This is a genomic window from Telluria sp. B2 (assembly GCF_051789535.1).
GTDB lineage: Bacteria > Pseudomonadota > Gammaproteobacteria > Burkholderiales > Burkholderiaceae_D > Telluria.
Map to the genome: position 1 here is coordinate 4,933,234 of NZ_CP196525.1, position 115,343 is coordinate 5,048,576.

The 115,343-nt window shown below is 64.0% G+C and carries 83 protein-coding genes, 4 tRNA genes and 8 rRNA genes (2 of these 95 only partly in view); 40 read left to right on the forward strand and 55 right to left on the reverse strand.

All coding sequences use genetic code 11. The features are described from left to right. From ACSUZJ_RS21830 to ACSUZJ_RS21885, 12 genes are all read right to left on the reverse strand, one after another. A 23S ribosomal RNA gene (locus tag ACSUZJ_RS21830) occupies positions 1-644 on the reverse strand (it extends 2,232 nt beyond the left edge of the window). A 243-nt stretch (positions 645-887) separates the two neighbouring features. Next, a tRNA-Ala gene (locus ACSUZJ_RS21835) sits at positions 888-963 on the reverse strand. A gap of 4 nt (positions 964-967) precedes the next feature. Further along, positions 968-1,044 (reverse strand) — tRNA-Ile (locus tag ACSUZJ_RS21840). An 80-nt stretch (positions 1,045-1,124) separates the two neighbouring features. Beyond that, a 16S ribosomal RNA gene (locus tag ACSUZJ_RS21845) occupies positions 1,125-2,655 on the reverse strand. Together the 16S and 23S rRNA genes with 2 tRNA genes alongside form the textbook arrangement of a ribosomal RNA operon. A 428-nt stretch (positions 2,656-3,083) precedes the next feature. Then, a complete protein-coding gene (locus ACSUZJ_RS21850) occupies positions 3,084-4,274 on the reverse strand; it encodes a DUF3322 domain-containing protein (RefSeq protein ID WP_499411680.1) in 1,191 nt (396 codons plus the stop codon). Between the two features lie 11 nt (positions 4,275-4,285). Then, positions 4,286-7,738 (reverse strand): ATP-binding protein, encoded by a 3,453-nt coding sequence (locus ACSUZJ_RS21855; RefSeq protein ID WP_499411682.1) that lies wholly within the window; start codon positions 7,736-7,738, stop codon positions 4,286-4,288. Beyond that, a complete protein-coding gene (locus ACSUZJ_RS21860) occupies positions 7,735-8,328 on the reverse strand; it encodes a DUF4194 domain-containing protein (RefSeq protein ID WP_312552707.1) in 594 nt (197 codons plus the stop codon). Before ACSUZJ_RS21860 ends, ACSUZJ_RS21855 begins: the two co-directional genes overlap by 4 nt. A gap of 10 nt (positions 8,329-8,338) precedes the next feature. Further along, positions 8,339-9,793 (reverse strand): DUF3375 domain-containing protein, encoded by a 1,455-nt coding sequence (locus ACSUZJ_RS21865; RefSeq protein ID WP_499411683.1) that lies wholly within the window; start codon positions 9,791-9,793, stop codon positions 8,339-8,341. A 455-nt stretch (positions 9,794-10,248) separates the two neighbouring features. Continuing rightward, a 5S ribosomal RNA gene (gene rrf, locus ACSUZJ_RS21870) occupies positions 10,249-10,361 on the reverse strand. Between the two features lie 119 nt (positions 10,362-10,480). Further along, a 23S ribosomal RNA gene (locus ACSUZJ_RS21875) occupies positions 10,481-13,372 on the reverse strand. A gap of 260 nt (positions 13,373-13,632) precedes the next feature. After that, a 16S ribosomal RNA gene (locus ACSUZJ_RS21880) occupies positions 13,633-15,163 on the reverse strand. Between the two features lie 462 nt (positions 15,164-15,625). Beyond that, positions 15,626-16,582: a cupin-like domain-containing protein gene (locus ACSUZJ_RS21885; RefSeq protein WP_499411685.1), complete on the reverse strand. Its 957-nt coding sequence runs from the start codon at positions 16,580-16,582 to the stop codon at positions 15,626-15,628. Positions 16,583-16,745: 163 nt separating this feature from the next. Here ACSUZJ_RS21885 and ACSUZJ_RS21890 point away from each other — a divergent pair, with 163 nt between their 5' ends. Further along, positions 16,746-17,384: an NUDIX hydrolase gene (locus ACSUZJ_RS21890; protein WP_499411687.1), complete on the forward strand. Its 639-nt coding sequence runs from the start codon at positions 16,746-16,748 to the stop codon at positions 17,382-17,384. 2 nt (positions 17,385-17,386) lie between these two features. Here ACSUZJ_RS21890 and ACSUZJ_RS21895 read toward each other — a convergent pair whose 3' ends face one another. Genes ACSUZJ_RS21895 through ACSUZJ_RS21905 form a run of 3 tightly spaced genes read right to left on the reverse strand, consistent with a single transcriptional unit; the run spans position 17,387 to position 20,959 of the window. Further along, complete coding sequence (locus tag ACSUZJ_RS21895; RefSeq protein WP_499411689.1) at positions 17,387-18,133, reverse strand: ABC transporter ATP-binding protein; 747 nt, start codon at positions 18,131-18,133, stop codon at positions 17,387-17,389. 1 nt (position 18,134) lies between these two features. Further along, entirely contained in the window at positions 18,135-19,907 is a 1,773-nt protein-coding gene (locus ACSUZJ_RS21900; RefSeq protein ID WP_499411691.1) for a branched-chain amino acid ABC transporter ATP-binding protein/permease, read from the reverse strand. Further along, positions 19,904-20,959, reverse strand: a complete 1,056-nt coding sequence (locus ACSUZJ_RS21905; RefSeq protein ID WP_499411693.1) for a branched-chain amino acid ABC transporter permease — start codon at positions 20,957-20,959, stop codon at positions 19,904-19,906. Before ACSUZJ_RS21905 ends, ACSUZJ_RS21900 begins: the two co-directional genes overlap by 4 nt. Before the next feature lie 236 nt (positions 20,960-21,195). On the opposite strand from ACSUZJ_RS21905, the gene ACSUZJ_RS21910 reads away from it, so the two are divergent. After that, complete coding sequence (locus ACSUZJ_RS21910; RefSeq protein WP_499411695.1) at positions 21,196-22,368, forward strand: ABC transporter substrate-binding protein; 1,173 nt, start codon at positions 21,196-21,198, stop codon at positions 22,366-22,368. A gap of 340 nt (positions 22,369-22,708) precedes the next feature. Here the strand turns inward: ACSUZJ_RS21910 and rrf (ACSUZJ_RS21915) are convergent. The 5 genes from rrf (ACSUZJ_RS21915) to ACSUZJ_RS21935 all read right to left on the reverse strand — a co-directional run bounded on the left by rrf (ACSUZJ_RS21915) (position 22,709) and on the right by ACSUZJ_RS21935 (position 30,405). Then, positions 22,709-22,821 (reverse strand): 5S ribosomal RNA (rrf, locus tag ACSUZJ_RS21915). Positions 22,822-22,940: 119 nt separating this feature from the next. After that, positions 22,941-25,832, reverse strand: a 23S ribosomal RNA gene (locus tag ACSUZJ_RS21920). Positions 25,833-26,108: 276 nt separating this feature from the next. Continuing rightward, positions 26,109-27,639, reverse strand: a 16S ribosomal RNA gene (locus ACSUZJ_RS21925). 435 nt (positions 27,640-28,074) lie between these two features. Then, complete coding sequence (locus ACSUZJ_RS21930; protein ID WP_499411697.1) at positions 28,075-29,625, reverse strand: phospholipase D family protein; 1,551 nt, start codon at positions 29,623-29,625, stop codon at positions 28,075-28,077. A 3-nt stretch (positions 29,626-29,628) separates the two neighbouring features. After that, a complete protein-coding gene (locus tag ACSUZJ_RS21935; protein ID WP_499411698.1) occupies positions 29,629-30,405 on the reverse strand; it encodes an enoyl-CoA hydratase in 777 nt (258 codons plus the stop codon). Between the two features lie 90 nt (positions 30,406-30,495). Between ACSUZJ_RS21935 and ACSUZJ_RS21940 the strand changes: the two genes are divergently transcribed. Next, a complete protein-coding gene (locus ACSUZJ_RS21940) occupies positions 30,496-31,776 on the forward strand; it encodes an MFS transporter (protein ID WP_499411699.1) in 1,281 nt (426 codons plus the stop codon). Positions 31,777-31,787: 11 nt separating this feature from the next. On the opposite strand, the gene ACSUZJ_RS21945 is transcribed toward ACSUZJ_RS21940, so the two are convergent. The 3 genes from ACSUZJ_RS21945 to mltA all read right to left on the reverse strand — a co-directional run bounded on the left by ACSUZJ_RS21945 (position 31,788) and on the right by mltA (position 34,407). Beyond that, the gene (locus ACSUZJ_RS21945) at positions 31,788-32,594 is read right to left on the reverse strand and encodes a DUF2145 domain-containing protein (protein ID WP_499411700.1); all 807 of its coding nucleotides are present in this window, start codon (positions 32,592-32,594) and stop codon (positions 31,788-31,790) included. A 2-nt stretch (positions 32,595-32,596) separates the two neighbouring features. Further along, entirely contained in the window at positions 32,597-33,061 is a 465-nt protein-coding gene (locus ACSUZJ_RS21950) for a hypothetical protein (RefSeq protein WP_499411702.1), read from the reverse strand. A gap of 122 nt (positions 33,062-33,183) precedes the next feature. Next, the gene (gene mltA, locus ACSUZJ_RS21955) at positions 33,184-34,407 is read right to left on the reverse strand and encodes a murein transglycosylase A (protein WP_499411703.1); all 1,224 of its coding nucleotides are present in this window, start codon (positions 34,405-34,407) and stop codon (positions 33,184-33,186) included. Positions 34,408-34,418: 11 nt separating this feature from the next. Between mltA and ACSUZJ_RS21960 the strand changes: the two genes are divergently transcribed. After that, positions 34,419-34,583 (forward strand): hypothetical protein, encoded by a 165-nt coding sequence (locus ACSUZJ_RS21960; protein ID WP_499411705.1) that lies wholly within the window; start codon positions 34,419-34,421, stop codon positions 34,581-34,583. Position 34,584: 1 nt separating this feature from the next. Here the strand turns inward: ACSUZJ_RS21960 and apaG are convergent, their stop codons facing one another. Then, entirely contained in the window at positions 34,585-34,959 is a 375-nt protein-coding gene (apaG, locus tag ACSUZJ_RS21965) for a Co2+/Mg2+ efflux facilitator ApaG/CorD (RefSeq protein ID WP_499411707.1), read from the reverse strand. 168 nt (positions 34,960-35,127) lie between these two features. On the opposite strand from apaG, the gene rpe reads away from it, so the two are divergent. From rpe to ACSUZJ_RS22005, 8 genes are all read left to right on the forward strand, one after another. Beyond that, complete coding sequence (gene rpe, locus ACSUZJ_RS21970; protein WP_499411708.1) at positions 35,128-35,799, forward strand: ribulose-phosphate 3-epimerase; 672 nt, start codon at positions 35,128-35,130, stop codon at positions 35,797-35,799. Positions 35,800-35,855: 56 nt separating this feature from the next. After that, positions 35,856-36,494: a phosphoglycolate phosphatase gene (gph, locus tag ACSUZJ_RS21975; RefSeq protein WP_499416642.1), complete on the forward strand. Its 639-nt coding sequence runs from the start codon at positions 35,856-35,858 to the stop codon at positions 36,492-36,494. Positions 36,495-36,697: 203 nt separating this feature from the next. Then, a complete protein-coding gene (gene trpE, locus ACSUZJ_RS21980; RefSeq protein WP_499411710.1) occupies positions 36,698-38,194 on the forward strand; it encodes an anthranilate synthase component I in 1,497 nt (498 codons plus the stop codon). A gap of 1 nt (position 38,195) precedes the next feature. Then, positions 38,196-38,759: an aminodeoxychorismate/anthranilate synthase component II gene (locus tag ACSUZJ_RS21985; protein ID WP_499411712.1), complete on the forward strand. Its 564-nt coding sequence runs from the start codon at positions 38,196-38,198 to the stop codon at positions 38,757-38,759. Positions 38,760-38,817: 58 nt separating this feature from the next. Next, the gene (trpD, locus tag ACSUZJ_RS21990) at positions 38,818-39,855 is read left to right on the forward strand and encodes an anthranilate phosphoribosyltransferase (RefSeq protein ID WP_499411713.1); all 1,038 of its coding nucleotides are present in this window, start codon (positions 38,818-38,820) and stop codon (positions 39,853-39,855) included. Between the two features lie 8 nt (positions 39,856-39,863). Beyond that, entirely contained in the window at positions 39,864-40,499 is a 636-nt protein-coding gene (locus ACSUZJ_RS21995) for a LysE family translocator (RefSeq protein WP_499411715.1), read from the forward strand. Positions 40,500-40,510: 11 nt separating this feature from the next. Further along, a complete protein-coding gene (trpC, locus tag ACSUZJ_RS22000) occupies positions 40,511-41,311 on the forward strand; it encodes an indole-3-glycerol phosphate synthase TrpC (RefSeq protein WP_499411716.1) in 801 nt (266 codons plus the stop codon). Position 41,312: 1 nt separating this feature from the next. Further along, entirely contained in the window at positions 41,313-41,846 is a 534-nt protein-coding gene (locus ACSUZJ_RS22005) for a hypothetical protein (RefSeq protein WP_499411718.1), read from the forward strand. A gap of 220 nt (positions 41,847-42,066) precedes the next feature. On the opposite strand, the gene ACSUZJ_RS22010 is transcribed toward ACSUZJ_RS22005, so the two are convergent. From ACSUZJ_RS22010 to ACSUZJ_RS22030, 5 genes are read right to left on the reverse strand one after another with little or no spacing between them, the layout of a single operon-like run. Beyond that, positions 42,067-43,902, reverse strand: a complete 1,836-nt coding sequence (locus ACSUZJ_RS22010; protein ID WP_499411719.1) for a M61 family metallopeptidase — start codon at positions 43,900-43,902, stop codon at positions 42,067-42,069. A 57-nt stretch (positions 43,903-43,959) separates the two neighbouring features. Then, complete coding sequence (locus tag ACSUZJ_RS22015; RefSeq protein WP_499411720.1) at positions 43,960-44,547, reverse strand: nucleotidyltransferase family protein; 588 nt, start codon at positions 44,545-44,547, stop codon at positions 43,960-43,962. Between the two features lie 2 nt (positions 44,548-44,549). Continuing rightward, positions 44,550-45,008 carry a (2Fe-2S)-binding protein gene (locus tag ACSUZJ_RS22020; protein ID WP_499411721.1) on the reverse strand — a complete coding sequence of 153 codons (459 nt, stop codon included), beginning with the start codon at positions 45,006-45,008 and terminating at the stop codon, positions 44,550-44,552. 14 nt (positions 45,009-45,022) lie between these two features. Next, complete coding sequence (locus ACSUZJ_RS22025) at positions 45,023-45,742, reverse strand: DsbC family protein (RefSeq protein ID WP_499411722.1); 720 nt, start codon at positions 45,740-45,742, stop codon at positions 45,023-45,025. Positions 45,743-45,765: 23 nt separating this feature from the next. Then, a complete protein-coding gene (locus tag ACSUZJ_RS22030; protein WP_499411724.1) occupies positions 45,766-47,028 on the reverse strand; it encodes an FAD-dependent monooxygenase in 1,263 nt (420 codons plus the stop codon). A gap of 131 nt (positions 47,029-47,159) precedes the next feature. Between ACSUZJ_RS22030 and ACSUZJ_RS22035 the strand changes: the two genes are divergently transcribed. Further along, positions 47,160-47,235, forward strand: a tRNA-Phe gene (locus tag ACSUZJ_RS22035). Positions 47,236-47,459: 224 nt separating this feature from the next. Here the strand turns inward: ACSUZJ_RS22035 and ACSUZJ_RS22040 are convergent. Continuing rightward, entirely contained in the window at positions 47,460-48,353 is an 894-nt protein-coding gene (locus tag ACSUZJ_RS22040; RefSeq protein WP_499411725.1) for a LysR family transcriptional regulator, read from the reverse strand. Positions 48,354-48,582: 229 nt separating this feature from the next. On the opposite strand from ACSUZJ_RS22040, the gene ACSUZJ_RS22045 reads away from it, so the two are divergent. The 5 genes from ACSUZJ_RS22045 to ACSUZJ_RS22065 all read left to right on the forward strand — a co-directional run bounded on the left by ACSUZJ_RS22045 (position 48,583) and on the right by ACSUZJ_RS22065 (position 52,656). Then, positions 48,583-49,908 carry an MFS transporter gene (locus tag ACSUZJ_RS22045; RefSeq protein ID WP_499411726.1) on the forward strand — a complete coding sequence of 442 codons (1,326 nt, stop codon included), beginning with the start codon at positions 48,583-48,585 and terminating at the stop codon, positions 49,906-49,908. Positions 49,909-49,940: 32 nt separating this feature from the next. After that, on the forward strand, positions 49,941-50,873 hold the full coding sequence (locus ACSUZJ_RS22050) for a carbon-nitrogen hydrolase family protein (protein ID WP_499411728.1): 933 nt from the start codon (positions 49,941-49,943) through the stop codon (positions 50,871-50,873). A 226-nt stretch (positions 50,874-51,099) separates the two neighbouring features. After that, positions 51,100-51,483, forward strand: coding sequence for a hypothetical protein (locus ACSUZJ_RS22055; protein ID WP_499411729.1), 384 nt, complete (start codon positions 51,100-51,102; stop codon positions 51,481-51,483). 37 nt (positions 51,484-51,520) lie between these two features. Further along, entirely contained in the window at positions 51,521-52,090 is a 570-nt protein-coding gene (locus ACSUZJ_RS22060; RefSeq protein WP_499411730.1) for a hypothetical protein, read from the forward strand. A 119-nt stretch (positions 52,091-52,209) separates the two neighbouring features. Beyond that, the gene (locus tag ACSUZJ_RS22065) at positions 52,210-52,656 is read left to right on the forward strand and encodes a nuclear transport factor 2 family protein (RefSeq protein WP_499411731.1); all 447 of its coding nucleotides are present in this window, start codon (positions 52,210-52,212) and stop codon (positions 52,654-52,656) included. Positions 52,657-52,751: 95 nt separating this feature from the next. On the opposite strand, the gene ACSUZJ_RS22070 is transcribed toward ACSUZJ_RS22065, so the two are convergent. The 5 genes from ACSUZJ_RS22070 to ACSUZJ_RS22090 form a co-directional block, all read right to left on the reverse strand. Further along, on the reverse strand, positions 52,752-53,291 hold the full coding sequence (locus ACSUZJ_RS22070; protein WP_499411733.1) for an FxsA family protein: 540 nt from the start codon (positions 53,289-53,291) through the stop codon (positions 52,752-52,754). Positions 53,292-53,340: 49 nt separating this feature from the next. Beyond that, positions 53,341-54,228, reverse strand: coding sequence for a hypothetical protein (locus ACSUZJ_RS22075; protein ID WP_499411735.1), 888 nt, complete (start codon positions 54,226-54,228; stop codon positions 53,341-53,343). 72 nt (positions 54,229-54,300) lie between these two features. Further along, positions 54,301-54,888 (reverse strand): TerD family protein, encoded by a 588-nt coding sequence (locus tag ACSUZJ_RS22080; protein WP_499411736.1) that lies wholly within the window; start codon positions 54,886-54,888, stop codon positions 54,301-54,303. 70 nt (positions 54,889-54,958) lie between these two features. Further along, positions 54,959-56,083 carry a toxic anion resistance protein gene (locus tag ACSUZJ_RS22085; RefSeq protein ID WP_499411738.1) on the reverse strand — a complete coding sequence of 375 codons (1,125 nt, stop codon included), beginning with the start codon at positions 56,081-56,083 and terminating at the stop codon, positions 54,959-54,961. A 105-nt stretch (positions 56,084-56,188) separates the two neighbouring features. Continuing rightward, complete coding sequence (locus tag ACSUZJ_RS22090) at positions 56,189-56,722, reverse strand: DUF2058 domain-containing protein (RefSeq protein WP_499411739.1); 534 nt, start codon at positions 56,720-56,722, stop codon at positions 56,189-56,191. A 258-nt stretch (positions 56,723-56,980) separates the two neighbouring features. Between ACSUZJ_RS22090 and ACSUZJ_RS22095 the strand changes: the two genes are divergently transcribed. After that, a complete protein-coding gene (locus ACSUZJ_RS22095; RefSeq protein ID WP_499411741.1) occupies positions 56,981-59,284 on the forward strand; it encodes a putative bifunctional diguanylate cyclase/phosphodiesterase in 2,304 nt (767 codons plus the stop codon). Positions 59,285-59,542: 258 nt separating this feature from the next. Here the strand turns inward: ACSUZJ_RS22095 and ACSUZJ_RS22100 are convergent, their stop codons facing one another. Together ACSUZJ_RS22100 and ACSUZJ_RS22105 are read right to left on the reverse strand one after the other, a co-directional pair. Next, positions 59,543-69,061 (reverse strand): hemagglutinin repeat-containing protein, encoded by a 9,519-nt coding sequence (locus ACSUZJ_RS22100; RefSeq protein ID WP_499411742.1) that lies wholly within the window; start codon positions 69,059-69,061, stop codon positions 59,543-59,545. A gap of 42 nt (positions 69,062-69,103) precedes the next feature. Further along, positions 69,104-70,834: a ShlB/FhaC/HecB family hemolysin secretion/activation protein gene (locus tag ACSUZJ_RS22105; protein ID WP_499411743.1), complete on the reverse strand. Its 1,731-nt coding sequence runs from the start codon at positions 70,832-70,834 to the stop codon at positions 69,104-69,106. 313 nt (positions 70,835-71,147) lie between these two features. Between ACSUZJ_RS22105 and uvsE the strand changes: the two genes are divergently transcribed. Further along, complete coding sequence (uvsE, locus tag ACSUZJ_RS22110) at positions 71,148-72,047, forward strand: UV DNA damage repair endonuclease UvsE (protein WP_499411744.1); 900 nt, start codon at positions 71,148-71,150, stop codon at positions 72,045-72,047. Between the two features lie 15 nt (positions 72,048-72,062). Here the strand turns inward: uvsE and ACSUZJ_RS22115 are convergent, their stop codons facing one another. Further along, positions 72,063-72,926 carry a class I SAM-dependent methyltransferase gene (locus ACSUZJ_RS22115; protein ID WP_499411746.1) on the reverse strand — a complete coding sequence of 288 codons (864 nt, stop codon included), beginning with the start codon at positions 72,924-72,926 and terminating at the stop codon, positions 72,063-72,065. Between the two features lie 110 nt (positions 72,927-73,036). Between ACSUZJ_RS22115 and ACSUZJ_RS22120 the strand changes: the two genes are divergently transcribed. The 3 genes from ACSUZJ_RS22120 (at position 73,037) to ACSUZJ_RS22130 (ending at position 75,795) form a co-directional block, all read left to right on the forward strand. Further along, positions 73,037-74,029: an AraC family transcriptional regulator gene (locus tag ACSUZJ_RS22120; protein WP_499411747.1), complete on the forward strand. Its 993-nt coding sequence runs from the start codon at positions 73,037-73,039 to the stop codon at positions 74,027-74,029. A gap of 61 nt (positions 74,030-74,090) precedes the next feature. Next, a tRNA-Phe gene (locus tag ACSUZJ_RS22125) sits at positions 74,091-74,166 on the forward strand. Positions 74,167-74,607: 441 nt separating this feature from the next. Further along, positions 74,608-75,795 carry a GGDEF domain-containing protein gene (locus tag ACSUZJ_RS22130; RefSeq protein ID WP_499411748.1) on the forward strand — a complete coding sequence of 396 codons (1,188 nt, stop codon included), beginning with the start codon at positions 74,608-74,610 and terminating at the stop codon, positions 75,793-75,795. Between the two features lie 288 nt (positions 75,796-76,083). Here the strand turns inward: ACSUZJ_RS22130 and ACSUZJ_RS22135 are convergent, their stop codons facing one another. Next, positions 76,084-77,046, reverse strand: coding sequence for a helix-turn-helix domain-containing protein (locus ACSUZJ_RS22135; protein WP_499411750.1), 963 nt, complete (start codon positions 77,044-77,046; stop codon positions 76,084-76,086). Between the two features lie 121 nt (positions 77,047-77,167). Between ACSUZJ_RS22135 and ACSUZJ_RS22140 the strand changes: the two genes are divergently transcribed. From ACSUZJ_RS22140 to gdhA, 5 genes are all read left to right on the forward strand, one after another. Further along, entirely contained in the window at positions 77,168-78,040 is an 873-nt protein-coding gene (locus tag ACSUZJ_RS22140; protein WP_499411751.1) for a fumarylacetoacetate hydrolase family protein, read from the forward strand. 12 nt (positions 78,041-78,052) lie between these two features. Then, positions 78,053-78,838 carry an alpha/beta fold hydrolase gene (locus ACSUZJ_RS22145; protein WP_499411752.1) on the forward strand — a complete coding sequence of 262 codons (786 nt, stop codon included), beginning with the start codon at positions 78,053-78,055 and terminating at the stop codon, positions 78,836-78,838. A 28-nt stretch (positions 78,839-78,866) separates the two neighbouring features. Next, a complete protein-coding gene (locus tag ACSUZJ_RS22150; RefSeq protein WP_499411754.1) occupies positions 78,867-80,201 on the forward strand; it encodes a metal-dependent hydrolase family protein in 1,335 nt (444 codons plus the stop codon). Between the two features lie 522 nt (positions 80,202-80,723). Next, complete coding sequence (locus tag ACSUZJ_RS22155; protein WP_499411755.1) at positions 80,724-82,196, forward strand: methyl-accepting chemotaxis protein; 1,473 nt, start codon at positions 80,724-80,726, stop codon at positions 82,194-82,196. 402 nt (positions 82,197-82,598) lie between these two features. Beyond that, positions 82,599-83,942 (forward strand): NADP-specific glutamate dehydrogenase, encoded by a 1,344-nt coding sequence (gene gdhA / locus ACSUZJ_RS22160; protein WP_499411756.1) that lies wholly within the window; start codon positions 82,599-82,601, stop codon positions 83,940-83,942. On the opposite strand, the gene ACSUZJ_RS22165 is transcribed toward gdhA, so the two are convergent. After that, a complete protein-coding gene (locus ACSUZJ_RS22165; RefSeq protein WP_499411758.1) occupies positions 83,939-85,075 on the reverse strand; it encodes a branched-chain amino acid ABC transporter substrate-binding protein in 1,137 nt (378 codons plus the stop codon). The two genes, gdhA and ACSUZJ_RS22165, sit on opposite strands and share 4 nt — an antisense overlap. An 88-nt stretch (positions 85,076-85,163) precedes the next feature. After that, positions 85,164-86,126 carry a porin gene (locus ACSUZJ_RS22170; protein WP_499411760.1) on the reverse strand — a complete coding sequence of 321 codons (963 nt, stop codon included), beginning with the start codon at positions 86,124-86,126 and terminating at the stop codon, positions 85,164-85,166. Positions 86,127-86,757: 631 nt separating this feature from the next. Here ACSUZJ_RS22170 and ACSUZJ_RS22175 point away from each other — a divergent pair. Then, entirely contained in the window at positions 86,758-88,260 is a 1,503-nt protein-coding gene (locus ACSUZJ_RS22175) for an alpha/beta hydrolase (protein WP_499411761.1), read from the forward strand. A gap of 81 nt (positions 88,261-88,341) precedes the next feature. On the opposite strand, the gene ACSUZJ_RS22180 is transcribed toward ACSUZJ_RS22175, so the two are convergent. From ACSUZJ_RS22180 to ACSUZJ_RS22190, 3 genes are all read right to left on the reverse strand, one after another. Beyond that, the gene (locus ACSUZJ_RS22180) at positions 88,342-88,761 is read right to left on the reverse strand and encodes a YgiW/YdeI family stress tolerance OB fold protein (protein ID WP_499411762.1); all 420 of its coding nucleotides are present in this window, start codon (positions 88,759-88,761) and stop codon (positions 88,342-88,344) included. A gap of 63 nt (positions 88,762-88,824) precedes the next feature. After that, positions 88,825-90,192, reverse strand: coding sequence for an ATP-binding protein (locus ACSUZJ_RS22185; RefSeq protein ID WP_499411764.1), 1,368 nt, complete (start codon positions 90,190-90,192; stop codon positions 88,825-88,827). Beyond that, positions 90,182-90,847 (reverse strand): response regulator transcription factor, encoded by a 666-nt coding sequence (locus ACSUZJ_RS22190; RefSeq protein ID WP_499411765.1) that lies wholly within the window; start codon positions 90,845-90,847, stop codon positions 90,182-90,184. The genes ACSUZJ_RS22185 and ACSUZJ_RS22190 overlap by 11 nt, the downstream gene beginning before the upstream one ends. A gap of 205 nt (positions 90,848-91,052) precedes the next feature. On the opposite strand from ACSUZJ_RS22190, the gene ACSUZJ_RS22195 reads away from it, so the two are divergent. Beyond that, a complete protein-coding gene (locus tag ACSUZJ_RS22195) occupies positions 91,053-91,637 on the forward strand; it encodes a PEP-CTERM sorting domain-containing protein (RefSeq protein ID WP_499411766.1) in 585 nt (194 codons plus the stop codon). A gap of 53 nt (positions 91,638-91,690) precedes the next feature. Here the strand turns inward: ACSUZJ_RS22195 and ACSUZJ_RS22200 are convergent, their stop codons facing one another. Both ACSUZJ_RS22200 and ACSUZJ_RS22205 read right to left on the reverse strand, forming a co-directional pair. Beyond that, on the reverse strand, positions 91,691-91,900 hold the full coding sequence (locus ACSUZJ_RS22200; RefSeq protein ID WP_499411767.1) for a hypervirulence associated TUDOR domain-containing protein: 210 nt from the start codon (positions 91,898-91,900) through the stop codon (positions 91,691-91,693). Between the two features lie 142 nt (positions 91,901-92,042). After that, positions 92,043-93,134 carry an alkene reductase gene (locus ACSUZJ_RS22205; RefSeq protein ID WP_499411769.1) on the reverse strand — a complete coding sequence of 364 codons (1,092 nt, stop codon included), beginning with the start codon at positions 93,132-93,134 and terminating at the stop codon, positions 92,043-92,045. 277 nt (positions 93,135-93,411) lie between these two features. On the opposite strand from ACSUZJ_RS22205, the gene ACSUZJ_RS22210 reads away from it, so the two are divergent. Further along, positions 93,412-94,398 (forward strand): LysR family transcriptional regulator, encoded by a 987-nt coding sequence (locus ACSUZJ_RS22210; protein WP_499411770.1) that lies wholly within the window; start codon positions 93,412-93,414, stop codon positions 94,396-94,398. A 70-nt stretch (positions 94,399-94,468) separates the two neighbouring features. Beyond that, positions 94,469-95,335 (forward strand): CAP domain-containing protein, encoded by an 867-nt coding sequence (locus ACSUZJ_RS22215; RefSeq protein ID WP_499411771.1) that lies wholly within the window; start codon positions 94,469-94,471, stop codon positions 95,333-95,335. A gap of 292 nt (positions 95,336-95,627) precedes the next feature. Here ACSUZJ_RS22215 and ACSUZJ_RS22220 read toward each other — a convergent pair whose 3' ends face one another. Continuing rightward, on the reverse strand, positions 95,628-97,694 hold the full coding sequence (locus ACSUZJ_RS22220) for a M13 family metallopeptidase (protein WP_499411772.1): 2,067 nt from the start codon (positions 97,692-97,694) through the stop codon (positions 95,628-95,630). 380 nt (positions 97,695-98,074) lie between these two features. On the opposite strand from ACSUZJ_RS22220, the gene ACSUZJ_RS22225 reads away from it, so the two are divergent. Then, positions 98,075-99,226, forward strand: coding sequence for an HAF repeat-containing protein (locus ACSUZJ_RS22225; RefSeq protein WP_499411774.1), 1,152 nt, complete (start codon positions 98,075-98,077; stop codon positions 99,224-99,226). 100 nt (positions 99,227-99,326) lie between these two features. Here the strand turns inward: ACSUZJ_RS22225 and ACSUZJ_RS22230 are convergent, their stop codons facing one another. The 3 genes from ACSUZJ_RS22230 to ACSUZJ_RS22240 are packed head-to-tail and all read right to left on the reverse strand — an operon-like array spanning position 99,327 to position 103,765. Beyond that, positions 99,327-100,043, reverse strand: coding sequence for a Crp/Fnr family transcriptional regulator (locus ACSUZJ_RS22230; RefSeq protein ID WP_499411775.1), 717 nt, complete (start codon positions 100,041-100,043; stop codon positions 99,327-99,329). A gap of 49 nt (positions 100,044-100,092) precedes the next feature. Further along, positions 100,093-102,078 carry an alkyl/aryl-sulfatase gene (locus ACSUZJ_RS22235; RefSeq protein WP_499411776.1) on the reverse strand — a complete coding sequence of 662 codons (1,986 nt, stop codon included), beginning with the start codon at positions 102,076-102,078 and terminating at the stop codon, positions 100,093-100,095. A gap of 4 nt (positions 102,079-102,082) precedes the next feature. Further along, entirely contained in the window at positions 102,083-103,765 is a 1,683-nt protein-coding gene (locus ACSUZJ_RS22240) for a twin-arginine translocation signal domain-containing protein (protein WP_499411777.1), read from the reverse strand. Between the two features lie 129 nt (positions 103,766-103,894). Between ACSUZJ_RS22240 and ACSUZJ_RS22245 the strand changes: the two genes are divergently transcribed. After that, positions 103,895-104,809 carry a LysR family transcriptional regulator gene (locus tag ACSUZJ_RS22245; RefSeq protein ID WP_499411779.1) on the forward strand — a complete coding sequence of 305 codons (915 nt, stop codon included), beginning with the start codon at positions 103,895-103,897 and terminating at the stop codon, positions 104,807-104,809. 268 nt (positions 104,810-105,077) lie between these two features. Here ACSUZJ_RS22245 and ACSUZJ_RS22250 read toward each other — a convergent pair whose 3' ends face one another. The 3 genes from ACSUZJ_RS22250 to ACSUZJ_RS22260 all read right to left on the reverse strand — a co-directional run bounded on the left by ACSUZJ_RS22250 (position 105,078) and on the right by ACSUZJ_RS22260 (position 107,927). Next, complete coding sequence (locus ACSUZJ_RS22250; RefSeq protein WP_499411780.1) at positions 105,078-107,057, reverse strand: outer membrane protein assembly factor BamB family protein; 1,980 nt, start codon at positions 107,055-107,057, stop codon at positions 105,078-105,080. Positions 107,058-107,196: 139 nt separating this feature from the next. After that, complete coding sequence (locus ACSUZJ_RS22255) at positions 107,197-107,397, reverse strand: DUF2905 domain-containing protein (protein ID WP_499411781.1); 201 nt, start codon at positions 107,395-107,397, stop codon at positions 107,197-107,199. Positions 107,398-107,453: 56 nt separating this feature from the next. Further along, complete coding sequence (locus tag ACSUZJ_RS22260; RefSeq protein WP_499411782.1) at positions 107,454-107,927, reverse strand: hypothetical protein; 474 nt, start codon at positions 107,925-107,927, stop codon at positions 107,454-107,456. Between the two features lie 246 nt (positions 107,928-108,173). On the opposite strand from ACSUZJ_RS22260, the gene ACSUZJ_RS22265 reads away from it, so the two are divergent. The 5 genes from ACSUZJ_RS22265 to ACSUZJ_RS22285 all read left to right on the forward strand — a co-directional run bounded on the left by ACSUZJ_RS22265 (position 108,174) and on the right by ACSUZJ_RS22285 (position 112,609). Beyond that, a complete protein-coding gene (locus tag ACSUZJ_RS22265; RefSeq protein ID WP_499411784.1) occupies positions 108,174-108,683 on the forward strand; it encodes a host attachment protein in 510 nt (169 codons plus the stop codon). A 166-nt stretch (positions 108,684-108,849) separates the two neighbouring features. Then, positions 108,850-109,422, forward strand: a complete 573-nt coding sequence (locus ACSUZJ_RS22270) for a lipocalin family protein (RefSeq protein ID WP_499411785.1) — start codon at positions 108,850-108,852, stop codon at positions 109,420-109,422. 288 nt (positions 109,423-109,710) lie between these two features. Beyond that, positions 109,711-110,634 (forward strand): bestrophin family protein, encoded by a 924-nt coding sequence (locus ACSUZJ_RS22275; protein WP_499411787.1) that lies wholly within the window; start codon positions 109,711-109,713, stop codon positions 110,632-110,634. Positions 110,635-110,670: 36 nt separating this feature from the next. After that, positions 110,671-112,182, forward strand: coding sequence for a succinyl-CoA:acetate CoA-transferase ScpC (gene scpC / locus ACSUZJ_RS22280; RefSeq protein WP_499411788.1), 1,512 nt, complete (start codon positions 110,671-110,673; stop codon positions 112,180-112,182). Between the two features lie 88 nt (positions 112,183-112,270). Continuing rightward, on the forward strand, positions 112,271-112,609 hold the full coding sequence (locus tag ACSUZJ_RS22285; protein ID WP_499411789.1) for a zinc ribbon domain-containing protein YjdM: 339 nt from the start codon (positions 112,271-112,273) through the stop codon (positions 112,607-112,609). A 102-nt stretch (positions 112,610-112,711) separates the two neighbouring features. Here the strand turns inward: ACSUZJ_RS22285 and ACSUZJ_RS22290 are convergent, their stop codons facing one another. Beyond that, entirely contained in the window at positions 112,712-113,428 is a 717-nt protein-coding gene (locus tag ACSUZJ_RS22290) for a hypothetical protein (RefSeq protein ID WP_499411791.1), read from the reverse strand. A 129-nt stretch (positions 113,429-113,557) separates the two neighbouring features. After that, entirely contained in the window at positions 113,558-114,847 is a 1,290-nt protein-coding gene (locus tag ACSUZJ_RS22295; RefSeq protein WP_499411792.1) for a serine hydrolase domain-containing protein, read from the reverse strand. 184 nt (positions 114,848-115,031) lie between these two features. Here ACSUZJ_RS22295 and ACSUZJ_RS22300 point away from each other — a divergent pair, with 184 nt between their 5' ends. Beyond that, positions 115,032-115,343 carry the 5' portion of an LLM class flavin-dependent oxidoreductase gene (locus ACSUZJ_RS22300; protein WP_499416644.1) on the forward strand. 675 nt of this gene lie beyond the right edge of the window, so 312 of the gene's 987 nt are visible here — the first part of the coding sequence; it begins with the start codon at positions 115,032-115,034; its stop codon lies off the right edge, out of view.

Consider the following 115,343-nt stretch of genomic DNA (forward strand, 5'->3'; position numbering starts at 1 on the left):
CCCTGTTCGGACTCGATTTCTCTACGGCTCCCCTATTCGGTTAACCTCGCCACTGAATGTAAGTCGCTGACCCATTATACAAAAGGTACGCCGTCACGGATCAAGTCCGCTCCGACTGTTTGTATGCACACGGTTTCAGGATCTATTTCACTCCCCTCCCGGGGTTCTTTTCGCCTTTCCCTCACGGTACTGGTTCACTATCGGTCGATTACGAGTATTTAGCCTTGGAGGATGGTCCCCCCATGTTCAGACAGGATTTCTCGTGTCCCGCCCTACTTGTCGTACGCTTAGTACCACCGTCCGGATTTCGTGTACGGGGCTATCACCCGCTATGGCCAGAGTTTCCAATCTGTTCCACTATCCGATCGACTATCACGTACAGGCTCTTCCCATTTCGCTCGCCACTACTTTGGGAATCTCGGTTGATTTCTTTTCCTGCAGCTACTTAGATGTTTCAGTTCGCCGCGTTCGCTTTGCATGCCTATGTATTCAGCATGCAATGACCCAAAGGGCCGGGTTTCCCCATTCGGAAATCTGCGGATCAAAGTGTGTTTGCTCACTCCCCGCAGCTTATCGCAAGCTACTACGTCCTTCATCGCCTGTAATCGCCAAGGCATCCACCATGTGCACTTATTCGCTTGTCCCTATAACGTTAGCCCCTGCTGACAACAGGGAACGCTACAGGATCAAGAGTACAGCGTTATTGCATGTTTGTTGATACTTTGATTACTACCCTAAGTGTGCTCGCTCATCATTTCTGATTCGCTTACACGCTTAAAAAAACTTTACTTCTTCCAGATTGTTAAAGAACGAAAAAACAGTGATCTCGAAAAGATCAAACCTAAACACACGCCGTTGCGCCGCTTACGTTTGTATTCTCAAGAAAGTGGTGGAGGATGACGGGATCGAACCGACGACCCCCTGCTTGCAAAGCAGGTGCTCTCCCAGCTGAGCTAATCCCCCTATGTGGTGGGTCTGGTTGGATTCGAACCAACGACCCCCGCGTTATCAACACGGTGCTCTAACCGACTGAGCTACAGACCCAAACTGTTCTCGTTATTTATTCAACAGTCGATAAGCGTAGGCGCTTGATGCCGAGACTTTCGTCTCCGGTGCTACTCTAGAAAGGAGGTGATCCAGCCGCACCTTCCGATACGGCTACCTTGTTACGACTTCACCCCAGTCACGAATCCTACCGTGGTAAGCGCCCTCCTTGCGGTTAAGCTACCTACTTCTGGTAAAACCCGCTCCCATGGTGTGACGGGCGGTGTGTACAAGACCCGGGAACGTATTCACCGCGGCATGCTGATCCGCGATTACTAGCGATTCCAACTTCACGCAGTCGAGTTGCAGACTGCGATCCGGACTACGATACACTTTCTGGGATTAGCTCCCCCTCGCGGGTTGGCGGCCCTCTGTATGTACCATTGTATGACGTGTGAAGCCCTACCCATAAGGGCCATGAGGACTTGACGTCATCCCCACCTTCCTCCGGTTTGTCACCGGCAGTCTCATTAGAGTGCTCTTGCGTAGCAACTAATGACAAGGGTTGCGCTCGTTGCGGGACTTAACCCAACATCTCACGACACGAGCTGACGACAGCCATGCAGCACCTGTGTTCAGGTTCCCTTTCGGGCACTCCCCGATCTCTCGAGGATTCCTGACATGTCAAGGGTAGGTAAGGTTTTTCGCGTTGCATCGAATTAATCCACATCATCCACCGCTTGTGCGGGTCCCCGTCAATTCCTTTGAGTTTTAATCTTGCGACCGTACTCCCCAGGCGGTCTACTTCACGCGTTAGCTGCGTTACCAAGTTAATTAAAACCCGACAACTAGTAGACATCGTTTAGGGCGTGGACTACCAGGGTATCTAATCCTGTTTGCTCCCCACGCTTTCGTGCATGAGCGTCAGTCTTGACCCAGGGGGCTGCCTTCGCCATCGGTGTTCCTCCACATCTCTACGCATTTCACTGCTACACGTGGAATTCTACCCCCCTCTGCCAGACTCCAGCCTTGCAGTCTCCAACGCAATTCCCAGGTTGAGCCCGGGGATTTCACGTCAGACTTACAAAACCGCCTGCGCACGCTTTACGCCCAGTAATTCCGATTAACGCTTGCACCCTACGTATTACCGCGGCTGCTGGCACGTAGTTAGCCGGTGCTTATTCTTCAGGTACCGTCATTAGCAAGAGATATTAGCTCCTACCGTTTCTTCCCTGACAAAAGAGCTTTACAACCCGAAGGCCTTCTTCACTCACGCGGCATTGCTGGATCAGGCTTGCGCCCATTGTCCAAAATTCCCCACTGCTGCCTCCCGTAGGAGTCTGGACCGTGTCTCAGTTCCAGTGTGGCTGGTCGTCCTCTCAGACCAGCTACTGATCGTCGCCTTGGTGAGCCTTTACCTCACCAACTAGCTAATCAGACATCGGCCGCTCCAAAAGCATGAGGTCTTGCGATCCCCCACTTTCTTCCGTAGAACGTATGCGGTATTAGCGTAACTTTCGCTACGTTATCCCCCACTTCTGGGTACGTTCCGATGTATTACTCACCCGTTCGCCACTCGCCACCAGGCCGAAGCCCGTGCTGCCGTTCGACTTGCATGTGTAAAGCATGCCGCCAGCGTTCAATCTGAGCCAGGATCAAACTCTTCAGTTCAATCTCTGTTTGTTGACTCTTTCGAGTCATCCGCTATCGCTAGCGGAGTCGCTCACTCAAAATACTGACCGTCATCCCATTGCTGAGACAACGTTTAATACTTTGTGCGAACATTTGATATTTTAAGTAATCAGCTGAACAAGTCAGCTGGCACCTTCATCAAACGCCCACACTTATCGACTGTTAATTGTTAAAGAACCGTTGTTCTGTACTACCTTGCTGCGCTTGCGAATCGTTTTGTTCGTCAGCAGCAGAGAAGTGAGATTATGCAGTGTTTCGCGATGTTCGTCAACTTCTTTTTTACAGCACCGCGTTTTGGCGCGGCCCTCGTGAACTCTTCAACTACTTGATTTCGTTGTCGTTTTCGCGAGGGACCGAACTATAACAAAGCTCATCCATTGGCGCAAGAGGCGATTCGGCCACACACTTCACGCCGCGCGTATTGCATCCGCTGCCCAGGTGTAGCCGATGCGTTCCTGCTCCAGCCGCAGGCGCTCGACATGGCAATCGTCGCGCAGCGCGAGAAACAGCGTTTTCTCGGCCAAGGTCAGGCGCGTCAGTTCGGCAAGGAAGCGTTTGTCCGGGTCCTCTTTTCCCCACAGGTGACGATGCGCGTGCAGGGTTGCTTCATCCATCAAAATGGAGCGGGCGTGCGGGAGGTTCATGCGCAAGCGGTCGAGAATGGCAAAACCATGGGTGTCGATGTCGCCCCAATAGAACAGTTCTCTGTTGCGCAGCCACTCAGCCTGGGCCAGGCGATCGATGCCATAACCGCCGCCGAAGACGACCATCCCCGAGCGCACAGGCGGGAATGCCAAGGCATTGACTTCGTTTTCGGTCACGAACACGCGCTCCACCCTGCTCTGCAGCGATGCGAACTGCGCCACCGGCACGGTGAGATCGGACAAACCGCCAATGAAGTGCTCGGGATCGAGCAAACGGAAGCGAATCATGGGCGGCTTGCTCAGCAGGCCAAAACGCGCTTCGAACTGCTTGCTGCCAAGCGCGTCCGCCACGACAGCCTCCGCCGGCAGCACCTGGTCGAGCAGCTCGGCCAGCAGTCCCCTGCGCGCTTCGATGAATTTGCTGTCGACGCCGGCGATATCGAGCTGGCGCAAATACAGTCCCGGGCGCGGGTGGCGTACGAACCAGTCCAGCACTGCGAGTACTTGCGCCCAACAGTCCCCGTGCTCGAGCAGCGCCAGCGGATGCGCGCGAACCCATGGCGATAGCGAAGGAAACGCCGCCAGCGTCGCGCCGGCCAGGGTGTCGAAGCGACGTGCCTCGGCCCCGCGCCCGATCATGCGCAAGGCATCGGCTTCGGATGGAATCGATACCGCGGCCGGAATGCTGTTGCGCCCCAACTGACGGTGATTGATCTCGCGCCAGACCAGATCGTAGCCATACCCCTTGCGTTCGCGACTCTCGCCAACCAGGGCGGCGATCCAGGTGCGAACCGCCTCGAACTGCTCCCCCATCTCGGCCGCCCCGGGCTGGCGCAGGCGCTGCGCGTAGGGAAACAGCTCAGCGCGGTCGAGGCGCGCCGCCAGCAGGGCGCCGCTGTCCCACAGCTTGCGTACCGTTGCGACGATATCGGCCGGCGTCGACCACTGCGCCATATGCCGCCCCGTCATGCGCCGCGCGCGCTGCGTTCTGCGCGGTATTCTTCAATGCTCAGGTAGCGCAGCATCGACTGCCGCCCTTCTTCGCTGTGCACGAAACCGAGGCCGGCGACATACGGCTCGATGATGTGTATCTTCTGAAGCGGCGTGACGATCAGCAGCTGCAGGTTCATGCGGCGGAACAGTTCGAGGCCATAGCGCGCCGATTCGTCCGAGCCGCGCCCAAAGGCTTCGTCGATCACCACGAAGCGGAACGAGCGCGAGCGCACCGCGCCCCATTCGAGCCCGAACTGGTAGGCCAGGCTCGCTGCCAGGACGGTATACGCCAGCTTTTCCTTCTGGCCGCCCGACTTGCCGCCCGCATCCGTATAGTGCTCGTGCTCGCGATCGTCTTCGCGCCAGCGTTCGGAAGCCGAAAAGACGAACCAGTTGCGCACGTCGGTCACCTTGCGGGTCCAACGCCTGTCCATCTCGGCGCTGCCCTCGCGTCCGCGGAAGCGCTCGATGATGCGGCGCACTTGCAGGAACTTCGCTTCCGTGTATTCCTCGTCGGCGGAACCGGTCAGCGCGCCCTCGGTACAGCTGCGCAGATCCTGCTGAAAGTCGCGCAGGTCGGCGTCCAGGCTGGGCTCGGCCTCCAGCGCGATGTAGCGGTTCGGGTTGTAGTCGATCGCGTGCAGCGAGGCGTTGATGGTATCGATGCGCTCGCGGATGGTCTCGCGCTCGCGCTTGAGCTGTGACTGAAAGCCGGCGATCTCGCGGATGGTGTTCTCGTTGAGGAGCGCCTTGAAGCGCCCGGCGAAGCGCGGCAGGTCGTCGGCCTGGAGCGCCTCGAGCATGCGCCCGAATTCGCCCGCCGCATCGATGGAGACGTCGACTTCGCGCGCGTCGAGCGGCCAGGTGCGCACGTAATCCTGCATGGCCGATATGATCTGGTCGCGCAGGCGTTCGATTCGCTTGCCTTCGGCGTCGATCCGCGCCTGCAGGAACTCGCGCATCTCGCGTTCGCGGCTGTCGCAGGACTCGACCGTCAGCGTGTGCTCGCCCAGCGCCACTTCGCGCAGCGCGGCCAGCGCCGGAAAGGCGGCTGCGGCCACCCCGGGTTCGATGACGGAGGAAAGCTGCAGGCATTCCTCACGCTGGCTGCGTGCCTGCGCAAGCTTTTCGGTGAGGGTTGCCTGCTGCCTGGTGACAGCCAGGTGCTGCTCCTCGGCCTGCGCCTGTGCCGCAAGCAGTTTCTGCAGTTGCTGCTGCAGGGTGCGCAGCAGGTCGGACGACGCGGCCAGCGCCTGCTGTTCGGCGGCGAGACGCTCGATCTCGCTGACCAGCGGCTTCCAATCCAGCTCGGCGAAATTCGCGTACACGCCCAGCCTCTGCCACAACCCGTGCAAGGCGTTCGCTTCGTCGACTTCACGCTTGAGCGTGCGTACCTGCTCGGCCTGGGCCTGCACGCGCGTCGACAGGTCGCGCTCCTGCTTGGCCAGCGCAGCGATCTTTGCCTCGTTGCTCCAGCCCAGTACATAACGCGTCCTGTCGTCGATGCGGTGGCGGTCGTCCTTTTCGTGGCGCTCGCCGCCCGACTTCATCTGGCCGTTGCTGGTAATGGCGCGGCCCTCGCGGCGGAACTGGTCCATGCTGTCGCAGCAGGCGTAATCGAAGCGGCGCGCCAGTTCGTTGTCGATCCAGGCATAGAAAGGCGACGCCGGAGAGACCGCCAGCTTGCGCACCAGCGAGCGCGGATGCAGCGCCTGCGCTTCGGCCGCCACGTTCGGACGCACCCGGAAATACACCAGGCGCGCCCCGAGATGGGTGCGCTCGGCCCATGCGGCCACTTGCGCATAATGCGTCTCCGGCACCAGCAGCGACAGGCCGAAGGCATGCAGCAGGCGCTCGGCCGCGCCCTCCCAGGCCGCGTCGTCCTCGCGCACCTGGATCAGTTCGCCGATGAACGGCAGCGCGTCGGGGGCGATCGCCAGCGTGTCGCACAAAGCCTCGCGCACTGCCAGCATCTGACGCGGAATGTTCGAGCGGCGCTGGCGCAGGGACTCGAGTTCGCCGGTCAGCTCGCCGTGCAGTCCGCGCAATTCGCGGATCGTCACGCCCGCCTCCGTCAGGCGATTGCTGCGCTCGTCGCGTTGAGCGATGCAATCGGCCTGGCCCTGTTCGATGGCGCGGCGGTTGGCCTCGAACGTGCCGGCGTCGAATGCCCCGGGCAGCGACAGGTCGGACGCGATGACGTGGTACTGCTCCGCGCGCATGCTCCTCTCCTGGCGCAGCGCATCGAGGCGCCCGATCTCGTTCCTGATCTGCTCGATGCGGTGGCCGCCATTGGCGGCGATGGCGAACGTCAGTTCGTCGCGGCTGTGCAGCTGGCTGCGCCGCAGCTGATCGAGCTGGGCCAGCCTAGCGCTCGCCTTCCCCTCGTCCGCCTCGAGGTGCACGATGCGCTTGTCGAGCAGTTCGCCCTTCAGTCCCGCAAACCACGGACGCAGCGCATCGCGGCAGCCGCGCAGTCCTGTCACCTCGCTCACCAGCGCGGCATGCCGCTCGCAGTTATCCGTCAGCGGCAACAGGTGCTCGATTTGCGCCTTGGCCTTGAGTACCGACTCATGGGCGCGGTTCAGGTCGTCGAAATGGCTGATCAGGGCATCGATGCGCGGCTGGACCGGGAAAGGTTCGAGCATGTGCTCGCGCACGAACTCGGTCAGGTTGCCGACCGATTTCATCGACACGGTCTGGTGGAACAAGTCCATCGCCTGCTCCGAAGCGATACCGAAGCGGCGCCGGAACTCGGCGCCATAAGGAGGAAAGCTGTCGTGCAGGGTGACGCCGGCAATCGCGCGCAGGCGCTTTTTCAACTGCGCGATGTCGCTGCCAAAACCAGTAAAGTGTTCCTGGATCGCGAGGGCGGCGTCGGCGACGACGTAGAAACGCTCGGGCTGGCCGCGCGGATCCTTGAGCCAGAATACCTGGGCCAGCGTGACCGTCTGCGCGAAGCCCTCGTTCTGGAATTCGCCAAGCAGGACCGAATAGCTGTGCTCGTCGCGCAGCGCTACCGCACGTGCATTGGCCCCCGTGTCGCCGCGTTCCGACTTGTAGTGGCCAAGTACATAGGTGCGCAAGCTGCGCTCGCGGGCGTCGGCGCCGGCCGCCTTGTTGTAGGCGATCTTGTTGGCCGGGACCAGCAAGGTGGTCAGGGCGTCGACCAGGGTCGACTTGCCCGAGCCGATGTCGCCGGTCAGCAGCATGTTGTCGCCGCCTGGGTGTAGGCGCCAGACGCGCCCGTGGAAAGTACCCCAGTTGTAGGCCTCGAAGCGGTGCAGGCGGAAACCGGCGCGTTCGGCCGTGGCGGCAGGCTCGGGCTGCGGCGTCTGAGCGCCGCTTGCGCCGGCGTCCAGCGGCAGTTCGGTTTGCCCGTCCGGCGTGAACATGCCGGGAGCCGCATCCGATGGCGTATTCATGCGCCCTCCCCGTCGTCAATCGCCGCAGCATGTTGCGCATAGCCGTCCAGGCGCGCGGCGAAATCGTCGAGCCACTGCGCATCCACGAACGCCTTCAGGATGCGCCTGACTTCGTATTGCTCTCCCTGTCCGCGCAGGCGGCGCAGGAAGCCCAGCTCGACCACCTTGTTCAGATGCGTTTCCATGCGGTCGAACAGGCGCGCCTCGTTCGCGGTATCGGGCAGGAACAGGCGCATGTGGTTAACAATGTCATCGCGGCTGACGACCAGGCGCGTCTCGCCGCCTGTGGCGTCGAACTCGGCCAGCTTCTTGCGCAGCAGGACCAGCAGCAGGCTGACGGGAAAACTGAGCGGCCGGCGCTGCACCAGGCGCGGCAGCGCCGGCGCATCGGGCGCCTGCGCGCGCTGGCGCAGGTAGGCATAGCCCTCGGCTTCGTCGAGGATCAGTTCGAGGCCGATCACGGCGGCGTAGTCGCGCACGCGCGCCTGCAGGTCGAGCAGCGCCTGCCACGGCGCCGCGCCGGCTTCGCGGTACAAGACACCCTGGAACAGGGCGATGAGGATGGGTCCCAGTTGATCGTCGTCGTTCATTCGCTCTCGTTCATTCATTGCCATGCTCCTTCACGGCAAACACCACCAGCGGCACGGTCGCGCGTCGACGGTAACCGTCGCCGTCGACCCAGTCGACCTGCTCGCTACGCTCGTCGTCGATGACGGCGGCCGGGTCATCGCTCGCCAGCTTCAGGTAGGTGGCCAGTTCGGCCAGGCCCTGCTCGATCGGTGCCTCGCCGACCAGGGACGCCAGCGAAATCTGGCGGCGGGTTTGCAGGGCGCGCCGGACCGCCGCCAACAGGCGCGCCTGGTCGACATACACCTGGTCGAACAAAGCATCGCTCGCGATCGGCGCCTCCGACTCATCGATCGCCACTTCGCGGATCGCCGCCTTGAAAGGCGGCGTGTAGAGCAGGCGCTCCATCGGCAACGTGATTTCCGGTCCGGGCTCGTCGATGGCGCCCAATCCCTGGTCGGGAATCCGGCCGCGCAGGACCAGTGCTTTCTGCTCGACGTTGCGGATCAGTTCCATGATGCGCCGGTTCTCGAGCCAGGCCTGGTCGTCGAGGTAGCGCCGCAGCTGCTCGGACAAGCGCGCGACGGTGCGCTGGGTCAGCTCCCCGGCTTCGAGCCAGTCGTAATGGATGCGCCGCAGCCGGCTGTCCGGCGCCAGTTCACGCACGGCAGGCATTGCCATCACCTGTTCGAGCAGCCCGCTCAATTCGTCCTGGCGCGCGGGCGACATCAGCAAATCCCAGAACGCACGAAAGCTCTTGCCTTCGTCGGAATCGGTGAGCGTGTCGCGCCAGCCGAATACTTGCTGCAGCAGTTCGCCCTTGCCGCCATCCCAGGTGGCGATCTGTTCGCGTACGCCGCGATCGAGACTGCGGAAGTTCTGGTCGAGGGCGCGAAAATCGGCCAGCAGCTCGCGCGCCGTGGACGCCATCTGCAGGAAGCGTTCACGCACCTGCACCGGTTCCATCAGCTCGACGTGGCCGGCGCGGATCCGGGCAATCTCCGCATCGATATCGGCCTTGCGCTTCTGCAGCTCGGCAATGCGTGTACGCGGATTCAGCTCGGTGCCGTCGACGATCTGCTTGAGCAGTCCGAACACCGTCATCAGGCGCGACTCGGTACCAATGAAACTGCGCTGGCCCAGTCCCTTCAACCATTCGATGGCGGCCTCGGCAGGCGATGTCAGGTCGTAGTGCGGCTGGTCTTCGCCTTCCGGATAATATTTTCGTAGCCAGCCGCGATCGTCGGCAGCCCAGTCATCCAGATATGCGGCGGCGCTTTTCGAATAGAGCGGCTCGCCTGCCATGTCGTGCAGATGGAAGAGGTGGTCGTCAAGCCGGGTAACGAGCTCGTCACGCGAGAACGTTCGAATGTTCGGCGCGATAAAGCTCCGGTACAGGAAGCTGGCGATCATCGGCGCGTGGTCGGCGGCGAGAAGGCGCCAGGCCGGATGGCTGCGGCGTTGGGCTGCGAGCTGTTGGTAATCCATTCTTGATTGTCTGTGTCATCACTACGTCCAATGTAAGCGACCTGGCGGTATTTAGACAAAAGAATAATGGAAATTGTTTCGAGGAGTAGAACCGCAAAAGGGTGTTTACTGCACAGCCTCTTCCTCTGCTGCAGCTCGCTTTCTGACGGGCTCGACGCTTAGTGAGCCAGGTTTTGAACACGAACAGCTGGTAACGGAACCGTTGCGTTATCCCAGTGTCCTACGAGCCTGGGCGGCGTTTGTTCACCCGAGGTTTCGTAATCGGGGGAAACACGACGGTGGCAAATGCTTGCCCAGCCTGGAAAGCCGCCCTTGTAGGGTGGGGACTCGTCCCCACGCGGTCTCACCGGGTCGAGTGCCGACGACATGGAGAGAAGGGAGACTGGAGAAAAGCGAGGCCGGAAAAGCAAAAAGCCCGCCGAGTATCTACTCAGCGGGCTTCTGCAATATAACTAGCCTGACGATAACCTACTTTCACACTGGTTGCAGCACTATCATCGGCGCAAAGTCGTTTCACGGTCCTGTTCGGGATGGGAAGGGGTGGGACCGACTTGCTATGGTCATCAGGCATGACTTGTACGAGTTTCGCTCACCCATGTGAGCGCCACTCTGAATCTGGAAGAAGTATTGGGTAGCGACTGTATCAACAAACAGCGCTGTATCCTGACCTGTACCTGCTAAGGTTATAGGGACAAGCCGTACGGGCAATTAGTACTGGTTAGCTTAATGCATTACTGCACTTCCACACCCAGCCTATCAACGTCCTGGTCTCGAACGACCCTTCAAGGAGCTCAAGGCTCCGGGAAATCTCATCTCAAGGCAAGTTTCCCGCTTAGATGCTTTCAGCGGTTATCTCTTCCGAACTTAGCTACCCGGCAATGCCACTGGCGTGACAACCGGTACACCAGAGGTTCGTCCACTCCGGTCCTCTCGTACTAGGAGCAGCCCCCTTCAAATTTCCAACGCCCACGGCAGATAGGGACCAAACTGTCTCACGACGTTTTAAACCCAGCTCACGTACCACTTTAAATGGCGAACAGCCATACCCTTGGGACCGGCTACAGCCCCAGGATGTGATGAGCCGACATCGAGGTGCCAAACTCCCCCGTCGATATGAACTCTTGGGAGGAATCAGCCTGTTATCCCCAGAGTACCTTTTATCCGTTGAGCGATGGCCCTTCCATACAGAACCACCGGATCACTATGTCCTACTTTCGTACCTGCTCGACTTGTCGGTCTCGCAGTTAAGCACGCTTATGCCATTGCACTATTAGCACGATGTCCGACCGTACCTAGCGTACCTTCGAACTCCTCCGTTACACTTTAGGAGGAGACCGCCCCAGTCAAACTGCCTACCATGCACTGTCCCCGATCCGGATAACGGACCAAGGTTAGAACCTCAAACAAACCAGGGTGGTATTTCAAGGATGGCTCCACGGGAACTGGCGTCCCCGCTTCAAAGCCTCCCACCTATCCTACACAGATTGGTTCAAAGTCCAATGCAAAGCTACAGTAAAGGTTCATGGGGTCTTTCCGTCTAGCCGCGGGTAGATTGCATCATCACAAACATTTCAACTTCGCTGAGTCTCGGGAGGAGACAGTGTGGCCATCGTTACGCCATTCGTGCAGGTCGGAACTTACCCGACAAGGAATTTCGCTACCTTAGGACCGTTATAGTTACGGCCGCCGTTTACTGGGACTTCAATCAAGAGCTTGCACCCCATCATTTAATCTTCCAGCACCGGGCAGGCGTCACACCCTATACGTCCACTTTCGTGTTTGCAGAGTGCTGTGTTTTTATTAAACAGTCGCAGCCACCAGTTTATTGCAACCCTTTCGCCCTCACACAGTAAAGTGATCAAGCTACCGGGGCGTACCTTTTCCCGAAGTTACGGTACCAATTTGCCGAGTTCCTTCTCCCGAGTTCTCTCAAGCGCCTTAGAATACTCATCTCGCCCACCTGTGTCGGTTTGCGGTACGGTCTCGTATGACTGAAGCTTAGAGGCTTTTCTTGGAACCACTTCCGATTGCTTCGTGGCGCATGGCCACCCGTCTCGACCCCTTGAATTCCGCGCCCGGATTTGCCTAAGCGCCTTCTATGAGTCAAGAACCAGCTATTCCAACAGCTGGACAACCTTCCGCGATCCGTCCCCCCATCGCATCATACGACGGTGCAGGAATATTAACCTGCTTCCCATCAGCTACGCATCTCTGCCTCGCCTTAGGGGCCGACTCACCCTGCTCCGATGAACGTTGAACAGGAAACCTTGGGCTTACGGCGTGCGGGCTTTTCACCCGCATTATCGCTACTCATGTCAGCATTCGCACTTCTGATACCTCCAGCATCCTTTACAAGACACCTTCGCAGGCTTACAGAACGCTCTCCTACCATATAGATCAAGTGATAAATCACGAGAAATATATCCGCAGCTTCGGTGACTGGCTTAGCCCCGTTACATCTTCCGCGCAGGACGACTCGATCAGTGAGCTATTACGCTTTCTTTAAATGGTGGCTGCTTCTAAGCCAACATCCTGACTGTTTTAGCCTTCCCACTTCGTTTTCCACTTAGCCAATCTTTGGGACCTTAGCTGGCGGTCTGGGTTGTTTCCCTCTTGACGCCGGACGTTAGCACCCGACGTCTGTCTCCCAAGCTCGCACTCATCGGTATTCGGAGTTTGCAATGGTTTGGTAAGTCGCAATGACCCCCTAGCCATAACAGTGCTCTACCCCCGATGGTGATACTTGAGGCACTACCTAAATAGTTTTCGGAGAGAACCAGCTATTTCCAGGTTTGTTTAGCCTTTCACCCCTACCCACAGCTCATCCCCTAATTTTTCAACATTAGTGGGTTCGGACCTCCAGGGCGTGTTACCGCACCTTCATCCTGGCCATGGGTAGATCACCTGGTTTCGGGTCTACACCCAGCGACTGTCGCCCTGTTCGGACTCGATTTCTCTACGGCTCCCCTATTCGGTTAACCTCGCCACTGAATGTAAGTCGCTGACCCATTATACAAAAGGTACGCCGTCACGGATCAAGTCCGCTCCGACTGTTTGTATGCACACGGTTTCAGGATCTATTTCACTCCCCTCCCGGGGTTCTTTTCGCCTTTCCCTCACGGTACTGGTTCACTATCGGTCGATTACGAGTATTTAGCCTTGGAGGATGGTCCCCCCATGTTCAGACAGGATTTCTCGTGTCCCGCCCTACTTGTCGTACGCTTAGTACCACCGTCCGGATTTCGTGTACGGGGCTATCACCCGCTATGGCCAGAGTTTCCAATCTGTTCCACTATCCGATCGACTATCACGTACAGGCTCTTCCCATTTCGCTCGCCACTACTTTGGGAATCTCGGTTGATTTCTTTTCCTGCAGCTACTTAGATGTTTCAGTTCGCCGCGTTCGCTTTGCATGCCTATGTATTCAGCATGCAATGACCCAAAGGGCCGGGTTTCCCCATTCGGAAATCTGCGGATCAAAGTGTGTTTGCTCACTCCCCGCAGCTTATCGCAAGCTACTACGTCCTTCATCGCCTGTAATCGCCAAGGCATCCACCATGTGCACTTATTCGCTTGTCCCTATAACGTTAGCCCCTGCTGACAACAGGGAACGCTACAGGATCAAGAGTACAGCGTTATTGCATGTTTGTTGATACTTTGATTACTACCCTAAGTGTATGCTTTCGCATACGCTTAAAAAAACTTTACTTCTTCCAGATTGTTAAAGAACGCAAACTACACTTACCGAAGGCGCTAGCCTTGAATAAGTCCAGTTTCATTCAACAGTCGATAAGCGTAGGCGCTTGATGCCGAGACTTTCGTCTCCGGTGCTACTCTAGAAAGGAGGTGATCCAGCCGCACCTTCCGATACGGCTACCTTGTTACGACTTCACCCCAGTCACGAATCCTACCGTGGTAAGCGCCCTCCTTGCGGTTAAGCTACCTACTTCTGGTAAAACCCGCTCCCATGGTGTGACGGGCGGTGTGTACAAGACCCGGGAACGTATTCACCGCGGCATGCTGATCCGCGATTACTAGCGATTCCAACTTCACGCAGTCGAGTTGCAGACTGCGATCCGGACTACGATACACTTTCTGGGATTAGCTCCCCCTCGCGGGTTGGCGGCCCTCTGTATGTACCATTGTATGACGTGTGAAGCCCTACCCATAAGGGCCATGAGGACTTGACGTCATCCCCACCTTCCTCCGGTTTGTCACCGGCAGTCTCATTAGAGTGCTCTTGCGTAGCAACTAATGACAAGGGTTGCGCTCGTTGCGGGACTTAACCCAACATCTCACGACACGAGCTGACGACAGCCATGCAGCACCTGTGTTCAGGTTCCCTTTCGGGCACTCCCCGATCTCTCGAGGATTCCTGACATGTCAAGGGTAGGTAAGGTTTTTCGCGTTGCATCGAATTAATCCACATCATCCACCGCTTGTGCGGGTCCCCGTCAATTCCTTTGAGTTTTAATCTTGCGACCGTACTCCCCAGGCGGTCTACTTCACGCGTTAGCTGCGTTACCAAGTTAATTAAAACCCGACAACTAGTAGACATCGTTTAGGGCGTGGACTACCAGGGTATCTAATCCTGTTTGCTCCCCACGCTTTCGTGCATGAGCGTCAGTCTTGACCCAGGGGGCTGCCTTCGCCATCGGTGTTCCTCCACATCTCTACGCATTTCACTGCTACACGTGGAATTCTACCCCCCTCTGCCAGACTCCAGCCTTGCAGTCTCCAACGCAATTCCCAGGTTGAGCCCGGGGATTTCACGTCAGACTTACAAAACCGCCTGCGCACGCTTTACGCCCAGTAATTCCGATTAACGCTTGCACCCTACGTATTACCGCGGCTGCTGGCACGTAGTTAGCCGGTGCTTATTCTTCAGGTACCGTCATTAGCAAGAGATATTAGCTCCTACCGTTTCTTCCCTGACAAAAGAGCTTTACAACCCGAAGGCCTTCTTCACTCACGCGGCATTGCTGGATCAGGCTTGCGCCCATTGTCCAAAATTCCCCACTGCTGCCTCCCGTAGGAGTCTGGACCGTGTCTCAGTTCCAGTGTGGCTGGTCGTCCTCTCAGACCAGCTACTGATCGTCGCCTTGGTGAGCCTTTACCTCACCAACTAGCTAATCAGACATCGGCCGCTCCAAAAGCATGAGGTCTTGCGATCCCCCACTTTCTTCCGTAGAACGTATGCGGTATTAGCGTAACTTTCGCTACGTTATCCCCCACTTCTGGGTACGTTCCGATGTATTACTCACCCGTTCGCCACTCGCCACCAGGCCGAAGCCCGTGCTGCCGTTCGACTTGCATGTGTAAAGCATGCCGCCAGCGTTCAATCTGAGCCAGGATCAAACTCTTCAGTTCAATCTCTGTTTGTTGACTCTTTCGAGTCATCCGCTATCGCTAGCGGAGTCGCTCACTCAAAATACTGACCGTCATCTCATTGCTGAGATAACGTTTAATACTTTGTGCGAACATTTGATATTTTAAGTAATCAGCTGAACAAGTCAGCCGGCACCTTCGTCAAACGCCCACACTTATCGACTGTTAATTGTTAAAGAACCGTTGTTCTGTACTACCTTGCTGCGCTTGCGAATCGTTTTATTCGTCAGCAGCAGAGAAGTGAGATTATGCAGTGTTTCGCGATCTTCGTCAACCCCTCGTTTGCTTCGTCGCAGTTTCCTGCGTTTGCTGTTGCAAGATCAACTACTTGATTTCGTTGATGTTTTACTTCAGCGCCGAAGCGGAGGCGAACTATAGCAAACCGCCGGGGTGTCGCGCAAGCCCCTTGTTATGGAACATGCGACATGCCGGATTCCACGGGTATCAGGCTGAAGCACAGCGCAACGCAGGGTCGTCACCAAGCGCCAGCGGCATCGCCCTTGACCAGCGGTTGGACGACAGCGAAAAGCTCAGCGCTCGGACCTGGTGGTACCAGCCGGCCGGCACATACAGCATGTCGCCCGGCTCGACGATGCACTCGATCAGCGCCGCCTGCCGCGCCAGCGGGAATCGCTCGTAATCCGGCGCCTCCGGGTCGAAGGGCGAACCGAACAGCAAGGCGTTCGCCTCCCTTGTATAGAGGAAGGCGTCGTGGTGCGGCGGCGCCAGGAAGATGCGCTTGCTGCCCCAGACCTGCGCGAACAGGTTGTCATCGTAGTCGCAATGCAGGGGTGTGACTGTTCCCGCCGGGCCGAGCCAGAAACGCGGCGGCCCCGGCTTCCTGAACAAGGCCGGCCAATGGCAGAACCGGTTCAGTGCCCGCAGCTCGAGGTTGCCCACATAGGGCGGCAAGCCCGTCGTCCCCGCAGCGGCCAGGTCCAGGTAGTCGAGCATCGACATGTCCTGCATCGCGCGGTCGGGAGCGAAGGCCGTGCCGACATAGTCGCCAACCCGTGCCCGTACCGGCAATTCGCCGAAGCGCTCGCGCAGGGTCTGCGCGGTGAGCCCGCACAGTGACCAACGCCGCGCCGCGCCAGGAAGCAGGAAAGGCAGGCCCTGCGCCGCGCGCGCCTGGAAGCTCGCCGCGTCGATCGTCTGCACGCGTGGCACTTCTTGCAGGACAGGCAGATCGCGCGCGCTGCGCCGGATGGCCTGGCGCATCGCCTCGATCGAGGTGACGCCGCGCACCTGGGCGTCGCGCAGCTCGCGCGCCTGCTTCCTGGCGAGCGCATCCTCGCTCGAGCCGCCGTCGGCGGCAGGCGGCCGCGGCGGCAGGCGCTGCGCTGCGCCCGTCCGGGCCGGGTGCTCGCCGGGCGGATCGGATTCGTTCTTCTCTAACATAGGGACCAGGGGTGTGTCGGCCGGAAGCCGCCGGCGCGTGAATTCATGTCGGGGCAAGAGCATAGCGTACAGCAGGGCGAAGGCCAAAGCGCCTGCAAAGCAATTGCCGCGTTGCCAGCAACCGCCAATCCGTGGATGATCTCGTTTTCATGAGCGAAAACCGATGAGCACCCTGCACCCCTGCCCCGACGACGACGGACGCGCCGTCATCCTCCGCCAGCCCTCGGTACCGACGCCCCTGTCCTGCTGGCAGGATGCGCGGCAGATTGCGACCGTCATTCCGGGCGGTCCGCTGCCGGCAACGCTGAACGGCATCGCATTCGCGCCCTGGCTCGATGCGCCCGGCACGGCCCAGGGTTGGAGCGCCTGCGCCATGGAAGCCGCACTCGACGAGCCGCCCTTCGCGCTGCCGGCCGGGATGGCCGCCGCCGCGGGAGCGGTGATTCTCGAAGACGACGGACGCGTGTGGCTGGTGGCGCCCTCGAACCGCTTTGGCGGCTATACGGCGACCTTCCCCAAAGGGCGCGTCGACCCCGGCACCAGCCTGCAGTGCGCCAGCGTGCGCGAGGCCTACGAGGAATCGGGGCTGCGGGTGCGCATCGAAGCCTTCCTGCTCGACGTGCGCCGCACCCAGACCTATACGCGCTTCTACATCGCGCGCCGGATCGGCGGCAGCCCGGCCTGCATGGGCTGGGAATCCCAGGCTGTCCACCTGGTGCCCGTGGCGCAGTTGCGGGAAGTGGCGACGCACCCGAACGACGCGCCGGTCATCGCGGCGCTGGAACAATGGCTGGGGCGATAGACTCAGGCTGATTTCTTGTTCAGCCCCAGATAGGTATCGATCACCTTCGGATCGTTCGCCAGCGCGTCCGCCGGCCCTTCCATCACCACCTCGCCGGTTTCCAGCACATAGCCATAATCCGCGGCCTGCAGGGCGACGCGTGCGTTCTGCTCGACCAGCAGGATCGCCACGCCGGTCTCCTTGAGCCGCACGATGACGCGAAAGATCTCCTTGACGATCAGCGGCGCCAGGCCCAGGCTGGGTTCGTCGAGCATCAATAGCTGCGGCTTGGCCATCAGCGCGCGGCCCAGCGCCACCATCTGCCGCTCGCCGCCGGACATGGTGCCGGCCGCCTGCAGTCTCCGCTCGCGCAGGCGCGGAAACAGCTCATAAACAAAATCCAGCTGCGCCGCGAAGTCCTTCTCGCCGCGCCTGTAGCGCGCATAGCTGCCGAGCAGCAGGTTGTCCTCGACGCTCATGGTGGTGAACAGGTCGCGGCTTTCGGGCACCAGGCTCATGCCCTGCGCGACCCGCTGCTCGACCGGCCAGGCACCGACCTCGACGCCGCGCAGCAGCACCGCGCCGCCCGTCGATGCATTGGGGCCAAGCGCGCCGGCAATCGCATTGAGCATGGTGGACTTGCCCGCCCCGTTGGGGCCGATGACGGTGACGATCTGGCCGGCGCCCACGCTGATGCTCGCGCCATGCAGCGCTTCCACCTTGCCATAGGCGACGTGCAGCTTGTCGATGTGAAGAACAGGCGTCGTCATCTCAGTCTATCCCTCCAAGATACGCTTCCAGCACGGCCGGGTCCTGCTGCACCTGGGCCGGGGCGCCTTCCGCGATCTTGGTCCCGAATTCCATCACGATCAATCGATCGGTCAGGTTCATCACGAAATCCATGTCGTGCTCGACCAGCAGGATGCTCATGCCCTCGCCTTTCAGTTTGTTCAGCAGGCCGGCCAGCGCCTGCTTCTCTTTGTAGCGCAGGCCGGCCGCGGGCTCGTCGAGCAGCAGCAGCGCCGGATCGGCGCACAGGGCCCGCGCGATTTCCAGGATGCGCTGCTGGCCGAGCGCCAGGTTGCCCGCCTGCTCGTACAGCAGCTCGCCCAGCCCCACCCGCTCCAGCTGGCGGCGCGCCTCGAACAGCAGCGCCGCCTCGTCCTCGCGATCGAGCCGGAACGCGCTGGCCAGCACGCCGCGGCGCGCGCGCAGGTGGGCGCCGATCGCCACGTTCTCCAGCACCGTCATCTCGGGCAGCAGGTGCACGTGCTGGAAGGTTCGCCCGATGCCGAGCCTGACGATCTCGCGCGCCGGCAGGGCATCGATGCGCGCCAGCGCGTCGCCGCAGCGCAGGCGGATCTCGCCGCCGCTGGCCGGCAGCACGCCCGTCACCAGGTTGAACATGGTCGACTTGCCGGCGCCGTTCGGTCCGATCAGGCCGACGATCTCGCCGCCATGCACGGTGAAGCTCATGTCGTTGACCGCCACCAGGCCGCCAAACTGCTTGCGCGCCTTGTCGATCACCAGCAAGGGATAGCCCGGCGCCGCCTTGGCGCGCAGCGGCAACGCCGGCGCCTTCTCTGGCGCCACCGCGGCGGGCCGCTGCGGCAGGTACTGGGCGATGAAGGGCCAGATGCCGTTGCGGGCGCGCTGCAGCAGCACCACCATCAGCACGCCGAAGACGATGATCTCGAAGTTGCCGTTCGAGCCGATCAGCGCAGGCAGCCAGCTTTGCAGCTGGTCCTTGAGGATGGTGAGCACCGCCGCGCCCAGGATTGCGCCCCACAGGTAGCCGGCGCCGCCGATCACCGCCATGAACAGGTACTCGATGCCGGAATTCAGGCCGAAGGGAGAGGGATTCACGGCGCGCTGCAGGTGGGCGTAGAGCCAGCCCGAGACGCAGGCCAGCAGCGCCGCGATGACGAAGATGCGAATCTTCATCGCTGCGGTGTTCACGCCCATCGCCTCGGCCATCAGGGCCCCGCCCTTGAGCGAGCGGATGGCGCGCCCCGAGCGGGAGTTGAGCAGGTTGCGCAGCAGGACGACGGCGACCAGCACGACCAGCCAGATCATGAAGTACATGCTCTTGCCCGAGCCGAGATCGATGCCGAACAGGGTGATGGCCGGGATGCCGGCGATGCCGTCGTACTTGCCGAGGAATTCGAGATTCCCGAACAGGTAGTAGAGCGACAGGCCCCAGGCGATGGTCCCGAGCGGCAGGTAGTGTCCCGACAGGCGCAGCATGATGGCGCCGATGAACAGGCTCGACGCGGCCGTGATCAGCAGGCCGCAGGCCAGGCCCAGCCAGGGCGAGAGGCCGTGGGCCGTGGCGAGATACGCGGTAGCGTAGGCGCCCAGGCCGACGAAGGCTGCCTGGCCGAAGGAGGTCAGTCCGCCGACGCCGGTCAGCAGTACCAGGCCGAGAGCGACGATGGCGTACAGGCCGATGTAGTTGCCGAGCGTGATCCAGTAAGGCGGCAGCGGCAGCAGCCCGAAGACCAGGGCGGCGACGCCGAAAATGAGCAGCGAGCGGCGCGTCATGCTTCCTCCTCCTCGACCTGGGGGTGGGCGATCGAGCGCCACAGCAGTACCGGAATGATCAGGGTGAACACGATCACCTCCTTCAGCGCGCTGGCATAGAAAGAGGAATAGGCTTCCAGCAGTCCCACCAGCAGGGCGCCTGCCGCGGCCAGCGGATAGCTTGCCAGGCCGCCGATGATGGCGCCGACAAAACCCTTCAGTCCCATCAGGAAGCCGCTGTCGTAGTAGATCGTGGTGATCGGCGCGATCAGGACCCCGCACAGGGTGCCGATGATCGAGGCCAGCAGGAAGGCCAGGCGCCCGGCCTGGATGGTGCCGATGCCCACCAGGCGCGCACCGCGCCGGTTGACGGCCGTGGCGCGCAAGGCCTTGCCCGAGAGCGTACGGTCGAAATACAGGTAGAGCGCGCCGATCAGCAGCAGCGCGGTGGCGATCACGACGATGCTCTGCCCCGAGACCGTCACGGTGCCGACGTTGAAGACCTCCGACCAGAAGGGCGTGGTGCGCGAGCCTTCGGCGCCGAACAGGACCAGGCCGACGCCGAGCATGACCAGGTGTACGGCGACGGCCACGATCAGCAAGACCAGCACCGGGCTTTCCGCCAGCGGCTGGAAGGCCAGGCGGTAGATCATTGGTCCCATCGGCACGACGATGGCAAAGGCGAGCAGCAGTTGCAGCAGCATCGGCAGGGCCGCGCCGTCGACGCCGCGCGCGACCACGTAGACCGCGGCCGGCAGCAGCGCGAACTTGAGGAAGGACACCGCCAGCGCCCGCCCGGGGACCACCTGGCCGGCCGGGCTGCGCAGGATGGCCACTGCCTCCTGCGCGAAACTGGCGACGCCCAGGATCAGCAGCAGGGTCGCGCTTTGCGGAAAATGGCCGGCCTGGAAGGCGGCCATGGTCAGGGCGCCGAAGGCGACGAATTCGCCCAGTGGAATGAAGATGACGCGGGTGATCGAGAACACCAGTACGAGCGCCAGGGCCAGCAGCACGTAGACCGCGCCGCTGGCAATGCCATCCTGGGTCAGGATGGCGAAGATAGATAAATCCATACCGCTGCCGATGGGTGCGACGGCGCCTGCCTGTCACACCCGCGTGGCCCTCCTCTCTCCAATGTCGTTATCAAGCGGCACCGCATGAGGCCGCCCTGTTGTCCTTAGATGATATGCGAAAACAATTAAAAATCGGACATTTTTTCCTGACGAGCGGCCTATACTATGGGCTGTTCCCGCCCTTTACCTGCGCAGGGATGGCGGCGGAGACTTGACACAACAATAAGGAGACTCGCATGACCCATGCCCCTGGCTTCCCCCTCGTCCGCAAGCGCGTCCTCGCCCTTGCCGCCTTCGCCGCCTTTACCTCGATGAGCGCCCACGCCCAGATCAAGGTGGGCGTCTCGATCTCGACCACTGGCCCGGCCGCTTCGCTCGGCATCCCGGAAAAGAACACGGTGTCGCTGTTCCCGGCCGAGATCGCCGGCCAGAAGGTGCAGTACATCGTGCTCGACGACGCCTCGGACGCCACCCAGGCCGTGAAGAACGCGCGCAAGCTGATCTCGGAAGATAAGGTCGACCTCCTGATCGGCTCCTCGATCACGCCGACCTCGCTCGCGATGCTGGAGGTGGCCGCGGAAACCGAAACGCCGATGATCTCGATCGCCGGCGGCTCGCGCATCGTCGAACCGATGGACGCCAAGCGGCGCTGGGTCTTCAAGACCACCCAGCACGACGGCCAGATGGCGGCCGCCATCACCCAGCACATGGCGAACAACGGCGTCAAGACCATGGGCTTCATCAGCTTCAGCGACGCCTACGGCGACGGCTGGTGGACCGAGGCGCAAAAGATGGCCCAGGTACGCAAGATCAAGGTCGTGGCCAACGAACGCTTCGCCCGTACCGACACCTCGGTCACGGGGCAAGTCCTGAAACTGGTCTCGGCCAATCCCGACGCCATCCTGATCGCCGCCTCCGGCACCCCGGCCGCGCTGCCACAGAAGGCGCTGCGCGAACGCGGCTACCGCGGCAAGATCTACCAGACCCACGGCGTGGCCAACAGCGACTTCCTGCGCGTGTGCGGCGCCGACTGCGAAGGCACCTTCGTTCCGGCCGGCCCGATGCTGGTGGCCGCCCAGCTGCCAGACGCCAATCCGGTGAAAAAATCAGCCCTGGCCTATGTGAACAAATACACTGGGGCCTACAACAAGGACAGCCTGTCGACCTTCGGCGGCCACGCCTGGGATGCGGCCCTGCTGCTGCAGGAAGCCGCGAAAACGGCGGTGCCGAAGGCCAAGCCGGGCACCAAGGAATTCCGCGCCGCGCTGCGCGACAGCCTGGAAGGCATCAAGAACCTGCCAGCCTCGCACGGCATCTTCAATATGACGCCGACCAACCACCAGGGACTGGACCAGCGTTCGCAAGTGATGGTGCGGATCGAGAAAGGGACCTGGAAGTACGTGCCATAAGCCTGTAGCCGGTCTGTCGTGGTCGACAGCGCGATCAGTCGGACAACGCCAGATAGATACAAAAAAAGGAAGCGCGTGCGCTTCCTTTTTTGCTTTTTGTAGGGTGGACATTCGTAGTGCCGGCATGTAGCCAGCCCCACTGTCCAAGCTGTCTCACCGGTTGATACCCTGAAACCTGGAGAGAACACGGACGCCCAAAAGCCGAGAAACGTAGGGTGGACACCTGTGTCCACGCTGTCTCACGCCTCGATCAGCCCCGGCTTGAAGAGAACAGCGAAAAGCGAAAGCCCAAAGCAAAAAACCCCACCGAGATCACTCGGTGGGGTTTTTCCTATAACTAGCCTGACGATAACCTACTTTCACACTGGTTGCAGCACTATCATCGGCGCAAAGTCGTTTCACGGTCCTGTTCGGGATGGGAAGGGGTGGGACCGACTTGCTATGGTCATCAGGCATGACTTGTACGAGTTTCGCTCACCCATGTGAGCGCCACTCTGAATCTGGAAGAAGTATTGGGTAGCAACTGTATCAACAAACAGCGCTGTATCCTGACCTATACCTGCTAAGGTTATAGGGACAAGCCGTACGGGCAATTAGTACTGGTTAGCTTAATGCATTACTGCACTTCCACACCCAGCCTATCAACGTCCTGGTCTCGAACGACCCTTCAAGGAGCTCAAGGCTCCGGGAAATCTCATCTCAAGGCAAGTTTCCCGCTTAGATGCTTTCAGCGGTTATCTCTTCCGAACTTAGCTACCCGGCAATGCCACTGGCGTGACAACCGGTACACCAGAGGTTCGTCCACTCCGGTCCTCTCGTACTAGGAGCAGCCCCCTTCAAATTTCCAACGCCCACGGCAGATAGGGACCAAACTGTCTCACGACGTTTTAAACCCAGCTCACGTACCACTTTAAATGGCGAACAGCCATACCCTTGGGACCGGCTACAGCCCCAGGATGTGATGAGCCGACATCGAGGTGCCAAACTCCCCCGTCGATATGAACTCTTGGGAGGAATCAGCCTGTTATCCCCAGAGTACCTTTTATCCGTTGAGCGATGGCCCTTCCATACAGAACCACCGGATCACTATGTCCTACTTTCGTACCTGCTCGACTTGTCGGTCTCGCAGTTAAGCACGCTTATGCCATTGCACTATTAGCACGATGTCCGACCGTACCTAGCGTACCTTCGAACTCCTCCGTTACACTTTAGGAGGAGACCGCCCCAGTCAAACTGCCTACCATGCACTGTCCCCGATCCGGATAACGGACCAAGGTTAGAACCTCAAACAAACCAGGGTGGTATTTCAAGGATGGCTCCACGGGAACTGGCGTCCCCGCTTCAAAGCCTCCCACCTATCCTACACAGATTGGTTCAAAGTCCAATGCAAAGCTACAGTAAAGGTTCATGGGGTCTTTCCGTCTAGCCGCGGGTAGATTGCATCATCACAAACATTTCAACTTCGCTGAGTCTCGGGAGGAGACAGTGTGGCCATCGTTACGCCATTCGTGCAGGTCGGAACTTACCCGACAAGGAATTTCGCTACCTTAGGACCGTTATAGTTACGGCCGCCGTTTACTGGGACTTCAATCAAGAGCTTGCACCCCATCATTTAATCTTCCAGCACCGGGCAGGCGTCACACCCTATACGTCCACTTTCGTGTTTGCAGAGTGCTGTGTTTTTATTAAACAGTCGCAGCCACCAGTTTATTGCAACCCTTTCGCCCTCACACAGTAAAGTGATCAAGCTACCGGGGCGTACCTTTTCCCGAAGTTACGGTACCAATTTGCCGAGTTCCTTCTCCCGAGTTCTCTCAAGCGCCTTAGAATACTCATCTCGCCCACCTGTGTCGGTTTGCGGTACGGTCTCGTATGACTGAAGCTTAGAGGCTTTTCTTGGAACCACTTCCGATTGCTTCGTGGCGCATGGCCACCCGTCTCGACCCCTTGAATTCCGCGCCCGGATTTGCCTAAGCGCCTTCTATGAGTCAAGAACCAGCTATTCCAACAGCTGGACAACCTTCCGCGATCCGTCCCCCCATCGCATCATACGACGGTGCAGGAATATTAACCTGCTTCCCATCAGCTACGCATCTCTGCCTCGCCTTAGGGGCCGACTCACCCTGCTCCGATGAACGTTGAACAGGAAACCTTGGGCTTACGGCGTGCGGGCTTTTCACCCGCATTATCGCTACTCATGTCAGCATTCGCACTTCTGATACCTCCAGCATCCTTTACAAGACACCTTCGCAGGCTTACAGAACGCTCTCCTACCATATAGATCAAGTGATAAATCACGAGAAATATATCCGCAGCTTCGGTGACTGGCTTAGCCCCGTTACATCTTCCGCGCAGGACGACTCGATCAGTGAGCTATTACGCTTTCTTTAAATGGTGGCTGCTTCTAAGCCAACATCCTGACTGTTTTAGCCTTCCCACTTCGTTTTCCACTTAGCCAATCTTTGGGACCTTAGCTGGCGGTCTGGGTTGTTTCCCTCTTGACGCCGGACGTTAGCACCCGACGTCTGTCTCCCAAGCTCGCACTCATCGGTATTCGGAGTTTGCAATGGTTTGGTAAGTCGCAATGACCCCCTAGCCATAACAGTGCTCTACCCCCGATGGTGATACTTGAGGCACTACCTAAATAGTTTTCGGAGAGAACCAGCTATTTCCAGGTTTGTTTAGCCTTTCACCCCTACCCACAGCTCATCCCCTAATTTTTCAACATTAGTGGGTTCGGACCTCCAGGGCGTGTTACCGCACCTTCATCCTGGCCATGGGTAGATCACCTGGTTTCGGGTCTACACCCAGCGACTGTCGCCCTGTTCGGACTCGATTTCTCTACGGCTCCCCTATTCGGTTAACCTCGCCACTGAATGTAAGTCGCTGACCCATTATACAAAAGGTACGCCGTCACGGATCAAGTCCGCTCCGACTGTTTGTATGCACACGGTTTCAGGATCTATTTCACTCCCCTCCCGGGGTTCTTTTCGCCTTTCCCTCACGGTACTGGTTCACTATCGGTCGATTACGAGTATTTAGCCTTGGAGGATGGTCCCCCCATGTTCAGACAGGATTTCTCGTGTCCCGCCCTACTTGTCGTACGCTTAGTACCACCGTCCGGATTTCGTGTACGGGGCTATCACCCGCTATGGCCAGAGTTTCCAATCTGTTCCACTATCCGATCGACTATCACGTACAGGCTCTTCCCATTTCGCTCGCCACTACTTTGGGAATCTCGGTTGATTTCTTTTCCTGCAGCTACTTAGATGTTTCAGTTCGCCGCGTTCGCTTTGCATGCCTATGTATTCAGCATGCAATGACCCAAAGGGCCGGGTTTCCCCATTCGGAAATCTGCGGATCAAAGTGTGTTTGCTCACTCCCCGCAGCTTATCGCAAGCTACTACGTCCTTCATCGCCTGTAATCGCCAAGGCATCCACCATGTGCACTTATTCGCTTGTCCCTATAACGTTAGCCCCTGCTGACAACAGGGAACGCTACAGGATCAAGAGTACAGCGTTATTGCATGTTTGTTGATACTTTGATTACTACCCTAAGTGTGCTCGCTCATCATTCCTGATTCGCTTACACGCTTAAAAAAACTTTACTTCTTCCAGATTGTTAAAGAACGCAAACCACACTTAGCTCAAGCTTTCGCTTCAGCTAAATATAGTTCTGATCAACAGTCGATAAGCGTAGGCGCTTGATGCCGAGACTTTCGTCTCCGGTGCTACTCTAGAAAGGAGGTGATCCAGCCGCACCTTCCGATACGGCTACCTTGTTACGACTTCACCCCAGTCACGAATCCTACCGTGGTAAGCGCCCTCCTTGCGGTTAAGCTACCTACTTCTGGTAAAACCCGCTCCCATGGTGTGACGGGCGGTGTGTACAAGACCCGGGAACGTATTCACCGCGGCATGCTGATCCGCGATTACTAGCGATTCCAACTTCACGCAGTCGAGTTGCAGACTGCGATCCGGACTACGATACACTTTCTGGGATTAGCTCCCCCTCGCGGGTTGGCGGCCCTCTGTATGTACCATTGTATGACGTGTGAAGCCCTACCCATAAGGGCCATGAGGACTTGACGTCATCCCCACCTTCCTCCGGTTTGTCACCGGCAGTCTCATTAGAGTGCTCTTGCGTAGCAACTAATGACAAGGGTTGCGCTCGTTGCGGGACTTAACCCAACATCTCACGACACGAGCTGACGACAGCCATGCAGCACCTGTGTTCAGGTTCCCTTTCGGGCACTCCCCGATCTCTCGAGGATTCCTGACATGTCAAGGGTAGGTAAGGTTTTTCGCGTTGCATCGAATTAATCCACATCATCCACCGCTTGTGCGGGTCCCCGTCAATTCCTTTGAGTTTTAATCTTGCGACCGTACTCCCCAGGCGGTCTACTTCACGCGTTAGCTGCGTTACCAAGTTAATTAAAACCCGACAACTAGTAGACATCGTTTAGGGCGTGGACTACCAGGGTATCTAATCCTGTTTGCTCCCCACGCTTTCGTGCATGAGCGTCAGTCTTGACCCAGGGGGCTGCCTTCGCCATCGGTGTTCCTCCACATCTCTACGCATTTCACTGCTACACGTGGAATTCTACCCCCCTCTGCCAGACTCCAGCCTTGCAGTCTCCAACGCAATTCCCAGGTTGAGCCCGGGGATTTCACGTCAGACTTACAAAACCGCCTGCGCACGCTTTACGCCCAGTAATTCCGATTAACGCTTGCACCCTACGTATTACCGCGGCTGCTGGCACGTAGTTAGCCGGTGCTTATTCTTCAGGTACCGTCATTAGCAAGAGATATTAGCTCCTACCGTTTCTTCCCTGACAAAAGAGCTTTACAACCCGAAGGCCTTCTTCACTCACGCGGCATTGCTGGATCAGGCTTGCGCCCATTGTCCAAAATTCCCCACTGCTGCCTCCCGTAGGAGTCTGGACCGTGTCTCAGTTCCAGTGTGGCTGGTCGTCCTCTCAGACCAGCTACTGATCGTCGCCTTGGTGAGCCTTTACCTCACCAACTAGCTAATCAGACATCGGCCGCTCCAAAAGCATGAGGTCTTGCGATCCCCCACTTTCTTCCGTAGAACGTATGCGGTATTAGCGTAACTTTCGCTACGTTATCCCCCACTTCTGGGTACGTTCCGATGTATTACTCACCCGTTCGCCACTCGCCACCAGGCCGAAGCCCGTGCTGCCGTTCGACTTGCATGTGTAAAGCATGCCGCCAGCGTTCAATCTGAGCCAGGATCAAACTCTTCAGTTCAATCTCTGTTTGTTGACTCTTTCGAGTCATCCGCTATCGCTAGCGGAGTCGCTCACTCAAAATACTGACCGTCATCCCATTGCTGAGACAACGTTTAATACTTTGTGCGAACATTTGATATTTTAAGTAATCAGCTGAACAAGTCAGCTGGCACCTTCATCAAACGCCCACACTTATCGACTGTTAATTGTTAAAGAACCGTTGTTCTGTACTGCCTTGCTGCGCTTGCGAATCGTTTTGTTCGTCAGCAGCAGAGAAGTGAGATTATGCAGTGTTTCGCGATCTTCGTCAACCCTCGTTTGCTTCGTCGCAGTTTCCTGCGTTCGCTGTTGCAAGATCAACTACTTGATTTCGTTGATGTTTTACGTCAGCGCCGAAGCGGAGGCGAACTATAGCAAACCGCCGGGGTGTCGCGCAAGCCCTGCCGCGAACAATCTACAACAGCCAGTCGATCGGCAGGAAAGACAGGGATGTGACGCCCGCGCGCTTCCATACACTGGCGCCCGGCTCCTGGTCGTAGCGCACGATCTGCTCGCCGCTACGCTGCAGCCAGTACAGCTTGCCGTTCTCATCCATCCGCACTTCATAGGAACTGCCGGGGATGCTCTCGTCCAATGTCCGGTCCAGTTGCTGCGCCAGCGCCGGGCTATCGATCACGAATCCCATCTCGGTATTCAGGTCGATCGAACGCCGGTCCAGGTTGAAGGAGCCGACGAAGACGCTGCGCCCGTCGACGCCGAAGGTCTTCGCATGCAGGCTCGACGCCGAGCTGCCGAAACGTCCCTGCCCGGTCTCGGGTAATTCCGGCCCCCACCTGCGGCGCAGTTCGAACAGCGAGACGCCGGCGGCCAGCAGATCGTGACGCCATTTCGCATAGCCGGCATGCACGGCGGCGACGTCGGTCGCCTCGAGCGAGTTAGTCAGCACCCTCACCTTCGCTCCGCCCCGTGCGATATCGCCCAGCACCTCGGCTGCCTCCTTGCTGGGAACGAAATAGGGGGAGACCAGGTCGAGCTGCTGCTTCGGCTCCCCCAGCAGCTTGCCAAGATGGACCGCCATGCGCGCGTCGGGTTCGGCCTTGCCCAGCACCTTGGCCGGGTCGTCGCTGACCAGGCGCGTCCGGCTCCACTCCAGCGCCAGCTTGCGCTGCGCCAGTTGCTCGACAAAGGGCGAGCTGCGGATCGCCTCCAGGTAACGCTGCGCCTCGGGCCGCTGGCGCAAGCCTGCCGCGCGCTGGGCCAGGGCGCCGGCCGGTTCGACCTCGTCCGGGTCGACCAGGGTAGCGACCGGATAGGCCGATGCGCTGTTCCAGTAACGGTCGAAGTCCTTCGACACCTCGCCCACGACCGGCCCCACGGCCAGCACGTCGAGGTCGACGAACAGCATGTCCCCCGCCGCGCCGAAGTACTCGTCGCCGACATTACGCCCGCCGACGATACTGACCTGGTTGTCCACCGTGAACGACTTGTTGTGCATGCGCCGGTTCAGGCGTGCGAAGTCGAACAGGAAACCGAGACTGCGCCATTCCCGGCTGCCGAAAGGATTGAACAGGCGGACCTCGACATTCGGCTCGCGATCAAAAGCGGCCAGCGCCGGATCGAGCCCGTCGGTATTGTTATCGTCGAGGAGAAGGCGGACCCGCACGCCGCGCGCCGCGGCGCTGCGCAATGCATCGAGCATCAGGGTGCCGGTGAGGTCATTACGCCATATATAGTATTGGACGTCGAGACTGCGCTCGGCGCGGTGCGCAAGCAGCACGCGCGCGGCAAACGCATCGCGCCCGTCCGAGAGCGGATAGATGCCGGACAGTCCCGGATGCGCGGCGGCCAGCGGCGCGATGGCCTGGCCCAGCCGCGTGTCCGCGGTGCCGGCCAGGGCCACACTGGCAGTGCGCTCGCCGAGCGGCGGCAAGGGTGCGCAGCCGTAGGTCGCCGCCGCGGCAACGGCCAGCGCCACCGCCCCTGCCCGGACCGCCGGCGCGCGCATCGCTTACATTCCTTCGAAATTCGCCTTGCGCTTCTCGAGGAAGGCCGACATGCCTTCTTTCTGGGCCGGCGTGCCAAAGGCGGCGTGGAAGAAGCGGCGCTCGTAGCGCACGCCCTCGGTCAGCGTGGTTTCATACGCGCGGTTGACCGAATCCTTGATCGCCATGGCGACCGACACCGGCATCTCGGCGATGGTGTTGGCCACCGCCAGCGCCTCTTCCATCAATTTATCAGCCGGGAACACGCGCGACACCAGGCCGGTGCGCTCCGCCTCTGCAGCATCGATCATGCGCGCGGTGAGCAGCATGTCCATCGCTTTCGACTTGCCGATCGCGCGCGGCAGGCGCTGGGTGCCGCCGGCACCCGGGGTGACGCCGACCTTGATCTCCGGCTGACCGAACTTGGCGCTGTCGGCGGCGATCAGGAAGTCGCACATCATTGCCAGTTCGCAGCCGCCGCCCAGGGCATAGCCGGCAACGACGCCGATGACCGGCTTGCGCACATTCAGGATGTGCTCCCAGTTGCGGCCGATGTAGTTGCCCTGGTAGGTGTCGGCATAGGTGTAGTTGGCCATGGCGGCGATGTCGGCGCCGGCCGCGAACACCTTCTCGCTGCCGGTGAGGACGATGACGTTGACCGCTGGATCGGCGTCGAACTGGTACAGGGCCTGACCCAGCTCGTTCATCATGTTGTCGTTCAGCGCATTCATCGCCTTCGGACGGTTCAGGCGGATGACAACCACCTTGCCGTGGTTTTCGATCAGCAGGTCTGCGTATTCCATGGGACACCCCTATCAAGTTGACGGTATGGCCGCGATTGTAGCGCCTCTGCAGTCCAAAAAGGACGGTATCATTGCTCGTTAAGCAATATCTTGCGCGAGTTCATCATCCCTACCCTACGCCACGTCCTGCAAGGCCTGCGCGGCGACCGGCTGCTGGGCAAGCCCGACTTCAACCGCCTCTGGCTCAGCAGCGCGCTGACGCACTTCGGCGCGCAGATCACCCTGCTCGCGCTGCCGATCTGCGCCATCCTCCTGATGCACGCGACGCCCGCCCAGATGGGCACCCTGGCCGCGCTCGAATCCCTGCCCTTCCTGTTGTTCGGCCTGCCCTCGGGCGTGCTGCTCGACCGCTGCCGGCGCCTGCCCATCATGATGTGCAGCGACGCGATGGTGGCGGCCGCCCTGGCCAGCGTGCCCCTGGCCTGGTGGTTCGACGTCCTCTCGATCCACTGGCTGTATGCGGTCGGCTTCGTGCTCGGCACCGGCTATACCGTGGGCGGCAGCGCCGAGCAGGTCTTCCTCACCTTCGTGGTCGGGCGCGAAGGCCTGGTCGACGCCCAGGCGAAATTCGCCTCGACCGAATCGGCGGCGCGCCTGATCGGCCCCGGCATGGCGGGCGGCCTGGTGCAGTTGCTCGGCGCCCCGGTGGCCATCCTGTGCACCGTCGGCGGCTTCGTGGTGTCGCTGTGGAACCTGCGCCGCATCCGCGCGCGCGAACCCCAGCCGCCGCCTTCGAGTACCCATCCGCTGCAGGAAATCCGCGAAGGACTGGCCTTCGTCTGGCAGCACCGTCTGCTGCGCACCCTGGCCTGGACCTCGGGCTGCTGGCACCTGCTGTTCTACGGCTACATGGCCCTGCACGTGCTGTTCGCCACCCGCGTGCTCGGCATGGCGCCGGGCGTGATGGGCACGGCGCAGATGCTGGGCGGCGTCGGCATTCTGGCCGGCTCGCTGCTGGTCAAGCCGCTGTCGAACCGTTACGGCACCGGCCGTGCGATCCTGGCCGGACTGTGCGTGTCGGCGCTCGGCTTCGCCCTGATGCCGCTCATTCCGGTGCAGCTGATGGGCAGCGCCAGGCTGAGCGCCATCGCCTACGGCCTGGTGGCCTTCCTGCTCGACTGCGGCGCGACCCTGTTCTTCGTACCCTACATCGCCCTGCGCCAGCGTGTCACGCCGGACGCGGTGCTGGGGCGGATGGTGGCGACCATGCGTTCGCTGACGGTGGCGGCGGCGCCGCTGGGGGCGCTGCTGGCGGGGACGCTGGCCGAGCGCTTCAGCGTGCGCATCGGGCTGGTGTGCGTGGCGGCGGGCGCGCTCGTGCTGGCCGTGGGCGCAGTGACGGCAACCCGGCTGCGCGATGTGAAGGATTAGGCCCGGACGGATTAGGCCCCGGGCAGCGCCACCCGTGTTTCAGGACAGCCCATGGCCTGGCAACCATTCGGCAGGGTCCGCAGCCAGGTCACGATCGAATCGACCGTGACGGTCTGGATCCGGCCGCTCCAGCGCAACTCCGGCGGGTGGTCATCGAATGCGACGTTGGCCCTGGTGACGCGCGCACCGAGCCGGGTCAGCGCGCCGAGTTCGAGCTGGGTCGGCACATAGCCGTTCGCCTTCAGCCAGGCCTGGGCCGTGACGCGGGTATTCGCCTCGTCCTCGGGCGCGACGGCGTAGGCCAGCATTTCCAGCACCCAGCCGTTCGAATTCTGGTAACGCGTGCTGAACGGATAGGCCACCAGGCTGTAATGGGGCTCGAGGTAATCCTTGGCCTTCTTGCCCAGCAAGGCCTTCTTCAGCCGCGCCTGCGCATCTGGCGCCAGGCGCCAGATACCGGCCTGGTAGCGGAAGGGAGAATCGGCAAAGAAGTTGAGCAGGCCTTCATCGTACAAGGCCGACGAGGCGGTGCCGCAGGAATTGAGCTTGTGGACGACCGACCAGGCGCCCGCCGGGTGCTCGCGCAGCGCGAACGCCATGTGTGAATAGGCCAGCCCGTATTTCGACAGGTCCTGCCCAGCGCGGGCGATCAGGACCACCTCGTCGTCGATTTTCTCGAGCGCGGTGCGGGTGGCGTCGGCCATCTGCAAGCCCAGGCGCGCCATGTCCGGCGCGGGTTCCGGCGCTTCGCATGGCCGGCCGGCGGCGGCCGCGCCGGCCGCCAGGGCCAGTACCGCCGCGAGCAGCGTCCGGCGCACGGTCAGCCGCGCGCCCTCGAATGCAGCAGGCCGCTGTCCGGCGGGGTCATCACACCGATCGTCGTGGCGCCCTTCTTGAGGGTATAACCGCTCTTGCCGATCGGCTCGATGCCCAGCTCGTCGTCGACCTTGAGCCCCTGCGAACGCGCAGTCCTGGTCGCCACCATGGTGTCGATCTGCATGGTCTGGTCTTCGCTGCGCAGCGCGACAGCGGTCTTGTCGCCTTGCGGACGGAGGGCGGCGACGCGCCAGCGCTTCTGGCCTTCGAGGTCGCCGGACACCGCCTGCGACAGCTTCTTCCCGCTTTGGTGGGACAGGATGAAAGGCGAAGCGACGACGATGACGGTGCTCAGGGCGCTGGCTTCGGATGCCGTGAGGTTCATCTCGGCCGATGCCGGCGCTGGCACCGTAAGGGTGGCGGCAAGAGTGACGGCAACTACGAGGGTGACGAATGGTGCTGCGCGCATGATGTGTCCAATCAGGTGAGCCGGCTGAAGCGCCGGCGTTGCCAGGATAGTACGGCCGAGAATGCGGCTGAAAAGCACCGCCAACTTAGCCGAAATTGAACAGCCATGCAACGCCGCCGGCCCTATTTCGGCAACAGCACCCACACCGATCCGCGCTGCTTCATGCGTCCCGCATATTCCGCCGCATTCTCACCGAAGCCGAAGAAAAAATCCGCCCTGACCGGCCCGCGGATCGCGCCGCCGGTATCCTGCGCCAGCATCAGGCGCTGCAGGGCGGCCCCGTCGGCCGGATGGGTCGTCGACAGGAACAGCGGCGCCCCCAGCGGCACGATCGAGGGATCGACCGCCACCGAGCGCTCGGGCGTGAGCGGCACGCCCAGCGCCCCCTTCGGCCCGACCGACGGATCGGGCAGGCGCTCTTCACGGAAGAAGATGTAACTCGGGTTCACGTTCAGCAGTTCCTGGCGGCGCGCCGGGTTGGTCGCGATCCAGGCCTTGATGCTCTGGGCCGAGACGCCGTCGGCCGGCAGCTCGCCCTGTTCCACCAGCCAGCGCCCGATCACTTTATAGGGATGGCCGTTCTGGTCGGCGAAGGCGACGCGCACGGTCTCGCCGGTCTCGTCGATCCGTACCCGGCCCGAACCCTGGACCTCGAGGAAGAAAGCCTCGACCGGATCGTCGACCCAGACCAGTTCCTTGCCCTTCAAGGGCGCGCGTTCGATCTCGGCGCGGGTCGAGTACGGGACCACGGTCCTGCCGACCAGGCGGCCACGCAGGCGCATGTTCTTCAGGCTGGGATAGACGCTCGCCAGGTCGACCGTCACCAGGTCGTCCGGCACGCGGTAGAGCGGTGTCTGGAAGGCGCCGCCGCGCTTGCGCGAACCGCGCAGCATCGGTTCGTAGTAGCCGGTGATGAGACCGGTGTCGGCGCCGCTCGGCTCGCGCATCTGGTTCGGCACGAAATACGCCTCGAAATACTGGCGGATCGCGTTGCCGTCAGTCGCATCGACGCCGCCGGCCGCCCCACAGGGAGTCTTCCACTCGGCCTTTTTGGCCAGTACGCGGCAGGAAGCCATGAAGGCCGGCCAGGCCTGGCGCAAGTCGTCCTGCCGCCAGCCGGGCAGCGCCTCGAAGCTGACTGGGGTCATGGCCGGCACCGGCGGTGGCGGCGGTGGCGGCGCCGGCGTGGGCGCAGGAATGCCGATCGGCCCCACCGGCGGCGGCATCACGACGTCGGGCTGCCTCGATGGCTGCGGCTGCGGCGCCTGGGGCGGCGTGCCGCAGGCGGTCAACAGCAGGGCGACGAGCGCGAAGGAAGCGGGTACACTGCGGCGTATCGATTGCATAAGGACAGTCTATGTGGATCTTGATGCTGGAAGCGGGCGTGGCCTTGTTCCTGCTCGTGTTTATCGTCTGGTGGACCATGTTCTCGGGCCGCCCGGAAGAACGCAAGCGTCCGCTGCGCGAAGAGCGCAGCGAACCCGTCCAGCGCAGTACGGATCGCGAGAGCGACGCTTCCTGAATCAGTGCAGGCTGCGCGGCAGCGACAGCACGAATTCCGGAATCGGCACTTCGAAGCGGTGGCCGTCCTCGGCCACGCAGAAGTACTCGCCGCGCATCGAGCCCTGCGGCGTGGCCAGCTGGGTGCCGCTGGTGTATTCGAACTGCTCGCCCGGTTTCAACAGCGGCTGGTGCCCGACCACGCCCAGGCCCTTCACTTCCTGCACCCGGTTGTTGGCGTCGGTGATCACCCAGTGGCGCGCAATCAGCTGGGCCGGCACGCTGCCGGTATTGCGTATCGTGATCGTATAGGAAAACACATAGTTGTCACGCTCCGGATTGGATTGCTCCGGCAAGTGCTGGGTCCGGACGGTGACAGTGAAATCGTAGGCGGACATCGGCTTCCTCTTCTGGTTATTAGTTGCCTGCGTGAATGTAGCGGCCTGGCGGCGGCCGGACATGCGCAAAACGACCATCATACCGTGCCCGAAAAAACCCGGTTCGCGCCAGCTCCATGCTGCTCGGCGTAAAATAGCCGGATTCTTCTCAACCGCACCGTCACCGCAATGACCACCTACCGCATCGCTCCCAGCATCCTGTCCGCCGACTTCGCCCGCCTGGGCGAGGAAGTCCGCAACGTCGTCGACGCCGGCGCCGACATCATCCACTTCGACGTGATGGACAACCATTACGTGCCGAACCTGACGATCGGTCCGCTGGTCTGCCAGGCGATCCGCCCGCACGTGCAGGTGCCGATCGATGTGCACCTGATGGTGAAACCGGTCGACCGCATCATTCCCGACTTCGCCAAGGCCGGCGCCAACATCATCACCTTCCACCCGGAAGCGTCGGAACACATCGACCGCACCCTGCAACTGATCCGCGACCACGGCTGCAAGGCCGGCCTGGTGTTCAACCCGGCCACGCCGATGCACTACCTGGAGCACGTGATGGACAAGATCGACATGATCCTCATCATGTCGGTGAACCCGGGCTTCGGCGGCCAGTCCTTCATTCCGGAAGCACTCAAGAAGATCGCGATCGCGCGCCGCATGATCGACGAATCGGGCCGCGACATCATGCTCGAGGTCGACGGCGGCATCAAGGCCGAGAACATCGCAGCGGCCGCCGCCGCCGGCGCCGACACCTTCGTTGCCGGCTCGGCCATCTTCGGCAAGCCCGACTACAAGGCCGTGATCGACGCCATGCGCGCCGAACTGGCCAACGTCGGGAAGTAAGCGTGCAGCCGGGCGCAGCGGCGATTCGCGCCGCCATCATCGACCTGGACGGCACGATGCTCGACACCGTGCCCGATTTCGAACTGGCCCTGAACGGCATGCGCGCCGAATTCGAGCTCGCGCCGATCACGCAGGAGACCATCAAGCCGATGGTCGGCAAGGGCTCGGAAAAGCTGATCCGCGACGTGCTCGCGCTCGACTTCGCGCCTGATCGCATCGATGCGTGTTTTGAGGAGGCAATGGCCGCCTACCAGCGCCACTACCTCGCCATCAACGGCGAGAAGAGCGTACTGTTCGACGGCGTCATCGAAGGCTTGACGGCGCTGCGCGAGCTGGGCCTGCGCCTGGCCTGCGTCACCAACAAGCCGATCTCCTTCACCACGCCGCTGCTGGCGCAAAAGGGCCTCGCGCCCTTCTTCGACCTGGTCTACGGCGGCGACTCGCTCCCGAAAAAGAAGCCGGACCCGCTGCCGCTGCTGCAGGTCTGCAGCGACTTCGACCTGGCGCCGCAGCAGGTGGTGGCGATCGGCGACTCCTCGAACGACGCCGAAGCGGCGCGCGCTGCGCGTTGCTATGTGCTCACAGTGCCATATGGATATAACCACGGAAGGCCTGTGCAAGAGATCGATTCCGATGGTATAGTTAATTCGCTACTGGATGCGGCGAAGCTGATTCGTGCGCACAACAGCCTCTAAACTCACTTATCTATACATGTTCTTCACCAAAAAACACACTGTCAACCAGACCGGCGCCCTTGAGGCCTGGCTGTGGCGACGCTGGCAATCCTGGGCTAACTAACCCGTCTTGATTGCTGCCGGCGGCGTACGCGCATCCGGCAGGTTTTTTGAACACAACGCCGCCCCACTCCACCTTGCTCGCGGGCGGCCCGGAGAAGAACATGACCGAACTCGAATTCAAATCGCTGGCCAACCAGGGCTACAACCGCATTCCGCTGATCGCCGAGGCCTTCGCCGACCTGGAAACGCCGCTGTCGCTCTACCTGAAGCTGGCGCAGTCGCAGGACACCGGCAAGAACACCTTTCTCCTCGAATCGGTCGTCGGCGGCGAGCGTTTCGGCCGCTATTCCTTCATCGGCCTGCCGGCGAAGACCCTGCTGCGCAACAGCGGCAACGTCACCGAAGTCGTCACCAACGGCCGCGTGGTCGAGACCCACGAGGGCAATCCGCTCGAGTTCATCGAACAATTCCAGGCGCGCTTCAAGGTGGCGCTGCGTCCCGGCATGCCGCGCTTCTGCGGCGGCCTGGCCGGCTACTTCGGCTACGACACGGTGCGCCACATCGAGCGCAAGCTGGCCGGCCAGGCGCCGAAGGACGACCTCGGCCTGCCCGAGATCCAGCTGCTGGTGACGGAAGAACTGGCCGTCATCGACAACCTCTCGGGCAAGCTCTACCTGATCGTCTACGCCGATCCATCCCAGCCGGAAGCCTTCGCCCGGGCCCGCCAGCGCCTGAAAGAGCTGCGCATCATGCTGCGCCGTAGCGTCGACGTGCCGGTCACGACGGGCTCGGTGCGCACCGAAGCCGTGCGCGACTTCTCCAAGGAAGACTACCTGAAGGCCGTCGCGAAGGCCCATGAATACGTGATGGCGGGCGACCTGATGCAGGTGCAGATCGGCCAGCGCATCCGCAAGCCGTATGTGGATTCGCCGCTGTCGCTGTACCGCTCGCTGCGCTCGCTGAACCCCTCGCCCTACATGTATTACTACAACTTCGGCGACATGCAGATCGTGGGCGCCTCGCCGGAGATCCTGGTCCGCAACGAAACTTCCCCGGCAGGCGAACGCAAGGTCACGTTGCGCCCGATCGCCGGCACCCGCCCGCGCGGCGCCACCCCGGAACGCGACGCCGAACTGGCGGTCGAACTCCTTGGCGATCCGAAGGAGATCGCCGAACACGTGATGCTGATCGACCTGGCGCGCAACGACATCGGCCGCATCGCCGAGACCGGCAGCGTGAAGGTGACGGACCGCATGGTCATCGAAAAATACTCGCACGTGCAGCACATCGTCTCGAACGTCGAAGGCAGGCTCAAGGAAGGCATGTCCAACCTCGACGTGCTGCGCGCCACCTTCCCGGCCGGCACCCTCACTGGTGCGCCTAAAGTGCGTGCGATGGAAATCATCGACGAACTGGAGCCGGTCAAGCGCGGCATCTACGGCGGCGCCTGCGGTTATCTCTCCTTCGGCGGCGAGATGGACGTGGCGATCGCGATCCGCACCGGCGTGATCAAGGACGGCAACCTCTACGTGCAGGCCGCGGCCGGCATCGTGGCCGATTCCATCCCCGAGATGGAATGGCAGGAAACCGAAAACAAGGCGCGCGCCGTGCTGCGCGCGGCCGAACAGGTCCAGGACGGACTGGATGGGGAGTTCTGACATGCTCTTGATGATCGACAACTACGATTCCTTCACCTACAACATCGTCCAGTACTTCGGCGAGCTGGGTGAAGAAGTGCGCACCGTGCGCAACGACGAAATCACGATCGACGAGATCGAGCGCCTGCACCCGGACCGCATCTGCATCTCGCCGGGCCCGAAGGCCCCAATCGATGCGGGCGTGTCGGTGGACGTGATCAAGCATTTCAAGGGCAAGCTGCCCATCCTCGGCGTCTGCCTGGGCCACCAGGCCATCGGCGAAGCTTTCGGGGGCAGGATCGTGCGCGCCAAGCAGGTCATGCACGGCAAGACTTCGCTGGTCGCGCACACCGGCGTCGGCGTATTCAAGGATATTCCCAGCCCCTTCACCGTGATCCGCTACCACTCGCTGGCGATCGAGCGCGCAACGCTGCCCGACTGCCTGGAAGTGACGGCCTGGACCGACGACGGCGAGATCATGGGCGTGCGCCACAAGGAATACGACATCGAGGGCGTGCAGTTCCACCCCGAGTCCATCCTGTCCGAGCACGGCCACGCGCTGCTGAAGAATTTCCTCCAGCGCTAAGCGCATCTTCTTGCGCCCGCGCCTTGCGGCGCGGCGCCCACACATCTTAGGAACGCCCATGCCGATCACACCACAAGAGGCGCTGCTGCGCTGTATCGAACACCGCGAGATCTTCCACGACGAGATGCTGCACCTGTTCCGCCAGATCATGTCGGGCGAGATGTCGCCGACCATGGTCGCGGCGCTGACCATGGGCCTGCGCGTGAAGAAGGAAACCATCGGCGAGATCACCGCCGCGGCGCAAGTCATGCGCGAGTTCTCGACCAAGGTGCCGATGGCCGACACCACCAACCTGCTCGACATCGTCGGCACCGGCGGCGACGGCGCGAACACCTTCAATATCTCGAGCGCCTCGATGTTCGTGGCCGCCGCCGGCGGCGCGCGCGTGGCCAAGCATGGCGGGCGCAGCGTCTCGTCGTCCTCGGGCAGCGCCGACCTGATCGAGTCGCTTGGCGCCCAGATCGACCTGAAGCCCGAACAGATCGCCCAGTCGATCGCCCAGACCGGCATCGGCTTCATGTTCGCGCCGAACCACCACGCCGCCATGAAGCACGTGGCGCCGGTGCGCCGCGAGCTCGGCGTGCGCAGCATCTTCAACATCCTGGGGCCGCTGACCAACCCGGCCGGCGCGCCGAACATCCTGATGGGCGTGTTCCACCCGGACCTGGTCGGCATCCAGGTGCGCGTGCTGCAGCGCCTGGGCGCCCAGCATGCCTTGGTGGTCTGGGGCCGCGACAACATGGACGAAGTCTCGCTCGGCGCCGGCACCCTGGTCGGCGAACTGGTCAACGGCGAGATCCGCGAGTACGAGATCCATCCGGAAGACTTTGGACTGGCCATGATCTCGAGCCGCAACCTGAAGGTCGCCAACACCGAGGAATCGAAGGTGCGCGTCATGGAAGCGCTGCGCGGCGAGCCGGGTCCGGCCCACGACATCGTGGCCCTGAATGCCGGCACCGCGCTGTATGCAGCCGGCGTCGTCCCATCGATCGAAGCGGGCCTGGCCAAGGCGCGCGAGACCATCGCCTCGGGCGCGGCCCTGGCCAAGCTCGAGCAGTTCGTCAACGTCACCCGCCAGCTCGGCGCCAAAGCTTAAGGCGCAGCATGTTCGGCATCCACGACCTTCCCCTGTTTGTGCTGTCCGGACTGCTGCTCAACATCCTTCCGGGCCCCGATTCGCTGCTGATCATGACCCGCAGCGCCACCCAGGGCTGGCGCGCGGGCTGCGCGGCGGCGCTCGGGATCGGCGCCGGCACCCTGGTCCACATCCTTGCCGCCGCGCTCGGCATGTCGGCCCTGCTGGCCACCTCCGCCACCGCCTTCACGGTCGTGAAACTGGTCGGCGCGGCCTACATCCTCTACATGGCCTTTGGCCTCTTGAAGAGCAAGAAAAAGGATGGCGCGAGCGCGCCACTGGCCTTGCCGGCCCTGCCCTATCGCAAAATCTTCGCGCAGGGCTTCCTCACGAATGTGCTGAATCCGAAAGTGGCGCTGTTCTTCCTCGCCTTCGTGCCGCAGTTCATCAGCCTCAATGCGCCGAACAAGGCGCTGGCCTTCATTGTCCTCGGCTGCATCTTCAACTTCAACGGCATGCTGTGGTGCGGCGCGCTGGCGGTCACCACCGCCAAGGCGAGCGAGCGGATCAAGCTCAGCCCGACCGTCTCGCTGTGGCTGAACCGCGCCACCGGCGGCCTCTTCGTCTGGCTCGGCATCAAGCTGGCCCTGTCCAAGCAACACTAGAACATCTGATCATGTCCGACATCCTGAATAAAATCCTGGCCGTGAAGGCCGACGAAGTGGCGGCCGCGAAGAAGCACCGCGACCTGGCCAGCCTGCGCCGCGAAGTCGAGAGCGACACCGAACTGCGCGCCGGCCTGCGCGGCTTCGAAGCGAGCCTGCGCAAGAACATCGCGGCGGGCCGCGCCGGCGTGATCGCCGAAATCAAGAAGGCCTCGCCCTCGAAGGGTGTGTTGCGTCCGGACTTCCGGCCGGCGCAGATCGCCGAGAGCTATGCCCAGGGCGGCGCTGCCTGCCTGTCAGTACTGACCGACGTGCAGTTTTTCCAGGGCCATGCCGACTACCTGCGCGAAGCGCGCGCCGCCTGCGACCTGCCGGTGATCCGCAAGGACTTCATCGTCGACATGTACCAAGTGTACGAAGCGCGTGCGATGGGCGCCGACGCCATCCTCCTGATCGTCTCGGCGCTCGACCATGGCCTGATGGCGGAGCTGGAAGCCTGTGCGCAGGAACTCGGCATGGACGTGCTGGTCGAAGTACATGACGGTGATGAGCTGACCGCGGCGCTGCGCCTGAAAACGCGCCTGGTGGGCATCAACAACCGCAACCTGCGCACTTTCGAGGTTTCGCTCGACAACACCATCGGCCTGCTGCCGCGTATCCCGGCGGAGCGCCTGGTGGTCACCGAGTCGGGCATCGCGGTGCGTGCGGATGTGGAGCGCATGCGCGCCGCGAACGTGCATGCTTTCCTGGTGGGCGAAGCCTTCATGCGCGCTTCCAACCCTGGCGACGAACTGCGACGACTATTCGACTGACATGAAACCTTCCATCCGCATCAGGGCCGCTCTCCTTCTTCTACTGGCAGCCCTGGGCGGATGCAGCACGGTCCAGCCCGTCGCTTCCACGGCCAAGCGCATCGTCTCGGCCATTATCCCCCGCTCCGGTCCGCCCCCGGCTTCCAGTGGTGTTTCCAGCACCGTTACCCGTACCGACGCCCCGGTGGCGCCGCCTTCGCCCACGCTCGACGCCTACAAGGCCGAAGTGGCGCAGCACGTCATGCGCCAGAACGCGGATCAGACGTTTTCCGGACGCCTGCCGCCCTTGCTGCCGGCGATCGTGGTGCTGAACATCACCGTGCGCGACGATGGAGAACTGGAAGATGTGGTCGTGCAGCGCGCGCGCAACGACAATGCGGCGCGCGTGGCGGTGGCCTCGATGCGGCGCAGCGGCCGCCTGCCCAGGCCGACGCCTCTGCTGGCGGGGAATATGCGCAAGCTGACGTTTTCGGAGACTTTCCTGTTCGATCACCAGTATCGCTTCCAGCTACGCAGCCTGGCAGGGCCGCAATAACTGAATGCGTCATGATGATTGGCGTGAAAACCGGGCGTCCCTTATGACCGGACTATCGAGGCGGGACGTAGGGTGGACGGCTTTGCCGTCCACGCGTTCAACCGGCGTGCGCACATCCGTGCCGTGGCTCTCCGACCGATCAGAATGGGATTGAACGCGTGGACGGGAGACCCGTCCACCCTACCTCCCTTGCGGCAGGCGCCGCGGTATATTCAGCCCGTCAAGCCACCGCGCTCGGCCGCGCAATCGTCCCGGCCTTGCGCACGCCCGCCACCGCCGTCAGCGTGATGCCCGGCACCCGGTCGCCCTGCAGCGTGACCTCGAAGCTCATCAGCTCGTCGCGGCGGAAGGCGTGCACCGTCACCTTGTCGCCGACGCGGTAGCGCGACAGCAGCGCCTCGACGTTCGACGGGTTGCCATTCACGCGCAGGCCGTCGATCGCGATGACGATGTCCAGCGCCGACAGGCCGGCCTGGTGGGCGGCGCCGCCCTCGTGCACCTGGGTCAGCTTGGCGCCCAGCGGGTCGCGGCCGATGCCGGCGTCCAGCGAAGGCTTGCCGCTCTTGCGCTCGTCGACCAGCTTGACGCCCAGCGGCGCGTACAGCTTGGCCAGCGGGATGTCCTCGGTGCCGCGCACATATTTTTCGAACAGGTTGCGCAGCTTGACGCCGCTGACCTCGTCGAACAGCGCCTCCACCTCCGCCTCGGTCACGCCGCGGCCCGCGCCCGCGTAGAAGTCGCGGCCATAGCGTTCCCACAGCGCCAGCATGATGTCGTCCAGCGAACGGGCGCCGCCGGTCTTGGCGCGGATGGTCAGGTCGAAGGCCAGCGCGATCAGCGAACCCTTGGTGTAGTAGCTGATGATCGCGTTCGGCGAGTTCTCGTCCTGGCGGTAGTACTTGCTCCATGCGTCGAAACTCGAATCGGCCACGCTCTGCTTGGTGCGGCCGCTGCCGCGCAGCACGCTGCCGATGGTTTTACCCAGCAGCTTGAAATAGGTCGGTTCGCCGATGATGCCGGCACGCACCAGCATCAGGTCGTCGTAGTAACTGGTGAAGCCCTCGAACAGCCACAGCAGGGGCGTGTAGTTCTCGACCTGCAGGTCGTAGGGCGCGAACACCGCCGGCTTGATGCGCTTGACGTTCCAGGTGTGGAAGTACTCGTGGCTGCACAGGCCCAGGAATTTCAAATAGCCCTCGTTCGGTTCCCCGACTTTCGGCCCGCCAATGCTCGGCAGGTCGGCGCGCGCGCAGATCAGCGCGGTCGAGGCGCGGTGCTCGAGGCCGCCGTAGCCGTCGCCCACCGCCATGGTCATGAAGACGTAGCGGTCCATCGGCGCCTTCTTCGTGACGGGTTCGAAGAAGGCGATCTGGGTTTCGCAGATCGCCTTCAGGTCGGCCTGCAGGCGCGCCATGTCCAGGTTGGGCACGCGGCCGGTGATCACGATGTCGTGCGGGACGCCATGCGCCTTGAAGCTGGCCAGCGCAAAGTCGCCCATCTCGACCGGGTGGTCGATCAGCTCGTCGTAGTCGCCGGCGACATAGGTGCCGAAGCCGTAGCGCTTGGCGCCCAGTTCCTTCATCGCGGTGGCGACGCGCCAGGTTTTGGCGGCCGGATCGCCCGGGCGCTGGATGTCGACCTGGTGCGCGCCCGCTTCCTGGCCGACCACGCGCAGGAACACGCTGGTGCCGTTGAAGAAGCCATGGGTCTGGTCCAGGTGGGCGGCGCGCACCGACAGGTCCCAGGCATAGACCTCGTAGTGCAGGGTCAGCGGACCGTCGCTAGGGGCCGCCTGCCAGGAATGCTTGTCGAGCTTGGTCAGGGCGACCGCGGCGCCGTTCGACTCGGCGCGGATGCGCACGATGTTGCGCGCGAACTCGCGAATCATGTAGCTGCCCGGGATCCAGGCCGGCAGTGCGAACACCTGGCCTTCGGCGGCGGGATTGGCTACCGTGACGGTGACGTTGAAGAGGTGTCCCGCCAGGTCTTTGGGAACGATGGTGTAGGCAATGGCGGGCTGCTTGACGTGCTGCTTTCTCTGGACTGGTTTTTTCATGAGGACGAAGGAAGTCTTGCCGATCTCTTTAGTGTAAACGATTCGGCAGCGCCAGCCTCAATCGCTGCTTCCCTGGAGGTCGGCCGGGGTATCGATGTCGCGAAAAATGCCCGGGTCGTCGACCTCGACCTGGGTCACGGGCGCGGACTTGAGCAGCGCACGTGCGCCATGCTCGCCTTCCAGCGCCAGCAGGGCCGGCAAGTGAACGGCGCCAAAGGCCACCGGATTGCCGCGCCGCCCGCCGTGCAGCGGCGTCGCGATGCCGGCGCCGGCGGCAAGCGCATCGAGCAGCGCATGCAGCGTCCCGGGCGCGACGAAGGGCATGTCGCCCAGCGCCACCAGCCAGGCGTCGGCCCGAGGCAGCGAATGACGGATGGCGTGCACCAGGGAAGCGGCCATGCCGCTGTCGGCGTCAGGACAAGTCGTCACCTCGCAGCCGAGGGCATGCAAGGCATCGCCAACGCCGCCATCGTCCGGCGGAACCACGGCCACCACCCGGGGCAGGACGGCAAGCAGTGCGCGCGCGCTGGCGGCAACGACCAGCTCGCCACTGGGGAGGGCCTGCAGCAGCTTGTTGCGCGCCCCCGAGGGATCGAAGCGTCTTCCCCTGCCCGCGGCCAGCAGGATGCCGACAGGGTGTTGCACTGTTATGCCAGCGCCTTGGCCGCGTCCTTGATGGCCGCGCGGATCCGCTGGTAGGTGCCGCAGCGGCAAATGTTGCCGCTCATGGCGTTGTCGATGTCGGCGTCGCTCGGCGCTTTATTAGTACGCAGCAGCGCGGTGGCGCTCATCACCTGGCCGCTCTGGCAGTAGCCGCACTGGGGCACGTCGTGGGCGATCCAGGCGGTTTGCACGGCCTTGCCGACCGGGTCCTGGACAATGGCCTCGATGGTGGTGATCTTCTGGCCGACGGCGGAGGCGATCGGCGTGATGCAGGAGCGGATCGGGTCGCCGTTCAGGTGCACGGTGCAGGCGCCGCACAGGGCGGCGCCGCAACCGAACTTGGTGCCGGTCATGTCGAGGTTGTCGCGCAGGGCCCAGAGGATGGGCGTGGACGGATCGGCATCGACCTCGGTGTCGCGCCCGTTGATGTTGAGTTGGACCATGCGCTTCCTGGCGTTTATTTGATCGACTGCAGCTTCGCTTCCAGCGTCTTCAGGTCGACCGCGCCCGGGATGCGGGTGCCGTCGGTGAAGAAGATGGCGGGCGTGCCCTGGATGTTCAGCTTGTGGCCGAGTTCCACGACCTTGTCGTTCGGCGTCTCGCAGCTTGCGGGCGCAGCCGCCGGCACCTTGCCGTTGATCATCCAGTCATCCCAGGCCTTCACGCGGTTCGGCGCGCACCAGATGTTCTTCGACTTCTCGAACGAGTCCGGCGACAGGATGTTGTACATGAAGGTGTAGATCGTGACGTTGTCCAGGTCCTTCAGCGTGGTCTGGCGCAGGCGCTTGCAGTAGCCGCAGTTCGGATCCTCGAATACGGCGATCACGCGCTTGCCGTCACCCTTCACCTGCTTCAGGGCCATGTTCAACGGCAGGTCGGAGAACTTGATCTTGTTCAGCTCGTCGATGCGTTCGCGCGTCAGGTTGCGCGTGGTCTTGGCCTCGTACACCTGGCCGATGAACAGGTACTCGCCCTTCTTGTCGGTATAGAGGATGTCGCTGCCGACGCGCAGCTCGACCATGCCGCTGTACGGCGTTTCCTTGATGGAGTCGATCTTGGCGCCACCCAGGCGCGGCTCGATGTTCTTGCGGATGTTGGTCTCGGCCGTGTTCTGGGCGTCGACACAACCCGCGATCAGGCCCGTCGCCATCAGCACGGCGATCTTGGTTCTTAACATCACTCTGTATTCCTTAAGAAGATTTACTTACCGATGGCGTGCGCCATCAGACGCCGCTTTACGAAGGGCAACTTGTCGAGCAAGTTTAATCCCAAATTGCGCGCCACGCGCACAGGTTCGAGGTTGGCGCCGAACAGGCGCTCGAGGCCGTCGGTGGCCAGTTGCATGAGAAGCACGTCTTCCGTACGGGCACGGGCGTAGCGCGCCAGGACACGTTCGTCGCCGATGGCGCGGTGCTCCTCGCGCTCGGCCACCACGCGCAGCAGGTCGACCACGTCGCCGAAGCCCAGGTTCATGCCGTGGCCGGCCAGCGGATGCACTGCATGGGCGGCATCGCCGATCAGGGCGACGTGCGGCGCTACCAGCGCATGTGGGCGCACCAGCGCCAGCGGCACGGCCTTCACGGATTCCGGCTGCAGGGGTTTCAGGGCGCCGAGCGGCTCGTCGGCATATTCGCACAGGCGGATCGCCAGCTCGCCGAGCGACTCGTCCATCAGGGTGGCGGCCAGGGTTTCCGGCGCCGACCAGACCAGCGAAACGCGGTTGCCAGGCAGCGGCAGCAGCGCGATGATGCCGTCGGCGCAGGTGAACCACTGGTGGGCCACGCCGTGGTGCGGCTTTTCGCAGGCGAAATTGGTGACGATCGCGCGCTGGTGGTAGGAGCGGTAATCGACGCCGATGTCGCACTGCCCGCGCACCCAGGAATCGCGCCCGTCGGCGCCGACCACGAGCTTGGCGTCGAGCTTGCGGCCGTCTTCCAGCTCCACCTGGGCGCCCTCGGGGCCGCAGGTGAGGCGGCAGGCGCAGCCGCTGACGATCTGCACGTTGTGCGCGAACTTCAGTGCGGCGTCGAGCGCATTGTTCAGGTTGCTGTCCTCGACGATCCAGGCCAGGGTGCCGGTGTGGGCGCCAAAGGCATCGAAGCCAAGCGAACCGCCGTTCTTGCCGTCGCCATTGACCGCCATCGCATCGACCGGCGCCACGCGCGCCATGTCGAGCGCGCCCCAGACCTTCAGCGAGGCCAGCAGCTTATGCGCGGTGTGGTTCAGCGCGTAAACGCGCACGTCCCAGGGACGTTCGGCCGTCGAGGTGGCGGCCTGCAGCTCCTCTCCCCCGGAACGCGCCGCCGGCACCAGCAGGGTGACGCTGTGGCCGGCCTGGGCGAAACCGAGGGCCGCGGTCTTGGCGATGGCGCCGTTGCCGACGATGCAGACATCGCTACGGCGATCGTCGCCGCGGGCGCCATGGCTGCGGGACTGTGCGGAGGAAAAATGAGGTGTCGTCATGTCAACCATTATAGCGGGATGTCACTCGCACGCCCCGGACGCCATGTACGGAGCTGACCTACGGCGCCGAAAGAAAGTTGCAAGTGGGACTTGCAGAGCCGCCGAGCGCTGGTTATAATCATGCCTCTCTTGGCCTGGTAGCTCAGTTGGTAGAGCAGAGGATTGAAAATCCTTGTGTCGGTGGTTCGATTCCGCCCCGGGCCACCAAGAATTAAGAAAAGTAGTACAAACAAAAACGCCAACCTTCACAAGTTGGCGTTTTTTTTTGGACTTACCTACCTCTTACCTACCTTTATGTCCGGCGTATTTCCTGTATGTGCACCAATCACTGCAGACGGGGCATTGACCGAATTGTCCAGTTTCCCACCTTCGGTGTTCCTGAACTTGCGTCAGATTAGGCAAGGGTTCTTCCTTCCTTAGCAGTCCATGGTCTAGGTTGGAGCAGAATCCAAGAGCAAATCGATAACCGCTTCCGCTGCGCGCGTCTGAACCCGACCTTTGCGGGTGCACAGCACGGTGCCTGTTCTTGCCACCGTAGCGCCTTCCAATTCGATTATCAGTAAATCACCTGCAGCTGCATCAGCTAAAACCGCGTAGTCGGGGAGTACGGTAGCTATGGCGCCACTGCGCACAGCACGTTTGATGCTTTCAATGTGATCCAGATCGATGGCTGCCTGCAGTGGCAAGTCCTGTCGCATTGCTACTTGGTTGAGCCAGCGCCGTGTCTCAAAGCGCGAATCGAGCAGCGCCAGCGGCTGCATCAGCAGCGTTTTCAAGGTAATGCTGCTGTGCTTTGCCAATTCATGGTTTGGTGCCACCGCCACGACGTAGCGTGTTACAAAGCGGTGCACGATCTGCAGGTCGGGCTCGTGCTCGTCAGGTGCCAGGGCAACACCGAAATCAACTGCATCCTCCTGGACTAAACGGAGCACTTGTTCGGAACCGGTGACTTGGGCTTCGAAGGTGATGCCTGGACGCTCGGCGCGAAATTGCGAGATTGCGGGTAACAGCCAGGCTGCCATGACGCCTTCGATCGACGCGAATCTCACACAGCCGCGTAGCAGTCCATGCAGTTCATCAATACGTGCCCGTGCAAGTTCCATATCGCGCAGGCTGTTGCGCATCTGCTCGGCCACGATGCGGCCTTCTTCAGTCAGCACCATTCCCGTCTGGCTGCGCTCAAACAGAGGCGCTTGAAACGCATGCTCGAGAAGCTGGATTTGCCTGCTGATTGCGGACGGGCTGATGTGGGCCCGTTCGGCGGCCCGCCGGATAGAGCCGGTCTCGGCAACGGCAAGAAAGTATCGATACGTGGTGACCTGCATGTCGCGCCTTCAGTGTGTAGATAGTGTGCAGTTTATTAGAACACGATGTTCTGCATGTTTACATGGACGGGACACGCCACGCTTATAAAATCGCTATTCAAGGGGACTGCGGAGATGCCGCCGGACAAGGTTCCATCGGATCGATGGAAGGAGGTGTTTTAACTCTCCTTGTCGAGCGCAGCGAACCACATAGACCTTCAGTTTAACAAGCAAATAAGGGAGACACGAAATGGGGCAGTTGGCATCACATCTACCTGCATCAGCGAGTGCTGAGCAGGATCTCGGACGCAGCGATCTGCGCAAGCGCTCAATTGCCGTTGGCATTGGCAATTTCATGGAGTGGTTCGACTTCGCGATTTATGGCTATTTCGCCGCGCTGATCGGACGTACCTTCTTCCCGTCTTCCGAGCCTGGCATCTCCCTGCTTTCATCGCTGGCTGTCTTTGCTGTTGGCTTTCTGTCACGCCCTCTAGGCGCCGTTGTTCTCGGTCCTCTGGGGGATCGCCTGGGCCGACGCGCAGTGCTCATCATCACCGTGTTCGGCATGGGTTTGACCACCACGCTGATCGGCCTGCTCCCTGGCTACGACACCTTGGGTATGGCGGCTCCCGTCTTGCTAATCCTGCTTCGCTTCGTCCAAGGAATGATGGTTGGCGGCGAATGGTCCAGCGCAGGCATTTACATCGTTGAAAGTGCACCGAAGAACCGGCGCGCCACGGCCGCCTCTGTGATTACAGGCACCGCGGGCGCTGCTTTCCTGTGCGGGACCTTCGTGGCAGCCGTCATCTCGGTGTCTTTGTCAGATGCGGAGGTCGCAAGCTGGGGTTGGCGAATCCCCTTTGTCGCATCAATCTTCATGACGGCCGTGGCCATGTATATTCGTCGCCGCCTCGGTGACACCCCGGTTTACGAAGAGGTTGAGCGGCGCCGGGCCAGCAATGAAATCGAAGCAGTTCCTCAAGCAAAAAAGATGCGTGCATTCGTTATCACGTTTGCATTCTCCGCGCTGTTTGGCGTGTCCCTGTATTACTTCATCACCTACGCAAACAATCATCTGACGCAGACTGTTGGATTGAGCAAATCAGCATCGCTGTGGCTGTGCAGTATTTCCCTGGTTATTTACACGATCCTGCATCCCCTGGTCGGAATGCTGAGTGATCGGATTGGTCGCCGTTCTTTGGTTCTGGGCTCTGCGTTTGGCCTCACGGTTCTGGCGTATCCGATTTTTCTTCTCATGAATACAGCAAATTACGCAGCCATTCTGGTGGGACTGGTGGCGCTCGCCCTGCTCGTATCCATCACTGCGGTGATGGATGTGGTGCTGCTGGTGGAGGTTTTCCCTGCATCGATCCGATCCACGGGCGCTGCAATCGGGCATAACGTTGCCCTGGCAATTCTAGCAGGGCCCGGGCCATTCATTGCCGCCGCATTGATTCAATACACCCATAATCCGAACATTCCAGCCTGGTATCTGTCCGGCGTATCGGCGATCTGCGGAATTGTCCTCTGGTTCACGCTGCCCGAAACAAAGAACAGAGATATTTCCCACGGCTAACTTCGATAAAACGATTATTAAGGAGCGAACTCATGTTCAAAGCTGCTGTTGTCCAAGCATCGTCTATTCCCTTCGAGCCCCTGAAAAGTGCTGAAAAAGCTGCCGATCTTATCCGTTCCGCCGCAGCGGAGGGCGCATCGCTTGCGGTATTCCCGGAGGCCTTTTTGGGCGGCTATCCCAAGGGCTCTGCATTTGGGACCCTGGTTGGGCGCCGAACGGATGTCGGGCGCGCTCATTTCAAACGCTATATGGACGGCGCTGTCACGCTGGATGGCCCCGAGTTGGCGCTCATTCGAGAGGTGTCCGCAGAAACAGGTGTCCATGTGGTCATCGGGGTGATTGAGAGGGTGGGTCGCACGCTCTATTGCACCAGCGCGACCATTTCTCCTGAATCGGGCCTGGCTGGATATCACCGGAAATTGATGCCTACGGGCCAGGAGAGAATCATCTGGGGTTTTGGCGATGGCTCGACCATTGCGCCGGTTGATACGCCATTGGGCCGTATTGGCTCAGTCATCTGCTGGGAAAACTATATGCCTGCATTCCGGCAGGCAATGTATGCGCAAGGGACGGAAATATATTGCGCGCCTACGGCCGATGATCGATCCACGTGGGCAGCCTCGATGATTCATATCGCGGTCGAGGGACGCGTGCATGTGCTGAGCGCATGCCAAGCCATCAAGCTAGGTGAGTATCCGCCTTTCTATCGTGACGATTTTGGCATGGAGGCGGGGGATAACGACTACATCATGCGTGGGGGTAGCATGATCGTGGACCCCTTGGGCAAGGTACTCGCTGGTCCGGTGCATGACACCGAGACGATTCTGTATGCGGATATCGATACTGGCATCGGTCGTGCCAGCAATGTGGACTTCGATGTCGTCGGTCACTATTCTCGGCCGGATCTGTTCAAACTTACCGTGAACACGACGCAGATGCAACCGGTGACATTCTCGACCGAATAATCCGATTCAGGGAGTGGTCGATGGACAGGTTTAGGCAAGAGACCAACGATGCGCAGCTTACCTTTACTTATCCAGGGAAATTTTGCAAAAAGACCGGCAAGAAACATTCCTGTCATGAACCGGCCTGTGCCGAGATAATCGGCCACACCCCGATGACAAGGAAACCGGTGTAGGCCATCGGGCTGGACTGGTAGCGCAGTTGTGAAAGCAGAGGGAAAGCAGCGGATTGGAAATCCTTGCGTCGGTGGTTCGATTCCACCCCGGGCCACCAAGAATCCAGAATAGCAGCACCACAAAAAAACGCCGGCTTTCGAAAGCCGGCGTTTTTGTTTCATCTCCACAATCCGGCCGTCCGGCCCATTTCCGGCGCCAGGCTATTTTCCGGACATCCGGCTCCGACATCGTCGACGCCAACCTTCCCCAAACCACATCATTGCGTTCGGCTCGGAATGCGCAGTTTGGCGGGCAATCTGCAACGGCGCTTGCCACCGCCCGGCACTACTGCCAAGTAGTGGCCAACGAACTCCAGGGCAGGCTCGCTGCCATCGTGGATTTCACGTTGACCCTGCGTGCAGGGCATTCGGGAAAGCGTAGAATCGGAATGTCGTAAGGAGTTGGGTTGCGCGAAGCGAGCAGGGAGTGTCAACATGTTCAGCAAAGACCGTTTCATACAGGATTGCAGGACTGCCGTGGCCGAGGGTCAGGGAGCCATTCGCGACATCATGGAAGAAGCAGTTTCCGATGGAGCAAAAGTAATGGCAGAGCTTGGCGAACCTCGGCATGCGGGTATTACTACGCTTTATCGGGCGCATGACTTGACCATTCTCCAGTTCACTTGGGCACCGTATATGGTCCTCATGCCGCACAACCACCAAATGTTTGCCGTCATTGGCATTTACTCTGGCAGAGAAGACAACATATTTTGGCGCAGGAAAGAAATGACCATCGAGGCAGCGAGCGCAAGGTCGCTTGGGACCGGTGACGTTGTGGCGCTTGGAAGGGATACCATTCATTCCGTTCTGAACCCAATCAGCAAGATGACCTCGGCGATACATATTTATGGCGGAGATTTCTTCGCTCCGGATGAGCCCAGGAGCGAATGGGAGCACGAAACCCTGGTCGAACGCCCTTGGGATGTCGAGAGAGTGAAAACGACGTTCCGCGAAGCAGAACAGAGATTCAACGGCGTGAAAATGCAATCCGCCGGCCTTGCCTGAACGATGCGGCCCGCCTTGACTTCCGATCCCGCGGTACTACGCTGTTCTTATCGACTATCCGTGACTTGATCGTGCGCGACGGTCACTGGACCGGTCGACACACAGCGAAGGGGTAGATCATGGACGCACAAGAGAACAAACGGCTGATCATGGAAGGCTATCGGCTGTTCCAGATCGGTGATATCCCGGCCCTGCTGGCGCGCTATCGCGACGACGCCGAGTGGGTCATCCCCGAAGCGCAATCGGTTCCGTTTGCCGGCACCTATCATGGCAAGGCCGAGATTGCGCAGTTCTTTGCCAGGCTCGATGCCGCCGTGGACACGATTGCGTTCACGCCGAAGGAATTCATCGCGGAAGGCGACAAGGTCGTCGTCATCGGCGATGCGACCTGGTCCGCAAAGCCCACCGGACGCAGCTTCGGCGGCCCGTGGGTGCATGTATTTACTGTACGCGATGGAAAAATAGCGCAGTTCCAGAGCTATACCGACACCGCGGCAGCCGAACACGCCTTTCTGCCCGACCAACCGGGACAAAGACCGGGGGCCGGAGCGCCAATGCATCACTAAGCGCAATACGCAAGCAGCACCAACGCCACCTTCGGGTGGCGTTCCTGTTTTTGTCTTGATGCGTTCCGGTGTTGTCAGGCGCTCTTGGCCAACTCTCAGTCCTTCTTCTCCCTGAATTCACCGTCAATCACCATGTCATCGGCGTTTTTGGACGGAGTCCGGCCGGTGAATTTGAAGACAGACGACAGCATCCGATCGAAGATGGCCCGACGCAACCAGGGATAAGTGAGAAGGAAAGCCATGGCGAAACCTGGAAACGCCGCAGGCAGGTAGTCGCCTCTCGACAGGAAGTGCACCATGCACAGTGCGAGCAAGCCTGCGATGAGCGGTCGACGGGCAGCCTTGGGCAGCAGACCGACAATGCGCAGCCTGCCTTTGCTTATCCGGGGAAATCTCGCAAAAAGGACGCCGAGCAGCAGTCCCGCCACGACCCGGCCCGTGCCGAGATAATCGGCCAATACCCCAACGACAAGGAAACCGGTGTAGGTCAGCGTGCTGGCCAACGCCGCCAGCACCAGTAACGCAACAGCGATCGTCAGCTTTGGCGCACGTATCGCCGTTCTGAGTAAAAAACCTAGGATTTTGTCTACTCCTGCAAATGGGCGACGGAAAGTTAGCGCAAATTCTAACAGCACTCTCTCCCCTGCCACGCTCCCCAGCAGGCAGGCGCTCCTGCCTGTCGCATCAGGGATCTTTCTGCGCCTGCGCCATTTCCAGGGCCGGCAAGGTCACCGTCAGGAAGGAAGACACTTGCCCGATCAGGTCGGCGGCCTGCTGGCGCATCTGCCCCATCTGCAATATCGACAGTTCCGCCTGGCGCACCGCCTGTCCGATCAATGTGCGGCGCTGGATGAGCGCGTCCAGCAAGGCCGGATCCGGCGCGCCGCCGGCCAGCTTCGTCACGACCGCGAGCACGGCGCCATGCAGGCTCAGGTTCCGAGCCGACTCCTCCAGCTTGCGCATGACGCGCTCGCTGTCCGCCATCAGCTGCATGAGCTGTTCGCGCGATGAGCTCAAAGCCGGCTTGTACTGGGCAGGCGACGCCTGGCGGCGGAACAGCTTGTCGAACACGCCCGCCGGCGCCCGGGTGCTCTCGAGCGCGGCGTCGAGCAGTGCCGGCACCGCCATCTGCGTCAATTTCAGCACCAGCTCGGTCGCGGGCTGGAGCAGCGCGGCCTGCTCCATCAAAGGGCCCTCTCCCCACTGCATGACCAGCGCCAGTCTCACCGGCAGGATGCGGCGAAACAGGGCGGCCAGGCGCTGCTCCGCCTGCGCGAACAATGCGGGATGGTCGACCCGGGCGGTCGCCAGGGCGTCACGCAGCGCCGGATGGTCCTCGCTGTCGAACAGCGCCCGGGCCGGGGCTTTGGGGGCGGCGGCAGGCGCCGGCAAGTCATCGAAGTCCAGTGCCTTGGGCGGAGTGCCGCCGGCAGGCGCAGTGGGGGCGCCCTGCTCCTCGCCGAAGTCGAGCGCCCGCGGCACGGCGGGAGGCCCGGCCGCTCGCTCGACCGGAACGGCGGGAGCTTCAGGCTCCTCGCCGAAGTCGAATGCCTTGGGCGTCTGCGGTGTCATCAGTTATACGGCGCGGTCACCCGGCGCCAGGCGCCGGCAAATCGCTCGTCGATCGGAAGAGAAAACGGGTTCTCAGACGGTGCCGCCGAGCTTGCGGATGAAGGTTGCCAGGTTCAGCTTGAAGCCGGCGCCGACGGCATGGAAGCGCCATTCGCCATCCCTGCGGTACAACGAGCCGAACTGCAGCGCGGTCTTGTCCGAATAGTCTTCGGTCAGGTTGTATTGCGCGATCGTCTCGCCCGTTTCGTCGTTGTACACCTTCACGTAGGCGCCGGAAACGCGGCCGAAGTTCTGCTTGCGCACCTCGGCATCGTGGATGGTGACCACGATCGGCATCTCCATGACCGCCGGGTCGACCCTGGCCAGGTCGACGGTGATGACTTCATCGTCGCCATCCTTGTCGCCGGTGCGGTTGTCGCCGGAGTGCACGACCGCGCCGTCCGGCGACGTGGTGTGGTTGTAATAGACGAAGTGGGCGTTGCTGATCATGACCGGATTGTCGTCCGCGTCCTTGCGGCACAGGAATACCGACGAATCGAGGTCGAAAGCCTGGCCCTCGGCCGCGTTGACCTTCCACCCGAGGCCGATGCGCACGCGCTTCAGGCCCGGCGCCGATTTTTCGAGGTTGATGCGGTGGCCGGTTTCGAGCATCGTCGACATGGGTCTTCCTTCTATGGTGAAAATGTTATTGTCGCTGGAACGGGGGCAGGGATCAATGCACGGCGGCGGCTCAGAGCGGCCCCGGCGCCCCGGTCACCGAGAAGCGCGCGATCAGGTCGCGCTCCAGTTCCTGCAGTTTCGGCAGCTCGTCCCTGCGGCGCTGCTGGCCCTCGTTCGAGATCTGCTCGAGCTTGTCGAAAGCGGTAATCAGCTGCGTCTGCACGTGCTGGGCGGTTTCCAGGCTGACCAGGGAACGCTGCTTGGCGCGGGCCACCGTTTCCGTATTTTCCAGCAACATGTCGGCCTGGGTGCGGAAGGCCGCGTCAGTGGCGTCATAGGCGGCATTGGCGACTGCCGCGCTCTGCTTGGCCTCCAGTTGCAGCAGGTAGAGCGAGAACACGTTGCGCCAGGCCGGGATCGAGACGTTGACGATGTCCGTGAAGGTGTCCGTCAGGGCCCGGGCATTGTCCTGCGACAGGCGGATCTGCGGCACCATCTGGGTGGCCATCAGCATGGCGCGCTTCAGATCGTCGATGCGCTTCTCAAGACGCTCGAGGCGGCGCTTCAGCTCGGTCGCCTGCTGGGCCTCGAAGGCGTTGGCCGGCGCCGCCTGCTGCGCGACCGCCTGCCTGAGCTTGTCCGCCCAGGCTTCTCCCTTCCTGACGTCGGCATCCAGGCCCTGGTAATACGCTTCCAGGCCCTTGTACATCTCATCGAAATCCTGGATGCGCGCCCGGTGCACGTTCGCATGGCGCGTCATCTCCGCGACCAGGGTGTCCATGCGCGATTCGACCGCCTGGTATTGCGACAGCATCTTTTCCTTGACCGAGCCGAACATGCCCGTGATGCGCGACACCAGGCCGCCGGAGCGCAGCCTGGCCGGATCCAGGCCCTTGGCGGTGGCGATCAGTTCGTTCAGCTGCGTGCCGAACACATCCGCATCGGATGCACGCACGGTGCCCAGCAGCTTGGCCGACACCTTGGCCACGCCCGCGCCCGTGGAGCCGCCCAGGGCCTCGATGGCCTTGTCGTCGATCCCGGAGATATCGACGCGCACCGGCTGCGGCGCGCTCGCCTGCGGCAATGCGGCCGGCAGGTCCGGCGTGAGCGCGGGCTCGATCAGGGGCGGAAAGGCGGGCGCCGGCGTCGTGGATGCTGCCTTGGCTTCCTCTTCGGCGGAGAACAGCGGTTTCATGACACTCCCTCAGGTTTGGAATAAGAATGTTGGTAGCTTACCATCGCACAATCCGGCCAGGCGAGCAGCGCCTGGTTTCCCTGCTGCCGCCGGAGGCGGCCCGGCTTACCACATCAGGTCATCCGGAATCTTGTATGCCGCGTAAGGATCATCCGGATCGACCTCGGCCGCCTTCTTGACCTGCACCACCAGCGAGGCGTCGCGCTCGGCGATCTTGTCGGCGATTACGCGGGGCACCAGCTCGGTGGCATCGCCCAGGCGCACGATCACCAGGCGGCCGGCCATCAGGTGCTCCTGCACCTTGGCCGACACATGGATGCGCTCGATCTTGCCATTGTGCGTGAAGTTGTAGGGGATGTCTCCCTTGCCCTTGTCCTGGCGATTCTGCTGCACCATCTGGGCGATCTGGGCCATGATGGCCTTCTGGGTGGCGGCGGCGTCGCGCTGGGCGTTGAGCTCGCGTGCGCGCTCGGCCTGCTTGCGCTGCAGTTCGGCGGCGGCCAGTTTCGCCTCGTCGACACTCTGGGCGCCGGTGCGGCGCTCGATCTTCTGCTGCTTGCTCTTTTCCTGCTGTACCTGCTTGGCCTTGCCCTTGTTGACCAAGCCCGCCTTCAAAAATTGTTCCTGCAACGATGCCATGTGTGGCGCTCCATCAATTAACGTCCGGCCTACGCCGGCATAGAGCGTTAGCATAGCAAACCGCGGCCAGTCCGTTGTCGGAACCATCCGTCAGCTTGAATACGCGCTATCGCTCCGGCACGCTGCGCGTCACTTTCGCAACACTCGCATGCACGATCACTGACAAGGACACAAAGCCGGGCTAAACTGTTGCGTTGCAGCAAAAATAGTGCCCTCTGTTAATAAGAGCGGCACTTTCTTGCGTACCGAAGGCAACCCGTGGCTCCCCTTACCGACATCGCGCACTGGCGCACCCACATCTTTTCCCGCCTGCTCACCATCGTGCTCGTGCTGGGCATCGCCACGGCCGTGCCCAGCATCGTGATCTCCGCACAGAAAGGCATGTGGGCCGTGATCGTCATCGATCTGCTGGCGATTGCCTGGCTGGCCGGTATCTGGCGCTGGCATAGCCTGTCTTATACGGCACGCGTGCTGAACTTCATCGCGATCGTGTTCTTCGTCTCGACCGGCCTGATGGTGAACATCGGCCAGGTCGCGCAGATCTACCTGATCGCACCACCGGTATTCTCCGCAGTGCTGCTGGGCATGCGCCCGGCCCTGGGCGCGATCGCCGTCAGCGCCCTCATCATCGTGGCCCTGGGCCTGCGCGGCATCGTCAGGGCCGACGTCGCCGGCCTGCCGGAAAACGATCCGGTGTCCTCGATTCTCGTTGGCCTGAATTTCCTGTTCGTCGGTTCGCTGATCACGATGTCCTGCGCCACCCTGCTGCAGCGGCTCGCCAGATCGCTGGACGAGCTGCGCCAGTTCGCCGATTCGCTCGAGAAAGGCCAGAACGCCCTGCAGGCCGCGAATGCGGAACTGCGCCTGGTCGCCGCCGCGGTCGCCCAGCTCAACGACAAGGTAATCATCGCCCGCGCCTCCGCCGGTCCCCACGAACCGCAACCGATCATTTTCGCCAACGACGCCTTTATCCGCCATACCGGTTATGCGCGCGAACAGTTACTCGGGCGCAGCATGGTCATGTTCGCGGGTCCCCGGACCGACCAGGCCGAACTCGCGCGCATCGTCGGCGCCATGAAGCGGCGCCAGGGCGTGTCGGCCGAGCTGATGGTCTATTCGAAATCCGGCAAGCCATCCTGGATCGAGCTCGAGCTCAGTCCCTTCCGCGACGAGCAGGGCGCGCACACGCACTGGGTCGTGGTCGGGCGCGACATCGGCGAGCGCAAGAAAGCGGCCAGCGCGATCCACCGCCTCGCCTTCTACGACGTCCTGACGGGCCTGCCGAACCGGCGCCTGCTGATGGACCGCCTCGAGACGCAACTGGCGCAAGCCCAGGCCTGCGCCGAGGGCGGCGCCCTCCTGTTCATCGACCTCGACCACTTCAAGTACGTCAACGACGCCCGCGGCCACGCTACCGGCGACGAGCTGCTGCGCCAGGCTGCACGCCGCCTGTCTGACCTGCTGCGCGGCGAGGATATGGTCGCGCGCATCGGCGGCGACGAATTCGTCGTGCTGCTCAACAAGCTGGGAGCCGGCGAAGCCGCGGTCGCCGCCGCTGCGCTGGCCAGGGCCCAGCAAATCCGCGCGGCGCTCGACGAGGACATCGAGATCGACGGCCACCACTACAACTCCTCGGCCAGCATTGGCGTCGCCCTGATGCCGCGCCCTGGCCAGAGCGTGGAAGACCTGCTGCGCGAGGCCGACACCGCGATGTACCGCGCCAAGGCGGGCGGGCGCAACGGCATCGCGCTGTTCGAGGCCACCATGCGCGCCGAGGTCGAACAGCGCCTGACGCTCGAGCGCGACCTGGGCATGGCCCTGGCGCGCGACGAGCTGGCGATGCACCTGCAATTGCAATTCGATGCGGACGGCCGCGCGGTCGGCGCCGAACTGCTGATGCGCTGGCGCCGGCTTGACGGCAGCATGGTGCCGCCCGATGTCTTCATTCCCGTGGCCGAAGCCACCGGCCTGATCGTTCCGCTCGGCCAGTGGGCCCTGCACCAGGCCTGCCTGGCCTGGCAGCGCCTCGACGCGGCCGGTCACCCGATGCCGGTGTCGGTCAACGTCAGTCCCGCGCAGTTCCGCCAGAGCGACTTCGTCGGCGCGGTGCGGCGCCTGCTGGCGGAGACCGGCGTGCCGGCCGGCCAGCTCATCTTCGAACTCACCGAAGGCGTGGTGGTGGGCAACCGCGACGGCACCATTGCCCTCATGCAGGAACTGGCCGCGCTCGGCATCCGCTTCTCGATCGACGACTTCGGCACCGGCTACTCGAACCTGTCCTACCTCAAGCGCATGCCGCTGTACGAACTGAAGATAGACAAGAGCTTCATTCGCGACACGCCGGACGACCCGGACGGCATTGCCATCGTGCGCACCATCCTGGCCATGGCCGCCCACCTGCGCCTGCGCGTGGTGGCCGAAGGCGTCGAGACCGAGGCCCAGGCGCAGTTCCTGGCCGAGCATGGCGCGCCGCACATGCAGGGCTACCTGTTCGCGCGGCCGCTGCCGCTGGCCGAGGTGCTGGGCAGGCTCGCGGGCACGGGCGAGCGCCGGGCCGCCTGAAGCGCAACTCCCCGCTGAGGCGGCGCCGTGCATGCGCCTGTGCGCCGTCCACCGGACCGCCCGCGCGCCCATCCATCCCCGTCCGATCCCGTGCCTGCCAGGGCTGCATGACGCTTGCATCCAATACCCGAGCCGGATCCAGGCCAGCGGCGGCACCATCCTGCCCTTTTGCGCCGGCCTGGCGGGACGGCGCAAAAAAAAACGGCAACCGCAGCGCGGTTGCCGTTTCGTTCAACGCCGGGGCGTCGCTCAGGGGCGTCAGGTGGCCGGAGGCTGGTCGGGCGGCGTCACCTTCTTGACCGGCTTCTTCGGCGCAGTCTTGGGCTTGGCCGGCGCCGGCTTGGCCGCCTTCTTCTTCTCCTGCGCCGGCTTGGTGGCCTGCGTCTTCTCCTCCGCCGGCTTGGCCGTTTCGGCCTTCTCGACGGCCGGCTTGGCGCTCACCTGCGGCTGCCCGGCGGCTGCCGGCTTGGCGCCGCCGGCACCGGCCGGCGTTGCCGGTGCAGCCAGGCCCAGCGCCGCCGAGGCGATGCCCTGGCCGGCGGCCGGCGCCTGCTCGGGCGGCGCCTCCTTCGGCTCGGACTCGGAACGGGCGCTCGCGCTCATGCGGAAGCCCGATTCGCTGTCCTGCACCGTGCTGGTGGCAACGCCACCGGCGGCGGCGATCTCCTTGCCACCTTCGGCCTTCAGCTCGGCGTTCACCAGGCTGGTGCGCCCGCCCGAGGAAATCGACAGCTTGCCGCCCGACTCGAACGAAGCGTTCTCGTGGGTCGTCTCCGAACCGGCTTCGATGCCGAAGCCGCCTTTGGCCGCATGGCTGTTCTCGGCCGGATCGGAATTGCTCGCTTTCTCGCCTTCGGCATCGATGCCCACGCCGACGCTGCTGCTGCTGCTCTTCGCGGTGGTGATCGTCACGTCGCCCTTGGCGGCGACAGCAACGTCGCCCTCCGACTGCACCTGCGTTCCCTCGAAGCTGGCGTTGCCGCCCGAGTTGATCGCGATGCCGCCGCCGGCCTTGATCGAGCCGCCCTTCTTCTCGCTGCTGCTTTCCGAACCCACCTCCAGGCCGACGCTGCCTTTGCGCTCCTTTTCCAGCGTGGTTTCCTGGTTCGGCGACGCCGCGCCGGTGGCCGCCATCGCCAGGCCGCCGCCGGCATTGGCCGGCTTGGCCGCAGCCGGCTTCCCGGCGCCCGCTTCGGCCGCCTTCGGACCGGTCTTCGTGGTGTTGCTGCCTTCCACGCCGAGCGATGCCGCTACGCCGAAGGACTCCGAGGTGCTTTCCGCCGCCTTGAAGCTGACGTCGCCGCCGGCGTCGATCGCCGCCTTGCCGCCGGCCGCGATGTCGGTGCCTTCGAAGCTGGCGCTGCCGCCGCTCTTGATGCGCAGGTTGCCGCCGCTCTCGACGGAACCGGCCACCGCTTCCGAACTCTTCTCCTTGGCGTAGCCGCCCTCGAGGCCGATGCCGGCGCCGTGGCTCTTGCTGCTTTCGCCCTTGGTCGTGTCGTTGCTGCTGCTCTTGCTGAGCGACAGGCTGGCCGAGAAACTGGTCGACTCGTTGCTGCTGGTATTGCGCGCCGCGTCGAAGGCGACCTTGCCGCCGGCGTCGATCTCGGTGTCGCCGCCGCCCTGCACCGCCGTGCCTTCGAAGCGCATGTCGCCGCCCGAGGACAGGTTCAGCTTGCCGCCGGAGGCGATCCTGCCGGTCACCGCCTCGCTGCTGCTCGACTTCTCGTTCTCGAAGCCGCCCGAGGCTTCAAGGCCGGCCGACGATTCGCTGCCGCTGGCGCTCTTCGACTTCGAGATCGACACGCTCGCCTCGGCGTTGGCGCTGTTGCTGCTTTCGCTGCTGGTGTTCTTCGCCGCGTCGAAGCTCAGCTTGCCGCCGGCCGCGACCGAAGCGTCGCCCGCGGCGCCGATATCGGTGCCCTCGAAGCGCGCGTCGCCCTGGGTCTTGATGACCAGGTTGCCGCCCGACTGGATGCTGCCGGTGACCGCCGTCGAGGAAGACGACTTGGCGCCGCTCTTCTCGAAGCCGCCGCCCAGGCCGGCGTCAACCACGCCATCGCTGCCCAGCGCCAGGCCGACATTGGCCTGGGCGTTCACGTTCAAGCCGCTCTCGCTGCTGCTTTCGGTGTTGGCCGCCGCCTTGAAGTCGATCTCCTTCGCGCCCAGCTCGACGCCGCCTTCGCCGGCAATCTGCGTGCCCTCGAAGCTGGTCTTGCCGCTCGAGGTGCTCTTGACCTTGCCGCCGGCGCGGATGGTCGAGACCACCGCTTCGCTGCTGTTGCTGCTCGAGCTGCTCTGCTCGTGGGCGTACTGGGCCTCGATGCCGATGCTGGCGTTGGCGCCGGCTTCGCTATTGTTTTCCACCCCATTGTGCGCGCCCGGCCCGAACATGCCGCTGCCGGCTTCCGCCGACGCGCTGGCGCTGGCCGAAGCGCCGGCGTTGGCCTGCGCATACACGCCCAGGCGCATCGAATCGCTGCTCGACTCCGAACTGCTGAACGTGGTGTTCTTCGCCGCGCGGCTGTCGATGGTCGTCGCCGACTGGCTGAAGTCGCCCGCCGCGTCGATCGACGTGCCGACGTCGACGATGCTGTTCTCGGCCGTGCGCTCGATGTCGCCCGAGCCGGAACGGATGGTCGACACCTTCGCCGTGGTCGAGCCGTCGACTGTCTTCTCGCTGCTGTGACGCGCCTGGATCCCGGCCCCGGCTTTCGCCTCGGCCGACGCGCCGGCGGAGAATTCGGCATTCAGGCCGGCGTTCATCTGCCCGCTGTCCTGGTTCGCCATCGCTCCCGCGCCCGCCGAGGCATGGGCCTCGGCGCTGGCGCCGGCGCTGAGGTACAGGCCGGCGCTGGTGCGGGTCGTGGTCGTGGTCGTCACGCTCACGTCTTCCGCGGCGGTAAAGGCCATGTCCTTCGCCTTCAGCGACACGCCCTGCTCGCCGCCGATGTCCGAGCCCTGCACCAGCAGCTTGTCGGTGGCCTCGATCTTGAGCTTGCCGCCGGCGTTGATCGTGGTGCCGGTGTTGCGGATGTCGAGGCTGTTGGTCCCGGTCGTGCTGGTGCGCACCAGGTCGATGTTGGTGTCGGAACTGGCCGAGGCGCCCGCCTGGGCGCCGGCCTGGGCGCTGGCGCTGGCCTGGTTGCCGCCGCGGTCGGTGCTGGCCTGGGCGCCGGCGCTGGCCTCTGCCGAGGCGCCCGCCTGCGCGCCGTTGGTCGAATCGACGAACAGGCCCAGCGAGGTGGTCGTGGTCTTGCTGGTCGAGATGTCGACGTCCTGCGACGCCAGGATCTGCACCTTCTCGCCCTTGAGCGTGGTGTCGCCGCCGGTGTTGACGGTGGCGCCCTGCAGCACGATGTCCTTCTTCGCCGTGACCGTCAGGCCGCCGCCGATGTCGAGTTCCGAACCGACCGCGCGCGACTTGTAGTCGAGCGTGTTGGTGGTCGTGGTCTCGGCCAGGGTCAGGCCGGCGCTGGCCGAGGCGCTGGCCGCGGCGCCGGCGGAAGCGCCGGCGCCCGCGCCGGCACTGGCGCTGGCCGCGCCCTTTTTGCTCTTCGCTCCGGCCGACGAATCGGCGTAGGAATCGGCGCCGGCGCCGGCACTGCTGTCGCCCGAGCCCGAAATCTTCAGGAACGAGGTGGTCGTGGTCTTGGTCGTGGTCCGGTCGACGTCCTGGCCGGCCAGCACCTGCACGTCGGTGGCGCTGACGCTGGCGTCGCCGCCGACCTTCAGCTTCGAACCCTGCAGGGTCAGGGTTTCGCCGGCGGCGATGTTGGCGTTGCCGCCGACCTCGAGGGTCGAACCGGCATTGCGGCCCTTGAAGGTGTCGGTCGTGGTCTCGTTCTTGCCGTACAGGCCGCCGCCGACGCCCAGGCCGCTGCGGGTGGTGGTCGTGTTCGACTCGCTCGTGTCCTGGCGCGACACGATGTTCACGCCGCCGGCCGCATCGAGGTCGAGGTCGCCGCCGACCTTGACCGCCGAGCCGGCGATCGTGGTGTCGCCGCCGCTCCTGATCTTCAGGCCGCCGCCGGTCTCGAGGTTCGAGCCGATGTTGGTGCTGCTTGCGGTATGGGTCGAGGTGCTCGAGCTCGACAGGCCCCACAGGCCCTGCGAGGCCGTGTAGCTCGAATCGGCGCGCTTGTCCTGGATGGTGTCGAAGGTGACCTTGCCGCCGGCCGCCAGGCTGGCATCGCCGCCGGCCTTGATGTCGGCGCCGGTCACGATGATGTCCTTCTTCGCGTCCAGGTCCAGCTTGCCGGTGCTCTCGATCGAGCCGGTCGCGCCGATCACGGTGCGCGCATAGTTCTTGCCGCCGTTGGTGTCGGCCACGGTCTCGTTGATGATGCTGCCCTTGGTCGAGGTCACCGAGACGTCGCCGCCCTTGATCTTGCCGCCGGTATTGCGCACGTCGCCCTCGGCGGTGATGGCCAGCGTGTCGCCGGCGATGGTGCCGCCGGTGTTCTCGACGCTGCCGGCCTTGATAGTGGCGTTGGTCGCCGCGATCACCGGGCCGCCGCTCTCGATCGAATCGCGCGTGTCCTTGGCCAGGTAGACCACCGGCACCAGCACCTTCTGGCCACCCACTTCCTGCTCGACCATCCAGACCATGTCCTGGGTCAGGCCGGCGGCCTGCTCGGCCGTCAGCGGCTGGCCGAAGTTCAGGCCCAGCGTGCCGGCCGCCTTGGCCGCGTTGTCCATCAGCGCCTGCATCTGCGCCGCTTCGTTCTTCTGGCCCTTGATGATGTTGTTGCCGGTCTGCGCGACCAGTTGGTCGCGGATCAGCTTGGCCTCGTAGTTGGCGTCGCCCAGGCGCTTCTGCACCGTGTCCGGGTTCAGGCCCAGGCGCACCGACAGGTAGTCGGAGCCGACGAAGTTGCTGCCGACGGCGAACAGCGGATTGGTCTCGACCAGGTAGGTCGCGGTCGGGTTCTTGGCCGGCACGAAGTAGCCGTTCGGGTTGGTCGGCAGGTTCAGGTTCAGGCCGGTGAACGTGACGCCGTTCGCGGCCGGCACGCTGGCTGCTGCCGCGCCCTTCGCTTCGGCGACCTTGGCCGCGCCCTGCAGCGCCAGACTGGCGCCCTTGAGCAGGGAGACGCTCACGCCGCCGACCTTGCCGGCGTCGACCGCGGTATCGCCGGCCACGCTGGTCGCCGTCTTGCTGCGCTCGTAAGGCGAGCCCAGGTTCTGCAGCTTGCCGCCGACGAAGTTCAGGCGGTCCGCGTAGATGCCGGCGCTGAACACCTTGTAGGTGGTGCGCTTGACTTCCAGCGTGTAGGAGCTGTTCATGGCGCCGCTTTCGCTGCCGGCGTAGCCCCTGTAGCAGTCGCCGCCGGCGCAGTCGAAGTCGGCTTCGTTGGTCGGGAAGCGGTATTCGTAGTTCAGGCTGCCGAAGGTGCTGTCGGTCTTCCACACGCGCCAGCGGCGCGCGTAGGTGATCTGGTCCAGGTGCAGGTCGGTGTTGGTGAAGGTCCCGCTGCCCTCGATGTTGATGGTCGGCGCCGAGATCAGCGAGGCGGTATTGGTCGCCGCCTGGCCGTACTTCAGGTTGATCGCGTTGCCGGCGATGATCTGGCCCTTCTGGACCGGCTCGGCGCCGTCCAGCTTCTGCGTGACCGTGTATTCCTGCGCGCGCACCCACAGGTGGTTGCAGTAGTCGCCGAACCAGTTGCAGTCGATGCCGCCGGTGTCGAACACCGTCTTCACGCCGCCGTAGCTGGTCGAGCCGGCAACCACCTTCGGCACGTCGCCGGTCGGCAGGTTATTGAAGGCGACCGTCGTGGCGATGCCGGTGTCGTGGGTCGCGATCACCGTGTTGTAGTTGCTGAAGGTGGCGGCCGCGATGTCGATGTCGGTCGCGTCCATCGTGCCGCTGCTGGTGTTGGTGATGGTCTGGCCAGGCGCGCGCGTGCTCAGCGTGGCGCCGGCGTACAGGGCGCCGGCGTTGTCGATGCCGCCATCGACGGCCTTCAGGCTCAGGTTCTGCAGCGAGGACAGGCCGGCGGTGTTGGTGTTGACGATGCCGGCGGCGGTCACGTCCATGTTGCCGCCCGCGTGCATCGCGCCTTCGTTGCGCAGCCTGCCGCTGAGCGCAATGCTGCCCTTCTCGCCCTCGATGCCGAACAGGACCACGGCGTTGCTGCCCAGGTTGGACAGGCTGGCGCCTGCGATCGCGCCCGTGCCCATGGCCTGGATGCGGCCGCGGTTGATCGTGTCGGCCGCATGCAGCGCGACGGCGTCGCCGAAGATGGTCGCGCCCGCGTTGTTGCGCAGCGTCGCGGCTTGTCCGGACTGGCCAAGGCTGATGTCGCCGGCCGCCTGGATGCGCCCGTCGTTGTTCACGCCAAAGCCATTCGCGCCGTCGATCGCCAGCGCGCCCTGGCCGATGATCTGGCTGGCTGCGCCCAGGTTGTCGAGCGTAGCGGCGGCGTTCAGTGCCAGGTCGCCGTCGGCCAGGATCTTGCCGCTGTTGGCGAGCGCGCCGGCCGTGGCGCGCAGGTCGGCGCTGCCGCCCGCCTGCACCACGCCAGTGTTGGCAATCGCGCCGGCGCGCAGCGCCAGTTGGTCGGCCCCGCTTTGCAGCGTGCCGCTGTTGTCCAGCATGCCAGCGGCCGTGACCGACAACCGCTCGCCCTGCACCGCGGCGCGGTTGTCGACGCTGGCGGCAACGGCGTTCAGGTCTGCATCGGCCAGCAGCGCGGCATCCGTGCCGCGGTTGACCAGTGCACCGGCCGCGCTCAGGTCGAGCGTGCCGCCCGCCAGTACCTTGCCGCCGTTGTCGATCGCGCCAAGCTCGGCGCGCAGGCCGGCGTTGGCGGCCGACTGCACGGTGCCGGTGTTGGCGATGCTGCCGGCGCGCAAGTCCAGGGCGCCGTCGGTGCTCTGCAGCACGGCAGCATTGCCGAGGGCGCCGTCTGCCGTGACCGCAAGCGTCTTGCCCTGCACGGTGCCGCCGTTGTCGAAGCTGGCGGCGTGGGCGTCGAGACCGGCGCCGGCCAGCAGTACGCTGGCCGCGCCCTGGTTCTGCAGCGCGCCCGCGGCTTCCAGGCCCAGGGTGCCGGCAGCGGCGATCTCGCCGCTGTTGACGATCGCGCCGCCGGTGCCGGTAAGGTCGGCGCTGCCGGCCGACTGCAGCTTGCCGCTGTTGGCGACGGAAGCGGCCGTCAGGCTCAGCGCCGCGTCCGCGGCACGCGCCTGTACCAGGCCGCTGTTGCTGAATGCGCCGGCGGCGCCGAGCGTCACCGCGTCCTGCGCCTGGACGGTGCCTTCGTTGACGATGCTGGCTGCCTGCGCGCGCAGGCCGGTGCCGGCCAGCAGCACGGCGTCAGCGCCATTGTTGCTCAGTCCGGTGGCAGCGTCGAGGTCGAGCGCGGTGGCGGCCAGCACCTGGCCGCTGTTCACGATCGCGCCGCTGGTGCTGTGCAGTTCGGCCGCGGCGCCGCCCTGGAGCGTGCCGGAATTGACGAGGTCCCCCGCGCGCAGCGCCAGGTGGCCATCGGCCGCGCGGCTGTACAGCACGCCGCTGTTGGCCAGGCGGTTGGCGGCATTTACCAGCAGTGCCTTCTCGGCCTGCATGGTGCCGCTGTTGTCGACGGTGGCGGCGCTGGCGTCCAGGTCGGTCTGCGCCAGCAGCACGGCGTCGGCGCCGCGGTTGGCCAGGTGGCCGCCGGCCTGCAGCGCCAGCGACTGGGCCTGGATCTGCCTGGTGTTGTCGATGTCCTCGGCAGCGCTGATGACGCCGGCGCCGGCCGCGGCCAGCGTGCCGCTGTTGGCAAGGCTGCCGGTGCGCAGGTTCAGGGCGCCGTTGTTGCCGCCGTCGGTGCTGGCCAGGGTCAGCATCTGGCCGCTGTTGACGCTGGCGCCGGCAACGCTCGCGTCCAGGGCGCCCGCCGATTGCACGGTGCCGGCGTTCTCGAGGCTGGCCGCGGACAGGGTCACGCCCTGGCCGGCGGTGGTGTTCAGGATGGTGCCGCCAGCGCGGTTGGTCACGGCGCCGGTGGCCGTGACGCCGAGCGCGCGGGTGGCCTGGATGGTGCCGCTGTTGTCGAGCGTGCTGCCATCGAAGGCGATACCGTCGGCCAGCACGCGCGCACCGGCGCTGTTGACCAGCGCGACGGGCTTGCCGGCCTGGCCGGCTTCGAGTTCACCGGTGGCCTGCAGCAGGCCGCTGTTGCTTGCCTGCAGGACGGTGCCGGCGTCGCTGGCGTGCAGCGTCAGGTCGCCCCCGGCCAGCGCGCTGCCGGCGTTGGAGAAACGGGTCTGCGCGGCCAGCGCCAGGTCGGCGGCGGCCGTCAGTTCGACGCCGCTGCCGAGGCGCATGCCGCCGGCGCGGCTGGCCAGGCTGACGCCGGCCGGACCGGTAATGCGGGCGCGCTCGATGTCGATGTCGTGTTCGGCCGCGATCTCGAGTGCGCGGTCGGCGCCGGCCGCATTCGTGCCGCTGTACAGGGTGGTGCCGGTGGCGCCCACCGTGAGGGTGTCGGCGGCGAGCTTCAGGTGACCGCCCGCGCCCCAGTTCGAGCCGTCCAGGCTGGCCGCGCCGCGCAGGTTCACGTCGGCATGCGCGCCGGCGCTGCGCGCGGCGTTCGCGGCCGAGGCATCGGCCAGGCTGGCCGCCTGCAGCGCCAGGTTGTTGCCGGCCTTGAGCAGGCCTTCGTTCAGGGTCACGCCGCCGTTCGCGGTCAAGGCCAGGTCGCGCTGCGCCGTCAGCGAGGCATTCGTGCCCGCTACTTCGACCTGGGCGTCGCCGCCGGTGGTGCGCTGCGTCAGGTGCAGGTCGCGCGCCGCCGAGACGCGGCTTTGCACCAGCACCTTGCCGGCCGCGTCGAGCTGGAAGTCGTCGACGCTGGCGGCGGCGTCGCCCAGCATGCGCACGCCGACGCCGGCCTCGGTGGCGATCAGGCGGATGCGGCCCGCGTACATGCCGCCCAGTGCGCTCGAGTCGATCGCATAGCTGGGCGAGGCGCCCTCGGCCGCCACCGCGGCGCCGGTCACCTCGCGGCTGCCATAGGCCCACTGGTTGACGCCGGTAACGATGCCGAGCGAACCGCCCGGCGCCGTGTTGACCTGGCCGTCGATGCGAATCGCGCGCGTGACCAGGTCGAGGATCTGCTGGCCGCTGGCATTGATGCCGCCGCCATTGACCAGGATGTCGCCGCGGCTGACGTTGAAGCCGTAGACGCTGCCGTCATTGCCCCAGACCGGGGTACCGGTGGTGAGGGTGACGCGGTCGCTGTTGATGAAGCCGCAGCCGGCGCAGGTGATGCCGTAGGGGTTGGCGACGATGACGTCGGCACGCCCGCCGAGCACCTCGGTGTAGCCGGCCAGCGTACTGCGGTTCGGCGCCACCACTTCGTTCAGGATGACCTTCGCTTCGGCGGCCAGGTTGATGTTGGCCGTGACCTGGCCGGCCAGTTGCGACTGGCGCGCCGATTGCGACGAGTTGCCGTTGTTGAGCACCATGCCCTTGGCTTCGACGTCGTAGCGGGTGAACTGGTTGTGCGAGACGCCGGCGCTGTTGGCGGTGTTGATGTTCACCACCGGCACGCCGTTCGGCGCCAGGTAGGCATTGGTCTTGCCCGGCACCGGAACGACGGTGGTGGCGGGTTTTACCTGGGCCTGGGCCTCGGGCAGGCCCAGGGCGAGGACGGCGAGCACGCCGAGGGCGGCGCCGGCCTTGACGGCGCGGCCGGACTTGCCGTTGCCGCGTGCGGTTTCAGGGGCGATGATGTAGGCGCCGCGGGCGGCGCTCCAGACTTGGCGATAGGCGCGATTCATACTGATGTGTTATGTCTTGATTGTTATGCGGCTGGCGATGCGTCAGATGTCGACACTGGCGCGAACCCAGGTCTGCGGCGTCTCGCGCTGGAAGAAGTCGGGCTTGCCAAGCGGGCGGGTATGCGTGACCGACAGCGCGAAACCCTTCCAGTTGGCCGAGGCGCCCACGGCCATGCCGGACAGGCGCCCTTCGGGAATGTTGGCGACGCGGTTGCGCACGCGGCCGAGGTCGAAGCCGGCGAACAGGCGCAGCGGCACCACCTGGCCGCCCAGGTCCAGGGCCGGGCGCACCGAGATTTCGTTGCGCGCATACCAGCCGTGGTCGCCCGAGAGGGTGTGGTCGACGAAGCCGCGCACGCTGTACAGGCCGCCGATCAGCATCTGCTCGGAACCGTACAGGACGTCGTCCGCGTACTGGGCCGTGAGCTGGCTCGACCAGGCCAGGTCGACACCGCCGACCTGGAACGGGCGCTGGTAGCCGAGGCCGAGCTTCCATTTGCCGAACTGGGCGCGCGGGGCCTCGTCGGGCAGGTAGTCGGCGTCGCCCAGCGCGCCGGCCATGTTCAGGCCCGTCGCATAGCCGACATCGACGTTCAGGGCGCCGCCGGCCAGCCCGGTGCTGACGTTGGCGCCGAGGTCGAGCACGGTCAGCGCGCGGCTGCTCACGCCCAGGAATTCGCCGGCCAGGTAGTTCTTCGTATCCTTCTTCGTCAGCGCCGCCGACAGGTTGAAGCGCGAGGTCTGGTCGCGGTACATCAGGCGCTCGACGCTGAAGGTGTCGGAATCGGACTTGCCGCGGAAACCCAGGTCGAGGCCGCTCGGCGCGACGATCGTGCTGAGGAAGGACGAACGGCTGCCCGAGTACGTCATCGTCGTGTAGCCCCAGGGCACGATGAAGGTGAAGCTGCTGCTCTCGGAAGACTTGCGCATGCTGTCGACCGGGGTCGAGCGGCGGTGCGTAAACAGCATCAGTTCGTTCAGGTGCAGCAGGCCGTCGGCGCTGAGGTTGAGCGCCATCTGTCCGCGCCCGGTGCTGGCCGAACCTTCGTTGTCGGCGCTCAGTCCCGCATGCAATGGAAAGCGCGGCGTATTGCGGATCACGACGCGGCTGGCGCCGACTTCGCGGCCCGGCTGGATGTCGAGCTGGGCACTGTTCGAGGACAGCTTGTTGACCTGGTCGATGCCCTGCTCGAAGTCGCGCAGGTTGAGCAGCCCGCCCGGCGCCGGGAACACGTTGGCGGGGTTGATGCTTTTCCGGGCGCCTTCATCGAGTTCGATCGCCTCGAGCTTGCCTTCGATGACCAGGATCTCGAGCTTGCCGCGGCTCAGGTCCTGGGCCGGCAGGTAGGCGCGCGTGGTGACGAAGCCGCGCTCGATGTAGTCCTTGGTGATCGTGCCCAGGATCTGCTCGATCTCGGTCACGCCCAGGCAGCGCATGGCGAAACGGCGGTTGATGTCTTCGCGTACGGCAGGCGACAGCATCGGCGCGCCGCCGATGGCCACCACGCTGATCTCGTGGCATTTCTGGCCGGCGGCCGAGGCGTCGACCTGCGGCACCAGGCGGCTGGTGTCGATGCCTTCGGTGCCGCGTTCGCGCGGCCTGGCGGCCTCGATGTCGCGCTGGATGCGCTCCTGGTTCTGGCGCTGGAGGACATCAGCCTGGCGCGCCGCGGCGGCCGGATCGATGCCGGTTTGCGCGAGCGCCGGCAGGGTGACGGAAAATGCGGCCGCCAGCACGCAGGCCAGGCGGGTCGGTACAGGTAAGCGGGCCATGACGGCGCCTCCGGGAAAAGTATGGCGTGGGTCGGGCAGTTTCCGTCATGCGCCACCAGGCAGCTGCCGGGCTAGCTAATTCCATGCGGAAACAAAAGTGCGCAATCAGAACGACCTCGCCCTTACTTTTGCAGGAGATTCTGGCCCGGCGCCATTTATTCGATGCCAGGATGCAACATCTTGCCAAATATTCTTTATTTTTCAATTACTTTTTCCTTGCCACATGATGTCGAAGCCTTGCCGCCCGCATGGCGCGCTCGGGGGTGGAAGGCAAAGGCCTATACTGGCTGGAAGCTAACTTCGCGAGCGCACTATGCCCCCTCACCTCGGCCTGGTCTGCATCACCGTGTCGAAAGACATCCGCTACCGCACCATCACGCGCAAGCGGCTGCTGGAGCAGTCGCCCGACACCCAGCGCAAGCTGCTGGAAGACATCTTCCGCGACAACATCCAGACCCTCGACGCGGCCATGCGTTATTGCCAGCAAGCCGGCATCGCCTTGTACCGCCTGCCTTCCGGGATCTTTCCGTTTTCCGACGAGCCGATCGGCCGCGAGATCCTGGCAACGCTGGCGCCGGCGCTGGCCCGCTCCGGCGAGCGCGCGGCACAGGCCGGCATCCGGCTGGTGATGCATCCGGACCAGTTCGTGGTGCTCAGTTCGGATTCGCCGGCAGTGGTCGAGAACAGCATCAAGATCCTGCAGATGCATGCCGACATCATGGATTTATTGCAGCAGCCGCGCTCGCCCTGGGCGCTGCTGGAAATTCACGGGGGCAAGGCCAACCGTGCCGATGCCCTGGTCGAGGCGATCGCCCGCCTGCCGGATGCGATCCGCTGCCGGCTCGGCCTGGAAAACGACGAGTATGCCTATGGCGCCGAAGAAATTTACGCCGTCTGCATGCGCGCCGGGGTGCCGATGGTGTTCGACGCCCACCACCACATCGTGCACGACAAGCTCGACAGCTACGAACACCCGAGCGTGGCCGAAATGCTGCTCAAGGCGCGCGCGACCTGGCGCGACCCGGCGCAGCAGCTCGTGCACATCTCGAACGGACGGGAAAGCTTTAACGACCGCCAGCATGCCGACCTGATCGCCACCATGCCTTCGTCGTATGCGCAGGCGCCGTGGATCGAGATCGAGGCGAAGTCGAAGGAAGAAGCGATTGCCGGCCTGCGGCCATGGCTGGGAACCCTGGCCGTTCAGGCCGGCTGAACCGGCACGCCGCGTCTAGTGCAGGCTGCGCTTGACGATGACCGCCTCCAGGTATTCCGAGGGCACGACCAGGGACGCGCTGCCGGCGACGTTATGGCGCTGCAACAGGGCAAGAATGTCCTGCTCGAGCGTCGCCTGGCCGTGCGCATCGAGCGCATTGAAGGCCTTTTGTACCGGCCCGTAGAAATCGCGGAACACCTGCAGCCAGTGGGCCGGCGAGGCGTAGCGCATCATGAACTGGCGGTGCTGGCTGCGCAGGTCGGCGGCGCCGTCGCCGAACAGCTCGCCCAGGTAGGCTTCCGTGCCCCACAGGGATGGCGACATGAGGCCGGCCGGCGGCGGCACCAGGCGGCCGATGGTCTTGAACAGCTGGCCGATGAAACTATCCGGCGTCCAGCTCGCCAGTGCGATGCGGCCGCCATCGCGCACCACCCGCAGCAGTTCGCCCGATGAGCGGGCATGGTCCGGCGTGAACATCACGCCGAAGGTCGACATCGCCACGTCGAAGGCGCCGTCGGCAAACGGCAAGTCCTCGGCGTCGGCGACGCGAAAGTCGATGTCGAGGCCTTCGGCCTGGGCGCGGGCACGGCCTTTCTCCAGCAGCGCCGGCACATAGTCGGTCGAGGTGACGCGGGCAAAGCGGTGCGCAGCCGCCAGGCTCGCGTTGCCGTTGCCGGCGGCGACATCGAGCACGGTTTCGCCGGCGCGGATGTCCGCGGCCTCGGCCAGCGATTCGCCGACGATCTGCAGGGTCACACCGACGACGGCGAAGTCGCCGCTGGCCCAGGTAGCCTGCTGGCGCTGCTTGATGGCGGCAAAGTCCGGGTGGACCGGCGGCGGAACCTGGGCTGCGGGGTTCGATTGCGTTGATTTGTCCATGGTGGCATGCTCCCATCTTCGTGAGTGAAGAATGCCAGTATGCGCGCATGCGGGGCTGCGGCTTGATCCAGCGTCGTCCCGGTTTGCCTGTGCGTCCTGTCTTCGAACCGATGCAGACCGATACCCTGTCCGATGTGCTGCGCTCGGTGCGCCTGCGCGGCGCGGTCTTCTACCAGCTCAGCCTGCCCAATGACTGGTCGGTGGAAGCCCCGCCCCTGCGCGACCTTGCCGGCCTGCTGTTTCCCGATGCCGAGCACGTCATGGAATACCACGTGCTGACGAAAGGCGCGGGTTGGGTTTGCCTGGATGGCATGAAGCCGGTGCCCCTGCAGCCGGGCGACACCATCATCCTGCCGCACGGCGACGGCCACGTGCTCTCGAGCGATCCGGCCCAGCGTCCGGCGCGCATCGATCCGGCCTGGGTAGCGGCCACGCGCCACGCCCCGAAGCCGATCCCGATCGTGTTCCACTCGCAATACGAGATCACCTGGGGCGAACCGGAAGAGCGGGCCGAGAACCAGGTCACCTGCGGCTTCCTCAGTTGCGACCGCCATCCCTTCAATCCCCTGCTCGACGCCCTGCCGCGCCTGCTGCACCTGCCGGCCAGCGGCGCCACCGCGCGCACCGACCTGAACGCCCTGGCCGTGCGCGCGGAAAAGGGCGAGCCGGGCGCCGCCGCCCTGCTCGAACGCGCCAGCGAAACCATGTTCATCGATGCGCTGCACCGCTACCTCGAACGCCTGCCGGCCGGCAGCACCGGCTGGCTGGCCGGACTGCGCGACCCGCAACTGGGCCGCGCGCTGGCGCTGATCCATCGCGCCCCGGCCCGGCCCTGGACCATCGACGACCTGGCGCGCGCCGCCAGCCTCTCGCGCTCGGTATTCTGCGCCCGCTTCCTGCGCCTGCTCGGCCAGCCGCCGATGCAATACCTGGCGCGCTGGCGCATGGAAGCGGCAGCCGGCCTCTTGCGCGACAGCCGGGCGCCGGTGGCCTCGGTCGCGCTGGAGGTCGGCTACGAATCGGAAGCGGCCTTTGCCCGGGCCTTCAAGCGCGAAGTCGGCACCTCGCCCGCACGCTGGCGGCGCGAGCATGTGTCGGCGTGAAGAAGATTTGAATCAAGAAATTATGGACATGGCGACACTTCGTGCTACAATTCGCCGCCTTGGCCTGGTAGCTCAGTTGGTAGAGCAGAGGATTGAAAATCCTTGTGTCGGTGGTTCGATTCCGCCCCGGGCCACCAAGAACATCGTTCACGCAACGCCCACTCATCGAAGTGGGCGTTGTCGTTTTTGGGCTTGGCAATACCAGATGAACCCCGCATCACTGGCGCCAAGCTTCTTGATCTCCCCCTTGCCTTCGCCAAGCATTCTGGTGTTAGTGTTGCCGATCGGCTATGGCCACTTCTTAAATGCAGGAAGCTTTTTGCCTACCATCGCCAGATGTAGCAAACCGCACTGCCTCGATTGGGCGCGGTCAGAGCAAATGTGCACATTGAATCAATTATGTCGCCAATTTTTGTACGGCAGCTTGTCTTTTAGGATATTATTTCCACCAAGATATTATTTCCATAGCGACGTTTCCTAGAACCGTACAGCCCATGACATGATGGAGCAGTATCGACGTCAAGAGGCACATGCGGTCGCATGGCCAGTTCCATGCTGAATCTGTATACATGAGCGGCATGAGTTCCCGTTTCCCTGTAAGCGAATCTGACCGAGCGGCTGCGCGTGCAACCGGTTTTTCCGAGTGTGTGATTACACTGCGCCGCGCCTTGACTACCACGCCTGTGGGCTGGTTACTGGCAATATGGTTTTGTTGGGGTACTGTCCCCCAGAGCTCGATTTTGCTTTGGTTGAGTGTGGCCGCCATCGTGTGGGCGTTCAGCCTGTGGGCCTTGCAAGTAGTAATAGGCGAAGGCTCAAGCTTTGAGCGCCATCGCACGCGCATCCACTGGGTTGCTGGTATGGATGGGCTGGCCTGGGGACTGACGACGTGGTTCCTGATGGGGCACGCGCCTATCCTGGACGCTATGCTAATGGCGCTGCTGTGTGGCGTTATCGCGGTCAATGCACAAGCGTATAGCACTTACACGGTCGCCTATTATCGACAAATCGGTACGCTCCTGGGCGTTTCGGTACTCGGCGTGTTGCTGCACGTTGCTGATCGCAAGAGTGCTACGGATTACGCGGCTGGCTTGACCGTCTTTGTCATCTTAATTGCCTACTATACGCGTGAAATTTCCAAGCGCCTGCTTGACGGCTTTCAGTTGCAGCGCGCTAATGCTTTACTCGCTCAGCAACTTCACTTGGCATTGCGAAAAGTGGAACTGGACGCTGCCACCGACGCGCTAACTGGGCAAGGCAATCGCAGGGCCCTGGACGAAGTCCTCAAGCACCAAGCGGCGTTATACCTTTCCAGTGGCAAATCTTTCTCGATCCTATTACTTGACATCGATTTCTTCAAAACGATCAATGATAATTTCGGGCACATGATCGGCGACGACGTGTTGCGCGCGTTCTCCCAACGGGTGAGCGAGTACTTGCGCCCAACGGATGTTTGCACACGTTTTGGCGGTGAAGAGTTTGTGGTTGTGCTGCCCGGGACCACGTTGGAGGAAGCCCAGGAAGTGGCAGAGCGATTGCGTCTGGGCGTGGCACAGTCCCCTCTTCTCCAGACCCCGACGGTACAGGTTACGGTATCGATTGGCGTTGCCACGTTAGCGCTAAATCAGACTGTGGGCGATCTGCTTGCCGCTGCAGATGCCTCAGTGTATGCCGCCAAGAAAGCTGGGCGCAACCAGGTGCATCCGTGCAAGGTGCATGCTCAGCAAATGAACGGCGCTGGCAGCGAGGAATGTTTCCAGGCATAGCGTTGGAACAGAGATGCTGATTCATGCCCAGTGCAGTGCGAGGATCGAAAATCCTTGTATCGCTGTTCGATTCTGCCCCGGCCACCAAGGATTCAGGAAATAATACAAACAAGGCGCCGACCTTCGCAGGTCGGCGTTTTTGTTTCTGGATTCAACATCTCGTGTCCGGTCTATTCCTGGGGCTTCGTCCAGCACCCTGCGCAATACCTTGCGGCTTGCGATGAAAAAACGCTGGAGCAGAACCGGCCGGGTCCTTGTTCGCGTGCCGTTCAACGACAAGCGCCGGTTTCAAGCCGCCAGGCCTGTCACTGTTGCTGGCATCGCCCCTACCGCGGCACGCCGGAAGGTGGAGGGCGAAACGCCGGTGTGTTCCTTGAAGAAACGGGAAAAATTGCTGGGAGCGGAAAATCCAAGCTCAAGTGCGACCGATGTCAATGATGCGCCCTTGCCGATCAGCCGACGCATCGCTTCTTCCACCCGAACCGCGCTCCAGAAAACCTGCGGACTCGTGTTGAGCTGATCACGGAACAATGTAAAGAAATGCGCGCGCGACAGACCGACCTGGTTCGCGATCTCATCGAGTGCGATCTTGTCGCTGACATGCTCGCGCATGAGCGTGATCGCGCTACGCAGGCGATGGTCGAGCAGGGGCGGCAGCAGGCGTCTTGGATCGACCACCTGTCCACGCGCAGTGGCATCGATGGTGGCGCTGATCAGCTGCTCGACCATGCCATTCAATCCATCCTCGGGGTTACGCTCCGACAGGATCAGGTCCAGCACCTGCCAGCAGGCCTGGCGCAAGCTGGCATCGATCGGAATGCGCGAGGACGGGAAGACGAAGGGGCGACCGGTTGCCTGCCGCAGTTCATTCAGCCACTTCCTTGAAATCATAAATACCAGAAACACCGCCGGTCCCGCTCCATCCAGCCGCGTCATGTCGTGCGACTGATAGGCATTGGTCGCGAGGCCCACGTTTTCGTCGTACCTGACCACCTCGGCACCAACGTTGGCCTGGGCCCGCGCACCGCCGAGCCAAAACACGATCTGCGATTCGGAATGCGCGTGCGCCACCAGATCAGTGCGCGTCTCCAACACGATTGCCTGTCCAAACGTTCCTTCGTAGAACGCATACGACTCTGCCATCTTGTCTCCTTCGCCAGCATTGCTGGTCATATTTATGCCCAAATTGTAATCCTGGCAGCGGGCGATATCGGACATCCGAAAAAAGATATCAGACGTATTGATAAGCAATTGGACCCGTCGATAAGCCCAGCCATGGGCTGATAAGCACCCTTGCCCATTTGTTCCTAGACTCCTCCCACGGTCAGCGGTCCGAGCTTCATCGGGCCCGACCGAATACCTGGAGGAATACATGTACATAGCAACATATCAACTCGATGGACGCCGTTTCGTCGGACTTGTTTCCAGTGACCGCGAGCGGGTCACGCCATTCGCGCTTCCCGAGACCGTGGCAGCCGAAGGCGCCCTGGCGATCATCAACCTGCTCGCCGGCGGCGACCCGCTTCCTGCAACCACCGGGCAGGCCGTGCCACTCGCATCGGTCCAGCTACTGGCGCCGATCCCGGTACCGCGCCGCAACATCTGGTGTGTAGGCCGCAACTATCACGCCCACGCAAAAGAACTGCAAACCTCGGTATTCAAGGACAACGACGCCAATCCCGAGGCCTGGCCGATCGTCTTTACCAAAGTGCCCGAATGCGTCGTCGGCCCGTTCGACAACGTCATGCTGCCGGGCGCCGCGATCTCCGAGCAAATCGATTACGAGGCCGAACTGGCAGTGGTCATCGGCAAAGGCGGTAAAAACATCACCCGAGCCGACGCCATGGGGCATGTGTTCGGCTACACCGTGGTCAACGACGTCACCGCTCGCGACGTCCAGATGCGCCATCAGCAGTGGGACATGGGCAAGTCGTTCGACACGTTCTGCCCGATGGGTCCGTGGATCGTTACCGCCGACCAGCTCGATGGCACCCGGACCCGTGTGCGTTGCTGGGTCAACGGCGAGCTGCGCCAGGATGGACCGACCGAAAACCTGATCTTCGACATCCCGGCCCTGATCGAGACGATTTCGCGCGGGATCACCTTGTACCCGGGTGACGTCATCGCCACCGGCACGCCTGCCGGCGTCGGGCTGGGCATGCAGCCGCCGCGCTTCCTGGCTGGGGGCGACGTGGTGCGGGTCGAGATCGACGGCATCGGTGCTATCGAAAACAAATTCATCTAAAGGAAAAATTACATGACTACCCACATCGTTGCAGGACTGACCGTTGAAGTCGAAGGCGAGGGCGCCGCCGTCGTGTGCGTCCACGGCCTGGGCGGCTCGAGCAATACCTGGACCCCGGTAATGGCGGCGCTGCAAGGCCACCGCATCGTGCGCATCGACCTGCCGGGCAGCGGCCGCTCGCCAGCCGGTAGCGGCGAGTTGAGCGTCGCCAGCATGGCCGACGCGGTGCAGGCTGTCTGCCGTGAGCTCGACGTGACCAGGGCAATCTTCCTGGGCCATTCGATGGGCACGATCGTTTGCCAGCACATCGCAACGCAGAACCCGGCGCTGGTTGCTGGCCTGGCGCTGTTCGGCCCGCTCGTGTGCCCGCCTGACGCGGGACGCCCCGGCATCCTGGCCCGCGCCGACAAGGCAGCTACCGGCGGCGCCGCCGCAATGCAGGAAATTGCCGACGCCATCGTGGCTGCGGCAACGTCCAGGGAAACCAAGGCGCAGCAGCCGGCAGTGCTGGCCCTGGTGCGCGAAAGCGTGATGCGCCAGACGCCCGAAGGCTATGCACAAAGCTGCACGGCGCTGGGGACCGCGCAGGCGGCGCCAATCGAGGACATTTCGGCGCCGACCCTGCTGGTCACCGGAGACCAGGACGGTGTTGCGCCTCCTGCCAACGTGGCGGCCATGGCGGAACGTATCAAGGGCAGTGACATGGTGGTGCTGGAAGGCTGCGGTCATTGGACCACCTTCGAGCGTCCACAGGAGTGCATGCAACAGCTGACGAAATTCCTGGGTTCTTCAAAATAACCACGCCTTGGGGCGAGAGGAGACAGACATGAAGAAGATTGCAATCACCAATGTCACGATTTTCGATGGCAGCGGCGACGACGTATTCAAAGGTGAAGTCCTCGTAGAAGGCAACCGGATCGTTGAAGTGGCGCACTTCCCGAACATGGTGTCGGGTACTGCAGACCAGGTGATCGACGGCGGCGGCAAGTTCCTGATGCCGGGAATGACCGAAGCCCACACCCACTTTTCGTGGAACGACCAGCCAACACTGTCGGCCATCCAGTTCATGCCGCCGGAAGAACACATCCTGTGGTGCGTCGATGTCGCCAAGCGCTACCTGGACATGGGCTGGACCTCGGCCATTGGGGCGGCCGCCGCCAAGCCGCGCCTCGATATCGTACTGCGCAATGCGATTACCGCCGGCCAGTGCGTCGGGCCGCGCTACCTGGCCGGCAGCCAGGAAATCGCCACCCTCGGCGGTCTCGGCGACAATACCCTGCCCCACCTGCCGTTCCAGGAACTCAGTTTTGGCCATATCGTGAGCGGGCCCGAGGAAGTACGCAAGGCCGCGCGCATGTTCATCAAGTACGGCGTGGACCACCTGAAGATCAACCTGTCGGGAGAATATATTGCCGGCCTGCCGGCCGAACTGTCGCCATTCTCGGACGAAGAAGTCGCCATGCTGACGAGCGAGGCGAAACGCAACGGCAAGCGGGTGGCGGCCCATGCGCGCTCCGACGAGTCGGTACGGCAATGCTTGCGCCATGGCATCGAGATCATCTTCCACGCCAGTTTTGCCAACGACGAAACGCTGGACATGCTGGAGGCGAACAAGGAGCGCCACTTCGTGGCGCCTGCCATCGGCTGGCTGGTGCGCACCAGCTTTAATGCATCGGAATTCGGCATCACACCTGCCATCGCCGAGCAGATGGGATATCCGCAAGAACTGGAAGCGGCGGCAGCGACGCTGCGCAAGATGCACAAGCGCGGCATTCGCATCCTGCCGGGCGGCGACTATGGTTTTGCATGGATGCCGCACGGAACCAATGCCAACGACCTGCAGTATTTCGTGGACTACATCGGCATGACTGCGAAGGAAGCGCTGGTCTCCGCCACCCGCCTGGGCGGCGACATCATGATGCGGCCGGGTGAACTGGGCCAGGTGCGCCCCGGTTTCCTCGCCGACCTGGTTCTGGTCGACGGCGACCCGCTGCAGGACCTGCGCATCCTGACGGAGCCGGCGAAGATTGCGATGGTGATGCAGGACGGGATCATCCATAAGGGCTTGAAGGATACCGCCCCGCGTACAGCGGCAATCCAGGTCGCGGCGCGAGAAAACCCGGTGATCGACAAGGGCGTGCAGGAAGCCGTGCCGGCCTGATCGCAGACTGGTGTCAGCGCCCGCGGCGGCTCGGCTGCGGGCGTATCCCCACCCGAACGAATGCCGGGTCTCATGCTCCCGCAAGGCAAGTGATGTTGCCGCAAGGCTACAAACAAGAGGCGAGCGGCCGCCCGACGCAATCAAATCCGTCAGTTTCATTGCCACGGAATTCGTTGCCTGTCATTATTAATGACTGATCCAATTCAACGCACCTCCCCCTCTGCCGCCGCATTCACACTTGCCTTGGTAACAAGATGAACTGCGGAGAAGTTGTCGTTTAATCACCAATACTCTCACTCCACGCAATGAGTTATTTCCGACTTTTTGCGGAAAAGCGATCGTTTCAACATTTTTCGGAATTATCCATATTTAACGTGGAAACGGGATCATTTTAATTGTTGAATCAAGTTCTTCCATATTGAAACCCGCATCCGAACAACGGCCACAATCCTTTATCAAGCACGAGCTCGTTACTGCATTAACATGAAAAGATTTACACTACAGCGTAAGTTTGCAATCAGTATGATCACGATCGTTATCGTGTCAATTATTATTTTGTCAGGAAATCGCCTGCTGGGAAAAGCGGCATTGTTCCATTATCTGGAGCGCCTGCACCTGGAGAATGTCATGTTGATCGATCATGCATTCACATTGGCGGAACAGGAGGCAAAGAATGCCAATGCGTTGCGCCGTGATGACGTGCTGGGATACATCGATAAAGCGATCGCCCTTGCAATGCGTGCGGACTCGGAAACCCTGTACGGTGAAAAGCTCCTGTTCCGCATGCTCGGCTTTGACGGCATCCTGGACTTGCCTGCGGAGGACATCCAGAACCTCAATCACATCCGCGCCGCGTTAGTCGCCGCGCCGGGCGATGGCATCACCGCTGAACTGGCCATCCAAGTTCGCCCGACCAGGCTGGAGATCCTCAAGAAGTCGGAGCAATTCGCCACGCTCGTGCTGGAAGCGGTTGAGTTCATCAAGACCACTGTTTATACGCTTGGAACCCTGTCCGTGATCGCACTCGGCCTGCTCATTTATCTCTTGCGGCAAAGTACCCTGCCGCCGATCGCCAAGGCACTGGATATTGCCCAGACTATCGCCCAGGGCAACCTGACCGTGAAGATCGAGACGCATGGGCACGACGAGTTCGGCGAGCTCTTTCTAGCGCTGCAGGCAATGAACGGCAACCTGGCCAACATCGTCGGCGAAGTGCGCAGGGGGACGGATGCCTTTTCCGGCGTATCAAGCGAAATTGCCGCTGGTAACGCCGATCTTTCCAGGCGCACCGAAGCACAGGCGGCGAGTATTGAAGAAACCGCCTCGTCCATCGAAGAGCTGACACAGACTGTCCGGCAGAACGCCGAGAACGCCATGCGCGCCAACGAATTGGTGCTCGCCTCATCGACCGTGGCGCAACAAGGCGGCGAGGTCGTCTCCCAGGTGGTCGCCATGATGAACTCCATCAAGGAAAGTTCGCGCCAGGTGACCGAAATCATCAGCGTCATTGATGGCATTGCTTTTCAGACGAACATTCTTGCCCTGAACGCTGCCGTCGAGGCTGCGCGTGCTGGCGAACAAGGCAGGGGTTTCGCGGTTGTCGCCAGCGAAGTGCGCACCCTTGCACAGCGCAGCGCGAACGCTGCCAAGGACATCAAGACACTGATCCAGAACTCGGTGCAGAGGATCGAAACCGGTAGTACTTTGGTCGACGAAGCCGGCCAGACCATGAGCGAAGTCGTGTCCAGCGTCGGGTGTGCCGCATCGCTGATGGGAGAGATCGCCGCTGCCAGCAAGGAGCAAAGTGCCGGTATCGAGCAGGTGAGCACGTCCATTGATGAAATGGACCGCATGACGCAGCAGAACGCCGCCCTGGTAGAACAGGCGACTGCTGCAGCGTCCAGCCTGCAGCAGCAGGCCGAGCAACTGGCGCGCCGGGTAAGCGTATTCAAACTCGACGACCAGACCCGCTCACCGATGTTGCTGATGAAGTAAGCGAACGACAGCCTGCCTGCGCGGTTGCCGCCGTGCCGGCGCTCCAGATGCCCCGGCCTGGACACCACGCGTCCAGCGCTCAGTCCACAGGGTTTACCGCACGGCAATCGACGGTCCTCCCAGGCCATCCGCCAGCTTGCTTCTGGTATGGCCTGCGGTCTTTGGATCCTTGTACTGCTATCATGACGCCACCGTCCGGTGGCGTCGCCGTTTCCGGACGACGCTGCGTGCGTAGAACATATCGGGTTCGCCGCATGACGGACATCACAGCCAGACACCCCTTGCTGCGATGTTCCTGCAAGGCCAACGCACGACATCCAACCCAGCCGTGCCTTCCTTGCCTCGGACAGCCCCCATTATCCAGTCGCGGCCCCCGCGACGTCTTCCGCTTCAAGGACCCGAATGAAATACGCTTCCCTACACCAGTTCCTGCAATATGTCGCCGAGAGAAACCCGGGCCAGCCTGAATTCCTGCAGGCCGTGACCGAAGTCATGGAAAGCCTCTGGCCTTTCATCGAACAGCATCCGCGATATGCCGAACACGGCCTGCTGGACCGCCTGGTCGAACCCGAGCGCGTGGTCATGTTCCGTGTTTCCTGGGTCGACGATCAGGGCCAGGTGCAAGTCAACCGCGGCTACCGCATCCAGCACAGCATGGCGATCGGCCCGTATAAAGGCGGGCTGCGCTTCCACCCCTCCGTCAACCTGTCGGTCCTGAAGTTCCTGGCCTTCGAGCAGACCTTCAAGAACGCCCTGACCACCCTGCCCATGGGCGGCGGCAAGGGCGGTTCCGACTTCGACCCCAAGGGCAAGAGCCCGGGCGAAGTCATGCGCTTCTGCCAGGCCTTTGTGAGCGAGCTGTTCCGCCACGTCGGCTCGGACACGGACGTGCCGGCCGGCGACATCGGCGTGGGCGGGCGCGAAGTCGGCTACATGACCGGCATGATGAAAAAGCTCAGCAACCGCGCCGACTGCGTGTTCACCGGCAAGGGCCTGAGTTTCGGCGGTTCGCTGATGCGTCCCGAAGCCACCGGCTACGGCACCGTCTACTTCGCCCAGGAAATGCTCAAGACGCGCGGCCGCTCCTTCGACGGCCTGCGGGTGAGCGTCTCGGGATCGGGCAACGTGGCGCAGTACGCGGTCGAGAAGGCCATGGCCCTCGGGGCCCGGGTCGTCACGGTATCGGACTCGAGCGGCACGGTCATCGACGAGGACGGCTTCACGCCCGAGAAACTGGCCATCCTGATGGAGGTGAAGAACCACCTGTATGGCCGCGTCAGCGATTACGCCGTGCGCACCGGCAGCCGCTTCGAAGCGGGCGTGCGTCCCTGGCATGTTCCCGTGGATGTCGCCCTGCCCTGCGCCACGCAGAACGAACTGGATGCGGACGATGCCGCCATCCTGATCAGGAACGGCGTGCTGTGCGTGGCCGAGGGCGCCAACATGCCGTCCACCATCGAGGCAGCCAAGGCCTTCGAGGCCGCCGGCGTGCTGTACGCGCCGGGCAAGGCCAGCAACGCCGGCGGAGTCGCCACCTCCGGCCTCGAAATGAGCCAGAACGCCGAGCGCATGAGCTGGCCTGCGGAAGAAGTGGATGCGCGCCTGCTGCAGATCATGCAGGGCATCCATGCGGCCTGCCTGAAGTATGGCGCCCGCGCCGATGGTTCCATCAGCTACGTCGACGGGGCCAACATCGCCGGCTTCGTGAAAGTGGCCGACGCCATGCTGGCCCAGGGTGTGATCTAGCGCACCACTTTCAGCTTGACCTTCTTCCCCTGCCGGTAGGTGTAGAGGGTCAGCGCCGCATCGCGCAGGTCGCCCTTGGCATCGAAGGCGATGGTGCCGGTAATGCCCTGGTAGCGGATCTTCGCCAGCACCGGCAAGTACTTTGCAGGCTCGCTCGATCCGGCCTGCTGCATGGCGCTGGCCAGCACCATCGTCGCGTCGTAGGCATACGGCGCATAGGTCTGCAAAGCGATCTTGTAGCGCTGCTGGTAGCGCGCGACAAAGGCGGCGTAGCGCGCTTCTTCCGGACCGGTGACGCCGCCGGCCACCACGCAGATCACCTTGTCCTCGCCCAGCGCGTCGCCCGCCAGTTGCGGCAGCTTTTCCGAGCAGATGCCGTCGCCCGAGATCAATCTGGCGCGCAGGCCGAGCGCCTTCATCTGCTTGAGCATGGGGCCGGCCACCGCATCCATGCCGCCGTAGAAGATCACGTCCGGATCCTGGCCGCGGATCTGGGTCAGGATGGCCGTGAAGTCGCTGGCCTTGTCGTTGGTGAACTGGCGGCTGACGATCTTCGCCGCGCCGGCGCGGCGCACGGCGCGGTTGAATTCGTCGGCCAGGCCCTGGCCGAAGGCCGTGCGGTCGTCGATCACCGCGATCTTCTTCGCCCCCAAAACGGTGACCGCATAGCTGGCCAGGGTGCGCCCGACCAGCTGGTCGCTGGCGACGACGCGGAAGGCGGTCCTGAAACCCTGGTTGGTGTAGAGCGGCGTGGTGGCGGCCGGCGAGATCTGCGGAATGCCGGCGTCGTGGTAGATCTTCGAGGCCGGCACCGTGGTGCCCGAGTTCAGGTGGCCGACCACGCCGGCCACGCGCGCGTCGACCAGTTTCTGTGCGACCGCGGCGCCGGTCTTCGGGTCGCTGGCGTCGTCCTCGGCCCGCAAGACCCACCTCACCTTCTTGCCGCCGACGGCAAAGCCCTGGGCGTTGAGGTCGTCGATCGCCATGCGGGCGCCATTCTCGATGTCCTTGCCCTGGTGCGCGCCCGGGCCCGACAGGGGCGAGGCGCTGCCGATCCTGACTTCAACCTGGGCCTGTGCCGCCGGCATGGCGGCCAGGACAAGCAGGGACAGGACGGCGGCGGCAGCGCGCATGGCGGCTCCTCTTCGGTGGGCGATGACCGATTGTACTGCCGCCCCGCGCCACGCCGCGCAAGGCAGGCGGCGCGGCGCCGGCGCGCCTTCAGAACGAATGCGTGATGCCGGCCGCGACGCCGCGGCTGCTTGCCTGCGCCTGCTCGTGGTACAGGTCGGCATACAGGCCGGTGCGCTTCGACAGGCTGTGCACCAGGCCCAGGCCGAGCTTGTGGCTGTCGGCGCTCATGTTGCGCCCCACGCCGGCGCGCAGGGTATTCGCGCCCAGCGTGTAGGTGGCGGCGGCCATGGCCACGCTCTCCCGGCCGATACCGCGCAGCTGCACGCGTGCAGCGGATCCCATGAGCTTGAACTTGCCGCTTTTCCAGGAGGCCGCGGCAAAGCGGATCGTGTCGCCATTCCTGTTGCGCTCGAATGAGAGTTCTCCGCCCCAGGGCGCCGCGTCGTAGTTGAACGCCAGGCCGGCGGCGCGGTCCGACGCGCCCGCCTGCCGCTCCAGCTCCCCGGCCAGGTGCATGCTCCAGCCGCCAAGGGCCGGGCTCTGGTAGAAGACGGCGTTGCCGAAGCGCGAGAAGTCGGCGTAGTCGCGCGCGATGTCGGTCACGCCATCGCTGCTGTAGCTGCCGGTCTGGTAAGCGGCCAGCGACGCGTTCAGGCCGCTGTTGATCCAGGGCTCGTACTTCCACACGTCATGCCACAGCGGACTCAAAGCGCGTCCCAGGCGCAGGGTGCCGGCCGGGCCGCGCAGGCCCACCGTGGTCTCGCCCTGCATCAGGGTGCCCGCACGCTCCTGGCGCCCGGTGTCGGGATCGAAGCGCAGTTCGGCGACAAAGAACGCGGCGGTTTCGCCGCCGAGCTGCTCGTTGCCGCGCCAGCCGAGCCAGTTGTTGTAGCCGCGGCCGATGCTCAAAGGCAGGCCGCTCTGTTTCGCCAGCCCGATGTCGAAGTAGCCGTACATCTCCACCCCATCGCCGGCCCGGGCGTCGGCGCAGGCGAGCGCGGCCAGGCCCGCGAGCGCCACCGTGCTGCACAAGCTGGAACGCACCGTCATGCCTGTTCTCCGGCCATTTGTTGGTGGGTCATGTGCATAGGATCTCCTTGAAACGCGCAGGCGCAGCCAACCGATCGACCACCGTGGGAAGAAGCGATTACCGGGTGCGCGCACGACGGGCATGGTCCCGCGCAGCAAAGGCTGCGGCGTGGCGCGCGAACGCCCGTGGGCGGGCGCCTGCTGGATTGTGAAAGCATCCCTCCGGCGCGTCGGCCAGCGATGTTTCGTGATGAATGCGCGGTGCGGGATAGCCCTCGTGGGAAGGTCCGCAGCCACATGCAAGGGCGAACTGCGCATTTTTCGCCGGGCAGCCCGGCATGCGCAAACGCTCAGCTTGCGCGAAAAAGACAGCGTCTTGCTGATGAAAGACGCAATGATAACCGAAATTGATGAGAGATGCGCTCCAAAAGGAATCGTCTTTACATATTGGCCATATTTACGCACACCCGGGCAGGCTTCAGCGGTGCGGCTTTCGATAGGCCGGCACCGGCCGCAGGCCAGTGGTGGCAAGGCGTATTTCACGCTCGTGTCCGGCTACAAATTTCTCCATTTGAACCTACAATAAACCACACAGTGATACGAAGTTTCGCTGTGCAAAACACGCTGTGCAAAACAACAACTGGAGACTCTCATGAAGAAACAGTTCGGCACGCCGGCGCTGCGGCGCCTCCTCCCTCCCCTGCTGGCCGCCCTGGCCCTGTCCGCCTGCGGCAGCGACGACGACGACCCGGTCGCCCCCCCGCCGGTCCAGCCTGCCCCACCGCCGGTCCAGGTCCAGCCCGAGCCGGCGCGCCCGCAGGATGCGCGCACCTTCTCGGTGGTCGAGGCCAACCTGCCCTTCACGGCGCTGGCGAACGCGCCCGAGACCGACCGCTGGTGGGGCGTGCTCGGCAAGGCGGGTTACCAGGTCGAGGTGCCGAAGAACTGGAACGGCATGCTGGTGATGTACGCCCACGGCTATGCCGGCACCGGCGACAAGCTGTCGGTCGCGCCGCCGGCGCTGCGGCGCCACCTGGTCAGCCAGGGCTATGCCTGGGCCGCATCGAGCTACAGCACGAATTACTACGACGTGCGCGCCGGCGTCGAGGACACCAATGCCCTGGCGCTGGCCTTCCGGGACATCGCGCAGAAGAACGGCCGCACGCTGGCCGCGCCGACCAAGACCTATATCGTCGGCGTCTCGATGGGCGGCCACATCACCGCCGCCGCAGTGGACGAGGAAAACATCGCGGCCGCCAACAACAAGATCCGCTACAACGGCGCGGTGCCGATGTGCGGCGTGCTGGGCGACACCGAGCTGTACGACTATTTCGCCGCCTACCAGACCGCGGCGATGCAGGAAGCGGGCATGCCGGCCACCAGTTGGCCGGTGGCGAACTGGGAGACCGTCGGCCCGCAAGTGCAGGCGAAACTTTTCTCCAGCTTCCCGAGCAGCGCCACGCCGGGCGCGCAGGCCGTGCCGACCGAACAGGGCATGCGACTGAAGCAGATCGTCGCCAACCTCAGCGGCGGCCCGCGTCCGCTGTTCGACTACGCCTATGCCGGTCCGCTGCAGAACACGGTCTGGGGCACCTTCGGGCGCGACGGCAAGGTGATGGGCATCCTCAACGAGGACGTGGTCACGACCAAGGACATCGTGTTCCAGCTCGACGCCGACCCGGCCCTGAGCGCCGAGGAACAGGCCTATAACGCCACCATCTTCCGCATGCAGGCGCAGGCGGACGCCAACCGCCCGCGCCGCGACGGCCTGCGCTGGGTGCCGAAGACGAACGCCCAGATCAAGGTACCGGTGGTGACGATCCACACCCTGGGCGACCTGTATGTGCCGTTCAAGATGGAGCAGATCTACAAGCGCCGCGCCGATGCGGCCGGCACGTCGAACCTGCTGGTCCAGCGCGCGATCCGCGGCATCAGCCACTGCGATTTCACGATCGCCGAGCAGGCCTCCGCCTTCGACGCGATGGTCAAGTGGGAACAGCAGGGCGTGAAGCCGGAAGGCGACGACGTGCTCACGCCATCGGTGGTGGCCGATCCCCAGTACGGCTGCAAGTTCACGAACAACACCGCATCCGAGGGCGACAGCGCCTCGCTGCTGGCCGTGCGCGCCCAGCTGCCGCAGTGCAGCCGGCCTTGATCTGACGGGTTTTTCCGTTCGAACGCCAGGCCTGCATGGCTGGCGTTCTTTTTTATGGTTGATCCAGAGCGCCTGACGAGCTTACTTGCCGACCACCTTGACCTGCTTGACGTCGAGCGTGGACTCGCCAAAGGTCTCCTTGTCGAACTCGCCGATCAGCTCCACCTGCGTGTTCTGGTCGATGTTCACCCCTTGCGGAAAATACTTGGCGTCGATCTCGACCGTCATCTTGCCGCTCGCGTCGGTGAACTCGTAGTCCTCGCCGCCCTTGTGGCTGGTGATCTTGCCCTGCAGGCGCACGTACTGGTCGTCCTTGCCATTGTCCAGCAACTGTTTTGCCGTCATCAGCGGCGCGCTGGTCGGCCCGGTATAGCCGGATGCGGCCGGCTTGGCCGAGGCGCCGGACGAGGGCCCGGTATAAGCCCCCGGCTGCTGGGCGATGGCGGCGGCCGAGCCGGCAACCAGGGCGGTGATGCAGGAAAGCTGGATCAATCGTTTCATGGTGGTTCCTCCGTTGCTGGTGAGTGAGTACCTGCATTACACCGGCCAGACATTAACCCGATCTTAAGATGCCGCGTTCGCCGGAAAATCCAGCGTCACGCCCAGGCCGCGCCCATCCAGGCCGGCGCCGAAACGCAGTTCGATGCCGTGCAGCTCGGCGATGCGCCGCACGATCGACAGGCCCAGGCCGCTGCCCGGCTGGCCCTGCCCCAGTACGCGAAAAAAACGCTCGGAGAGCCGCGCCCGGCTGGCGTCGTCGACACCGGGGCCGTCGTCGCGCACGGCAATCCAGGCGCGGCCCGCGTGCTCCCCGGCCGCGATCTCGACCCGGCTGCCCGCCGGGCAGTAGCGCAGTGCATTGTCGACCAGGTTGCGCAGCGCGATCTCCAGCATGCGCGGATCGGCGTGTACGCTCGCCAGTTCGCAACGCATGGCCAACGCGATGCCGCGCCGTTCGGCTTCGGGCGCGTGCGTCATCTGCAGTTGCTCGAACAGGGGCGCCAGCGCCACCGGCTGGCGCTGCAGCTGCTCGCGCGCCAGAGGATCCAGGCGCGCCAGCGTCAGCAGGCTGTCGACCAGCGCCGTGCTGCGCGCAATGTCCTGGCGCAGCTTCTGGAAAGGCGCCGCCAGCTCGGGATGCTGGCGCCCCAGCAGCTGCACGTGCATGTGCAGGCCGGCCAGCGGCGTGCGCAGTTCGTGCGCGGCGTCGGCGGTGAAGCGGCGCTCGGCCTGCAAGGCCGCATCGAGGCGTTGCAGCACACTGTTCAACGCCTGCACGATCGGCAGCAGCTCGCGCGGCTGGCCGGCCAGCGGCACCTGCGCCAGATCGTCCGGGGTCTTGGCCGCGATCGCGGCAGCCGTACGGCGCAAGGGCCGCAGCACGCGGCCGATCAGCAGCCAGCAGACCAGCGCCAGCACGACCAGGATGCCCAGCACCGGCAACAGCAGGGATTCGGCCAGCTCCTCCAGGATGTCGAAGCGCTTGCCGATCTCCTGCCCGACCTGCACCTCGATGCCGCGCGCCGCGTCGCGCACCACGAACACGCGCCAGCGCTCTCGTCCCACCTTCGGATCGGCAAAACCGTCGTCGTCGTCGAAGTCCGTCACGAAGGGGACGGCCGGCGCCTCGCCGGTGCGCTGGATCACGCGTCCGCCGCTGACCACCTGGTACTGCATGTCGACCTTGCGCGCCCGCTCGCCACCGGCCGGCAGACGCGCCGGCAGGCCGCGCTCGTGCCAGTCGGTGGTCGCGGCCAGAATCATGTAGCCGGCCTCCTCCAGCGCGTCGTCGAAGACCTCGTTGGTCTCCTGCCAGGCGATCACGGTGACGATGCCCAGGCTGGCCAGCCACAGCAGCACGCTGGCCGAGACGATGGCCAGCAGCAGGCGCCGCCGCAGCGATGGGGGCTGGATCGCCGCGTCAGTCGCCATCGTTCTTCAGGCGGTAGCCGAGGCCGCGCACGGTGACGATACTGTCGCTGCCCAGCTTCTTGCGCAGGTTGTGGATATACACTTCGATCGTATTGCTCTCGACCTCCTCGCCCCAGCCGTACAGGCTTTCCTCGATCTGGGCGCGGGTGACGATGCCGTTGCGGCGCAGCAGGAGCGCATGCAGCACGTGGTACTCGCGCGCGGTCAGCGCCACCGGCCGGCTGGCCAGGGTCACCTGTTTGGTGTCGGGATCGAGGGCGATGCCGCCGTGCCGCAAGACGTTGCTGGCCTGGTTGGCGCCGCGCCGCGCGGCGGCCCGGATGCGCGCCGACATTTCCTCCAGCTCGAAGGGTTTCACCAGGTAGTCGTCGGCGCCCAGGTCCAGGCCTTCGACGCGGTCGGCCAGCGCATTGAAGGCGGTGATCAGGATCACGGGCACGGCGTTGCCCGCCGCGCGCAGGCTGGCCAGCAAGGCGTCGCCGCTCAGGCCGGGCAGGCCACGGTCGAGCAGCACGCAGTCGTAATGGTGGGTCTTGAGGGCGGTATCGGCCGAGTCGCCGCGTTCCACCCAGTCGACGGCATGGCCATCCAGGCGCAGCCAGGACTGGATGGTGTCGCCGAGGGAGGTGTCGTCTTCTACGAGCAGGATGCGCATGGGATCGAGGCTAAGCCGGATGGATGAAGCGAATCTTAAAGCTTTTCCGCAAGCGCGCTCTACCCTGTGCTGGTGTCGACATTCTTACAAAAAAATAAGCAGCAGAGATGTCAATACAGTAAGCAGTTGTATTTAAAGAGTAATTCTTGGTGGCACAACCATTACTTATAGGACAGCACCACAACTACACAAAGGGATGTTCATCATGCGTTTTCCGTTCTCGCGTACTCTGAAACTCGCCGCCGCCAGCCTGGCGCTCGTCTCCCAGGCCGCCCTGGCTGCGCCTGTCAACTTTTCGGGCGAGCTGACCGATTCGGATCCGGTATTCAACCGTCCTTTGAGCCTGCTTACGCTCAGCAGCGTCGGTACCGCCGTGTCCTACGACGTCTTCGCTTTCCATGTCACCGCCGACGGCACCTATTCGATGGAAACGACTGCTGCAGCATTTAACAACGGCGGTTCGGACGAAACCTACCTGACCCTGTATGCAAACGCCTTCGACGCCTCGTCGCCGCTGACGAACCTGCTCGCGCTGGACGACGATTCCGGCGCAGGATTCCTCTCGCTGATCAACGAGTCGCTGCAAGCCGGCGTCGAGTATTTCCTGGTCCTGAGTTCGTATAACAATGGCCAGTTCGGCAGCTATGCCGGCAGCTTCGATACGGTCAGCGGTGGCGGCCAGGTAGTCCTGGGGGATGCAGCCAGCGAGGTTCCGGAGCCGGCCACCCTGGCCCTGCTGTCCCTGGCCACGCTGGGCATGGGCCTGGCGCGCCGTCGCCAGCGCGGCTGATTCCTTCCTGTCTCGCCGATGGGCGGCCCCGCCGCCCCGCCAGCGCTTGGGCATCAAGCCTTTTTCAGTGCGGAAGGCTTGTGCGCCGCCTCGGCGCCGGTCTTGTCGCTGACGACCAGGTATTCCGGATTCTCCGGCGATGCGGCCACCTCATGGCCCTTGATGGTGGTGTGCGAGGTCAGCTTCTTCTTGACCGTGCCGTGCACCGTTCCCTGCGACGATTCCCACGTCACCTTGTCGCCTGCCTTGAATTCCTGCGTCATGATGGCTCCCGAGCGTAGCGGACTTCCCGCAGCCGTATTTGAACACAGGTGCAAGCGCTTCCCGCGCGTCACAGGAACTTGGCGCCGGAAAACAAAAAGGCCAACCCGCAGGCTGGCCTTTGCTGTCGAGGGGGACGGTTGCTTACGCCGCCTTGTCCAGCGCCGGATAGTCGATGTAGCCCTCTTCGCCGTGGCTGTAGAAGGTCTGCGGGTTCGGCGTGTTCAGCGGCGCGTTCAATTTGAAGCGCTGCACCAGGTCCGGGTTGGCGATATAGGCGCGTCCGAAGGCCACCGCGTCGGCGCGGCCGCTCTCGACCGCCTCGATCGCCATCTCGCGGGTATAGCCGTTGTTGGCGATGTAGGTGCCCTTGAAGGCCTTGCGCGCCCAGGCGTAGTCGAAGCCCGGGATGTCGCGCGGGCCGCCGGTAGCGCCCTCGACGAAGTGGATGAAGGCGATGCCGCGCTTGTCCAGCTCGTCGACCAGGTAGCCGAACACGGCCTGCGGGTTGCTGTCCGCCAGGTCGTTGGCCGGCGTCACCGGCGAGAGGCGGATGCCGACGCGGCCGGCGCCGATCTCGGCCACCACGGCGTCGACCACTTCCAGCGCGAAGCGGGCGCGGTTCTCGATCGAGCCGCCGTATTCGTCGCTGCGCTTGTTGGCGCCGTCGCGCAGGAACTGGTCGATCAGGTAGCCGTTGGCGCCGTGCAGTTCGATGCCGTCGAAACCGGCGCGAATGGCGTTGGCGGCGCCGCGGCGGTATTCCTCGACGATTTCCTTGATCTCGGCGACGCTCAGGGCGCGCGGTTCGAGCGCCTCGACCTTGCCGGCGCGGGTGTAGGCGATCACCTTCGGCGTCACGGCCGAGGGCGCCACCGGCTGCACGCCGCCGGTCAGGTTCGGGTGGGTCACGCGGCCGACGTGCCAGATCTGGGCGACGATCTTCGAGCCGGCATCGTGCACGGCCTGGGTGATCGGCTTCCAGCCCTCGACCTGGGCGTCGCTGTAGATGCCGGGCGTGGCCATGTAGCCTTTACCCACCGGCGAGACCTGGGTGCCTTCGCTGATGATCAGGCCGGCGTTGCTGCGCTGGCGGTAGTACTCGACGTTCATCGGGCTGCCGGGAATGTCGCCGGCCGGCTCGTCGGCGCGGCTGCGCGTCAGCGGCGCCATCACGACACGGTTGGCGACCTCGATGTCGCCGATGCGGGCGGGTTCGAACAGTTTGTGGCTCATGGTCTCTGGTCCGTAAATAAGAGCGTCTGAAAAACCCTCAGGGCAAGGCGCATCGTCGAAGACAGTACGACTAGTACGGCGAGACGAATGCAACGCCGCCATGGGGGTTTTTCAGACGCTCTGGTTGGCGATATCAGGGCCGCCGGTCGTTCGATGCAATCGCCGGCAGCCGCTACAGTTGATAGTATGAGTATTCCCGGCGCACCTTGGTAGCCCGCACAAATGATAAGATTTATTCCTGACAGGAATAGGTAGAGACATGGACCGGCTACGTTTGATGGAAACCTTTGTGCGGGTCGTCGAGACCGGCAACTTCTCCGCCGTCGCGCGCGAGGAGCGCAGCACGCAGTCGGCAATCAGCAAGCAGGTGCAGGCGCTCGAGACCCTGCTGGGCGCGAAGCTGCTGGTGCGCTCGACGCGCAGCCATGCGCTGACCGAAGCGGGCAAGCGCTATTACGAACGCTGCCGCCAGGTGCTCGACACGCTGGAGGAGGCGCGCGCCGAGCTGCACCGCACCGAGAACGAGATCACGGGCGTGCTGCGGGTGGCCGCGCCGGTATCCTTCGGGCGCCTGCACATCGTGCCGCGCCTGGCAAGCTTCTACGAGCGCTACCCGAAGCTGAGGATCGACCTGCAGCTCGACGACGGCTTCGTCGACCTGGTCGTCGGCGGCATCGACGTCGCCTTCCGCGTCGGCGAACTGAAGGACAGCCGCCTGGTCGCACGCCGCATCGGCACCGCCCACCGCGCCGCGCTGGCGGCGCCCGGCTACCTGGCCCGGCACGGCGAACCGCAGGAGCCGGACGAATTGCGCCAGCACCAGTGCCTGGTCTACACCGGCCTGGTCAACCTCAACGAATGGAATTTCCAGGACGAAGCCGGCAAGCAGATCGCGGTGCGCGTGAGCGGGAACTTCCAGTCGAACAGCTCGGAGGCGATCCGCCAGGCCGTGGTCGAAGGACTCGGCATCGCCTATTCGCCGCTGTGGATCTACGGCGACGACATCCGCGCCGGGCGCGTGAAACCGATCCTGACGCGCTACCGCCTGCCGCCGCTGCCGCTGAACGTGGTGTTCCAGCCGGCGCGCAAGCCTTCGCTGAAGATCAGCCATTTCGTGTCCTTCTTCGCCGACGCGTTCTCGCGCGACCCGGATATTTCGCAGATGCTGGCGGCGCCCGGCACGCCGGACAGCACCCTGGAGGCGCTGGGCGGCGGCGCGCCGCTCAAGACACAGGGGCCGGGCAAACGCCGCACGCAGGCATAGTGTCGGGTACGCCGCCGTGCGCGCGGCGGAGATATGCTGGCCGCATCCGAACAACCCTGCATGCCACGCCGTGAAGCATTTTCCGCCCGCCCCGCTCCTGCCCTGCCTCGCCCTGCTGGGCTGCGTCCTGTCGTGGAGCGGCGGCGCCCATGCCCAGGAGGATACGCGCCTGCTTGCCGCCATCAACGCCTGGCGCGCCGCGCCCGACAGTTGCCAGGGACGGCAACCGCCGCCCGCCCCGGCCCTGAAGCCGCAGGCGGCGCTGGCGCGCATGCGTCTTGGGCCGGGCAATTTTCCGGAGTCGGTACTCGAGCAGCTCGGCTACTACGCCGACCGCGCCGAAGTGATCCACGTCGGTGGCGCGCCAGACGCCGAGGCGGCAATGGAAGCCATCCGCACGCGCTACTGCCGCACCCTGCTGGACGCCGGCCTGCAGGACATCGGCGTGTCGCGCCAGGGCAACGAGTGGACCATCGTGCTGGCGCGCCCGACGCCGCCGCTCGCGCTGCCGGACCAGTTCGAGGCCGGCCAGGCCATCCTGGCGCTGGTGAACGCGGCGCGCGCCAGCGCGCGCAATTGCGGCGGCCGCTATTTCGGCCGGGCGCGGCCGGTCGCCTGGAACGATGCGCTGGCCCAGGCGGCGCGCGAGCACAGCAGCGACATGGCGGCGCACCGCCGCTTCAGCCATCGGGGCTCGGACAACACCGAGGTGGCACAGCGCGCCACGCGCGCGGGCTACCGCTGGCGGCATATCGGGGAAAACATCGCGGCGGGACAGACCTCGCCGCAGGAGGCGGTGGCCGGCTGGCTGGACAGCCCGGGCCACTGCGCGAACCTGATGAATCCGGACTTCACCGAGATGGGCGCGGGCTATGCGGTCAGCCGGGCGCGCCTGCCGGGTTTTGCATACTGGACCCAGGTGTTCGCGACGCCGTGATGAAAACGGTGGTGTGACGACGTGCTGCGGTGCGGGTTTTCGTAGGGTGGACACCTGTGTCCACGCGGTACAGCGTTTGCGTCATCGCGGCGTCACCGGGACGCAGAGAAGATTGATGCAACCGGTGTTGTTAACGAGCGGCGGTGCCCGGTTGCAGCGGGGTGTGTACAGGCACGACCGCGTGGACACAGGTGTCCACCCTACATAAGACACCGCGAGATCCAGGTGTTCGCGAGGTCGTGATAAAAAAAGAGAGCGCCGCGGCGCTCCCTTCTTCCCTTTTACTTCACGCTTACCAGAAGATGACGCGCTCTTCCGGCTTCAGGTACATCTTGTCGCCCGGTTTCACGTCGTAGGCTTCGTAGTAGCCCGGGTGGTTGCGCAGGCTGCCGTTGACGCGGAATTCCGACGGCGAGTGCGGGTCCGCCTTGACCTGGGCGATCAGGGCGGCGTCGCGCGCCTTGCCGCGGCGCGCCTGGGCCAGGCCCATGAACAGGCGCTGCTCGGCGGTGAAGCCGTCGATCGCCGGGGCCGGCTTGCCTTTCAGGGAGATCCTGTAGGCGCGGCTGGCCATGATGGCGCCGGCGTTGTCGGCGATGTTCTCGCCCAGCGTCAGCTCGCCGTTCAGGTTGTAGCCCTGCACCGGGCTGTAGCCGGCGTACTGGGCCACCAGCACCTTGCCGCGCGCCGCGAACTTCTCGGCGTCTTCCTTCGTCCACCAGTTGCGCAGGTTGCCGTCGCCGTCGAACTGCGAACCCTTGTCATCAAAAGCGTGGCTGATCTCGTGGCCGATCGAGATGCCGACCGCGCCGTAGTTGACCGCCGGCTCGGCGTTGGCGTCGTACAGCGGGTACTGCAGGCGCGCCGCCGGGAACACGACTTCGTTCATGCTCGGGCTGTAGTAGGCGTTGACGGTCTGCGGGCTCATGCTCCAGGCCTGGCGGTCCACCGGCTTGCCCAGCTTGTTGATGCCGTACTCGTGACCGAACACGCGCGAACGCATCACGTTGCCGACCAGGTCGCCGCGCTCGATGGTCAAGGACGAGTAATCGCGCCACTTCTCCGGGTAGCCGATCTTCGCGTTCATCTTCGACAGCTTGATCTGGGCCTGCTTCTTGGTCTCCTCGCTCATCCAGTCCAGGGTCTGGATGCCTTCCCGGAAGGCGGTGACGAAGTTCTTCACCATCTCCTCGACCTGCGCCTTGCGCTCGGCCGGAAAGTGGCGCTCGACATAGACCTTGCCGACCACTTCGCTCAGGTCGCGGTTGACCTGGGCGATCGCGCGCTTCTCCAGCGGACGGTTCTCCCTGGCGCCCGACAGCACACCGCCGCGGAAGGCGAAGCTCTCGTCGACGAAAGGCTGGGACAGGTAGGGCGCGTAGCTGCTCAGCAGGTGGAAGGAGAAGTAGGACTTCCAGGTCTCGACCGGGGTGACGGCAATGATCCTGTCCAGGCCGGCCAGGTAGCTCGGCTGGCCGACGATCAGCGAATCGACCTTGCCGGCCACGCCGACATCCTTCATCCAGGTGGTCCAGTCGAAGCCCGGCATCAGGTCCTTCAGCTGGACAAAGCTCATCTTGTTGTAGCGCTTGACCGGGTCGCGGTTCTCGACGGCGCTCCACTGCACCTTCGCGATTTCGGTTTCCAGCGCCAGGATGTTTGCCGCTTCCAGCGCGGCATCCTTGTGGCCGGCCAGGGTCAGCATCTTCTCGATGTGGGCCTGGTATTTCGCGCGGAAGTCCTTCATGCGCGCTTCCTCGGCCAGGTAGTAGTCGCGGTTCGGCAGGCCCAGGCCAGACTGGCCGACGCTGACGACGTAGCGGGTCGAATCCTTGCTGTCCTGGCCCACGTACATGCCGAGCGGCGCTTCGCCGCCGATGCGCTCCAGGTGGGCCGACAGCGCCGCGATGCCGCGCTTGTCCTTCAGCGCGGCGATGCGCGCGAACTCCGCTTTCAAGGGGCTCAGGCCGAGCGCGTTGCGGCGCGCCTCGTCGATATAGCTGGCATAGTAGTCGCCCATCTTCTGCGCGGCCGAACCCTTGGCCGCCTTCCTGTCTGCGGCGGCCTGTTCGATGATCGCGCGGATCTGGTTCTCGACGTTTTCCTGGGCCACGCTGAAGGCGCTCCAGCTCGAACGGTCCGCCGGAATCTCGACGTCCCGCAGCCACTTGCCCTGGCTGTAGCGGAAGAAGTCGTCCTGTGCGCGCACGGCCGGGTCGATCGCCGCCTTGTCGACGCCGGAGACGGCGCTGGCCGCGGCGGTCGATGGGGCACTGGTGGCCGCTTCGCCGTGTGCGCCGGCGTTGGCGGCGACGGCGAACAGCCCCGCGATCAGGGTGCTGCACAGGGTACGCTTCATGTTTCTCTCCGTTATAGGAATGGTTGGGAACCGGACGATGCTAAGCGATAAACCCGACCCTTGCCAAGCATAAAAACCAGGTGCGTTCAGGCATGTGTATTTCCGATACGCCCTGTAAGTACGGGCGCTATGCGAAATGGCGGTGCTGTGTCAATGCGCGATTGCGCGGAAGGTCGAGAATTTGTCGGCAATGCCCTCCAAGAGGACATCCGGTGCCCTTCGGACCGGTGGTCGCTGAAAAACTTTTCAGGAGCGAATGCACAGTGCCACTCATGCAGCGGTTGGTGTGTCAAGCGCCGTGACACGCCAGCCGGTGACGACGCAGGCCAATGCAGGCCGGCGTCCCGTTCGGCGCACACCCTTCTCCAAGGAGATTTCCCATGTATATGCATCAGCGCATGTCCCTGGCCCTGGTGTCTTTCGCCATCGCCGGCGCCGCCTGGGCCCATCCCGAGTACAAGGTCACGGTCGTCGGCCCGGCCGGCAGCGTGGCCACCGACATCAACGAGGCCGGCGTGGTGGTCGGCAACTATCCGGTCAGACCGGGCGTCACCCACGCTTTCCTCAACCGCGGCAGGGGCCTGGTCGACCTCGGCACCCTCAAGGGTAGCTCCAGCACCGCCGCCGCCATCAACGACAGGGGCCAGGTACTGGGCCACTGGACGACCCGCGGCGGCCAGGTGCGCGGCTACATCTACGACAAAGGCACGCTGCGCGACATCGGGACCATCGGCGGCAGAGCGACCACCTGGACCGACATCAACAATGCCGGCTATATCAGCGTCTACGCCGCCGATCCCGTGCTCCCGGATGGCACGCTTGGCGGCAACACCAGCTACCTGCGCGCGCCGAACGGCACGCTGACCCAGCTGGCCGATCTGCCACCTTTCAATCCGGAATTTCCACCGCTCACCGAGGCCCGCGCGCTCAACAACAGGAACCAGATCACCGGCGGCTCCGGACCGGCGGAGCCCATCGACTTCTTCCTGCGCGGCTTCATCTGGACCAGGGGCCAGACCCGCGACATCGGAGACCTCGGTCTGCGAGTCCCTGTCAATCCCGAGGCGATCAACGACCGTGGCCAGGTGACCGGCAGTGCCGAGGTATCTGCCGGCCGGGCTGCCTTCATCTACTACCGCGGCCGCATCGTATCCATCGACCCATCGCCGAACCCCTTCAGCGGCGGCACCGGCATCAACAACCGCGGGCACGTGGTCGGCTTCGGCTTTCCGTCGGGTGCGGGAAGCGGCTTCATCTGGCGCGGCAGGCGGATGGAGAGCCTGAACGCGCTGATCGACCCCAGGCAGGGCTGGAATATCACCTTGCCACAGGCGATCAATGACGCGGGACAGATCGCCGCGATCGCCTTCCGCAACGGGCAGTCCCTACGCGGTGCGGCTCGACCTGATCAGGCCGTATGCGAATGCCGTGCCGCCGGCCGAGCCGGACGAGGAAGCATCGGTCGAGCCGTCCTTGTCGGCCGAGGCTGCGGCGGCGCAGGCGAGGGCAGAAGCCGAGGCGGCGGCGCGTGAGGTGGCGACGCCGGTGGCGCAGTAGACGGCGAAGGGGTGACAAGAGGGCCACCATGTGGCCCTCTACACGGCTCAGCCTTGATCGCACACCGCGACCGCGTCATGTATTCCCGGGTTCTCCCTGGGCGCCCGGGGCCAGCAGCCTGTCGACGTCGAGAATCTCGATTGCGCCCCGGCACCGGAGGATGGCGCCGGCCAGTTCGAGCTCCTTCAAGGACTGGTTCACCGTCTGGCGCGACAGGGAGAGCATCAGGCCGAGCTGTCCTTGCGAGACCCGCACGAACCGTTTGCTGCGCCCGCTCCACACGCCGAAGCCGCCCGCCATCGCGGCCAGCCGGCTGGCAACCCGGGCAGTGGCGGGAAGCACCGCGCTGTCTTCCATGGCCGAGAACATGGCGCGCATTTTCTGCGCCAGCAGGCGCCCGAAGTCCTTCCAGTACGCCGGATGCTCGTCCAGCAGGCCTTGCAGCACCGGCTGCGCCACATGCAGGAGCAGCGCGTCGGACTCCACCCAGGCATCGTGCGTGCGCGGCGCGCTGTCGAAAACCGCGATTTCACCGAACCACTGGGGCGGCTCGAGCAAGGCCAGCAAGGCTTCGCTGCCGTGTTGCGTGATCCCGGTGATGCGAATGGCGCCCTGCAGCACGCAGTAGATGCCGTCTCCGGGTTCGCCGCGGCCAAACAGCCGCTGGCCTGCTTCGAGCCGCCGCAGCGTGCCTTGCGCGATGAGGCGCTCCGCGAGCTCCCGGGGCAGCGAAGCAAACCAGTTCCCTGCCCACAGGGCCTGCGTCCACTCGTGCGCATGCAGGCCGTGCATCTCAGGCTCCCCTGCTCTTCCTGGTCCCATCGAACGACCGGCGCCGGCCTCAGGGCAGCGCCGCCGGCGTCACCAGGTTGAACGACGGCGAGAACGTATCGAGCATGCCGAACAGCGCCGGCAGCGCCGTCTTGTCGCCCTCGACCCGCACCTCGCCCTGGCGCAGCGCGTCCCCGAGCTTGAGCTGGCCCGCGCTGATGCGGTTCAGGACGGCCTTGCTCAGTTCGACGCTTGCCGTCGGGCGCTCGTGGCGGGTGTCGGCAAGCCAGGTGAGCGCGCCATTGCTGAGGTTCATCGCATACCGTTCCTTCAGGTCGGTAAAGGTCCAGTTGATCGTCATCGCGCGCCCGGCCGCCTTGTCCGCATCCAGGCGCACCGCCAGGTAGTCGAAGAACATCGGCACGGTGAGCGCCTCCAGCAGGTCGCGCGAGGCCGCTCCCCCGCGCCGCTCGGCCGCGACGCCCTGGCGCAGCTCCTGGGCGCCGCTCAGGTAGGCGTTGCGCCAGGTGCTGTTCTCGGTCTGGTAGCCCAGCTGCTCGAGCGCATCGGCCTGCAGCGCGCGGGCCTCGCGGTTGCCGGGATCGGCGAACACCAGCTGGTTGGCGACCTGGGCGACCCAGCGGTAATCGCCCTTTGCGAAGGCCTCGCGTGCGCGGGCCAGGACGCTGGCGGCGCCGCCCATCCACTCGATGCTGCGGCGCGCCGACTCGACCGGCGGCAAGGGATTCAGGTTGGCCGGGTTGCCGTCGTAGAAGCCGAGGTAGCGCTGGTAGACGGCGCGCACGTTGTGGCTGATCGAGCCGTAGTAGTCGCGCACATGCCACTGCCTGGCCAGGGGCTCGGGCAGCTGCCGCAGCCGCTCGGCGATCTCCATCGGCGTCAGGCCGTGGTTCAGCAGCCTGAGGGTCTGGTCGTTGAGGAAGGCATACATGTCGCGCTGTTCGGCGAGCAGGCGGCCCACGCGTTCGCGGCCCCAGGCAGGCCAGTGATGCTGGCCGATCAGGACGTCCGTCCTGTCGCCATAGCGCGCCAGCGTCTGGCCCAGGTATTGCGACCAGAGCTTGGCGTCGCGCACTTTCGCGCCGCGTATGGTGAGGATGTTGTGCTGGGTACGCACCGCGTTCTCGGCGATGTTCAGGGCCCGCAGTTGCGGGAAGTAGAGGTGCATCTCGGCCGGCGCCTCGCTGCCCGGCGTCAGCTGGAATTCGATCTCCACGCCCGCCACGCGCCGGGTTTCCACCGGCTTCCCGATCAGCTCATTGGGCGCGACCAGGGTGATGGTGCCGCGCGAGAGCGACTTGCCCAGTCCCGCGTCGACCTGGCCGGTCGCGCTGCGCGGCAGCAGCGCGCCGTACATGTACTGGGCGCGGCGGCTCATGGCGTTACCGGCCAGGACGTTCTCGCTGACCGCCTCTTCCATGAAGCCGGCCGGCGCGATGACCCTGACCTTGCCGGCGGCCGCATCCTCGGCGCTGATCACGCCCTTGACGCCGCCGAAGTGATCGACGTGGCTGTGGGTGTAGATGACGGCCGCCACGGGCCGCCGCGGCCGGTGGGCGTAGTACAGCTCCAGCCCGGCGCGCGCCGTCTCGGCCGACAGCAGCGGATCGATGACGATGATGCCGTCCGTGCCCTCGACGATGGTCATGTTGGCCAGGTCCATGCCGCGGATCTGGTACAGCCCGTCGCTCACCTTGAACAGGCCGGCGGCATTGTTCAGCCTGGCGATCCGCCACAGGCTCGGGTTCACGGTCGGCGGCGCCGCTTCGCCGGCCTGGAAAGCGTAGGCATTGCCATCCCACGCGACGCGCCCGTCGGCCGTTTTGATGGCCTCGGTACTGCGCGCGATGAAGCCGCGCCAGGCATCCTCGAAGTCCTGCCTGTCTTCGAACGGCAGGCGCGACAGCCAGGCGCGGTTGGCCTGCGCGGTCGCGGGCGTGGCATCGGCTGCCCCAGCCGCCGGCAGGACGCACGGCGCCAGCAAGGCCGACAGGGCCAGGGCGGCGCCGGCGCGCCGGATCGATGTCGTTTTCATGATGTCAGCTCCGCGCGATCTCGAGCACGTCGTAGGGTTGCAGCCGGGCGATCGCATCCAGCGGATCCGGCTCGCGCCAGGCGTACAGGCTGCAGGTCATCTTGTCGGCAGTGATGTCGATGATGCTGAAGCCGTTCTTTTCCGCCGGCCGGGCATTGCGTTCCAGCGAGACTGCCGACGGCGCCGATGGACCGAGTCCGCGCGGCCCGCTCGGCCAGCCGGCCAGCCCGGTGCCGAGCGTGCCGTTGAGCACGAGATGGACCGGGTTCTTGCGCAGGTCCAGTTCGCCGCTTCTGAGCATGCGGTCCCAGCCGGTGGCGTGCAGGTCGCCCGACATCACGACCGCCGGCCGCTGCTGCTGGGTCAGCGCCGCCACGATCCGCTGGTGCTGGGAGAACCAGCCCGACTGCCACATGTACTTCTGCTTGTCCGTGCTCAGCCGGAGATTCTTGCCGTGCACGCCGCCGAAGCGTTGCGAGATGGTGTTGGCGCCGGAGGCCATGGTTTCGTCCGAGACCACCACGTCCGGATACCATTCGCGCCACTTGCCGGCCGACCAGCCGAAGGGCGTGGACGGCATGTGGATCAGGTGGCGCGCATCGGATTCGCGCGTGCGGCGCAGCAGCCAGCTTTCCGCCTCGGGCGGAACCAGGCCGGCGTGCCGGTCCTTGAGCGACAGGTAGCGCCCGCAGTCGTACATCAGCACTTCCAGCAGGCGGCCATAGCGCAGGGTGCCGAAGCATTCCGACACGCCCGGCGCGCGATCGGCGGCCCCGCTGCCGGGAATCATGCCCGAGCGCTGCGCATCCGGCAGGAACTGCGGGTAGTACATGTCCTGGACGGTGCGCGCCAGCGCCAGGTCGAAATGGTCCGGGGGGAAGGTGATGAAGTTGTCCTCGGCCTCGTCGTTCTCGAAGTAGTCGTGGTCGTCCATCATGAAGAACACCGGCGTCGAACGCAGCCGCGTGCCGTACAGCTGGGCGATCTGCGGATCGACCGCGTTCACCAGCGCCTTTTCGTTGGCGCCGCCGAGCACCGGTTGAGCCGGGTCGAACATGCCCACCTTCTGGTAGTGCGCCGCGGCCGCCTTGCGGATCGCCGGATTGGCGCTTTCCAGCCAGGTGCGCTGGTCCCAATAGATGTGGTCGCCATTGGCGATGACGGCGTGCGGCCGCTCGGCCATGCCGCGTTCGAGCAGCGCGTGACGAATGGCAAGCGAACGGAACACTTCGACGCCGCCCGGACCGACCGCGTCGGGGTGGCCGCCGGCGCAGGTAAACACAAGCAGCCGCACGTGGGCCGGAGCGGCATCGGGCCGCGGAAACGTCTTGAGCGGCCAGGAAGCGCACAGGCTGGCGCCGCCCTTTTGCAGCAACTGCAGGGTGTAGGTGGTATCAGGCTGCAGGCCGCCCACGTCGAATTGCCAGAAACGCCCGGCGCCGTCGGTCTTGCGGCCTTCGATTCGCCGGCTGCCGATCTTGAGCTGCGGCGCTGCGGTCAACGGGGATCGAAACGAAGCCTTCAGCAGCAGGCGTTCGTGGTTGGCGGTCGGCAGCAGGTGGACTACCTCGCCGGCATGCCATTCGTCGGCAGCGTTGGCGGAATGAGGAAGAGCAGTACTGGCGGCGAGTGCGGCGCCAGCCTGCAAAAACTGACGGCGCGGTATCGACGTCGGAAAAGTGGCCATTGCGGTCTCCTGTAGTGTCGTCGCCCGAGGGGCGAGCGGCGCCTGTTCTCGGCGTCCGACAACTATCGAGCGGAAATGCCATAAAGTAAAATAACCGCAAACGACAAATTCATAACTTGAAGGCATGCCGTGCTCACCGACGACATCGAGTATTTCCTGGCCGTTGCCGCCAGCGGCACACTGACTACGACCGCCGAGCGGCTCGGGATATCGCAGCCGGCCCTGAGCAAGTCGATCCAGCGCCTGGAACGCAAGGTCGGCGTACGCCTGCTCGCACGCGGACCGCGCGGCGTCGAGCTGACCGAAGCCGGCCGCGCCTTTCACGGCCACTTGCGGACGGTGTCGCGCAACATGGAAGATGCGGTGCAGGAGGCGCGCAACATCGGCGGTGGCCACGCCGGCCTGCTGCGCCTGGGCGTGACGCCTGCCACCTCCGACTTCACCCTGCGGGCGCTGTTTCCTGCGCTGCTGGACGAACGTCCGGCGGCCCATGTCAGCCTGAGTACGGCGTTCGGCAGCCCGCTGCTCGATGACGTGGTGCGGCGCGACGTCGAGCTTGCGGTCTGCCCGATCCCGGAAAAAATCGACCCGGCGCTGGAGGCCGAGAGCCTGTATGCCGATCCCTGCTGCCTGATGATGCGGGCCGATCACCCCCTGGCTGCCCGGGACAGGATCGCCATCGAAGACCTGGCGGGGCAATCCTGGGCCGGCACCCGCAAGCACGAGTTCACGCGTTCGCAACTGGAACACGCTCTCAGGCAGCGCGGCCTGCCCTTCGGCTCGGTGATTGTCGAAGCGGACAGCCTCAATGCCCTTGTCGCGGTGGTGGCGCGCACGTCCCTGATCAGCATGATCAACATGCGCAGCGTGCGCGAAGGCGGCCTGACCGATGGCCTGGTCGTGCGTCCGCTGGCCTTCGACGACCTGGAGCGGCGCGTCGGCATCATCCGCAGGACCGGTTACCTCTCGCCCATTGCGGTGCGGGCACAGGAGATACTGCGCGAGGCGGCGGCCGGCCTGCAAGCAAGCACAAGCAGGCCTTGAAACGGGCACGCGGCTCGGTTCCTGCGTGTCAGGCTGGCGTTACCACCATGCCATCTCCGAGGCTCGTCATGCTTGCCATGCTGATGTGTTCCATCTTCACGTTCCTGGCTCTGGGCTGGATGCTTCACATAAACGCCAAGGATCGCAGGATCCTCGAAAAAGAGCTCGAGGCAGACAGGGTCTACGATTGAACTCTAACGCGAGCTCGAGCTCGTGTCCGAATGTCAGACCTGACCCCGGCTGTTGCGTATTCCCGTGCTCGGGCAACTCAGCGCAAGTTGATGGCCACCAGTCTCCCGCCGGGCGATACGATGTAGAGCACGCCCTGTTCCGAGATCGCCAGCTCGCCGCCGAACGGATAGGTCCACACGACCTCGCGCGTGGCGAGGTCGAGCGCCACCGTCCTGATTCCCGAACTGGCGAACAGGAGGTTGGATGTGACGACCATGTCGGTGTAGGCGGTGTCGAACCACATGCCGAACTGGGAGGGCGGCGCGTTCGTCGGCAGCGGCGAGGACCACTGCAACAGTCCCGTGGAGGCGGCGCGCGCTTCCACCACGCTGCCGTTCGCACCGAACGTATACACGGTGTCCTGGGCCAGGACGGGGTGCCCGAAGCTGGCGCCCTGTCCTACCCAGGCGCGGGTACGCGTTCGCAGGTCGAACGCCACCAGGCGCCTGTCGAGGGTGATGATGCCCATGCGTTCGTCCATGACGGGAGACGTCGTGCCCTCCAACACCCAGTTGACTCCCTCCTCGAGGATCGAGAATGCGATACCGCCGTGGGCAAGGTCGAGCGCATAGAGTGTGTTCCCCTGATAGATCCAGGCGTAGCTGTCGTCCACCGACGGGGTCCAGCCACTGACCGCCATCGCATTACTGCGCCATTCGATCCGGTTGGTCGCCGCATTGAACTTGACCAGGCCGTCGCCCTGGGTTCCGTTCTCGGCATAGACCATGTCGCCCACGACAGTTGGCGCAGGACCAGAGGACCAATGCAATTGCAGCGGCGTCTTGCTGAGCAGCTGGCCGCTGGCCTGGTCGTACACCCACAGGCAACGGCCCTCGGGCGAGGCTGAGGTGATGACCACCTTGCCGTTGCCTGTGGCAGGCGGACTGACGAAGGTTTGCCTGCCCATGTCATGGCGCCACAGCGGGTTCGCGTCCGCTTCGCCGAAGGCCAGCAGCTCCGCGTTGCCGGGGTAGCGCCCGAAGGCGACGAACACCCTGCCCTTGTCGATCACCGGCGCACTCATCCACGCGGCCGAGCCCGGTTCAGCTGCCCCCGGCCTCGTTTCCAGTCTGGTCCAGCGGCGATTGAATACTGCAGGATCGAAGTGCGCCGGCACATAGGCATTGTGCAGGGGGTTGCCGTTGTAGGTACTCCAGGGCGCCAGCCCCGCAACTGCGCTCAAGGGCGTGAGGTTGGTGGCCGGCTTCACCGTCACCGTCGTCGGCACGCGCCAGGGCGAGCCGACCACCGGGGACTTGCACTCGCGCGGATCGTCGTAGCACAAGCGCACTTCGAGCGCGGTCGTATGGACGCCGGCCTTCAAACCGGACGCGGTGCTCATCTCGGCGTTGTAGCGGTTGCGATTGATCTGGACGATCTTCGCCTCCGGAGCGACCAGGCCGGCGCTGTCGACTATCCCGAACGACACGGGTACGTCGAACGTGGAATTGACTTGCGCGTCGAGCTGGAAGGTCGCCGGCTCGTCCTCGTAGGTGACAAGCTCGATCGCCGCGGGGACGGTCATGCGCTCCTTCGCCTGGGCGGCGGAGGCGACCGTGACCGTAACTGGAATATGCCAGGGGGAACCCGGCAACGGCTTGTTGCAGAAGCGTGGGTCGTCCTCGCACAGGCGCAGCTGCAGGTAAGTCGTATGCACGCCCTCGGACATCGCAGCCGTGTGCAGGACAAGCGCGTAGTCGAGGTCGGAATACCTGACCAGGCTCATTTGGGAAGAGACGACGCCCTTGCTGTCGATGACGGCAGCGTTGAACGGTTTCTCGAACGTGCGGGTCGACGATGCCCTGACCTCGAAGCGGGCGCTCTCACCGGCGTAGGTCGAGAGCGACACCGTGCCCGGTGAAAACATCAGCCAGGTCCCGCCCGGGGTGACCTGGGGAATGCCGTTGTCCACCGGCGCCGTGGCGACCGGGCTGCCCGCCGCTGCACCGCCGCCGCCGCAGCCTGCAACCAGCGCGGCGCACAGCAGCGCGGCTATGATCGATCCCCCGAAATGCATGTCTCCGCCCGTTATTTGTTATTAAAAATATAAAAACAAATTATACGGAAAGGCGTTAATTTTTAGATAAATTTATTGTCGATAAGGTGAGGACGCGACAGAACGACCCGCATCGGGTAAAAACCGTCGCGGAAGCGCCTCAGCGCCTGAAAATCCAGAGGAGGATGGTGACGACGATCGAGACGACGATGCAGGTCACGATCGGAAAATGAAAGCTGAAGCCCTCGCGCACGACGTGGATGTCGCCGGGCAGGCGGCCGAAAGGCAGGCGCCGCAGCCAGGGCCAGGCCAGGCCGGCCGCGAGGATGAGGGCGCCGAGGATGATGAGCAGGCGTTGCATGGAATTGGATAGCGGACCGCAGCCACGCCGGAAGACGCGGCCGCGGTGAGTGCCGGTTATGGGCTGCGTCCGCCGTCCGGCGAGGGATTGCCGCCGCTGGTCCCGGCGCCGGTCGGCGAGGTGTTGGCGCCGGACGAGGTGCCGGTGCCGGTGCGGGTATCCCCTGCCGAGGCCGCCTCTCCCAGGCCGGTGCCGCCGGCCGCGCCGCCCGCCGCCGGGCTGATTTCGTTGCCTGCGATGGTGCCGCCGGGCGTGCCCGGTACGCCGCTGGCGTCGGCGTTCTTGCGCAGCCCTTCCCCGCCGGGACCGCCGCTGCCGGCCATTGCCGCGCCGGCCGCGGCATCGGTGCCGCCGGCGGCGCCGGCGATGTCGGCGCCGACACCGCCCGCCTGGCCGTGTGGCGACTGGCCCTGGACCGGGCGGGCGCCGCCCTCGGCCAGCGTGTCGCTGCGGGTCGGCTGCCCGCCCGCCGCACCCTGCCTGTCGCCGCTGCCGGCGCCGTCCTGCATGTCTTTTTGCTCGTTTGTCATGTTCGCTCCTGTTCGCTGGCACTCCACAACACAAGGCTTTCATTCTGCCGAAAGCGTCCAGGGGGCGGCGCGCAACAGGCGCGCACGGCAGGGTGCGCACGCGCCAGGGCGGCAGTGCGTCGGGGTTTGTAACCCCTATGCTATATTGAATTTACGCGACGATCGGCATCGTTTCCGGGGCGATAGCGCCTGCGGCAACGCGGCCAGACAATACCAACACTCAATGAATTTGACAGGGGAGGTAGCATGCCAACAACCTGGATTATCACGGCCAATGCTGGCCGGGCACGGATCTTTTCCGAGGATGACCCAGCAGCACCACTGCAAGAAGTCGAGGACATGGTCAACAACGCGGTACGCCTGCGCGAGTCGGAAGTGCTGACCGACCGGCTCGGCCCGACCGCGGCCGCCGGCAGTGGCCACAACATCGGCGGCACGCAAGGCGTCGGAGCGGCGCACAACGCCGGCGTGGGCGCGCCGAACAAGCAATACCAGCCAGCCCATACGCAGGCCGAGCAGGAAGCCGACCAGTTCGCGCGGGACATCTCGAGCTACCTGCTGAAAGCCCACCAGGATGGCCGCTTCCAGCAGATCGTGCTGTCGGCGTCGCCCCAGTTCCTGGGCGCCCTGCGCGCCGTCATGGACCCGCACATCAAGCCGCTGATCAAGCTCGAGTTCAACAAGGACTACACCCACGTGGCGCCGAACCAGCTGCGCGAACAGCTGCAGGCGCAGCAGGCCAAGACCGCCGAGTAGGCGCGGGCCTCGCTTCCGTGTCCCGTACGCCAGCCTCGCCGGTTGGCGTTTTTTTTGGGACAGCGCGAAGCGCATCGAACACCGGTCAAACGGGCCGCCTATTCGTGCGGCCGAGTCCGCCACTGCGGGCTACCATGGCAAAGTCACCGACTAACCGAGGTTTTCCATGAACCGAAGACTCGCTCCCACCCTGGTCAAGGGCACCATGCTCGCCTCCGTCGCCCTGCTGGGCATGAAGGCCTACGCGGCCGGCAAGGCGGCCGCCAGCGACCTGGCCACCGTCTCCCGTCTCGACCTGCCGCGCTACATGGGCACCTGGTACGAGATTGCGCGCTACCCCAACCGCTTCGAGCGCCAGTGCGAAGGCTTCACCACTGCCACCTACACCGCCATGCCGGACGGCACGGTGAAGGTCGAGAACCGCTGCCGTACCGCGGAAGGCGGGACCGACGTCGCCGAGGCCGTCGCGCGCCAGGTCGGCCCGGCCGACTCGCCGCGGCTGAAGGTGCGCTTCGCGCCGGCCCTGCTGTCCTTCGTGCCGGCGGTCTGGGCCGATTACTGGGTGATCGACATCGACCGCGACTACCAGCTCGCCGCGGTGAGCGAACCGGGACGCGACTACCTGTGGATCCTGTCGCGCACACCCAAGGTCGGGAAACCCGCGCTTGACGCGCTGCTGGCGCGCCTGTCGGGCCAGGGTTTCGATCCGCGCCGGCTGCTGTACACGCGCCAGGAATGAACACGGCCGCGCCGGTCCTGTCCTACAGCATCACCCGTTGCAATATAACCCACAGTGTTGACGCCAGAACAAACATTCACCTCATCAATAACTGCAATTGGAAATGTGAATTAGGAATTCCCTCGCGCAGCCGCTACAGTGGTCTTTTCGTCCAGCCTGCACCAGGCGCCGTGGCCCTGCGCCCCGTGCCCGTGCGCGGCCGGTAGTTCCACATTTCCGTCACGATGCGGTTTCGAGCATGAACGATTGCAGCAGCGCCCCGTCCCACCAAGCACATGAGGGGGCGGCATGATCATTCGCGACCGCCCCAACGGCCTGCGCCTGTTCCTGACCATGCGTGGCTCGATCCTGTCGAGCATCTGGAAAAGCCTGCTCGTCACCACCCTCCTCGCCATCGTCGTCAGCTGGACCCATGGGGAACTGGGCGACTACAAGGTACACCTGACGATCACGCCCTTCACGCTGATGGGCCTGCCGCTGGCGATCTTCCTCGGTTTTCGCAACAACTCGGCCTACGACCGCTTCTGGGAAGGACGCAAGCTCTGGGGCGACCTGGTGCTACGCGGCCGCAACTTCGCCCGCGAGTGCCTCAGCCTGATCGATCCCATCGCCGGCAACGAAGCCGTGCGCGAGCGCATGATCCGGCGCGCGATCGCCTTCGCGCACGCGCTGCGCCACCAGTTGCGCCAGACCGATCCGGCGGCCGACGTGGCGCCCCACCTGATGCCGGTCGAGTGGGCCGCACTGCGCAAGCGGCGCAACCTGACCCATGCGCTGATGCTCGAAATGGGCAAGGACCTGGCGCTGTGCCGCAGTACCGGCATGCTCGACAGCGTGCGGGCGGCCACGCTCGACGCCAACATCTCCGGCATGGTCGCCACCGCCGCCTCCTGCGAGCGCATCAAGAACACGCCGATCCCGTTCTCGTACACGCTGCTGCTGCACCGCACTTCCTACCTGTACTGCTTCCTGCTGCCCTTCGGCCTGGTCGACAGCCTCGGTTACCTGACGCCGCTGGTGGTGGGCATCGTCGCCTACACCTTCTTCGGCCTGGATGCGCTGGGCGACGAGATCGAGGAACCGTTCGGCCTGTCGCCGAACGACCTGCCGCTCGACGCCATCTGCCGCGCCATCGAAATCGACCTGCGCGACGCGCTAGGCGATCCCGACCTGCCGCCACCGCTGGTGCCGGTCAACAACTGGCTGCGATAGCTACCAACATAGCAGCCTCCCACTGCAAGACGAACCATGATGAACGAAGCATACCAAGACCGAATCGGCTGTCCCCTGCTGCGCGAACGCATCACCACCGCAGCAGAGGCAGCATCCTTCATCCGTGACGGCATGACCGTCGGCATGAGCGGCTTTACCCGCGCCGGCGATGTCAAGCTGGTGCCGGCCGCGCTGGCCGAACGGGCGCGCCGCGAGCCGCTGCGCATCACCCTGCTCACCGGCGCTTCGCTCGGCAACGACACGGATAAACTGCTTACCGAAGCGCACGCGCTGGCGCGGCGCGCGCCCTTCCAGGTCGATCCGGTGCTGCGCGCGGCGATCAACCGCGGCGAAGTGATGTACATCGACCAGCACCTGTCCGAGACCGTCGAGGTGCTGCGCTCGGGCCACCTGGGCCCGGTGGACGTGGCCGTGATCGAGGCGGTGCGCATTACCGAGACTGGCGCCATCGTGCCGACCACCTCGGTGGGCAACAGCGCCAGCTTCGCGATCCTGGCCGAGAAGGTGATCGTCGAGATCAACCTGGCGCAGCCGCGCGCGCTCGAGGGCCTGCACGACATCTGGATCCCGAAGAAGCGCCCGATGCGCGAACCGATCCCCCTGATGAACGCCGAGGACCGCGTCGGCACCACCGCGATCGAGATCCCGCCCGAGAAGATCGCCGCCATCGTCTTCACCGACCAGCCCGACAGCACCTCGGCCAACCTGCCGCCGGACGCGGAAACGGCGGCAATCGCACGCCACCTGGTGAACTTCTTCTGCAAGGAGATCGAGGCCGGGCGCCTTACCAAACGCCTGCTGCCGCTGCAGGCCGGCATCGGCACCATCGCCAACGCCGTGATGGCCGGTTTCGTCGACAGCCCCTTCGAGGGCCTGACCATGTATTCAGAGGTGCTGCAGGATTCGACCTTCGACCTGTTCGACAGCGGCAAGCTCGATTTCGCTTCCGGCTCCTCGATCACGCTCTCGCCGGCGAAAGCCGCCCAGGTCTTCGCCGAGATGGAGCGCTATGCCGACCGCCTGGTGCTGCGTCCGCAGGAAGTGTCGAACCATCCGGAAGTGATCCGGCGCCTCGGCATCATCGCGATCAACACGGCGCTGGAAGCCGACATCTACGGCAACGTGAATTCGACCCACGTCGGCGGCACCCACATGATGAACGGGATCGGCGGCTCGGGCGACTTCGCGCGCAATGCCTACATGTCGATCTTCGCCACCAAGTCGATTGCCAAGGGCGGCAAGGTGTCCTCGATCGTGCCGATGGTCTCGCACGTCGACCACACCGAGCACGATGTCGACATCATCGTCACCGAGCAGGGCCTGGCCGACCTGCGCGGGCTGGCGCCGCGCGAGCGCGCCAGCGTCATCATCGCCAACTGCGTGCCGGCGCCCTACCAGGACATGCTGCGCGACTACGTGCGCGAGGCCCAGGCACGCGGCGGCCAGACCCCGCACGTGCTGGAGAAAGCCTTCGCCTGGCACGAGCGCTACCGCCAGACCGGCTCGATGCTCGCCGACGCGGGCTGATTCCCGCTGCGCCGGTCCTGCCGGCGCTTTTTTTTGCCACGCATGGATGGGCGGCTATACTGCCCGTTTCTCTTCCTGCCGCACCGCCATGTCCCTGCCTCCCTGCCCTTCCTGCCAGTCCGTCTACACCTACGAGGACGGCCCGAATCTCGTCTGCCCGGAATGCGGCCATGAGTGGTCGGCGCAGGCTGCGTCTGCCGCCGGCGAGGCCGCGCGCGTCTGGCGCGATGCCGCCGGCAACACATTGCAGGACGGCGACACCGTCACCGTGACCAAGGACCTGAAGCCGAAGGGCTCGGGCGGCGTCATCAAGCAGGGCACCAAGGTCAAGAACATCCGCCTGGTCGACGCCGACCACGACATCGACTGCAAGATCGAGGGCTTCGGCGCGATGAGCCTGAAGTCGGCGTTCGTCAGGAAGGTCTGAGCGGCCCGGTACGGGCAAAAAAAACACCAGCCCCGCGGGGCTGGTGCCGTCTGAAGCCGACTCTCCAAGTCAGGCCGCATTGCGCGGCCCTGTGCTGTTGACTCAGTAGCCGCGGCCGCCGGTGCCGCCGCCAGTACCACTGCTGGTACCCGAAGTGCCGGTGCTGCCCGAAGTGCCGGTGCTGCCCGAGGTGCCGGAACTACCCGAGGTGCCCGACGTACCCGAGGTGCCGCTGCCGCTGGTGCCGCTGGTGCCGCCCGAACCCATCGATCCGCCGGCGCCGCTGGTGCCCATCGAACCGCTGGTGCCGCTGGTGCCCATCGAGCCCGAGCTGCCGCTGGTGCCCATCGAGCCGGTGGCGCCGCCCGTACCCAGCGAGCCGCCCGTGCCGCTGGTGCCCGAGGAACCGCTGGTGCCGCTGTCCATCGTACCGGTGCTGCCGCTGGTGCCCGAGGAGCCGCTGGCGCCCGAGGTGCCGCTGCCGGTGCCCGCGCCGCCGCCCGAGGTGCCGCTGCCGCCGCCGGTGCTGCCGCTGGTGCCGCTGCCCGAGGAGCCCGACGTGGTGCCCGAGCTGCTGCTGCCGCTGGCGCCCGAAGAACTGCTGTGCTTCTTCTGTTTCTTCTTGCTGGAATGCTTGGTCGTGTCCGAGTGCTGGTCGCCGGAGGCCGACGAGCCGGTCGCTTGCGAGCTGCCGGACTGGCCGGAGCTGCCGGACTGGCCGGCGGTGCTGCTCGATTGCGCATGTGCGTTCATGGAAACAGCCATCGCCGCAGCGACGGAAGCGCCCAACAGGCCTTTCAACAGTTTATGCATTTTCATGTCGATCTCCTAATGGTTTGGGGGCTACATTCCTCAACAATATCAATGACATGTGAGGACGCCGAGTCTAAAAGAGGTCGCCATGAAGGGGGCGCGCGGTAGCCATTTGGAAAGTCGAGAACGCCGTTTTCAGGGGGCTGCGACAGCGGTTCCGGCGCGCCCCGCTCCCACCTGCGCCGACTCGGCCGCCAGGGTGCCGAGCCGGGTGTACAGGGGCAGCACATTGGCCTTGTCGTCCGGGTAGACGCGGTTCGACAGGAACACGTAGAAGCTGCGCGAAGCGGGATCGATCCACAGGACGCAGCCGGTGAAACCGGTATGCCCGAAGCTTCCCACCGGGTACAAAGCGCCGCGCGGACGCTGCGCGTAGGGCGAATCGATGTCCATGCCGAGCCCGCGCAGCGCGGCGACGCCCGGCGGGCTTTGTACCGTGGTGAGGAGGCGCACGCTCCCGGGCTGCAAGACGCGCACGCCATCGAGTGCGCCGCCGCCGAGCAGCATGCGCGCGAAGCGCGCGACGTCGCGCGCCGTGGTGAACACGCCGGCGGAACCGGCCACGCCGCCGATGCGGCGCACCGTCGGATCGTGCACCACGCCCTGGAGCAGCGCGCCTGTCCCGACGTCGTCGTGGAGCGAGCTTCCTGCATTCCCTCCCAGCTTCTGGGTCGGCGCGATCGCCTCCGGCGCGAAGCGGCGCAGCGGCAGGTAGCCGGTGTCGCGCATGCCCAGCGGCGTGAAGATGCGCGCCTGGGCAAAGGCGTCGAGCGGCATGCCCGAGAGCTTGTGCACCAGTTGGCCGAGCAGGATGTAGTTGATGTCCGAATAGCGGAAGAAAGTGCCAGGCGGATGCGTCACGGCCTGCGCACAGGCCAGCGCGTGGGCCGCCGCATCGCCGCTCCAGGCCGGTTTCGCCGGCAAGCCCGCCGCCAGCCCGGAGGTGTGGTTCAGCAGGTGGCGGATCGTGATCGCCTCCTTGCCGCCGCCCTCGCACTCCGGAAAATAATCGACCAGCTTTGCATCCAGGTCGAGCTTGCCGTCCTCGGCCAGCAGCAGGACGGAAGGCGCGGTCGCCAGCACCTTGCTCAGCGAGGCGGCGTCGTATACCGTTCCCGGCACGACCGCCGGGGCGCCGGGCTCGTAGCTGGTGCGGCCATAGGCCTGCTCGTAGACGTCGCCGCCGCGCTCGAGGCGGAAGACCGCGCCGGGCAGGCGCCGTTCGGCGATCGCCGCGTTCACGGCGCCGTCGATGCGCGCGAACCTAGTGCTGTCGAGCCCGCCCTGCGCCTGCGCGGCGGCCGGCGCGGCGTTGTCCGGGAGTTGGGCGCAGCCGGCGGCCAGCAGGGCGAAACAGGCAGTGGCGATCGCGGTCTGGCGCTTGAGCAGCCCATCGAAGGAATAAATGCGGGAACAGGTGCGCATGGGAGTCCTGGAATGCGGAAGGGAGCGTACGCCGGATGTGTGCGGGCGCAGGAGCGCTAGATAATAGATAAGCAATATCCGTGGGTCAATCTTTACGCCGGCACGACGGCCGCGCTGCCTGGCGCCCGGGCCGTTTTGCCGACCCGGACAGCGAGAAAAAATCCTTCGGCGTATCATGCAACCCATGATTCCCTTCTCCATACTCGATCTCTCGCCCATCGCCGAAGGCAGCGATGCGCGCGCTTCTTTCCATAATTCACTCGATCTCGCCCAGCATGGCGAGCGCTGGGGCTACAACCGTTTCTGGCTGGCCGAACACCACGGCATGCCGGGCATCGCCAGCGCCGCCACCTCTGTGCTGATGAGTTATGTTGCCGCTGGAACGTCCACCATCCGTGTCGGCGCCGGCGGCATCATGCTGCCGAACCACTCCCCGCTCGTGATCGCCGAACAGTTCGGCACGCTCGAGTCGCTGTTCCCGGGACGCATCGACCTC

Bases quoted from the DNA above. Each gene is read 5' to 3' on its own strand.
- ACSUZJ_RS21850 (WP_499411680.1), bottom strand. From the start codon at position 4,274: ATGGCGCAGTGGTCGACGCCGGCCGATATCGTCGCAACGGTACGCAAG.
- ACSUZJ_RS21855 (WP_499411682.1), bottom strand. From the start codon at position 7,738: ATGAATACGCCATCGGATGCGGCTCCCGGCATGTTCACGCCGGACGGG.
- ACSUZJ_RS21860 (WP_312552707.1), bottom strand. From the start codon at position 8,328: ATGAACGACGACGATCAACTGGGACCCATCCTCATCGCCCTGTTCCAG.
- ACSUZJ_RS21865 (WP_499411683.1), bottom strand. From the start codon at position 9,793: ATGGATTACCAACAGCTCGCAGCCCAACGCCGCAGCCATCCGGCCTGG.
- ACSUZJ_RS21885 (WP_499411685.1), bottom strand. From the start codon at position 16,582: ATGTTAGAGAAGAACGAATCCGATCCGCCCGGCGAGCACCCGGCCCGG.
- ACSUZJ_RS21890 (WP_499411687.1), top strand. From the start codon at position 16,746: ATGAGCACCCTGCACCCCTGCCCCGACGACGACGGACGCGCCGTCATC.
- ACSUZJ_RS21895 (WP_499411689.1), bottom strand. From the start codon at position 18,133: ATGACGACGCCTGTTCTTCACATCGACAAGCTGCACGTCGCCTATGGC.
- ACSUZJ_RS21900 (WP_499411691.1), bottom strand. From the start codon at position 19,907: ATGACGCGCCGCTCGCTGCTCATTTTCGGCGTCGCCGCCCTGGTCTTC.
- ACSUZJ_RS21905 (WP_499411693.1), bottom strand. From the start codon at position 20,959: ATGGATTTATCTATCTTCGCCATCCTGACCCAGGATGGCATTGCCAGC.
- ACSUZJ_RS21910 (WP_499411695.1), top strand. From the start codon at position 21,196: ATGACCCATGCCCCTGGCTTCCCCCTCGTCCGCAAGCGCGTCCTCGCC.
- ACSUZJ_RS21930 (WP_499411697.1), bottom strand. From the start codon at position 29,625: ATGCGCGCGCCGGCGGTCCGGGCAGGGGCGGTGGCGCTGGCCGTTGCC.
- ACSUZJ_RS21935 (WP_499411698.1), bottom strand. From the start codon at position 30,405: ATGGAATACGCAGACCTGCTGATCGAAAACCACGGCAAGGTGGTTGTC.
- ACSUZJ_RS21950 (WP_499411702.1), bottom strand. From the start codon at position 33,061: ATGCGCGCAGCACCATTCGTCACCCTCGTAGTTGCCGTCACTCTTGCC.
- mltA (WP_499411703.1), bottom strand. From the start codon at position 34,407: ATGCAATCGATACGCCGCAGTGTACCCGCTTCCTTCGCGCTCGTCGCC.
- ACSUZJ_RS21960 (WP_499411705.1), top strand. From the start codon at position 34,419: ATGTGGATCTTGATGCTGGAAGCGGGCGTGGCCTTGTTCCTGCTCGTG.
- apaG (WP_499411707.1), bottom strand. From the start codon at position 34,959: ATGTCCGCCTACGATTTCACTGTCACCGTCCGGACCCAGCACTTGCCG.
- rpe (WP_499411708.1), top strand. From the start codon at position 35,128: ATGACCACCTACCGCATCGCTCCCAGCATCCTGTCCGCCGACTTCGCC.
- gph (WP_499416642.1), top strand. From the start codon at position 35,856: ATGCTCGACACCGTGCCCGATTTCGAACTGGCCCTGAACGGCATGCGC.
- trpE (WP_499411710.1), top strand. From the start codon at position 36,698: ATGACCGAACTCGAATTCAAATCGCTGGCCAACCAGGGCTACAACCGC.
- ACSUZJ_RS21985 (WP_499411712.1), top strand. From the start codon at position 38,196: ATGCTCTTGATGATCGACAACTACGATTCCTTCACCTACAACATCGTC.
- trpD (WP_499411713.1), top strand. From the start codon at position 38,818: ATGCCGATCACACCACAAGAGGCGCTGCTGCGCTGTATCGAACACCGC.
- ACSUZJ_RS21995 (WP_499411715.1), top strand. From the start codon at position 39,864: ATGTTCGGCATCCACGACCTTCCCCTGTTTGTGCTGTCCGGACTGCTG.
- trpC (WP_499411716.1), top strand. From the start codon at position 40,511: ATGTCCGACATCCTGAATAAAATCCTGGCCGTGAAGGCCGACGAAGTG.
- ACSUZJ_RS22005 (WP_499411718.1), top strand. From the start codon at position 41,313: ATGAAACCTTCCATCCGCATCAGGGCCGCTCTCCTTCTTCTACTGGCA.
- ACSUZJ_RS22010 (WP_499411719.1), bottom strand. From the start codon at position 43,902: ATGAAAAAACCAGTCCAGAGAAAGCAGCACGTCAAGCAGCCCGCCATT.
- ACSUZJ_RS22020 (WP_499411721.1), bottom strand. From the start codon at position 45,008: ATGGTCCAACTCAACATCAACGGGCGCGACACCGAGGTCGATGCCGAT.
- ACSUZJ_RS22025 (WP_499411722.1), bottom strand. From the start codon at position 45,742: ATGTTAAGAACCAAGATCGCCGTGCTGATGGCGACGGGCCTGATCGCG.
- ACSUZJ_RS22030 (WP_499411724.1), bottom strand. From the start codon at position 47,028: ATGACGACACCTCATTTTTCCTCCGCACAGTCCCGCAGCCATGGCGCC.
- ACSUZJ_RS22040 (WP_499411725.1), bottom strand. From the start codon at position 48,353: ATGCAGGTCACCACGTATCGATACTTTCTTGCCGTTGCCGAGACCGGC.
- ACSUZJ_RS22045 (WP_499411726.1), top strand. From the start codon at position 48,583: ATGGGGCAGTTGGCATCACATCTACCTGCATCAGCGAGTGCTGAGCAG.
- ACSUZJ_RS22050 (WP_499411728.1), top strand. From the start codon at position 49,941: ATGTTCAAAGCTGCTGTTGTCCAAGCATCGTCTATTCCCTTCGAGCCC.
- ACSUZJ_RS22060 (WP_499411730.1), top strand. From the start codon at position 51,521: ATGTTCAGCAAAGACCGTTTCATACAGGATTGCAGGACTGCCGTGGCC.
- ACSUZJ_RS22065 (WP_499411731.1), top strand. From the start codon at position 52,210: ATGGACGCACAAGAGAACAAACGGCTGATCATGGAAGGCTATCGGCTG.
- ACSUZJ_RS22075 (WP_499411735.1), bottom strand. From the start codon at position 54,228: ATGACACCGCAGACGCCCAAGGCATTCGACTTCGGCGAGGAGCCTGAA.
- ACSUZJ_RS22080 (WP_499411736.1), bottom strand. From the start codon at position 54,888: ATGTCGACGATGCTCGAAACCGGCCACCGCATCAACCTCGAAAAATCG.
- ACSUZJ_RS22085 (WP_499411738.1), bottom strand. From the start codon at position 56,083: ATGAAACCGCTGTTCTCCGCCGAAGAGGAAGCCAAGGCAGCATCCACG.
- ACSUZJ_RS22090 (WP_499411739.1), bottom strand. From the start codon at position 56,722: ATGGCATCGTTGCAGGAACAATTTTTGAAGGCGGGCTTGGTCAACAAG.
- ACSUZJ_RS22100 (WP_499411742.1), bottom strand. From the start codon at position 69,061: ATGAATCGCGCCTATCGCCAAGTCTGGAGCGCCGCCCGCGGCGCCTAC.
- ACSUZJ_RS22105 (WP_499411743.1), bottom strand. From the start codon at position 70,834: ATGGCCCGCTTACCTGTACCGACCCGCCTGGCCTGCGTGCTGGCGGCC.
- uvsE (WP_499411744.1), top strand. From the start codon at position 71,148: ATGCCCCCTCACCTCGGCCTGGTCTGCATCACCGTGTCGAAAGACATC.
- ACSUZJ_RS22115 (WP_499411746.1), bottom strand. From the start codon at position 72,926: ATGGACAAATCAACGCAATCGAACCCCGCAGCCCAGGTTCCGCCGCCG.
- ACSUZJ_RS22120 (WP_499411747.1), top strand. From the start codon at position 73,037: ATGCAGACCGATACCCTGTCCGATGTGCTGCGCTCGGTGCGCCTGCGC.
- ACSUZJ_RS22130 (WP_499411748.1), top strand. From the start codon at position 74,608: ATGAGTTCCCGTTTCCCTGTAAGCGAATCTGACCGAGCGGCTGCGCGT.
- ACSUZJ_RS22140 (WP_499411751.1), top strand. From the start codon at position 77,168: ATGTACATAGCAACATATCAACTCGATGGACGCCGTTTCGTCGGACTT.
- ACSUZJ_RS22145 (WP_499411752.1), top strand. From the start codon at position 78,053: ATGACTACCCACATCGTTGCAGGACTGACCGTTGAAGTCGAAGGCGAG.
- ACSUZJ_RS22150 (WP_499411754.1), top strand. From the start codon at position 78,867: ATGAAGAAGATTGCAATCACCAATGTCACGATTTTCGATGGCAGCGGC.
- ACSUZJ_RS22155 (WP_499411755.1), top strand. From the start codon at position 80,724: ATGATCACGATCGTTATCGTGTCAATTATTATTTTGTCAGGAAATCGC.
- gdhA (WP_499411756.1), top strand. From the start codon at position 82,599: ATGAAATACGCTTCCCTACACCAGTTCCTGCAATATGTCGCCGAGAGA.
- ACSUZJ_RS22165 (WP_499411758.1), bottom strand. From the start codon at position 85,075: ATGCGCGCTGCCGCCGCCGTCCTGTCCCTGCTTGTCCTGGCCGCCATG.
- ACSUZJ_RS22170 (WP_499411760.1), bottom strand. From the start codon at position 86,126: ATGACGGTGCGTTCCAGCTTGTGCAGCACGGTGGCGCTCGCGGGCCTG.
- ACSUZJ_RS22175 (WP_499411761.1), top strand. From the start codon at position 86,758: ATGAAGAAACAGTTCGGCACGCCGGCGCTGCGGCGCCTCCTCCCTCCC.
- ACSUZJ_RS22180 (WP_499411762.1), bottom strand. From the start codon at position 88,761: ATGAAACGATTGATCCAGCTTTCCTGCATCACCGCCCTGGTTGCCGGC.
- ACSUZJ_RS22185 (WP_499411764.1), bottom strand. From the start codon at position 90,192: ATGGCGACTGACGCGGCGATCCAGCCCCCATCGCTGCGGCGGCGCCTG.
- ACSUZJ_RS22190 (WP_499411765.1), bottom strand. From the start codon at position 90,847: ATGCGCATCCTGCTCGTAGAAGACGACACCTCCCTCGGCGACACCATC.
- ACSUZJ_RS22195 (WP_499411766.1), top strand. From the start codon at position 91,053: ATGCGTTTTCCGTTCTCGCGTACTCTGAAACTCGCCGCCGCCAGCCTG.
- ACSUZJ_RS22200 (WP_499411767.1), bottom strand. From the start codon at position 91,900: ATGACGCAGGAATTCAAGGCAGGCGACAAGGTGACGTGGGAATCGTCG.
- ACSUZJ_RS22205 (WP_499411769.1), bottom strand. From the start codon at position 93,134: ATGAGCCACAAACTGTTCGAACCCGCCCGCATCGGCGACATCGAGGTC.
- ACSUZJ_RS22210 (WP_499411770.1), top strand. From the start codon at position 93,412: ATGGAAACCTTTGTGCGGGTCGTCGAGACCGGCAACTTCTCCGCCGTC.
- ACSUZJ_RS22220 (WP_499411772.1), bottom strand. From the start codon at position 97,694: ATGAAGCGTACCCTGTGCAGCACCCTGATCGCGGGGCTGTTCGCCGTC.
- ACSUZJ_RS22225 (WP_499411774.1), top strand. From the start codon at position 98,075: ATGTATATGCATCAGCGCATGTCCCTGGCCCTGGTGTCTTTCGCCATC.
- ACSUZJ_RS22230 (WP_499411775.1), bottom strand. From the start codon at position 100,043: ATGCACGGCCTGCATGCGCACGAGTGGACGCAGGCCCTGTGGGCAGGG.
- ACSUZJ_RS22235 (WP_499411776.1), bottom strand. From the start codon at position 102,078: ATGAAAACGACATCGATCCGGCGCGCCGGCGCCGCCCTGGCCCTGTCG.
- ACSUZJ_RS22240 (WP_499411777.1), bottom strand. From the start codon at position 103,765: ATGGCCACTTTTCCGACGTCGATACCGCGCCGTCAGTTTTTGCAGGCT.
- ACSUZJ_RS22250 (WP_499411780.1), bottom strand. From the start codon at position 107,057: ATGCATTTCGGGGGATCGATCATAGCCGCGCTGCTGTGCGCCGCGCTG.
- ACSUZJ_RS22255 (WP_499411781.1), bottom strand. From the start codon at position 107,397: ATGCAACGCCTGCTCATCATCCTCGGCGCCCTCATCCTCGCGGCCGGC.
- ACSUZJ_RS22260 (WP_499411782.1), bottom strand. From the start codon at position 107,927: ATGACAAACGAGCAAAAAGACATGCAGGACGGCGCCGGCAGCGGCGAC.
- ACSUZJ_RS22265 (WP_499411784.1), top strand. From the start codon at position 108,174: ATGCCAACAACCTGGATTATCACGGCCAATGCTGGCCGGGCACGGATC.
- ACSUZJ_RS22270 (WP_499411785.1), top strand. From the start codon at position 108,850: ATGAACCGAAGACTCGCTCCCACCCTGGTCAAGGGCACCATGCTCGCC.
- ACSUZJ_RS22275 (WP_499411787.1), top strand. From the start codon at position 109,711: ATGATCATTCGCGACCGCCCCAACGGCCTGCGCCTGTTCCTGACCATG.
- scpC (WP_499411788.1), top strand. From the start codon at position 110,671: ATGATGAACGAAGCATACCAAGACCGAATCGGCTGTCCCCTGCTGCGC.
- ACSUZJ_RS22285 (WP_499411789.1), top strand. From the start codon at position 112,271: ATGTCCCTGCCTCCCTGCCCTTCCTGCCAGTCCGTCTACACCTACGAG.
- ACSUZJ_RS22290 (WP_499411791.1), bottom strand. From the start codon at position 113,428: ATGAAAATGCATAAACTGTTGAAAGGCCTGTTGGGCGCTTCCGTCGCT.
- ACSUZJ_RS22295 (WP_499411792.1), bottom strand. From the start codon at position 114,847: ATGCGCACCTGTTCCCGCATTTATTCCTTCGATGGGCTGCTCAAGCGC.